Source organism: Bradyrhizobium sp. 62B, from assembly GCF_030272265.2.
GTDB lineage: Bacteria > Pseudomonadota > Alphaproteobacteria > Rhizobiales > Xanthobacteraceae > Bradyrhizobium.
Genome location: NZ_CP092842.1, coordinates 692,057 through 807,399, shown reverse-complemented (window position 1 = coordinate 807,399; position 115,343 = coordinate 692,057). Strand labels below are relative to the sequence as shown.

General features: G+C 58.7%; 99 protein-coding genes and 6 pseudogenes (1 of these 105 cut by a window edge). 66 read left to right on the top strand and 39 right to left on the bottom strand.

The genetic code is table 11. The features are described from left to right. The 14 genes from ML401_RS38610 to ML401_RS38545 form a co-directional block, all read left to right on the top strand. Nucleotides 1-145: the final stretch of a DUF3363 domain-containing protein gene (locus ML401_RS38610; RefSeq protein WP_285813039.1), read on the top strand. The gene continues 1,613 nt to the left of window position 1, outside the view; only the last 145 of its 1,758 coding nucleotides appear in the window; its start codon lies beyond the left edge, outside the window; its stop codon occupies nucleotides 143-145. 40 nt (nucleotides 146-185) lie between these two features. Further along, entirely contained in the window at nucleotides 186-2,168 is a 1,983-nt protein-coding gene (locus ML401_RS38605) for a conjugal transfer protein TraG (RefSeq protein ID WP_285813038.1), read from the top strand. Between the two features lie 7 nt (nucleotides 2,169-2,175). Then, the gene (locus tag ML401_RS38600) at nucleotides 2,176-2,604 is read left to right on the top strand and encodes a CopG family transcriptional regulator (protein WP_285813037.1); all 429 of its coding nucleotides are present in this window, start codon (nucleotides 2,176-2,178) and stop codon (nucleotides 2,602-2,604) included. A gap of 201 nt (nucleotides 2,605-2,805) precedes the next feature. Beyond that, the gene (gene trbB, locus ML401_RS38595; protein ID WP_285813036.1) at nucleotides 2,806-3,726 is read left to right on the top strand and encodes a P-type conjugative transfer ATPase TrbB; all 921 of its coding nucleotides are present in this window, start codon (nucleotides 2,806-2,808) and stop codon (nucleotides 3,724-3,726) included. A gap of 47 nt (nucleotides 3,727-3,773) precedes the next feature. Further along, a complete protein-coding gene (locus tag ML401_RS38590; protein WP_232995658.1) occupies nucleotides 3,774-4,043 on the top strand; it encodes a TrbC/VirB2 family protein in 270 nt (89 codons plus the stop codon). Further along, the gene (locus ML401_RS38585) at nucleotides 4,043-4,306 is read left to right on the top strand and encodes a VirB3 family type IV secretion system protein (protein WP_285813035.1); all 264 of its coding nucleotides are present in this window, start codon (nucleotides 4,043-4,045) and stop codon (nucleotides 4,304-4,306) included. Before ML401_RS38590 ends, ML401_RS38585 begins: the two co-directional genes overlap by 1 nt. Nucleotides 4,307-4,317: 11 nt before the next feature. Beyond that, nucleotides 4,318-6,759, top strand: coding sequence for a conjugal transfer protein TrbE (trbE, locus tag ML401_RS38580; RefSeq protein ID WP_285813034.1), 2,442 nt, complete (start codon nucleotides 4,318-4,320; stop codon nucleotides 6,757-6,759). Further along, complete coding sequence (gene trbJ, locus ML401_RS38575; protein ID WP_285813033.1) at nucleotides 6,756-7,487, top strand: P-type conjugative transfer protein TrbJ; 732 nt, start codon at nucleotides 6,756-6,758, stop codon at nucleotides 7,485-7,487. The genes trbE and trbJ overlap by 4 nt, the downstream gene beginning before the upstream one ends. Further along, entirely contained in the window at nucleotides 7,487-7,861 is a 375-nt protein-coding gene (gene trbK-alt / locus ML401_RS38570; RefSeq protein ID WP_285813032.1) for a putative entry exclusion protein TrbK-alt, read from the top strand. The genes trbJ and trbK-alt overlap by 1 nt, the downstream gene beginning before the upstream one ends. After that, nucleotides 7,858-9,087: a P-type conjugative transfer protein TrbL gene (gene trbL / locus ML401_RS38565; protein WP_285813031.1), complete on the top strand. Its 1,230-nt coding sequence runs from the start codon at nucleotides 7,858-7,860 to the stop codon at nucleotides 9,085-9,087. The genes trbK-alt and trbL overlap by 4 nt, the downstream gene beginning before the upstream one ends. A 458-nt stretch (nucleotides 9,088-9,545) precedes the next feature. Beyond that, nucleotides 9,546-10,229, top strand: coding sequence for a conjugal transfer protein TrbF (gene trbF, locus ML401_RS38560; protein WP_285813030.1), 684 nt, complete (start codon nucleotides 9,546-9,548; stop codon nucleotides 10,227-10,229). 62 nt (nucleotides 10,230-10,291) lie between these two features. Beyond that, nucleotides 10,292-11,209 carry a P-type conjugative transfer protein TrbG gene (gene trbG / locus ML401_RS38555; RefSeq protein ID WP_285813405.1) on the top strand — a complete coding sequence of 306 codons (918 nt, stop codon included), beginning with the start codon at nucleotides 10,292-10,294 and terminating at the stop codon, nucleotides 11,207-11,209. Beyond that, nucleotides 11,206-12,414, top strand: a complete 1,209-nt coding sequence (locus tag ML401_RS38550; RefSeq protein WP_285813029.1) for a TrbI/VirB10 family protein — start codon at nucleotides 11,206-11,208, stop codon at nucleotides 12,412-12,414. Before trbG ends, ML401_RS38550 begins: the two co-directional genes overlap by 4 nt. A gap of 4 nt (nucleotides 12,415-12,418) precedes the next feature. Next, nucleotides 12,419-12,655: a DUF2274 domain-containing protein gene (locus tag ML401_RS38545; RefSeq protein ID WP_285813028.1), complete on the top strand. Its 237-nt coding sequence runs from the start codon at nucleotides 12,419-12,421 to the stop codon at nucleotides 12,653-12,655. Here the strand turns inward: ML401_RS38545 and ML401_RS38540 are convergent. The 3 genes from ML401_RS38540 to ML401_RS38530 form a co-directional block, all read right to left on the bottom strand. Continuing rightward, the gene (locus ML401_RS38540) at nucleotides 12,625-13,590 is read right to left on the bottom strand and encodes a LysR family transcriptional regulator (protein WP_285813027.1); all 966 of its coding nucleotides are present in this window, start codon (nucleotides 13,588-13,590) and stop codon (nucleotides 12,625-12,627) included. The two genes, ML401_RS38545 and ML401_RS38540, sit on opposite strands and share 31 nt — an antisense overlap. 59 nt (nucleotides 13,591-13,649) lie before the next feature. Continuing rightward, nucleotides 13,650-14,282 (bottom strand): acyl-homoserine-lactone synthase, encoded by a 633-nt coding sequence (locus ML401_RS38535; RefSeq protein WP_285813026.1) that lies wholly within the window; start codon nucleotides 14,280-14,282, stop codon nucleotides 13,650-13,652. Between the two features lie 81 nt (nucleotides 14,283-14,363). Further along, the gene (locus tag ML401_RS38530) at nucleotides 14,364-15,095 is read right to left on the bottom strand and encodes a LuxR family transcriptional regulator (protein ID WP_285813025.1); all 732 of its coding nucleotides are present in this window, start codon (nucleotides 15,093-15,095) and stop codon (nucleotides 14,364-14,366) included. Nucleotides 15,096-15,915: 820 nt separating this feature from the next. Between ML401_RS38530 and ald the strand changes: the two genes are divergently transcribed. Continuing rightward, on the top strand, nucleotides 15,916-17,028 hold the full coding sequence (ald, locus tag ML401_RS38525; RefSeq protein ID WP_285813024.1) for an alanine dehydrogenase: 1,113 nt from the start codon (nucleotides 15,916-15,918) through the stop codon (nucleotides 17,026-17,028). A 369-nt stretch (nucleotides 17,029-17,397) separates the two neighbouring features. Here ald and ML401_RS38520 read toward each other — a convergent pair whose 3' ends face one another. Next, entirely contained in the window at nucleotides 17,398-17,874 is a 477-nt protein-coding gene (locus tag ML401_RS38520) for an Lrp/AsnC family transcriptional regulator (RefSeq protein ID WP_285813023.1), read from the bottom strand. Nucleotides 17,875-18,042: 168 nt separating this feature from the next. On the opposite strand from ML401_RS38520, the gene ML401_RS38515 reads away from it, so the two are divergent. The 4 genes from ML401_RS38515 to ML401_RS38500 all read left to right on the top strand — a co-directional run bounded on the left by ML401_RS38515 (nucleotide 18,043) and on the right by ML401_RS38500 (nucleotide 24,263). Continuing rightward, nucleotides 18,043-19,542 (top strand): NAD-dependent succinate-semialdehyde dehydrogenase, encoded by a 1,500-nt coding sequence (locus ML401_RS38515; protein ID WP_285813022.1) that lies wholly within the window; start codon nucleotides 18,043-18,045, stop codon nucleotides 19,540-19,542. Between the two features lie 11 nt (nucleotides 19,543-19,553). Next, nucleotides 19,554-20,942: an aminotransferase gene (locus ML401_RS38510; RefSeq protein WP_285813021.1), complete on the top strand. Its 1,389-nt coding sequence runs from the start codon at nucleotides 19,554-19,556 to the stop codon at nucleotides 20,940-20,942. A gap of 712 nt (nucleotides 20,943-21,654) precedes the next feature. Beyond that, nucleotides 21,655-22,884: a RidA family protein gene (locus ML401_RS38505; RefSeq protein ID WP_285813020.1), complete on the top strand. Its 1,230-nt coding sequence runs from the start codon at nucleotides 21,655-21,657 to the stop codon at nucleotides 22,882-22,884. A 317-nt stretch (nucleotides 22,885-23,201) separates the two neighbouring features. Next, on the top strand, nucleotides 23,202-24,263 hold the full coding sequence (locus ML401_RS38500) for an ABC transporter substrate-binding protein (RefSeq protein WP_285813404.1): 1,062 nt from the start codon (nucleotides 23,202-23,204) through the stop codon (nucleotides 24,261-24,263). A gap of 560 nt (nucleotides 24,264-24,823) precedes the next feature. Here ML401_RS38500 and ML401_RS38495 read toward each other — a convergent pair. After that, on the bottom strand, nucleotides 24,824-25,531 hold the full coding sequence (locus tag ML401_RS38495) for a hypothetical protein (RefSeq protein WP_285813019.1): 708 nt from the start codon (nucleotides 25,529-25,531) through the stop codon (nucleotides 24,824-24,826). A gap of 728 nt (nucleotides 25,532-26,259) precedes the next feature. Here ML401_RS38495 and ML401_RS38490 point away from each other — a divergent pair. From ML401_RS38490 to ML401_RS38475, 4 genes are all read left to right on the top strand, one after another. Beyond that, the gene (locus ML401_RS38490; RefSeq protein ID WP_285813018.1) at nucleotides 26,260-27,699 is read left to right on the top strand and encodes an aldehyde dehydrogenase family protein; all 1,440 of its coding nucleotides are present in this window, start codon (nucleotides 26,260-26,262) and stop codon (nucleotides 27,697-27,699) included. A gap of 591 nt (nucleotides 27,700-28,290) precedes the next feature. Further along, nucleotides 28,291-29,925: a thiamine pyrophosphate-requiring protein gene (locus ML401_RS38485; RefSeq protein WP_285813017.1), complete on the top strand. Its 1,635-nt coding sequence runs from the start codon at nucleotides 28,291-28,293 to the stop codon at nucleotides 29,923-29,925. A gap of 419 nt (nucleotides 29,926-30,344) precedes the next feature. Then, complete coding sequence (locus tag ML401_RS38480; RefSeq protein WP_285813016.1) at nucleotides 30,345-31,541, top strand: alpha-hydroxy acid oxidase; 1,197 nt, start codon at nucleotides 30,345-30,347, stop codon at nucleotides 31,539-31,541. Nucleotides 31,542-32,061: 520 nt separating this feature from the next. Further along, the gene (locus ML401_RS38475; RefSeq protein ID WP_285813015.1) at nucleotides 32,062-33,669 is read left to right on the top strand and encodes a GMC family oxidoreductase; all 1,608 of its coding nucleotides are present in this window, start codon (nucleotides 32,062-32,064) and stop codon (nucleotides 33,667-33,669) included. A 451-nt stretch (nucleotides 33,670-34,120) separates the two neighbouring features. Here the strand turns inward: ML401_RS38475 and ML401_RS38470 are convergent, their stop codons facing one another. The 6 genes from ML401_RS38470 to ML401_RS38445 form a co-directional block, all read right to left on the bottom strand. Next, on the bottom strand, nucleotides 34,121-35,773 hold the full coding sequence (locus ML401_RS38470; RefSeq protein WP_285813014.1) for an IS66 family transposase: 1,653 nt from the start codon (nucleotides 35,771-35,773) through the stop codon (nucleotides 34,121-34,123). Between the two features lie 45 nt (nucleotides 35,774-35,818). Then, complete coding sequence (gene tnpB / locus ML401_RS38465; protein WP_285813013.1) at nucleotides 35,819-36,166, bottom strand: IS66 family insertion sequence element accessory protein TnpB; 348 nt, start codon at nucleotides 36,164-36,166, stop codon at nucleotides 35,819-35,821. Beyond that, nucleotides 36,163-36,564, bottom strand: coding sequence for a transposase (locus tag ML401_RS38460; protein WP_285813012.1), 402 nt, complete (start codon nucleotides 36,562-36,564; stop codon nucleotides 36,163-36,165). The genes tnpB (ML401_RS38465) and ML401_RS38460 overlap by 4 nt, the downstream gene beginning before the upstream one ends. A 436-nt stretch (nucleotides 36,565-37,000) precedes the next feature. Further along, entirely contained in the window at nucleotides 37,001-38,590 is a 1,590-nt protein-coding gene (locus ML401_RS38455; RefSeq protein WP_285813011.1) for an IS66 family transposase, read from the bottom strand. Between the two features lie 69 nt (nucleotides 38,591-38,659). Continuing rightward, a complete protein-coding gene (gene tnpB, locus ML401_RS38450; protein ID WP_285813010.1) occupies nucleotides 38,660-39,013 on the bottom strand; it encodes an IS66 family insertion sequence element accessory protein TnpB in 354 nt (117 codons plus the stop codon). After that, on the bottom strand, nucleotides 39,010-39,432 hold the full coding sequence (locus ML401_RS38445; RefSeq protein WP_285813009.1) for a transposase: 423 nt from the start codon (nucleotides 39,430-39,432) through the stop codon (nucleotides 39,010-39,012). The genes tnpB (ML401_RS38450) and ML401_RS38445 overlap by 4 nt, the downstream gene beginning before the upstream one ends. A gap of 567 nt (nucleotides 39,433-39,999) precedes the next feature. Between ML401_RS38445 and ML401_RS38440 the strand changes: the two genes are divergently transcribed. The 4 genes from ML401_RS38440 to ML401_RS38425 all read left to right on the top strand — a co-directional run bounded on the left by ML401_RS38440 (nucleotide 40,000) and on the right by ML401_RS38425 (nucleotide 42,985). Beyond that, nucleotides 40,000-40,176: a transposase gene (locus ML401_RS38440; protein ID WP_376717429.1), complete on the top strand. Its 177-nt coding sequence runs from the start codon at nucleotides 40,000-40,002 to the stop codon at nucleotides 40,174-40,176. Between the two features lie 239 nt (nucleotides 40,177-40,415). Then, a complete protein-coding gene (gene tnpB, locus ML401_RS38435; protein WP_285812979.1) occupies nucleotides 40,416-40,769 on the top strand; it encodes an IS66 family insertion sequence element accessory protein TnpB in 354 nt (117 codons plus the stop codon). Nucleotides 40,770-40,820: 51 nt separating this feature from the next. Continuing rightward, a complete protein-coding gene (locus ML401_RS38430; protein ID WP_285812980.1) occupies nucleotides 40,821-42,386 on the top strand; it encodes an IS66 family transposase in 1,566 nt (521 codons plus the stop codon). After that, entirely contained in the window at nucleotides 42,383-42,985 is a 603-nt protein-coding gene (locus tag ML401_RS38425) for a plasmid pRiA4b ORF-3 family protein (RefSeq protein ID WP_285813008.1), read from the top strand. The genes ML401_RS38430 and ML401_RS38425 overlap by 4 nt, the downstream gene beginning before the upstream one ends. A gap of 14 nt (nucleotides 42,986-42,999) precedes the next feature. Here the strand turns inward: ML401_RS38425 and ML401_RS38420 are convergent. Beyond that, nucleotides 43,000-44,071, bottom strand: a pseudogene (locus tag ML401_RS38420) (IS630 family transposase). A 487-nt stretch (nucleotides 44,072-44,558) separates the two neighbouring features. On the opposite strand from ML401_RS38420, the gene ML401_RS38415 reads away from it, so the two are divergent. From ML401_RS38415 to ML401_RS38350, 14 genes are all read left to right on the top strand, one after another. After that, a complete protein-coding gene (locus tag ML401_RS38415) occupies nucleotides 44,559-45,578 on the top strand; it encodes a sterol desaturase family protein (RefSeq protein WP_285813007.1) in 1,020 nt (339 codons plus the stop codon). A 117-nt stretch (nucleotides 45,579-45,695) separates the two neighbouring features. Further along, the gene (locus ML401_RS38410) at nucleotides 45,696-46,010 is read left to right on the top strand and encodes a Rieske 2Fe-2S domain-containing protein (protein WP_285813403.1); all 315 of its coding nucleotides are present in this window, start codon (nucleotides 45,696-45,698) and stop codon (nucleotides 46,008-46,010) included. 158 nt (nucleotides 46,011-46,168) lie between these two features. After that, a complete protein-coding gene (locus tag ML401_RS38405; protein ID WP_285813006.1) occupies nucleotides 46,169-47,404 on the top strand; it encodes an NAD(P)/FAD-dependent oxidoreductase in 1,236 nt (411 codons plus the stop codon). A 378-nt stretch (nucleotides 47,405-47,782) separates the two neighbouring features. Next, nucleotides 47,783-48,883: a zinc-binding dehydrogenase gene (locus ML401_RS38400; protein ID WP_285813005.1), complete on the top strand. Its 1,101-nt coding sequence runs from the start codon at nucleotides 47,783-47,785 to the stop codon at nucleotides 48,881-48,883. 2 nt (nucleotides 48,884-48,885) lie between these two features. Next, the gene (locus ML401_RS38395; RefSeq protein WP_285813004.1) at nucleotides 48,886-49,926 is read left to right on the top strand and encodes an alpha/beta fold hydrolase; all 1,041 of its coding nucleotides are present in this window, start codon (nucleotides 48,886-48,888) and stop codon (nucleotides 49,924-49,926) included. A gap of 525 nt (nucleotides 49,927-50,451) precedes the next feature. Beyond that, complete coding sequence (locus ML401_RS38390; protein WP_285813001.1) at nucleotides 50,452-51,687, top strand: ABC transporter ATP-binding protein; 1,236 nt, start codon at nucleotides 50,452-50,454, stop codon at nucleotides 51,685-51,687. Nucleotides 51,688-51,764: 77 nt separating this feature from the next. Then, nucleotides 51,765-52,820 (top strand): ABC transporter substrate-binding protein, encoded by a 1,056-nt coding sequence (locus ML401_RS38385; protein WP_285813003.1) that lies wholly within the window; start codon nucleotides 51,765-51,767, stop codon nucleotides 52,818-52,820. Nucleotides 52,821-52,897: 77 nt separating this feature from the next. Beyond that, complete coding sequence (locus ML401_RS38380) at nucleotides 52,898-54,142, top strand: ABC transporter permease (protein WP_285813402.1); 1,245 nt, start codon at nucleotides 52,898-52,900, stop codon at nucleotides 54,140-54,142. A gap of 4 nt (nucleotides 54,143-54,146) precedes the next feature. Then, nucleotides 54,147-54,977: an ABC transporter permease gene (locus ML401_RS38375; protein WP_285813002.1), complete on the top strand. Its 831-nt coding sequence runs from the start codon at nucleotides 54,147-54,149 to the stop codon at nucleotides 54,975-54,977. A 13-nt stretch (nucleotides 54,978-54,990) separates the two neighbouring features. Beyond that, the gene (locus ML401_RS38370) at nucleotides 54,991-55,554 is read left to right on the top strand and encodes a cupin domain-containing protein (RefSeq protein WP_285813401.1); all 564 of its coding nucleotides are present in this window, start codon (nucleotides 54,991-54,993) and stop codon (nucleotides 55,552-55,554) included. 332 nt (nucleotides 55,555-55,886) lie between these two features. Beyond that, nucleotides 55,887-57,122 (top strand): ABC transporter ATP-binding protein, encoded by a 1,236-nt coding sequence (locus ML401_RS38365; protein ID WP_285813001.1) that lies wholly within the window; start codon nucleotides 55,887-55,889, stop codon nucleotides 57,120-57,122. Nucleotides 57,123-57,199: 77 nt separating this feature from the next. Further along, nucleotides 57,200-58,261 carry a polyamine ABC transporter substrate-binding protein gene (locus tag ML401_RS38360; protein ID WP_285813000.1) on the top strand — a complete coding sequence of 354 codons (1,062 nt, stop codon included), beginning with the start codon at nucleotides 57,200-57,202 and terminating at the stop codon, nucleotides 58,259-58,261. A 364-nt stretch (nucleotides 58,262-58,625) separates the two neighbouring features. Beyond that, nucleotides 58,626-59,510: a 3-keto-5-aminohexanoate cleavage protein gene (locus ML401_RS38355; RefSeq protein WP_285812999.1), complete on the top strand. Its 885-nt coding sequence runs from the start codon at nucleotides 58,626-58,628 to the stop codon at nucleotides 59,508-59,510. Between the two features lie 16 nt (nucleotides 59,511-59,526). Beyond that, nucleotides 59,527-61,008: a 3-hydroxyacyl-CoA dehydrogenase NAD-binding domain-containing protein gene (locus ML401_RS38350; protein ID WP_285812998.1), complete on the top strand. Its 1,482-nt coding sequence runs from the start codon at nucleotides 59,527-59,529 to the stop codon at nucleotides 61,006-61,008. A 421-nt stretch (nucleotides 61,009-61,429) separates the two neighbouring features. Here ML401_RS38350 and ML401_RS38345 read toward each other — a convergent pair whose 3' ends face one another. Next, nucleotides 61,430-62,188 carry an SDR family NAD(P)-dependent oxidoreductase gene (locus tag ML401_RS38345; RefSeq protein ID WP_285812997.1) on the bottom strand — a complete coding sequence of 253 codons (759 nt, stop codon included), beginning with the start codon at nucleotides 62,186-62,188 and terminating at the stop codon, nucleotides 61,430-61,432. Between the two features lie 494 nt (nucleotides 62,189-62,682). Between ML401_RS38345 and ML401_RS38340 the strand changes: the two genes are divergently transcribed. Then, nucleotides 62,683-63,785, top strand: a protein-coding gene (locus ML401_RS38340; protein ID WP_285812996.1) for an IS3 family transposase whose coding sequence is annotated in 2 segments (ribosomal slippage) — nucleotides 62,683-62,944 and nucleotides 62,944-63,785 — 1,104 coding nt in all. Because the reading frame shifts where the segments join, the coding sequence is not laid out codon by codon here. A 307-nt stretch (nucleotides 63,786-64,092) separates the two neighbouring features. On the opposite strand, the gene ML401_RS38335 is transcribed toward ML401_RS38340, so the two are convergent. The 3 genes and pseudogenes from ML401_RS38335 to ML401_RS38325 form a co-directional block, all read right to left on the bottom strand. Continuing rightward, on the bottom strand, nucleotides 64,093-64,851 hold the full coding sequence (locus ML401_RS38335) for a class II aldolase/adducin family protein (RefSeq protein ID WP_285812995.1): 759 nt from the start codon (nucleotides 64,849-64,851) through the stop codon (nucleotides 64,093-64,095). Between the two features lie 1,003 nt (nucleotides 64,852-65,854). Next, nucleotides 65,855-66,199, bottom strand: a pseudogene (locus tag ML401_RS38330) (integrase core domain-containing protein); the annotation flags it as partial. Nucleotides 66,200-66,401: 202 nt separating this feature from the next. Continuing rightward, nucleotides 66,402-66,884, bottom strand: coding sequence for a MarR family winged helix-turn-helix transcriptional regulator (locus ML401_RS38325; protein WP_285812994.1), 483 nt, complete (start codon nucleotides 66,882-66,884; stop codon nucleotides 66,402-66,404). A gap of 473 nt (nucleotides 66,885-67,357) precedes the next feature. Here ML401_RS38325 and ML401_RS38320 point away from each other — a divergent pair, with 473 nt between their 5' ends. Next, nucleotides 67,358-68,893, top strand: coding sequence for a porin (locus tag ML401_RS38320; protein WP_285812993.1), 1,536 nt, complete (start codon nucleotides 67,358-67,360; stop codon nucleotides 68,891-68,893). 588 nt (nucleotides 68,894-69,481) lie between these two features. Here ML401_RS38320 and ML401_RS38315 read toward each other — a convergent pair. The 4 genes from ML401_RS38315 to ML401_RS38300 form a co-directional block, all read right to left on the bottom strand. After that, nucleotides 69,482-69,601: a transposase gene (locus ML401_RS38315; protein WP_285812992.1), complete on the bottom strand. Its 120-nt coding sequence runs from the start codon at nucleotides 69,599-69,601 to the stop codon at nucleotides 69,482-69,484. A gap of 196 nt (nucleotides 69,602-69,797) precedes the next feature. Then, entirely contained in the window at nucleotides 69,798-69,956 is a 159-nt protein-coding gene (locus ML401_RS38310; protein ID WP_376717428.1) for a transposase, read from the bottom strand. 242 nt (nucleotides 69,957-70,198) lie between these two features. Then, nucleotides 70,199-71,368, bottom strand: coding sequence for a Xaa-Pro peptidase family protein (locus ML401_RS38305; protein ID WP_285812991.1), 1,170 nt, complete (start codon nucleotides 71,366-71,368; stop codon nucleotides 70,199-70,201). Between the two features lie 132 nt (nucleotides 71,369-71,500). Continuing rightward, nucleotides 71,501-72,691 carry a M20 family metallopeptidase gene (locus tag ML401_RS38300; RefSeq protein WP_285812990.1) on the bottom strand — a complete coding sequence of 397 codons (1,191 nt, stop codon included), beginning with the start codon at nucleotides 72,689-72,691 and terminating at the stop codon, nucleotides 71,501-71,503. A gap of 1,097 nt (nucleotides 72,692-73,788) precedes the next feature. Between ML401_RS38300 and ML401_RS38295 the strand changes: the two genes are divergently transcribed. The 8 genes from ML401_RS38295 (at nucleotide 73,789) to ML401_RS38260 (ending at nucleotide 82,776) form a co-directional block, all read left to right on the top strand. Continuing rightward, nucleotides 73,789-74,679 (top strand): ABC transporter permease, encoded by an 891-nt coding sequence (locus ML401_RS38295; RefSeq protein WP_285812989.1) that lies wholly within the window; start codon nucleotides 73,789-73,791, stop codon nucleotides 74,677-74,679. Next, nucleotides 74,669-75,469, top strand: a complete 801-nt coding sequence (locus ML401_RS38290; protein ID WP_285812988.1) for an ABC transporter permease — start codon at nucleotides 74,669-74,671, stop codon at nucleotides 75,467-75,469. Before ML401_RS38295 ends, ML401_RS38290 begins: the two co-directional genes overlap by 11 nt. 8 nt (nucleotides 75,470-75,477) lie before the next feature. Further along, entirely contained in the window at nucleotides 75,478-76,566 is a 1,089-nt protein-coding gene (locus ML401_RS38285; RefSeq protein WP_285812987.1) for an ABC transporter ATP-binding protein, read from the top strand. Nucleotides 76,567-76,634: 68 nt separating this feature from the next. Then, nucleotides 76,635-77,684, top strand: coding sequence for an extracellular solute-binding protein (locus tag ML401_RS38280; protein WP_285812986.1), 1,050 nt, complete (start codon nucleotides 76,635-76,637; stop codon nucleotides 77,682-77,684). Nucleotides 77,685-78,425: 741 nt separating this feature from the next. Continuing rightward, entirely contained in the window at nucleotides 78,426-79,655 is a 1,230-nt protein-coding gene (locus ML401_RS38275) for a CaiB/BaiF CoA-transferase family protein (protein ID WP_285812985.1), read from the top strand. A 158-nt stretch (nucleotides 79,656-79,813) separates the two neighbouring features. Further along, a complete protein-coding gene (locus tag ML401_RS38270; protein WP_285812945.1) occupies nucleotides 79,814-80,965 on the top strand; it encodes an acyl-CoA dehydrogenase family protein in 1,152 nt (383 codons plus the stop codon). After that, entirely contained in the window at nucleotides 80,966-82,072 is a 1,107-nt protein-coding gene (locus ML401_RS38265; RefSeq protein ID WP_285812984.1) for an acyl-CoA dehydrogenase family protein, read from the top strand. Nucleotides 82,073-82,305: 233 nt separating this feature from the next. Continuing rightward, the gene (locus ML401_RS38260; protein ID WP_285812983.1) at nucleotides 82,306-82,776 is read left to right on the top strand and encodes a MaoC family dehydratase N-terminal domain-containing protein; all 471 of its coding nucleotides are present in this window, start codon (nucleotides 82,306-82,308) and stop codon (nucleotides 82,774-82,776) included. A gap of 176 nt (nucleotides 82,777-82,952) precedes the next feature. On the opposite strand, the gene ML401_RS38255 is transcribed toward ML401_RS38260, so the two are convergent. From ML401_RS38255 to istB (ML401_RS38245), 3 genes and pseudogenes are all read right to left on the bottom strand, one after another. Then, the gene (locus tag ML401_RS38255) at nucleotides 82,953-83,306 is read right to left on the bottom strand and encodes a hypothetical protein (RefSeq protein WP_376717427.1); all 354 of its coding nucleotides are present in this window, start codon (nucleotides 83,304-83,306) and stop codon (nucleotides 82,953-82,955) included. A gap of 34 nt (nucleotides 83,307-83,340) precedes the next feature. Beyond that, the gene (locus ML401_RS38250) at nucleotides 83,341-83,700 is read right to left on the bottom strand and encodes a LysR family transcriptional regulator substrate-binding protein (protein ID WP_285812982.1); all 360 of its coding nucleotides are present in this window, start codon (nucleotides 83,698-83,700) and stop codon (nucleotides 83,341-83,343) included. A gap of 7 nt (nucleotides 83,701-83,707) precedes the next feature. Then, nucleotides 83,708-84,292, bottom strand: a pseudogene (istB, locus tag ML401_RS38245) (IS21-like element helper ATPase IstB); the annotation flags it as partial. 167 nt (nucleotides 84,293-84,459) lie between these two features. Between istB (ML401_RS38245) and istA (ML401_RS38240) the strand changes: the two are divergent. Beyond that, a complete protein-coding gene (istA, locus tag ML401_RS38240) occupies nucleotides 84,460-86,010 on the top strand; it encodes an IS21 family transposase (protein WP_285812915.1) in 1,551 nt (516 codons plus the stop codon). A 17-nt stretch (nucleotides 86,011-86,027) separates the two neighbouring features. Then, entirely contained in the window at nucleotides 86,028-86,804 is a 777-nt protein-coding gene (gene istB, locus ML401_RS38235) for an IS21-like element helper ATPase IstB (RefSeq protein ID WP_285813395.1), read from the top strand. A gap of 102 nt (nucleotides 86,805-86,906) precedes the next feature. Here istB (ML401_RS38235) and ML401_RS38230 read toward each other — a convergent pair. From ML401_RS38230 to ML401_RS38165, 14 genes and pseudogenes are all read right to left on the bottom strand, one after another. Beyond that, nucleotides 86,907-87,197, bottom strand: a pseudogene (locus ML401_RS38230) (ATP-binding protein); the annotation flags it as partial. An 8-nt stretch (nucleotides 87,198-87,205) separates the two neighbouring features. Then, a pseudogene (istA, locus tag ML401_RS38225) lies at nucleotides 87,206-88,696 on the bottom strand (IS21 family transposase); the annotation flags it as partial. A gap of 90 nt (nucleotides 88,697-88,786) precedes the next feature. Continuing rightward, a complete protein-coding gene (locus tag ML401_RS38220; protein WP_285812981.1) occupies nucleotides 88,787-89,341 on the bottom strand; it encodes a plasmid pRiA4b ORF-3 family protein in 555 nt (184 codons plus the stop codon). Then, nucleotides 89,338-90,903: an IS66 family transposase gene (locus ML401_RS38215; protein WP_285812980.1), complete on the bottom strand. Its 1,566-nt coding sequence runs from the start codon at nucleotides 90,901-90,903 to the stop codon at nucleotides 89,338-89,340. The genes ML401_RS38220 and ML401_RS38215 overlap by 4 nt, the downstream gene beginning before the upstream one ends. A gap of 51 nt (nucleotides 90,904-90,954) precedes the next feature. Beyond that, nucleotides 90,955-91,308, bottom strand: coding sequence for an IS66 family insertion sequence element accessory protein TnpB (tnpB, locus tag ML401_RS38210; RefSeq protein WP_285812979.1), 354 nt, complete (start codon nucleotides 91,306-91,308; stop codon nucleotides 90,955-90,957). Continuing rightward, complete coding sequence (locus ML401_RS38205; protein ID WP_285812978.1) at nucleotides 91,302-91,724, bottom strand: transposase; 423 nt, start codon at nucleotides 91,722-91,724, stop codon at nucleotides 91,302-91,304. Before ML401_RS38205 ends, tnpB (ML401_RS38210) begins: the two co-directional genes overlap by 7 nt. A gap of 47 nt (nucleotides 91,725-91,771) precedes the next feature. Beyond that, nucleotides 91,772-91,933 carry a LysR family transcriptional regulator gene (locus tag ML401_RS38200; RefSeq protein WP_376717426.1) on the bottom strand — a complete coding sequence of 54 codons (162 nt, stop codon included), beginning with the start codon at nucleotides 91,931-91,933 and terminating at the stop codon, nucleotides 91,772-91,774. Between the two features lie 884 nt (nucleotides 91,934-92,817). Next, the gene (locus ML401_RS38195) at nucleotides 92,818-93,522 is read right to left on the bottom strand and encodes a HEPN domain-containing protein (protein ID WP_285812977.1); all 705 of its coding nucleotides are present in this window, start codon (nucleotides 93,520-93,522) and stop codon (nucleotides 92,818-92,820) included. A 1-nt stretch (nucleotide 93,523) separates the two neighbouring features. Then, complete coding sequence (locus ML401_RS38190) at nucleotides 93,524-94,654, bottom strand: DUF262 domain-containing protein (protein WP_285812976.1); 1,131 nt, start codon at nucleotides 94,652-94,654, stop codon at nucleotides 93,524-93,526. Nucleotides 94,655-94,672: 18 nt separating this feature from the next. Continuing rightward, on the bottom strand, nucleotides 94,673-95,407 hold the full coding sequence (locus ML401_RS38185) for a hypothetical protein (RefSeq protein ID WP_285812975.1): 735 nt from the start codon (nucleotides 95,405-95,407) through the stop codon (nucleotides 94,673-94,675). After that, entirely contained in the window at nucleotides 95,394-97,043 is a 1,650-nt protein-coding gene (locus tag ML401_RS38180; protein ID WP_285812974.1) for a class I SAM-dependent DNA methyltransferase, read from the bottom strand. Before ML401_RS38180 ends, ML401_RS38185 begins: the two co-directional genes overlap by 14 nt. 674 nt (nucleotides 97,044-97,717) lie before the next feature. Further along, nucleotides 97,718-98,296, bottom strand: coding sequence for an aminodeoxychorismate/anthranilate synthase component II (locus tag ML401_RS38175; RefSeq protein WP_285812973.1), 579 nt, complete (start codon nucleotides 98,294-98,296; stop codon nucleotides 97,718-97,720). Continuing rightward, nucleotides 98,293-99,687: an aminodeoxychorismate synthase component I gene (gene pabB, locus ML401_RS38170; protein ID WP_285812972.1), complete on the bottom strand. Its 1,395-nt coding sequence runs from the start codon at nucleotides 99,685-99,687 to the stop codon at nucleotides 98,293-98,295. Before pabB ends, ML401_RS38175 begins: the two co-directional genes overlap by 4 nt. 135 nt (nucleotides 99,688-99,822) lie before the next feature. Further along, nucleotides 99,823-100,140 (bottom strand): Dabb family protein, encoded by a 318-nt coding sequence (locus ML401_RS38165; protein WP_285812971.1) that lies wholly within the window; start codon nucleotides 100,138-100,140, stop codon nucleotides 99,823-99,825. A 307-nt stretch (nucleotides 100,141-100,447) separates the two neighbouring features. Here ML401_RS38165 and bioB point away from each other — a divergent pair, with 307 nt between their 5' ends. From bioB to ML401_RS38120, 9 genes are all read left to right on the top strand, one after another. After that, complete coding sequence (gene bioB, locus ML401_RS38160) at nucleotides 100,448-101,431, top strand: biotin synthase BioB (protein ID WP_285812970.1); 984 nt, start codon at nucleotides 100,448-100,450, stop codon at nucleotides 101,429-101,431. Nucleotides 101,432-101,483: 52 nt separating this feature from the next. After that, the gene (locus ML401_RS38155) at nucleotides 101,484-101,888 is read left to right on the top strand and encodes an aspartate 1-decarboxylase (RefSeq protein ID WP_376717425.1); all 405 of its coding nucleotides are present in this window, start codon (nucleotides 101,484-101,486) and stop codon (nucleotides 101,886-101,888) included. Further along, nucleotides 101,824-102,978 (top strand): 8-amino-7-oxononanoate synthase, encoded by a 1,155-nt coding sequence (locus tag ML401_RS38150; RefSeq protein ID WP_285812969.1) that lies wholly within the window; start codon nucleotides 101,824-101,826, stop codon nucleotides 102,976-102,978. Before ML401_RS38155 ends, ML401_RS38150 begins: the two co-directional genes overlap by 65 nt. Continuing rightward, nucleotides 102,975-103,610 (top strand): dethiobiotin synthase, encoded by a 636-nt coding sequence (bioD, locus tag ML401_RS38145; RefSeq protein ID WP_285812968.1) that lies wholly within the window; start codon nucleotides 102,975-102,977, stop codon nucleotides 103,608-103,610. The genes ML401_RS38150 and bioD overlap by 4 nt, the downstream gene beginning before the upstream one ends. Continuing rightward, nucleotides 103,610-104,872, top strand: coding sequence for an adenosylmethionine--8-amino-7-oxononanoate transaminase (locus ML401_RS38140; RefSeq protein ID WP_376717465.1), 1,263 nt, complete (start codon nucleotides 103,610-103,612; stop codon nucleotides 104,870-104,872). Before bioD ends, ML401_RS38140 begins: the two co-directional genes overlap by 1 nt. 877 nt (nucleotides 104,873-105,749) lie before the next feature. Further along, nucleotides 105,750-105,950 carry a hypothetical protein gene (locus ML401_RS38135; protein ID WP_285812966.1) on the top strand — a complete coding sequence of 67 codons (201 nt, stop codon included), beginning with the start codon at nucleotides 105,750-105,752 and terminating at the stop codon, nucleotides 105,948-105,950. Nucleotides 105,951-106,734: 784 nt separating this feature from the next. Further along, nucleotides 106,735-107,607: a 3-methyl-2-oxobutanoate hydroxymethyltransferase gene (gene panB, locus ML401_RS38130; protein WP_285812965.1), complete on the top strand. Its 873-nt coding sequence runs from the start codon at nucleotides 106,735-106,737 to the stop codon at nucleotides 107,605-107,607. A gap of 13 nt (nucleotides 107,608-107,620) precedes the next feature. After that, the gene (gene panC / locus ML401_RS38125) at nucleotides 107,621-108,478 is read left to right on the top strand and encodes a pantoate--beta-alanine ligase (protein WP_285813400.1); all 858 of its coding nucleotides are present in this window, start codon (nucleotides 107,621-107,623) and stop codon (nucleotides 108,476-108,478) included. A 323-nt stretch (nucleotides 108,479-108,801) separates the two neighbouring features. After that, nucleotides 108,802-109,185, top strand: coding sequence for a hypothetical protein (locus ML401_RS38120; RefSeq protein ID WP_285812964.1), 384 nt, complete (start codon nucleotides 108,802-108,804; stop codon nucleotides 109,183-109,185). A 174-nt stretch (nucleotides 109,186-109,359) separates the two neighbouring features. Here the strand turns inward: ML401_RS38120 and ML401_RS38115 are convergent, their stop codons facing one another. After that, a complete protein-coding gene (locus tag ML401_RS38115) occupies nucleotides 109,360-109,590 on the bottom strand; it encodes a hypothetical protein (protein WP_285812963.1) in 231 nt (76 codons plus the stop codon). Nucleotides 109,591-110,134: 544 nt separating this feature from the next. On the opposite strand from ML401_RS38115, the gene ML401_RS38110 reads away from it, so the two are divergent. The 4 genes from ML401_RS38110 to ML401_RS38095 all read left to right on the top strand — a co-directional run bounded on the left by ML401_RS38110 (nucleotide 110,135) and on the right by ML401_RS38095 (nucleotide 113,932). Next, entirely contained in the window at nucleotides 110,135-112,120 is a 1,986-nt protein-coding gene (locus ML401_RS38110) for a methyl-accepting chemotaxis protein (protein ID WP_285812962.1), read from the top strand. An 853-nt stretch (nucleotides 112,121-112,973) separates the two neighbouring features. Continuing rightward, a complete protein-coding gene (locus ML401_RS38105; protein ID WP_285812961.1) occupies nucleotides 112,974-113,180 on the top strand; it encodes a hypothetical protein in 207 nt (68 codons plus the stop codon). A 19-nt stretch (nucleotides 113,181-113,199) separates the two neighbouring features. Continuing rightward, nucleotides 113,200-113,646 carry a hypothetical protein gene (locus ML401_RS38100; RefSeq protein ID WP_285812960.1) on the top strand — a complete coding sequence of 149 codons (447 nt, stop codon included), beginning with the start codon at nucleotides 113,200-113,202 and terminating at the stop codon, nucleotides 113,644-113,646. A 130-nt stretch (nucleotides 113,647-113,776) separates the two neighbouring features. Beyond that, on the top strand, nucleotides 113,777-113,932 hold the full coding sequence (locus tag ML401_RS38095; protein WP_285813399.1) for a DUF2934 domain-containing protein: 156 nt from the start codon (nucleotides 113,777-113,779) through the stop codon (nucleotides 113,930-113,932). A 60-nt stretch (nucleotides 113,933-113,992) separates the two neighbouring features. Here the strand turns inward: ML401_RS38095 and ML401_RS38090 are convergent. Then, a pseudogene (locus tag ML401_RS38090) lies at nucleotides 113,993-115,045 on the bottom strand (methyl-accepting chemotaxis protein); the annotation flags it as partial. Nucleotides 115,046-115,343 lie beyond the last annotated feature (298 nt).

Sequence of the window (115,343 nt, the reverse complement as noted above, 5' to 3'; positions counted from 1 at the left end):
ATTGATCGACAACGGGCTTGGCGTTCAGCTCGTCCCCTGGACGCGCGAACTGGAAACGCGCCTCGGCCAGCACGTAACGGGAAGCGTGAAGGACAGCGGCGGGATCGAGTGGAGTTTCGGCCGCAAGCGCGACCTTGGTCTTTGATTTCTTTGGCCAGAGCATTCAGCGAAGGAGAGCTTTGTCGATGTCTGGAACCAAGATCTTGTGGGGGCAGCTAGTGGCTGTCGGCGCGATCGTCCTGCTCACGATCTGGAGCGCGACGGAGTGGACCGCCTGGCGCTTGGCCTTCCAACCCGAGCTCGGTCTGCCCTGGTTCAAGATCTACGGATTTGCAGTCTATTACCCGCCCGAGTTCTTCTGGTGGTGGTTCGTGTTCGATGCCTATGCACCTGACGTATTCACCGAGGGCGCCTACATCGCCGCCTCTGGAAGCTTTCTCTCCATCGCCGTGGCCATCGCCATGTCTGTCTGGCGCGCCCGGGAGGCCAAGGACGTTGCCACCTATGGCTCGGCCCGATGGGCCAAGCTTGAGGAGGTGAGGGCGGGAGGTTTGCTGAGCGCGGACGGGGTCGTGCTTGGCCGGCTGGAGAAGAACTACCTGCGTCACGACGGACCCGAGCACGTCCTCTGCTTTGCGCCAACGAGGTCCGGCAAGGGCGTCGGGCTCGTCGTCCCCTCGCTGCTGACATGGCCGCACTCGGCCATCGTGCACGACATCAAGGGTGAGAACTGGCAGCTCACAGCCGGGTTTCGGTCGAAGCACGGCCGTGTGCTGCTGTTCGATCCGACCAATGCCAGATCATCCGCCTATAATCCGCTTCTGGAGGTCCGGCGCGGGGAGTGGGAGGTCAGGGACGTCCAGAACGTCGCAGATGTGCTGGTGGACCCGGAGGGCTCGCTCGACAAGCGGAACCATTGGGAGAAGACCAGTCATTCCCTGCTCGTCGGGGCAATCCTTCACGTCCTCTATGCCGAGCCCAACAAGACGCTCGCCGGCGTCGCCGCTTTTCTGTCGGATCCCAAGCGGCCGATCGAAACGACGCTAAATGTAATGATGACGACAGTGCACCTCAAAGACCAGGGGCCGCATCCCGTCGTGGCCTCTACGGCAAGAGAGCTGCTGAACAAATCCGAGAATGAACGCTCGGGCGTACTTTCGACGGCGATGTCCTTCCTCGGACTTTATCGGGATCCCGTCGTCGCCGAAGTGACGAGCCGTTGCGACTGGCGGATCGCCGACCTCATCGCAGACAACCGCCCGACCACGCTCTACCTGGTCGTGCCGCCCTCGGATATTTCGCGAACCAAGCCATTGGTCCGCCTGATCCTCAACCAAATCGGGCGGCGGATCACCGAGGACCTTCAGGATAAGGACCGCCGTCACCGCGTGTTGCTGATGCTGGACGAATTTCCAGCTTTGGGACGACTCGACTTCTTCGAGTCCGCACTGGCTTTCATGGCCGGCTACGGCATCAAAGCCTTCCTCATTGCCCAGTCGCTGAACCAGATCGAGAAGGCCTACGGCCCGAACAACGCGATCCTGGACAACTGCCATGTCCGGGTAAGCTTTGCGACCAATGATGAGCGCACCGCAAGGCGCGTCTCCGATGCGCTGGGGACCGCGACCGAGATACGCTCCATGAAGAACTACGCAGGCCATCGGCTCAACCCATGGCTCGGCCATCTCATGGTCTCGCGCCAAGATACCGCGCGGCCGCTTCTGACCCCAGGAGAAGTCATGCAGCTGCCACCATCGGACGAGATCGTGATGGTGGCAGGCACGCCTCCAATCCGTGCCAGAAAAGTACGCTACTACGAGGATGAGCGATTTGCCGAGCGCGTACTTGCCCCGCCAGCTCCCGCCAAGATCCGACCGTCTTCTCGCACGGACAGCTGGTCAGGCCTGAACGCCGCTGTTTCTGATGGGACCGCCGCCGAACATGCCGGCGGTGGCGCTGACACGGCCAATAGCGGGCTGCGGCGAGAGCCCGAACTTCCGGATCACGTCGCCATTGTCAAGGAAACGACGGAGGTCGCGCCGGCTGGGGAATTCGCCGTGCTGGAAGACGACGAAGATGCCGTGCGCCAGTCGCGCCTGCTGCGGCAAAAGATGCGCGGCGTCGCGCGGCAAGCCGCGCTCGACCCGAACGATGGCATTGATTTGTGAGGAGATCATGCGCAACCGCATGAACGTCTATTTCCCTCCGGAGCTGTTGGCGCAGATCACGGAACTTGCCGATCGAAAAAACATCTCACGGTCTGCAATCGTCGAGGCAGCGGTCAGCTCGTTCCTGTCCCCGGATGGCTCGGACCGGCGAGAAGCCGCCTTTTCGCGTCGTCTCGACCGAATATCGCGCCAAATGCAACGCCTCGAACGCGACCTCGGGCTTACCGCTGAGACTCTGGCTCTGTTCGTGCGATTCTGGTTGACCGTCACGCCCCCGCTGCCGCCCGATGCCCAGGCCGCCGCCCAAGCCAAGGGGCGGGAGCGCTTCGAGGGATTTGTCGAGACGCTGGGGCGCCGCCTGCAAAAGGGGCAGAGTTTCCTGCGCGAGATTCCCGAAGATATCGTTCGGCAGCCGGCGGACGAAGACAGCAACTGACATCGGTTGTTGAGGCTTTGCGCCAATGTTTCTCTTTCTACTCTAACTTACGACCCGACGAGCCACGTTGTTGCGTCATCTTCCATCGTGGTTTTTCTAATCGTCCCCATCTGAGGCGCTCGTGGGGGGCGCCCTCAAGCGAATGGGGCGCTCGTGATAATCCAGTCGGCTCAGGCGGAAGCTATCTCGCGCGGCGCGCGCATGCTGCGCAGTGCGCTCGGGCCTGCGGTCGCGCGCTATCTGGAAGACGCCGCCGTCATCGAAGTGATGCTCAATCCCGACGGGCGGCTCTGGATCGACCGGCTGTCCGGCGGTTTGGAGGATACCGGCCAACAGCTGTCACCTGCGGACGGGGAGCGCATCATTCGGCTTGTCGCGCATCATGTCGGTGCTGAGGTCCATGGAGCTGCTCCCCGGATCTCGGCTGAGCTGCCGGAAACCGGAGAGCGGTTCGAGGGATTGTTGCCGCCGGTCGTTGCTCACCCAACCTTTGCGATCCGAAAGCCGGCGGTCGCTGTCTTTACGCTCGACGATTACGTCGCCGCCGGGATCATGCGCGCCGGTCAAGCCGCGATGCTGCGGGACGCCGTTGCCGGGCGACAGAACATCCTCGTCGCGGGCGGCACGTCGACAGGCAAGACCACGCTGACCAATGCGCTGCTGGCGGAGGTTGCCAAGACCTCCGACCGGGTCGTTCTGATCGAAGATACCAGGGAGCTGCAATGCCTGGCAGCAAACCTCGTGTCTCTGCGAACCAAGGACGGCGTGGTCTCGCTGTCTGACCTCGTGCGCTCTTCACTTCGGCTGCGGCCGGATCGAATTCCAATCGGTGAGGTCCGAGGCGCGGAGGCGCTCGATCTCCTCAAGGCCTGGGGCACGGGGCATCCCGGCGGCATCGGCACGATCCACGCAGGTTCTGCGCTCGGGGCGCTACGTCGCCTGGAGCAGCTCATCCAGGAAGCGGTCGTCACCGTCCCGCGCGCGCTCATTGCCGAGACCATCAATGTCATCGCCGTCCTTTCGGGGCGCGGCGCCGATCGCCGCCTTGCCGAGCTCGCCCGCGTCGAGGGCATCAGTGCGGGCGGCGACTACAGTCTTTCACCAGCAGGAGATCTCAAGTGAACCATCGCCTCCAGACTTCGCAAGCTTTCACCCTGGCCTTGATTGCCATGACCACGACCGCTACCCCCGTCATGGCCGCCGGCTCCAACATGCCCTGGGAGCAGCCGCTCAACCAGATTCTGCAATCGGTCGAGGGGCCTGTCGCCAAGATCATCGCGGTCATCATCATCGTGGTCACAGGCTTGACGCTGGCCTTCGGCGATTCGTCCGGCGGCTTTCGCCGGCTGATCCAGATCGTCTTCGGCCTGTCGATTGCCTTTGCGGCTTCGAGCTTCTTCCTGTCGTTCTTTTCGTTTGGCGGCGGCGTGGTGATCTGATGCAGGAGGGCGTCGCAGGCTTCCTCGTGCCGGTGCATCGCGCATTGACCGAACCGATCCTGATGGGCGGAGCGCCGAGAGCTGTTGCGATCGTCAATGGCACGCTCGCAGCGGCACTTGGATTGGGATTGCGCCTGTGGATCGCGGGCCTGCTGCTCTGGGCGCTCGGCCACGCCGCAGCTGTATGGGCCGCAAAGCGCGATCCCGCTTTCGTCGAGGTCGTACGCCGCCACCTGCGAATTCCCGCTCATTTCGATCTTTAGGAACCTTTCCCATGTTGAATCTTGCCGAATACCGCAAGTCGAACATCCGCCTCGCGGACTTCCTTCCCTGGGCCGCGTTGGTCGATGAGGGCATTGTCCTGAACAAGGACGGCTCGTTCCAACGCACGGCCAAATTCCGCGGGCCCGATCTCGACAGCGCAGTGCCGGCGGAACTCGTCGCCGTTGCGGGCCGGCTCAACAATGCGCTGCGCCGCCTTGGCTCGGGCTGGGCGGTCTTCGTCGAAGCCCAGCGTCACTCGGCGGGAGCATACCCGCCGAGCATGTTCCCGGACGTCGCCTCCGCGCTCGTTGACGCCGAGCGCAAGGCCCAGTTCGAGCAGGAGGGCGTTCACTATGAGTCGAGCTACTATCTTACGCTTCTTTATCTTCCGCCGCCGGAGGACGCCGCTCGGGCCGAGCGGCTCCTCTATGAGGGCAGCGCTCGCACCGAAGATGCCGATGCGCGGCAGGTGCTCGCTGGCTTCGTCGATCGGACGGCTCGCCTCCTGCAGCTGATCGAAGGCTTCATGCCCGAATGCCGCTGGCTCGATGACAGTGAAACACTGACCTATCTTCACGCGACGATCTCGACAAAGCGTCATCGTGTCCGCGTCCCGGAAATCCCGATGTACCTGGATGCTCTGCTGGCGGATCAGCCGCTCTCGGGAGGGCTCGAGCCGATGCTGGGAGCGGCGCATTTGCGGGTGCTCACCATCGTCGGTTTCCCGAGCGCCACGACCCCTGGGATTCTTGATGACCTCAATCGGCTTGCCTTCCCCTATCGCTGGTCGAGCCGAGCCATCATGCTCGACAAGTTGGAAGCCACAAGGCTGCTGACCCGAATTCGCCGGCAGTGGTTCGCCAAGCGGAAGTCTATTGCCGCGATCCTGAAGGAGGTGATGACGAACGAAGCATCCTCGCTGCTGGATACCGATGCGCACAACAAGGCGATGGACGCGGACGCCGCGCTCCAGGAACTTGGATCCGACGAGATCGGAGAGGCCTTTGTCACCGCCACTGTCATCGTTTGGGATCTGAATGCAAGGGCGGCCGACGAAAAGCTCCGCCAAGTGGAAAAGGTCATTCAGGGCCGCGATTTCACCTGCATGGTCGAGACGGTCAATGCCGTCGAGGCGTGGCTCGGCAGCCTCCCCGGCCATGTCTACGCCAATGTTCGGCAGCCTCCGATCTCCACCTTGAATCTCGCGCACATGATTCCTCTCTCTGCCGTCTGGGCAGGCGAGGCGAGGGACCAGCACTTCAACGCGCCGCCGCTGCTCTTTGGCAAGACGGAAGGCTCGACGCCATTCCGCTTCTCCCTTCACGTTGGCGACGTCGGGCATGCTCTTGTTGTGGGACCGACCGGCGCCGGCAAATCGGTTCTGCTCGCGTTGATGACCCTTCAGTTCCGCCGCTATCCCGGCTCGCAGGTGTTCGCATTCGATTTTGGCGGCTCGATCCGAGCGGCCGCGATCGCCATGGGCGGCGATTGGCACGACCTTGGTGGAGCGTTGTCGGCCGATGATGGCGCACCGATCGCACTGCAGCCGCTGGCCTGGATCGACAATCCCGCCGAACGGGCCTGGGCGACTGACTGGGTGGCCGCTCTTCTTACACGAGAGAAGGTCGATCTTTATCCAGAAGGCAAGGACCATCTGTGGTCGGCCCTGACCTCGCTTGCCTCGGCACCGGTACCCGAGCGGACGCTAACCGGGCTTTCTGTCCTTCTGCAGTCGAACGTCCTCAAGCGCGCTCTCCAGCCCTATTGTCTGGGTGGGCCCTATGGGCGGCTGCTGGATGCAGAATTCGAGCGGCTTGGGGAAGCCTCAGTCCAGGCATTTGAGACCGAAGGACTGATCGGAACGGGGGCTGCGCCGGCCGTACTCGCTTATCTTTTTCACCGGATCGGTGACCGGCTCGACGGCAGGCCTACATTGATCATCGTCGACGAGGGGTGGCTAGCGCTCGATGATGCCGATTTCGCAGGACAGTTGCGGGAGTGGCTGAAGACGCTCCGAAAAAAGAACGCCTCGGTGGTGTTTGCCACCCAGTCCCTTTCCGACATCGACGGCTCGGCAATCGCCCCCGCAATCATCGAGAGCTGCCCGACGCGGCTGCTCTTGCCAAACGAGCGCGCGATCGAGCCGCAGATCACAGCCATCTATCGCCGGTTCGGGCTCAATGATCGCCAAATCGAACTCCTGAGCAGGGCTACGCCGAAGCGCGACTATTATTGCCAGTCTCGCCGAGGCAACCGCATGTTCGAGCTTGGCCTCGGCGAGGTCGCACTCGCCTTTACAGCCGCATCAGCCAAGTCCGATCATCTCGCAATCGAGCGCTTGGTCGCCGAGCACGGCGCCGAGGGGTTTCTAGCGGTCTGGCTTGAGCACCGCGGAGCAAGCTGGGCTATCGACCTCATCCCGAATCTGAACAATCTGGAGCCGTCACGATGAGCCCTCGACGCTTACGTTTCGCCATCACGATCCTTGTCGCGTCGGCTCTTTCCAGCGGCACTGCGCGTGCCCAGTGGATCGTGTTCGATCCCAACAATTACGTTCAGAACGTGCTGACCGCAGCGCGGGAACTGCAGCAGATCAGCAACCAGATCACCTCGTTGCAAAACGAAGCACAGATGCTGATCAACCAGGCGAAGAACCTGGCGAGCCTGCCTTATTCCTCACTCCTGCAGCTTCAGACCTCGATCCAGCGCACCCAGCAGCTCCTCGGCCAAGCGCAGCACATCGCCTACGACGTCCAACAGATCGATCATGCTTTTGCAACAAGCTATGCGCCGGCAACAAGCAGCCAGTCCGATGCCGCGCTGTTTGCGGGAGCGCAGACGCGCTGGCAGAACTCCGTCGGAGCGCTTCAGGACGCTCTTCGCCTCCAAGCCGGCGTTGTGGGCAACCTCGACACCAATCGCATTCAGTTGTCCGCCCTGGTGAGCTCGAGCCAGAGCGCCAGCGGTGCGCTCCAGGCAACCCAGGCCGGTAATCAGCTTCTCGCCCTTCAGGCCCAACAGCTCGCCGATCTCACCGCGGCCGTCGCGGCCCACGGCCGGGCACAGGCTCTCGAAGCAGCCCAACGCGCAGCGGCCCAAGACCAGGGCCGCGAACAGCTGCAGCGCTTTCTGACTCCTGGGCCCGGCTATCAATCCTCCAACGTACAGATGTTTCACTGATGAGTGATCCGAAAACTATCAAGGCGGTGTCGATCGCGATCACCGTTTTTGGCGGCATGGCAGCAATCATCGCATGCACGCTCACGCTGCGGCATCATGCGGGTGAGGTCGAACACCGGCGGATGACTGCCGAGATACCGAGCGCGCACGAGGCTGACCTGATCCGTTGCCGTGCCGTGACATCCACGCAAACTGATGCCTATGAGTCTTGCCGGAAGGTCTGGGCAGAAAGCCGCCGGCGCTTCCTTGGGCAGAAGACGGACTCGAAGGGTTCGTCAGTTGGCTCTTCGGCGGAACAGGCTTTGGAAGCAAAGGATCAAAGCCGATTGCCTCAAGGCTATCTAGCCCGTCCTGCGGTAGGGAGCGATCAATGACCGGCACGGGCATCATCGACCAATTCCTGGAGACCTTCACACGCTACATCGACAGCGGCTTTGGTCTCGTGGGCGGGGAAGTCGGGTACCTCGCAACGACCCTCGCTGCCATCGACATCACGCTTGCGGCGCTGTTCTGGAGCTGGGGTGCGGACGACGACATCATCGCGCGGCTGGTCAAGAAAACGCTCTTTGTCGGGGTTTTTGCGTACCTGATCGGAAATTGGAACAGTCTCGCCCGTATCGTCTTCGAGAGCTTTGCGGGCCTTGGGCTGAAGGCCTCCGGCACCAGCTTGTCGGCCGGCGATTTCGTGCGGCCGGGCAAGATCGCGCAGGTGGGCCTCGATGCAGGCCGTCCGCTCCTGGACTCGATCTCCAGCCTGATGGGCTACATCAGCTTTTTCGAGAACTTCGTCCAGATCGTGGTTCTGTTGTTTGCCTGGGCAATCGTGCTTCTTGCCTTCTTCATTCTGGCCGTTCAGCTTTTCGTGACACTGATCGAGTTCAAACTCACCACATTGGCCGGATTTGTGCTGATTCCCTTCGGCCTGTTCGGCAAGACCGCCTTTGCGGCAGAGCGCGTCCTCGGCAACGTGGTCTCATCAGGCATCAAGGTGCTGGTGCTGGCTGTGATTGTCGGCATCGGCTCAACACTGTTTTCGCAATTTACGTCGGGCTTCAACGGCGCCCAACCGACCATCGAAGCTGCCATGACATTGGTTCTTGCGGCGCTATCGCTGTTGGCGCTGGGGATCTTCGGACCGAGCATCGCGAGCGGTCTGGTCTCCGGTGGCCCGCAACTCGGCGCAGGATCTGCGGTCGGCACAGCACTTGCCGCAGGCGGTGCTGTGGTGGCGACAGCCGGGCTTGCTGCAGGTGCAGCAGGTCTCGCCGGCGGGGCGCTCGTGGGCGCCGGTAGGATGGGCGCAAGCGCTGTCACTGGCACCGCAGCGGCATATCGCAGTGGCGGCCTCACGGGCGTCGCTAATGCGGCCGCCTCGGCAGCTGCAAGCCCACTTCGCAGGATGGCCTCGACGGTTGGCGGAGGCGGGCACTCGACGAGCACTCCACCTCAGACCGCGAGCGGAAGGCCCACTTGGGCTCAGCGCATCAAGCAGAGCCCGGGCCTTGATCGGGGCGTATCGGCGGCAGCTCATGCAGTCAAATCCGGCGATTCCGGTGGCAGCGGTAGCTCGGTCGATCTCTCCCAGGACGAGCGCCGATGATTGGGATTTCCGAGAACGGCGCATGGCCGCCACACTCTGCCCAATCTGTTGCGATGATCAGCCGTCCTCGTGAAACCTCCGCAGTGCGCCGGCTGGGGCGTCAATGCGTCATTCACACCTCTCGCTTCCTGTCCTTCACGCTGACACCGGCTCTGATCTGGCAAGCGATCCATGGCCAGATTCCGTCCGACGCGTCGCCGCGCCAACGGCCTCTTCTTCTCGGTGTCGCGGGTGCGAAGGCGGGAATGGGCTCGGCTCTTTTGCCGCGCAATCCGGCGCAGCTTCCGGAAGTCAGGGGACTCAGTCGCAGTATTCGCCGCCGGCGGTGCAGAAGCTGCCCCATCGTACGGTGCTTGTGCGTGTTCGCGCGCGTGATCCGCATCGAGCAGCCGACATGAGCAAAACGCCGCGTGGTGCCGGCTCGCGACGATGGATGAGGGATACTCAGGGGATGTTCAATGTTTAAGAGATCAGCAACGCATTACGGCCGCGCGCCGGCGGCATTCACGCCTTATCAGAAGGCAGGTCAAGTCTGGGACGAGCGCATCGGCTCGGCTCGCCTGCAGGCAAAGAACTGGCGCTTGATGGCGTTCGGCTGCCTTGCTCTGTCTTGCAGCCTTGCCGGCGGGCTGATCTGGCAATCGACACAAGGAACGATAACACCGTGGATCGTCGAGGTTGACCGGCTCGGTCAAGCTCAGCGGGTCTCGCCTGCGAGTTCCGACTATGACCCGACAGACCCACAAATTGCCTGGCACCTGGCGCGGTTCATTGAAGATGTGCGCGCCCTGCCGTCCGATGCCATCGTGCTGCGGCAAAACTGGCTCCGGGCCTACGACTTCACGACCGATCGCGGGGCCGTCGCACTCAATGAATATGCCAGGGCCAACGACCCGTTCGCCAGGCTCGGCAAGGCGCAGGTCTCGGTGGAAGTGTCCAGCGTCATAAGGGCCTCGCCCGACAGCTTTCGTGTCGCATGGATTCAGCGCGCTTACGAGAACGGCTCGCTCGCCTCAACTGAACGATGGACGGCGATCCTGAGCATCGTGATTCGAACGCCGCGTGATGCCGATCGGCTGCGCAAAAATCCTCTCGGAATCTATGTGAATTCGATCAATTGGTCCAAGGAGTTGGGGCAGTGAAAGCATACCCGCGCGAGTTCAAGACAGCGCCCACGAAGAAGGGCATTACTTCGGCAGCCGTCATGCTTGGCTGTATGCTCAGCGGCTGCTCGACCTTCATTCCCCCCGAGATCAGCTATGACACAGATGTGCCGCCGCTACCTGTGGCGGCGGCGCTGCCAGATGATCGTCCGCATCCCCTGCATGTGCCTCCATCCTGGAAGCCCTCGCTTGGCGGCAAGCCAGGTGCCAAGGAGGATGTCGAGCCGGTCAACCGGATCGAGACCGCCAACAGCGCGGCACGCGTCGAGCCTAGGCGGAGAGGCTATTTCAACGCCGCACAGATCTACAGCTATAGTCCCGCAGCACTTTATCAGATTTATGCCGCGCCGGGACAGATCACCGACATTGCTCTTGAGGAGGGGGAGCAGTTGACCGGCTCCGGCCCGCTCGCAGCCGGCGACACCGTGCGATGGGTCATCGGCGACACCGAAAGCGGCAGCGGCGAGGAGCGCAGGGTGCACGTGCTGGTCAAGCCGACGCGCGCCTCCATCGAAACCAATCTCGTCATCAATACTGATCGCCGCACCTATCTCCTCGAGCTCCGCTCGCGCGAGAAGCCCTACATGCCGTCGGTCGCGTGGTACTATCCACAAGGTCGGATCAAGCGGCATCAATTGCCTCCTGTTCCGCTGCTCCCAGAGCTTGCACAGCGGCGCTTTCGGTATGCGATCGAGGGGGACAATCCGCCCTGGCGTCCCGTTTCAGCCTACGACGACGGCCGAAAAGTCTACATCGAGTTCTCGCAAGGTATCGTCCAAGGCGAAATGCCGCCGCTGTTTGTGCTCGGGCCTGACGGTAAGAGCGAAATCGTCAATTATCGCACCTATGGCAGCGTCCTGATCGTCGACCGCTTGTTTGCGGCTGCCGAACTGCGGCTTGGTGGAGAACATCAACAAAAGGTCAGGATCGTCCGCACCGACGGGAGGTTTTCGTCATGACGGAAGAACACCGCGAAGATGGGACCTCCCCGAACGGCGAACAGGAGACAGGTGAACTCAAGGATGGGTTTCGGCTCCGGCCCGAATACCCGAGCGTCACCCGCTTGTCTCGCAAGGTGCTGCTGACCGGAACCGCGCTCTGCCTGGTGCTGGTCGCCGCCGCGGCAACATGGGCGCTCCAGAAACAGCGGCCGCGTGAGGCCGCTTCCGAGGAGCTCTATCCGGCTGACCGTCACAATGTTGCTGAGAGCGTCACAGCGCTGCCGCCGGACTACTCGAAGGTCACCCCTCCTGTCCCCCAGCTTGGGCCGCCTCTTCCCGGCGATCTCGGCAGACCAATCCTGGCCGCCAAAGGCCAGATCGGCGCGCCAGGCGCTGCAGGCGATCAGGAGCAGCAACGCCGCGATCAGGAGCAGGAGGCAGCTCGGGTGAGCCGACTGTTCGCCTCTACCAATGTGAGGGAAACAGCAGCTGCGAGCGGAGCACAAGCAGTTAGCGCCAATGGTCCTTCGCTGATCCCGAGCAGCGAGGACGGATCACTCCAGAACGGCCAGGACCGGAAGCTCGCCTTCGTAAATGCGACGACCGATCGGCGGACCACCAGTTCCGATCGCGTCGTGAAAGCGCCATCACCTTATGTGGTGCAGGCCGGATCGGTTATTGCCGGCGCCTTGATCACGGGCGTTCGCTCCGATCTGCCCGGAATGATCACGGCTCAGGTGAGCGAGAATGTGTATGATACGCCCACCGGGCGCTTTCTACTCATCCCCCAGGGTGCCAGGCTGATTGGCATCTATGATAGCCAAGTGAGTTTCGGTCAATCCCGCGTGCTGCTCGTCTGGACCCGGCTGATCATGCCGAACGGCCACTCGATCGTCCTGGAGCGCCAGCCCGGAACAGACCCGCAAGGTTATGCCGGCCTTGAGGATCAAGTCGACAATCATTGGGGTGAGCTGTTCAAGGCGGCGGCACTGTCGACCTTCCTGGCAGTCGGCTCGGAAGCGGGTGCAGGTTCCGATGCGAGCAGCAGCAACAGCGCAATCATTAGTGCCCTCAGGCGCGGTGCATCAGATTCGCTAAATCAGGCAGGCCAACAAGTGGTCCGCCGCAGTCTCAATATCCAACCGACGTTGACGATACGCCCGGGATACCCGGTTCGTGTCCTGGTCAACCGTGACCTCATTCTTGAACCTTATAGAGGCTAGCCGCATGCCCAAATTGAAGATCGCAGCGCTTGTCGACGATCGACCGGTCAAAATGACGGTCGAACTCGCGGCCCATGTTCACCGGGATTTGCACGTCTATGCCGATGTGCTGGCGAAGCAAACCGGACAGGCTGTCGAGCCTGCCAAGCTCATTGGCCCGATGTTGGCGCGCTTCATGGCGACAGATCGGGCTTTTGCGAAATCAAAACGTCAAGCCCGCTCTTCCCCTCCTGAAGTATAACATTCTCTCAGAAGCGCGAGGAAGTCGGCCACAACGGGTCTTTCATCGCCGGTTCTGACATGAGCTGACACTGTGATCCGACTGGGTCCGCTTGCGTCGTGCAGTTCGCGATACACCACCCCTGGGAATCCGGCGTGAGCTTCGGATGCCAATAGCGGCGTGACGCCGCGGCCAATGCTGACGAGACTGGTCAGCTTGCCGCGGCTCACGTCGCAAGCCTCGATCTTGGCGCCGTTTCCGCAAGCAGCAAGTCTGCAGACGAGAATATCTTCGACTTCTCTTGCGGGATCCTCGTGGCTGATGAGAACGGTCCTGCCTTTAAGGTCGGAGCTGGAAACCCTCTCGTTCTGGGCTAGCTTATCATTGGAGGTCAGTGCGATGAGAATACCTTCCCGCCATACGGGTATGGATGTCGTGAGCAGCATGGACGACAGGCCCTCTGGCGCGATCGCGATATCGAGCGAACCCATCTGAAGCGCGATCAGGAGTTTCGGCATGGCGCGTTCAAGGACCGCGACCTTGATTGCCGGATAACGGCTTTGAAACTCGGCGATCGTGGGCGCTATTCGTCCTGCGGAGACGAATGGGCAGAAGCCGACAGCCAGGTGATCCGCCCGCTTGGACAGGGTCGAGACTGTCGCCTTCGATAATGAATCGACCTGCTCGATGATAAGCTTTGCCGTCCTCAGGAATATCGTACCTGAGGCTGTTGGATTCATCCCGTATCTCGATCGCTCGAACAAGGGGGCACCGGCGAGGCATTCCAGTCGTCCGAGCGCCCGACTAACGGCCGAGTGCTCGATCCCCAGCACTTTGGCTGCGCTCCGGATGCTGCCAGATTCATGGACGGTCACGGCAACGCGCAGATGTTGTAAACTTATAGGATTGGATATTGGTCGCTGTGTTTGACAGGCGAGGCGGTCGATTGGAGGCATTTACAAATCAAGTTGCGGCGATCTAAGTCGGATGAGTTCTGCGGGCAACAAGCCGGCGGTCAGGCGGCATGCGACAGGACTGGAGTCCAGAGAACCGGGCCGCCGAGTCCGCCGGCCGCACGTATCCTGTCCAAAGCATTGAGCGTGATTTCCAGGTGGCCGGCGACAGCAAGCGTGTTTCCAATTTCACAAGGTGATGCAATCCGGCCGAGCGGCCATCCTGCGCGCCTCAGAATTCGCTCCATCCGGACGTCGGTGACTGTGACGATGCTGGTGAGCTGTCGAGACAGACCAAACTCGATCATACCCGCGAAAAGCTCATAAGTTGCCCTCGCAAGCCCATGCCCCGCCTTCGGAGCATCTGGAGGAAGATCGACTGCAAAGCGGCTGCTCTCCCACACATGAGGATCCGATGGGGCAGGGCATCCTCCGAGGAGCACCGGAAACGTATCGCGGATCATAGTCGGGCCGGTTGTCGGCAAAAGGCGAACCGACCCCTGCACCAGTCCCTCGACCGACGTTTGGACGAGATATACCGGACCTAGCGCGTCAAACTCGTCGGTCTCCATCTCGCCGGAACTGTGAACGCTCCAATCTAATCTTTGCTTGAAGACGCGATGCCGCAGCCTGTGCATGGCCGCTAGCGTTTCGGAGAACGCGCCGTAAACTGGTTCGGCAATCAGTTGAATCATGACCCCTCCTGTCCGGATTTCGACTATATGGGGGAGCCGGGTGCAAATGACACCACGTACAACTAGAGGGGCGGCGCGGCCCTAATCTTGCCTAACTGCCTTAGCAGCGCCAAGTCGTGAAGTCGCTTCGGCCAATGTCCTCACGCCCAGCTTGTTCTTTGCATTATTCAAATAGGACTTCACGGTATTTGGCGATATCTGCAGGATCTGCCCAATCTCCCATGTGGTCTTGCCCTTTGCGACCCAGTCGAGGCACTCCATTTCGCGACGTGAGAGCTCAACGTTAGCGATCACCAGTTCATGAGAGAGCTTTTGCCGCACGCGCCGGTCGAAAGAAATGGCCATGAACTGGAGGACCTCCGAGCGGCGCTCAATGCCCAATTGAAATGCTCGGTCATTCTGGTCGGTGGCAAACGTCAAGGCGGCCATCGAGGCGCCGTTGTGGATCGGAACGGTGAAGCCCAATCGGATCCCACATTGAGCACCTTCGTCGAGCAAGCTTCGCTGCGCCGGAGACCTCAATTTATGAGGCTCCTTGTGGTCCCAGCTAAAGGGCTCCGTGGTCGCCAGCGCACGCTCGATAATGGGGTCGAGGCGCTCATAGTGATTGCGCACATAATGCGCAACCCAATTGGCGGGATACGTGGAGATCACGAACGCGTTCTCGCCCCGTCTCTTCGGCCAGCCCAGATAAGCCAAACATGGCAGCTCAAGTGCGCGTCCCGTGACCGCCAAGGCGTCGCTAAAGCCATCGGCGTTGTTCGCATTGATCAGCAGATTGAGAAAATTCTGGAAGATACGGTGCGTGCTCATTCGCATACGGTTCGGTAGAGAAGATGAGCGACGTTACGAGTCCCTTCGCTACGTAAAGGCAAGTGTTCCAAAGACCCGCGACGTCATGCTGTTGGCGACCAGCGATCGAGCTGCAACTAGTGAGTCACGTCCGCTCACTTTCGAATGACACAACCGATCACTGTTTGTGGGCGATTCTGTAGGCCAGAACCACCAAAGCACGCAAGGACAACAAGCCCTGATGCTTTGGCGGTCATTTTCCACACTCCCCAACTACTCCGCCGAAGGGCCGCCCGGCGAAGATTATTAAATGGTCGCAGCCTTGCGCGCATCGCGACAATTGGCAGGATCTATGCGCGCATCTGCGGGTCGAACCGATTGTGCTGCCGGGGCCAGTTGAATTCTCGCGGATCGCCCCAGACAGGTGCAAGCTCGGCAAATCCCGGGCTCAGGTGCTTCTTTGCGGCTTTGTTTTCCTTCGGCGCGATCCTTCTGACCCTGTTCATTCGGCCTCCTTCGCTGGCACAGTCCTTACTACTGGACGGACAGGCCCTCGCAAACGGCTTTGCTAAGAAGCGCCTTCTTTCGATCTTTGAAATTGCGGTCGGCAGCGAAGTTCCTCTTTTAGTTGGGTCCTAAGCGCCCGCTGCATTCGGGCGAATGGATGCCGTCTAACCAATTTGTACCCACCAAGCTGCCTTATCTTGAGTGTCTTTTGCTCTCTGGATTCCTGCGTAGAGGCACCAAAGTTCGCCGGATTTCGGCGCCTTCTTCACCTCAAGCAAGACCGATTGTAGCGGCTTTCTGATTACAAGATACGCATCTAGCAAGGAGATAGTAGATGAAGGTGGGTGTCCCCAAGGAGATCAAAACGCACGAGTACCGCGTGGGCCTCACCCCGGGAGCAGTACGCGAATATGTTGCCGCTGGCCACAGCGTTCTGGTCGAGACGAATGCCGGCGCAGGCATCGGTTCGACTGATGATGACTACCGCCGGGCCGGTGCGACAGTTCTCAACTCCGCTCGTGATGTCTTTGCGTCCAGCGAGATGATTGTAAAGGTCAAGGAGCCGCAGCCTTCCGAATGGGTGCAGCTGCGAGAGAACCAAATCCTTTTCACGTACCTGCATCTGGCTCCCGATCTGGAGCAAGCTAACGGGTTGCTCAAGTCTGGGTGCACCGCGGTCGCATACGAAACAGTTACTGATGCGCAAGGAGGGCTCCCGCTGCTTGCGCCGATGAGTGAGGTCGCGGGCCGGCTTGCGATAGAAGCGGCCGGAACGGCACTGAAGCGATACACAGGTGGCCGCGGCCTGTTAATTGGTGGCGTTCCCGGTGTTCAACCTGCTCGCATTGTCGTGATCGGAGGTGGAGTCGTCGGCACACATGCCGCGCGTATGGCCGTCGGTCTTGGCGCCGAGGTCACCGTCATCGATCGCTCCATACCGCGTCTGCGAGAACTCGATGAAGTATTCGAGGGACGCGTTCGTACCAGGTACTCGACTATCAACAGCGTCGAAGAAGAAGTCTTCGCGGCAGACGTCGTCATTGGCGCTGTGCTTGTGCCAGGCGCAAGCGCCCCCAAGCTCGTTAGTCGTAAAATGCTGAGCTCGATGCGCAAAGGCTCTGTCATCGTCGACGTCGCGATCGATCAGGGCGGCTGTTTCGAAACCTCTCATGCGACAACCCACGCCGAACCCACATACGAGGTTGACGGCGTCATCCATTACTGTGTCGCTAATATGCCTGGCGCGGTCCCGCTTACTTCAAGCCACGCTTTGAATAACGCGACCCTTCCCTTTGGCTTGGCCCTGGCCAACAAAGGGTTTGCGGCCGTTCTTGAAAATCCGCATCTACGTGCAGGCCTGAATGTCTATCGAGGACGGCTAACCTATAAGGCCGTCGCGGACAGTTTGGGGCTGCCGTTCTCACCGATCGAACAGGCTGCGGCCTGATCCCAGAGGCCTCCCTAGGGGGCGTTTCCTCCCTGACTTGAGGGGCCACGCTTTTGGTGTGGCCCCTTTTTTTCAAGACCAGGTGACGACTGCCAGAGATATTACTCGGCCAGCTCACTTCCTGGTCAGCCTCCTGCTGCAGCGATTCTTCGACACGATCGGCGCTTGACCATTCCCCACTTCCTCTCCTTCGCGGTGCGATCAGAAAGTTGCGCGAGGGATCAAGGTTGGACCGGCGCCTACTGAGTCCGATCGCACCCACAAGAGAGTACACCGCGAACAAGCCGCGAAGGTGGCGTGCTTCAGGAGCTGTATGATAGTTGGGCGATAAGAACGCCTCACAAGCGGAGGGAAAGATGCACCTACAATTCAGTCTTCCGACGGAGGTTCGATCGGAATAGCAAACCCCGTCTTTACCCGATCCATTATCACCATGGTCTTAAATCCCTTGATGTCCGAGTTCTCATAAAAGAAGCGCCGCGTGAACTGCTCGTAATCCTCCATCGTGCGGGCGGTAATGTAGAGAACGAAGTCAGCATCACCCGTGACATAGAAACCGTTTACGACCTCAACCGATGATTTAATCGCCTTTTTGAACTTGTCGATGATGTCCGAACGCTCGCGCTCCAAACTCACCAGCACCAGCATTTGAATTGGCCTCCCGACGGCTTTAGCCGAAACAATCGATACATCGGCCTCGATTATTCCATCGGAGCGCAATCGCTTTAGACGCCGCTGACAGGCCGTTGCCGAAAGGCCGGCCATTTCGCCGATGACCTCTGACGTTAGACGATTATTCTTCTGCACAATTTCCAGGATGCGGGCGTCAATCCGATCATATTGCATAATGGTGCTCCAGCCTTCAGGTGCATTCCGTCGCAAAGCGCGCGGGTGTTGCAGGAATTCCTCCGACCGGCGGGGAAATGCGACGCAAATCTCTGTGCATTACCACTATCCTGAATGCATGGACTATTTCAACAATTGACGGTGCGGTACCCACAAATGACGTTTCAAATGACGCGGCATGAAAGCCCGCACCCAATTGGACTCGCCACCCGTCATCTCCAAACTCTGCAGCGTCGCGATTTCCTCGCGGGAGCAGCCCTCGTCGACGGTCATTGGATGGCTGACGGAGAGCGAGATCGTGTGATCGACCCTGCTACCGGGGAACAGATCGCAGATGTTGCTCGTTGCGGCGCCGCCAAAATGCAGGTGGCAATCGCTGCAGCTGAGCGATCCTTCAAAGCTTGGCGAGAATTATTGCCGGCACGGAGGGGAAGCATTCTTGGGTCTTGGGCCTCATTGATGCTTGAGCACGCCGACGAGCTGGCGATTCTGGTGACGAGCGAACAGGGCAAACCTCTCGCAGAAGCGCGCCAGGAAATCGCTTACGGAGCTGGCTTCCTTGAGTGGTTTGCTGCGGAGGGGGAGCGGGCATATGGAGAAACGATCCCGAGCCACAAGGCAGGCAGCCTGCTTCAAGTGCGAATGCAGCCCATTGGCGTCGCCGCCGCAATCACGCCGTGGAATTTCCCTGTTGCCATGATCACGAGGAAGGCGGGCGCCGCTCTTGCCGCCGGATGTCCTATCATTGTGAAGCCTGCCCCAGAAACACCGCTCTCTGCGCTTGCCCTTGCTAGGCTGGCCGAGCAAGCCGGGTTCCCGCCCGGCGTGTTTCAGGTGCTCGTTGGAAATCCAATCGATCTCTCGGCGCCGTTGTTAAGTGACACGAGAGTCCGGGCGCTTTCGTTTACGGGTTCTACGACAGTTGGCCGCCTGCTTCTTGAGGGAGCAGCGGAGAGCCTCAAGAAGGTGTCGCTCGAGTTGGGCGGACATGCCCCTTTTATGGTGTTTGACGACGTCGATCTAGCTAAGGCCGTCCAGGGAGCGATAGCGGCAAAGTTTGCTACGTCCGGCCAAGATTGTTTGGCTGCCAACCGCATCTATGTCCAAAGAGGCATCTATAGTGCCTTCGTTGACGCTTTCGCCGCAGCGATGGCTCGACTCAAAGTCGGACATGGTCTTGATCCGACAACTGATATTGGGCCAATGACCAAGTTGTCGGTTGCCGATAAATGCAGATCTCAAATCGATGACGCGATCAAGAAGGGAGCGCGACTTGTTTCAGGGAAACAGGGTGCTCTGGGTGCCAATTTCGTTGCTCCGACACTTCTCAGCGAAGTTACCGAGGACATGCTTATCGCTCGCGAGGAAACCTTCGGCCCAGTCGCAGCCGTACTTCCCTTCGATTCCGAAGAAGAGGTGATTGCCCGAGCGAACGCAAATGAGATGGGGCTCGCCGGCTACATCTACACGGACGACTTACGTCGCGCGATGCGCCTTTCCGAGCGAATCGAATGCGGCATGCTCGGTATCAACACAGCTTCATTCACCGGGCCGCCCATTCCGTTCGGGGGCTGGAAGCAATCTGGGCTCGGTCGCGAAGGATCGCGGCATGGCTTAGCGGAGTACATGGAACTTAAATACGTCTGCTTCGGCGATCTGGCCGCTTAGGAGAAAACAAGATGATGGACATCAAAACCATTGCCGAACGGGATCGCTCAAGTGTTTTGCATCCTTTCACCCAGCTCAAGGACTTCGCCAGCGGCAAACTTGGCGATCCGACGATCGTTACTGGCGGGAATGGCATCCGTATCCAGGACGCAGAAGGCCGCAGCTATATCGACGGCTTTGCTGGCCTCTATTGTGTAAATATCGGCTACGGGCGTACCGAGGTAGCCGAAGCCATCGCTCGCCAAGCGTATAAGTTGGCATATTACCACACATATGCGGCCCATACGACCGAGGAGCTGGCCACACTTTCGGATCGCCTCGTACGAATGGCGCCTGGGAAGGCAAGCAAAGTATTCTACGGGCTGTCCGGGTCGGATGCCAACGAGACCCAGGCCAAGCTCGTCTGGTACTATAACAATCTGCGTGGTCAGCCTAAAAAGAAAAAGATTATCTCACGTGAACGAGGCTACCATGGCTGCTCGGTGATTTCTGGCTCCATGACCGGAATGTCATTCTACCATGACCACATGGACCTCCCATTCCCGGGCATCCTGCACACAGGCGCCCCCCATCACTATTGGGGCGCTGAGCCAGGCGAAACGGAACAGGATTTTTCTCGTCGGCGGGCCGCCGAGCTCGAACAGCTCATTGTGCGGGAAGGACCGGAGACGGTGGGCGCCTTCATTGCGGAGCCGGTGCTCGGCACCGGCGGTATCACACCGCCACCTGCAGGCTACTGGCAGGCGATCCAGACCGTTCTGAATCGATACGATGTTCTTCTGATCGCCGATGAGGTAATTTGTGGTTTCGGTCGTACAGGCGCAGACTTCGGAAGCACGCTCTACGGAATCGAGCCAGATCTTGTGACGGTCGCGAAAGGGTTGACGTCGGGCTACATGCCACTATCCGGAGCCATCGTTGGTGAAAAAGTTTACAAGGTGATGGAAGAGGGGGCCGATCGCGTCGGCGCATTCTCGCACGGCTACACTTATTCCGGCCATCCGATCGCGGCAGCCGCCGCGAATGCAGTCCTAGATATCGTCGAGCAGGAACGGCTAAGCGATCGCGCGAGGGATGTCGGCGCGTATTTTCAGAAGCGGCTAAAGGAGCGATTTGCCCAACTGGAAATCGTTGGCGAGGTGCGAGGTGTGGGTTTGCTTGGCGCAGTCGAGTATGTTTCGGATCGCCAAACAAAACGGCGGTTCGATCCGGAACTAAAGGTCGGCGCGCGCATCTCGAAAGCTGCTCGTGATCGCGGGCTCATTGCTCGAGCGATGCCGCATGGAGACATCCTTGGTTTTGCTCCGCCTCTCGTCGTGTCCAAAGCAGAGATCGATGAGATTGTTGAGCTCGCATATCAAGCAACCAGGGAGGTCATGGACGCACTCGCAAAAGAATAGGCGATCTCATAGGCATGGGCCGCTTGATATCCCGGATCCAAACACCCCGGATCGGCAAGTCCGCCGTAACGCCGGAATTTGATCGGACGAAACGCGTCTGAGCTTGGATACGGAGCAGCGGATCATCGGAGGGTGCCGCGAACTCAAGCTCGAAATTCTTGCAGGCGTGCTTCAGGGGACGTAACGGTCAATTTCGGCTGCCAGTTCCTCGATGCGAGAGAAGGCGACCTCGTCGAGGGCGGACGAAGTCAGCCGGGTCGACCCTCTGTGATTTTCGTACAAGCCAGCTAACGGCCAGACAGCAGACGCTGTTCACCTTCTCTGGGTCAACTAATTGCGCGACGGCGGACGGCAATCGTGTAACTCGGTTTACTCACCCTGAAGGGGACCTTCACGTGCGTAAAAAAGACACTCGTTTGCGCACGGCGCTGACGAACCGATCCTTTCGCTCGAATTTCGGCTGCCATTTGGCCTGCAATATCGCCCCCTAAGCCGGCCTTGCGTGCCTCGCATGTCCACCGTCGGGCTCTACCAAGGCCTTCGAACGAGTAGGATGTTCGATTTATGAAACACCACTCATAGAGATTTCAGTCAGTTAGAGCGCTCAAGAAAACATCTTCTCATCAGTCTGGGCGGAGATAACCTGCACGTTATTCGGTGTATGGCGATCTGGCCTCACCAAGGCGTCGCAACCAATCGAAGTGGGGGATCCATGGAAACGAGGCCCGGCATCTGGAACCTGCCGATCGCTCACACGCACCATCTGTCGGGCACCGCAGGCACATTGAGCTTCGTTGGAGGCGCGGGCGATTTCGACTCAGCTGGGCGGATTCGTAATTCAGGCGACATCGATAAACAAATCAAAGGCGCGATGTCGAACGTTGCGGAGGCACTCGCCAACGAATCGTGCACGCTCGACGATGTAGTGAGACTCAAGGTGCACTACACCGGCGAACGAGGCGACTGGGAGATGATTGCTGCGTTGGCACCCTTCTTCAATATGGAACCCATGCCAGCAATCAGTACGATGCCGGAACCCATGCAGCCTTTTTCCGGCCAGACGGTCCAGATTCAAGCTATTGCCCAGCGCGGTTGGCGCGCGAACTCGGATGTCCGAGCTGTACCGCGCCTGGTGCCGCAACAGAGCCAAACACTATTCGGCGATCGTACCGTGACTGCTGGCTTGCGAGCGGGGGAGTTCATTGCGCTCGCCAGCCGCACAGCCGAGGACGCTGACGGCACAGTGCAGCATCCGGGTGACGGCGTCGCCCAGAGTCACTTCATTATGGAGAGGCACGCGGAGACTTTGGCCGCGCTCGGCGCATCGTTCCAGGACTGCGTCAAGCTGGAGGGCTACTACTTCGGTAACACTCGCGAACAATGGGAGCCACTTTCCAGGGCGCGAGCATGTCACTTTCACAACCGGGGGCCTGTTGCAACGGTTGTGCCCTGCCACAATCTTCATCCGCGAGGGGCCGCAACCAAGGTCGAGGTCATGGCGATGCGCGAGCTGCGGAACGGCTACGACAAATATATCCCGCGCGAGGACCACTGGCCTGCGCGCGTTTGGGATTGGACTTACTCTACACCTTACCGTCAGGGCATCCGGCTGCGGGATACGGTGTGGCTTGGCGGCCAAGTGCCCTCGCAGCCTCACAGTAACAAAGGGCGGTCCGTCATGGAGGGCCTGCTCATGCCGCAGACCCGCTTCACGATGAGCTATATCGAGGATCTCCTGCGGCCATTTGGCCGGTCGCCGGCCGATTTGAAGCTCATGGTCTGCTACTTCACCTCGACGGGTACTGAGGCTGAGACCCTGGCCTTTGCAAAGACTCTTGCCGACTGTGTGGGCGGGGCGCTTCCGCCCGTGACGCTCGTGCCGAAGCCCATGATGCACAACCCGAACACCACCGTTGAGATATGGGGCGTCGCGCAAGGCTGACCCCTTCGCTCCGAGGCGAAGAGAGGCTTCAGTCCGCGTTGCGTCTGCCATCACAAAGCGCGAGACACTCACCTTCTGGCCAGCGACACCGCCGCTCGTCCTTCGCGATCGGTTAGAGATGGTGGCCTGCCCCTGAAGGGCCCTGCGTGCCGATCACGTAGATGGAGGAAGACTTCGGCTCTTACCGAAACGTATTAAGGGCCGAGAAATTCCGCGGAGGGCTCTAATGAACTGCGGTCGACGGAGTCTGACGCGAACACTTCGACTTTTTGGGGAACGCCCCTAGTCGGGGGCCGCATAGCAGAGAGGAGCAGATGATGGGGAAGTCACTGATGATCGCGAGCGTGCTGGCAGTTACCGGCGCAGCAGCAGGAGTGCTTGCATTGAAACAACCCGCCTTTGCGGACGAGCGGCTTACAATTACCTCGTTCGGAGGGGCTTACCAAACGGCGCAGCGCAAGGCCTATTTTGAGCCTTACACCAAGCAGACTGGCGTGAAGATCACTGAGGGAGAATATAATGGTGAAGTCTCGAAGATCCGCGCGATGGTAGAATCGAAAAGCGTCAGCTGGGACACCATCGATACCGACGCAGTAGTGGGCGTGCAGCCCTGTGCCGAGGGTATCATCGAGAGGATCGACTGGAAAACACTGGGCCTAGACAGAGACAGGTTTACAGGGGCTGACAACGATTGCTCCGTACCGGCGGATTTCTATGCCACAATACTTGCTTATGACAAAGATAACCTGCCGAACGGCCCGAAGACCCTCAATGATCTCTTTGATACGCAGAGGTTTCCGGGTAAGCGCGGATTACTTAAAAGTCCGTTCGGCAACCTCGAATGGGCGCTCATCGCCGACGGTGTCGCGATCAAGGACGTTTACAAGGTTCTTGGCACTTCCGAAGGTGTAGATCGCGCCTTGAAGAAGCTCGACACAATCAAGAAAGATGTTGTCTGGTGGACGGCAGGCGCCCAGGCGCCCCAGCTTCTCGCCGACGCCCAGGTCGTCATGACCTCGGCTTGGAATGGTCGGATCTATGAAGCGGTCAAAAACTCCGGAAAGCATTTCGAGATCATGTGGGATGCTCAGGAGCTCGGAATGAATGTGTGGGTGTTGCCCAAGGGCGGACCGCGCCTGGAAGCCGCATACAAGTTCCTCGCCTTCGCCACGTCACCAGCGGTACAAGCGGAGCAAACTCGATACATCTCTTATGGGCCCGCCAACAAGGACGCCATCTCGCATGTGGATCCAGCGGTCCTTCCGCACTTGCCAACCGCGCCCGATCATATGACTAACGCCCTGCTGATCGACGCCGCCTTCTGGGCCGAAAGGGGTGATGAGTTGCGCCAGCGCTTCACCGCCTGGCTGGCCAAATGAACCGAGGAACGGCGACCGGAGAAATAATGCGTCTCCGGCGTCGCCTATCCGAAAGAGCGGAGATCGAGCTCGACCCTTGGACAGATGAATCCAAGCGGACCTCATTGGCTCGTTCGCAAATGGCATCGCTAACGACAAACTAGAACCCCCCAGGTCACCTGTTAGGCAGATCCGAATAGTCGGCTCGCCAGCCACTGGCCGTGCTGAAGTCGTCTGATCACAAGTCATCCTGCTTGCCAGCCGTGAATGCAATCGAGCTAGCGCCGACGGCTGCAGCTAATCTGAAGCCGTGTTGCCGGTAGAAACGTGGGTGCACGCGCGCCGCGCCTGGAGAGAACAGGAACGATCATGAGCGTTAAACTCCATGCGCTGAACCTCGCGTTCGGAGTACCGGCGAGTCCGCACGAATTGAGCGGAGGTTTATGAAAACGGTTTGTATGGAGCAGCCCAGGCGCCTCTATCCGGCCACTTTGTTTCCAGGTTCCTGTAGGCGAGCTTCGGCGCTAGTCCGGAGGATCCATCCGGTTAGTCCCGGTGGCGATGATTGTTCTACCACATCCTCAAGCGACGGAGGCGATAGCCAATCGGCAGAGGCTCGTAATGTCGTAGACAGGCAATTTAGAGATACGACGGATTGCCGCTGCGACCAACGGAAATCCCGCACATTCGAATAGGAGCAGGCCGATTTCTGGGTGCGCAACGCGGAGGCGCGCTACGCAAGCTGCGACATCCTTCTCGATTGCGGCGACGTCGACCGATGGCGGCGGTCGCTTCAGTTCATCATGCCAAAACTTACCACCTTCGATGCCACCAATGACGATTCTCGCCCGCTCGGCCGGGTCATTGAGGCCCAGCAGATCGTCGCCGCAATGTGTCGAGTCGTATGTCAGAACAGCGATCTTATTTGTCGGCGGCAGTTGGCGAAGCAACGCTGGTAGGAGGAGCAGACTCGACATTACCACGGGCACATTCACCGACGCTGCGACAGCCGTTTGATGACGAACAGAGAAGCCGCAGTTCGAGCTTATTACGATAGCACCTCGATCAACCAACCGCCGGGCGGCTGCGACGTAGGCCGACTCAAGAGATGGATCGCCGCGAACAACATTCTCTACCCAAGCTCCCTCGACCGTTTCCGAGATGACCGGAAAGTCGAATGTCGCCGGATTCAGTATCGAGTTGGGCAGCGGCCTTGGGTGGGCGGGGGCGGGCTGTAGCCCGCGTTCGAGGAGCAGGACTCCAAGAGACGGTTGAGTTTGCGATGTCATGGATGAACGTTAGCGCGACTCGACGCCGCATTCCTCTAAAAACACGGCTCCAATCCTAGAAATTATGCACTTTTTGGAGGAATACAAAGCAAGCACGCGATGATGCGTCGAAGTGGGGTGGAAGCGGCATCAATAACGATACGCCCGGTCCTTCCGCCTGGTCAGCGAGCATAGGATCAAATTGCGGAAGTCCTGTCTTCGCACTGCCTACGGCTCCGGTCGTCCTCAAATCGACTTGTTAACGAAAGACTATTCATTCTGAGCTCCAAGCCGCCTGATGCATTTCGTCCCAGAACGCATGCCCGTTGCAGGAAATTGCCTGCACGGCGGAGAAATGCGCCGCAAATGTGTTTCTGCAGCCAGTACCCTGAGCGCACCAAGCCATTTCCAATAAGCTGCCGGTGTCGGACGTCCAAATGCCCCTTCAGACCGTTCAACGCGAAACTCAGCAACCGGTTGGCCTTGCCATGGAGCGTTTGCACACGCTGCTGAGACTTTGTAGAAGGGGCGCCGCTCCTTGAGGTCAAGTGCACTTGCGTTAATCGTAGAGACGTCGTCGTCGGTCCGCCTAGCCGAGAAGAGATCGCGGGCGTTCCCCGTTGTGTCCTGGCGCTAAAGCTAGGCAAATCGAACAGAGGCTCAGCGGAAGAAGAGCGCTGCGCCTTTTGTGACCACTTCGCTTGTCGAGCTCCGCCAAAGGAGGGGTCGAGCACCATGGAGCAGATCGCATGAGCGACCATTCTAAGTTCTATATCGCTGGCAAGTGGGTTGACCCGGAGAAGGCCGAGCAAATAGAGGTTATAAACCCTGCGACCGAGGAGGTCTGTAGCCGCATCTCCGCTGGGTCGGGCAATGATGTGAATAGGGCCGTGGCGGCTGCCAAGACCGCCTTTGCGACGTATTCCCAAACGAGTCGCGCGGAGCGTCTCGATCTTCTGCAGTGCATCCTCGCTGAGTACCTGAAGCGCTTTGACGACATGGCGAAAGCAGTCACCATGGAAATGGGAGCGCCCGTAAGTTTCGCGCGACGGGCGCAGGTTCCCTCGGGCACAATTCACATAAAGGCCGGCATCGAGACCTTAAAAGCGTTCAAGTTTGAGGAAGACCGTGGCTCCACGCGTGTCGCAAAAGAGCCGATTGGTGTCTGTGGACTGATCACTCCCTGGAACTGGCCAATTTGCCAGATCGTCTTGAAAGTGGTGCCCGCGCTCGCGTCGGGTTGCACGATGGTACTTAAGCCTTCAGAGGAGTCGCCGCTCAGCGCCTACATTTGGACCGAAATCATGCACACTGCCGGTGTCCCGCCAGGCGTTTTCAACATGATCAATGGGACAGGACCTGTGGTCGGCGCCGCTATCGCAAGCCATCCCGGGATCGACATGGTCTCGTTCACCGGCTCGACCCGCGCTGGTGTCGAGGTGGCCCGCAATGCCGCCGCCACAGTCAAGCGCGTAACCCAGGAGTTGGGCGGCAAGAGTCCGAACATCATTCTCGAGGGCGCCGACCTTGAAAGCGCTGTCCGCGCCGGCGTGCGATCGGTAATGCTCAATTCCGGCCAGTCCTGCGATGCGCCCACCCGCATGCTGGTCCCCGCGAAGAAGATCGCCGAGGCGATCAAAATTGCAAAGGATGCGGCGGAAGCAATAGCTGTCGGCGATCCCAACGGTAACGCTACTATCGGTCCGGTCGTGAACAAGACCCAGTGGGAGAGAATTCAACACCTAATCGCCACGGGAATTCGCGAGGGGGCGGCGCTCGTAACTGGCGGCATCGGTCTTCCTATCGGACTAACGAGAGGTTTCTATGTAAAGCCAACGGTATTTGCCAACGTGACGAACGACATGACGATCGCCAGAGAAGAGGTTTTCGGACCAGTGTTGTCTATCCTTAGCTACGAGAACGTCGAAGAGGCGGTCGAGATCGCGAACGATACCGAGTATGGCCTAGCGGCCTGTATCTCGGGGTCGGACCTGCACGAAATTCGTACTCTGGCCAAGAAGCTGCGCGCCGGCCAAATTTCCATCAATGGCAGCGGCGGCGATCCCTTTGCGCCGTTTGGCGGCTACAAGCTAAGTGGCAACGGACGAGAAGTCGGTGACTACGGTTTTCACGAATACCTGGAGACGAAAACAATTCTCGGCTACACGCCCGAGCAAGTCGCCAGGTAACCGTTACGGATCCTCTAAGGCGCTCTGCCCGAGCGACTGCGGAGCAACTTGCTGCACGTCGTTCGCGGCAGCGGCGGTGAGTTGGACGCAAAGCCAAAAGTACAGGAGTTGCTAATCAATGGTCGTAGAATCCGCCGTGTCGCCCACCGCATCGCCGCGGCTTTCTCAGGATTCCGCCTTGATAGACCTTATTCGCGCAGCTTTTTGACGAATGCCAATGGGCACTTGCAGTTTTCGAGTGTCGGAAGGGTCTATGTTGTATTTGTCAGTTGGTGGCGCCGATTGCTTGGCCTGGCAGGAGACGATTTGCAGGATGCATGCTCAGTCTGAAGTGCGCGAAGACCGTGCGGTCGCGCGCCGACGCCGGCTGCACCCTCTCTGTAAACGGCGGTAGATGCTTGATTTGCATGGTCAATCAAACCGAGAGACTCCAACTTTAACTGCGTTGGCTGCTCGCGATCGGATGCTCGCGGTCACCGCGCTCTGCCCAGCCATCGCTATATTTAGGTGTTCACTGCGGGCAGCTGTGAGCAAAAAGATGACGAATATCTGGCCGATGCTTAGTCGGCTGAGCTTAGTGTGGGGACGATCATGAAACTAGGTACGGCAATTGCGGAAATCCTCAAGCGTGAGGGCATCGAGATTCTTTGCGGTTATCCGGTCAATCACCTGATCGAATTTGCCGCGAGTGCGGATATTCGTCCGGTTATTGTACGCCAAGAGCGCATCGGTCTTCATATGGCCGACGCAATTTCCAAGGTCACTTCCGGGCATGCTATTGGTGCGTTCTGCATGCAGCACGGCCCCGGTGCGGAGAATGCCATGGGTGGCGTCGCGCAATCGTTTGGAGATTCTGTCCCTGTGCTCGTGCTGCCAATGGGATATCGACGTCGCCTCGCAAACATCGAGCCGAACTTCAGCTCCAGCCAAGCTATGAAAGCCTTCTCTAAATCCGCCGAACCAATCATCTTGGCCTCTGAAGTCGCCAACATCTTCCGTCGCGCCTTCGCCAAACTCAAGAACGGCCGCGGCGGACCCGTTATTGTCGAAATTCCGGAGGATATGTGGAACGAGGAGGTGCCGGAGCCGCTCAACTACACGCCCGTACTGAGAACCCGCTACGGAGCCGATCCAGCTGATATCAAGCGGGCCGCGGAGCTTCTGATCAGTGCTAAACGCCCTTTGATCTATGCTGGCCAAGGCGTGCATTACGCACGGGCCTGGCCACAATTGAAGCGCTTGGCGGAGCGGCTCGCCATTCCTGTGACTACGAGCCTAGGAGGTAAATCGTCTTTTCCCGAGGACCACCAGCTATCACTTGGTAGCGGAGGGCTTGCAGTGCCGCGCGCTGTCTCCAAGTTTCTAGGCGAGGCAGACGTAATATTCGGGATTGGGTGCTCCTTCACGGAGACCTACTTCGGTATCGCAATGCCCAAAGGAAAGACGATCATTCATTCGACCCTCGATCCTAACCATCTCAACAAGGATGCCGAGGCTTCGATAGGCCTGATTGGTGACGCCAGCCTCGTACTTGATGCGCTGCTCGAGGAAGTCAGTAAATCCGTTCGTGAAAATCGCGACGCGGGCGGCGTCTCGGCCGAAATTGCCGAATGCCACAAGCAATGGCTAGCGAAATGGATGCCCAAGCTAACCTGTAACGACGCGCCGCTTAATCCCTACCGCGTCCTATGGGACCTGCAGCATACGGTCGACATTCCCAACACGATCATTACACACGATGCAGGCAGTCCGCGCGACCAGCTCTCTCCGTTCTGGAAGACTGTCGAGCCCTTGTCCTATCTCGGCTGGGGCAAAACCACACAGTTGGGCTACGGCTTGGGGCTCGCAATGGGCGCGAAGCTCGCGAAACCCGACAAGCTCTGCATCAACGTTTGGGGCGATGCAGCTATCGGATTTACGGGGATGGATTTCGAAACCGCCGTACGTGAGAGGATTCCAGTTCTGTCGATCCTACTTAACAACTTCTGCATGGCCCTCGAACTCAAGGAGATGGCGGTCTCGACGGAGAAATATCGGTCAACGGATATTTCCGGTGATTATGCCGCAATGGCGCGTGCTTTCGGTGGCTACGGTGAGCGGATCACAAGGCCCGAGGACATCGTGCCCGCAATCAAGCGCGGCATCGAGAAAACGCAAGCGGGCATTCCGGCGCTTCTCGAGTTCATCACCTGCAAAGAGACGGAGATTTCACGCGCCGGCACGTGAGGTCTTTCCGTCGCCCACTACCCGTTCGCATTGTGAGAACCATTTGGAGGCGACTCTCGTGCCTTGCCTCGGTGTGACCAAGGCAATGCAAAGATCCACTCAATCTCATGACCGATGAATGAGCGGGCTGTACCTCTAAAGGTGACTGATCGGGCAATTGGCGCGGGGCGGCGAACTTGGGAGCGCAGAATGATCAAACTAAGGGCTACGTCGCGGAACATAGCGCTTTCGGTCGAGTGTAGTCTTCGATGGTGCCTTTGCACCGAATAGATTGCGTCTGAAGACGAACCCCTTACCGCAGATGACGGCGCTCCGGTCAACATAAAATGCAGTACGAGGCAATAGTCTATGCAGTGTGAAGGACTCCCTCCCGTTGAGCAACATGGGTCGTCGAGATGAGCTCTGCATTGAGAAGGGTGGTGAATATCGACGATCTGCGCCAGTTGGCGAAGAAGCGGCTACCCAAAGTCTGTTATGATTTTATCGAAGGCGGCACGGACGATGAGCTTGGTCTCATGACCAACGAGCAGGCGTTCCGCCAGATGCGTATCGTGCCGCGCTACTTGATCGATGTCAGCGAGCGCGAGCAATCGACTACATTATTCGGTAGTACCTATTCGAGTCCAATTGGCATAGCACCAACCGGGCTTGCGGGCCTGTTCCGACATAGCGCCGATTTGATGCTGGCGGAGGCGGCGCGTGACGCAAACGTACCATTCATCATGTCGGGCACCAGCACAAGCTCAGTCGAAGATCTCGGGAAGCTAGCACCCGACCACGGCTGGTATCAGATCTACTCGGCTGCTGACCCATCTATCTCCGAGGACATGATCAAGCGAGTAAGAGACGCCGGGCTAAAGACCCTGGTCTTCACCGTTGACGTGCCGCAACCCTCGAACCGCGAGCGCGGTATCCGGAGCGGCTGGGGGCCGTCCAGAACGCTCGCTTGGAAGACGAAGTTCGAGGCGTTGCGCCATCCCGCCTGGATGATGCAGTGGTTACAGCACGGCACACCCTGTTTCAGCAATTGGGCGCGGTATGCCGGCCCCAATGCCAGCGCCAAAGAGGTAGCTGATCTTGTCGCCCGACAGTTCGGCGCGCCGATGACCTGGAAGCATGTCGAACGCTATCGTAAGCTGTGGAACGGCATTTTCGTCCTTAAAGGAATTATGCACCCCGACGATGCCTTGCGTGCCCATTCGCACGATGTCGATGGCATCATCGTGTCGAACCATGGCGGCCGCCAGCTCGACAACGCTCCATCACCGCTGGAGGTGCTGCCGACGATCTGCCATGCGGTGGGAGATAGAATGCCTGTTATGCTCGACGGCGGTGTTCGCCGTGGTCTTCACGCCTTGATCGCACTTTGCATGGGCGCCAAGTTCGTTTTTCAGGGCCGGCCAACATTGTATGGCGTGACGGCGGGCGGAGTGGCCGGCGCGGCAAAGGCGTTGGCGATCTTCCGCCGCGAGATCGACATTAGCATGGCCCAGATCGGTGCCACTAAGATCCACGATCTCGGCCCGCAGTTCCTCATGTGGAAACACAAAAGCGATGAGCACAAGCAACCGCTGAGGGATACGAGCCTTCGAGTTTGCGACATAGCGGACGAGTGATATCGCTAACTCTTCGCGATGGCCCGTCTTCAAAGGACGAACACATGAGAAGTAGGGCGATATGAAAGCGAGCGGTGCCTGACAAGAACGACTCTCTTGTTGCTTCGTGCGAGCTTAGTCTTGCCGACGCTAATTTCGACCAGCAGGCGAGCCTGCGACCCGAGTCTCTTTCGAACGAGACCACATGCCGAGCGTCTCATACTACGATACCAGCGGAAACACTCAGAACGCGCGAGCTATACGTCGGCCGGACGAGCCGGGCATCCATCAAAGAGCACGTCAAAGCACTGGACTCGCGCGGGCTACGCGCGGAAGATTGCAGAACACGAACAGCAAACTCAGCCCTTCACGATCGCGCTGCGCCTTTTGCGCGGTCGTCTCTCGTCTTGTTTTCAGAGGCATGCGGGGCTAGATTTCTAGTTGACTGGTATGAAGCCCGCGGGAGTGGGACCTGCTCAGCAGGTTGCTAACTCGATTGGGCAAAACAAGAGCAATTTGGGTATGAGGGGGACTGTGTACTATGACTGACTGGGATTACATCATTATCGGTGGCGGCTCGGCCGGTTGTGTGCTCGCCAATCGCCTGAGTGAGAACACAGGCGTCAAAGTATTACTCCTTGAGGCGGGGCCGCGCGATCGGTCGATGTGGGTCAATATTCCCGCAGCATTCGCCACAACCGTGCTCAGAAAACAATTCAGTTGGAATTTCCAGATCGACTCTGATGATGGTGCGGGCACGGAGCGTCTCCCGTTTGCGAGCGGGCGCGGGCTTGGCGGCTCAAGTTTAATCAACGGGATGCTCTATGTACGCGGTCAGCCCCTTGACTATGACACGTGGAGCGCGCTCGGCAATCGGGGCTGGTCCTACGAAGACGTGCTGCCGTACTTCAAGAAATCGGAGTACTACGAGGGCGGTGGCGATGAGTCGCGGGGCAAATACGGTCCCCTCAATGTCGGCGAGATCAGGGAGCACCATGACCTTGGCGATGCGTTCATAAACGCCGCCCAGTCCAGTGGATTCTCACACAACCGAGACTACAACAGCGGTCAGCAGGAAGGCTTCGGTTACCTTCAGGCGACGATCAAGAACGGTCGCCGCTGGTCGGCGGCTCGCGCCTTCCTGGAGCCAGCGCGCAGACGGCCCAATTTACGCATCGAGACCGATGCCTTGGTCAACCGCATCTTGCTCGAGGGCAAGCGGGCTGTCGGCGTCTCTTACACTCTGCACGGGAATCCTCGCGAGGCGCGCTGCAGAGGAGAAGTGATCGTCTCTTGTGGCACGATCCAGTCGCCTGGCGTGCTGGAGCTATCCGGCATCGGACAGCCAGAAGTCCTAAAGAAGTTTGGTATCGACGTCCACCATGAACTGAAAGGCGTCGGCGAAAACTATCGCAACCACTGTTATGTGAACATGACCTGGCGCATCGCTCAGCCAATCACGTTCAACGAGCGGGCGCGCGGCTTGCGGCTATTGGGCGAGACCATCCGGTACTATGCCAATGGCACCGGGTTGCTGACCCAGCCAGCGGCCCTGGTGACCGGATTCGTGCGCACGCTGCCCGATGCGCAGACGCCGGATGTCCAGTTCCATATGGCGCCCGCGACCTACGATCCGGAGCGGCGCGGACGCCTCGAGAAAGAGCCCGGAGTGACCGTCGCGATTAACCAGTGTCGACCCGATTCGCGCGGCTCCATTCATATAAAGTCACCACATCCCGGCAGCGAGCCTGCCATTCAGCCGAATTATTTGTCTGCAAAGATTGACCGCGACTGCATTGTGGCCGGCATGCAGATCGCGCGCAAGATCATGCAGACTCCCGCCATCGCTAAGTCCATCGATTATGAGCTATCCCCAGGCGGGAAGTTGGAGAGTTATGAAGAATGGCTCGCCTTCGCACTTAGCGCTGGACGGGGGATGCACCACTACGTGGGAACTTGCAAGATGGGCAACGATCCGATGGCCGTCGTTGATCAACGCCTTCATGTGCACGGAATGATTGGGCTGCGCGTCATCGATGCCTCTATCATGCCGACGGTGCCTTCAGGCAACACCTATGCGGCAACGCTAATGGTAGCCGAGAAGGGCGCCGGCATCATCATCGAAGACGCAAAAAGGAGCGCGCCGTAACGCATTACTTTTCGGTCTGACAAGGAACGCGCCTTTCATCCAAGGTGCTGAATTGAGCTAGCCTTGCTCTGTGGGCTACGGATTCATGCTCCGTACTTACCTTCTCTTGACTTTGTTTGGGGGGAGGTTCGCGATTACCGAATATATCGGCTTCACTCCTATGTTTAACCGCCTGTTCAAGTCGGCATGAGGCGCCGACTGGAAGTGATCTCGGACACGGACGACGTCGACGATTCTGTCCAAGTCAGACTGACGCGCATTGCGAGGAGCAACTGGTTCCCCACGCGATCGTTTCCGAAAGTGCACAACGACATGGGCTGAAACCCGCGACGAGCGTTCGGACGCGTTTACTCCCCGTGATGGAAGCGAATGAAGTACGCCTACGAGGAAGGCCGCCAGATTGACGCAGGCGCGCGGGGGCGGCGAGCTATATGATGGCGTTGGGTGAAGATCAGGCGGCTTGCTGATCGCCGGAGTTGCCGGCTTGGCGCAGGAGCTTCCATTCCCAGGGCAGCAGTTCGTGCAGACGCGATGCGGGAAGATCGGCGATGCGGGCGACGACGTCGGCGAGCCAGGCCTTTTGATCGACGTCGTTGAGGCGACAGGTCGTGATCATCGTCAGCATGATGGCAGCACGGTTGGCGCCACGCTGGCTGCCGGCGAAGGTCCAGTTGCGCCTACCCAAGGCGATGCCTCTGAATGCGCGCTCAGCACAATTGTTGGTCAAGCAGATCCTGCCGTCTTCGAGGAAGCGGGCGAAGCCGTCCCAGCGCCTGAGCATGTAGTTGATGGGTTTCAGGACCTCGGACGAGCGAGAGAGGGTTTCGCGCTCGCGCAGCAGCAATGCGTGCATGTCTTCGAGAAGCGGCTTGCTCTGTTCCTGACGCACGGCGCGCCGCTCGTCGGCGTCGCGGCCGTTGATGGCGCGCTCGATCTCGAACAACGCATCGAGGCGTCTGACCGCCTCCAGCGCGATCGGGGAGACCGGCTTGCCCTTCTTACCTTCCCGGGCGTTCTTCTCGATGTCGGCCAGTTCGAAGAAGCCCCGCCGCGCATGGGCAAAGCAAAACGCCGGCGTAATCGGCAGCACCTTCTTCTGCGGATCGAACAGCGGCTCGAAGCCGTTGTAGCAATCGGCTTGCAGGATACCGGCGAAGGCGGCCAGATGCTTCTGGGGATGCTCGCCTCGTCGGTCGCTCGAGGCGTAGTAGACCGCCGCCGGCGGCGCTGGCCCGGCAAAGGGCTGGTCATCCCGCACGTAAGTCCAGATCCGACCAGTCGTACACTTGCCTTTCGCCAGGATGCGGATGGTGGTGTCGTCGCCATGAAGTCGCTCGGCTGCGAGCACATGGCGTTCGATCAAGTGGAAGAGCGGCATGACGGCGAAGGTCCCGTGGCCGACCTGGTCGGCCAGCGTCGATAGCGGCAAATCGATTCCCTCGGCCTTAAAGCGCACACTCTGGCGGTTGAGCGGGATATGCATGCCGAACTTGTCGAACAGGATCGTCGCCAGCAGTTGCGGACCAATGAAGCCGCGCGGCGTGGCGTGGAACGGCGCAGGCGGCTGGCTGATCTTCTCGCAATCGCGGCAGGTGAACTTCTCGCGTACCGTCTCGATGACCTTGAAGCGGCGCGGGATCTCCTCCAGCGTCTTAGTCACATCCTCGCCGACCTTCGCCAGCCGCGATCCACCGCAGCAGGCGCAGGTCGTTGGAGCTTCAACGACGACGCGCTCGTGTTCGATATCGTCCGGCCACGGCTTGCGCACCGGCCGCTTACGTATGAAGGGACGGACGTTCTGCGTCTTTGCCGCCGCCGCCTGTGCGGCAAGCTCGTCCTCACTCGCCGTGGTGACGAGTTCCTCGAGCTCCAACTCCAGCTGCTCGAGCAGCCGTGCCGACCGCTCGGATCGCTGCCCGTGCAGTTCGCGCTTGAGCTTCTCAATTCGCAGCTCAAGATGCGCGATAAGGGCCGCGTTGTCCGACAACTCCGCCAGCGCGCTGGCAGCCATCGCCTCAGCTCGCAGCCGGGCCTCACGCTCGGCTTGCAGCGCTGCCAGGGCACTGACAAGATCCGACGGAAGGTCGTCCGGCTTCGATATCATGAAGCCATTGAATCAGATCATGCCGCAGATTCAAACCAAAAACGGCTATCCGACACGCGTCGGACGATGAGCTTCTTGCGGGTTGCGCCAATCGATTCCGGACAACAGGTAGCTCATCTGAGCTGATGAGATCGTCACGGCTTCGCCCGCAACCGATGGCCAGACGAACCTTCCTCTCTCAAGTCTTTTGGTGAACAGGCATGCTCCCTGGCCATCGTGCCATATCACCTTCACAAGATTGCTGCGCCGACCACGGAAGACGAACAGGTGACCGCTGAGCGGGTCCTTGCGCAGCACCTCCTGCACTTGGAGCGCCAACGACGGAAAGCCTCGGCGCATATCCGTGTGGCCGGTCGCCAGCCACACTCGCGCGCCCGTCGGAACCGGGATCATCGGCGCACCAAAGCATCGAGAACACGACGCAGCGCGTCTCCATCCACGTCGCCATCGACCCGGATGCGCGGTCCGGTACCAAGATCAATCTCGATGATGCCTTGGCTCTTCCGTCGACGCCCCGATGTGGACGCCAATGGGGCTTCGGCTACCTCCCGCGGCGGCACAGACAACCCAATCTCGACCGGCACGAACGGCGCTATACTCGCTTCAGCGTGCTTGCAGAGCTCCTTGCGCCACCTGAACAGCTGGCTGACATGAAGGCCAGCCACGCGAGCCACCTCGGAAACACTGGCTCCGGGCTCAAGCGATGCTGCAACGAGCCGTTCCTTCTCGTCCTGCAACCAGCGGCGGCGCCGCTCGACCGATGTGATTACCTCCGCCCTCGAAATCGTCATAACGCTTCTCCTAGGATTACCCCTAGGACCTGCAGCGATCACGTTCGTCAAACAAGGCGGCCTTCAATGGAGGGATACCGAATGAATGGCATCGTGCACCGCTCATCGTGGACATACCGGCGCGTTCGTAGCCCCGAAGAGCTTCGGCAAATCGTCGGCCGCGTAGCCGCGTACCTACCCGATGTCGCAACTTGGACGCCGGTTTGACGATGCTCGTCAAGACGAGGCGAACAGATCGACGTCGTCGCGTTTGCCGATCTGGATTAAGGTCGGGACCACTATCCGCGTTCGGCCCCGCCAGCCGGCAATGAGCGTGCTCTCGCGACTGGATGTTTGCCACCGACCGCTCGTTTGCCGTGGTGTTGTGCAGCTCGATGCGCCGCCATTGATGAAGCGCGTCAGGTTCCTGACCAAAGGTAAGCGCTTATCCAGGACCCTATTGAGGCTGGCTTGACGTTTTGCGGAATCGCCACGGCATGAGCTCTTCGATCCTGCTATGGGGATGGCCGTCGATGATCGCCCCGAGTGTTTCGGCAATGTAGGCAGCCGGATTGACCTCGTTGAGCTTGCAGGTGGCGACGATCGACGCCAGCAAGGCCCAGTTTTCTGCCCCGATTTCATGACCGGCGAAGAGCGCATTTTTCCTGGTCAGGCAAACTGGCCGGATGGCGTTCTCGACCGGGTTGGTGTCGAGCTCGAGGCGTCCGTCTTCAAGGAAGCGGGTCAGCCCCTGCCAATGATTGAGCGCATAGGGGATATCCTCGGCGAGGGTTGAGCCGCTGGAGATCATCGACAGCTGCTTCTCGAACCACATTTTTAAAGCGGCGACGAGAGCAAACGCATGCTCCTTGCGCGCGGCGAGCCGGATGTCCGGCGATGCACCGCGCACCATGGCTTCGATGGCGTAAAGCTGCCCGATGTGCCGAACGGCAGCCTCGGCGATTGGCGATTTGCTGTTGCGTACCAATTTGACGAAGCGCCGGCGCAAATGGCTCCAGCAATGCACGAGCGTCCATGGCCCTTGCGGTCGAACGACTTCGGTCAGCCGGTCATAACCGTCATAGGCATCGCATTGCAGGAAGCGTCCGCCAAAGCCATCCAGGAACTGCTCCGCAAAGGCACCGCTGCGACCGGGGGCATATCGGAACAGCACGATCGGCGGGCTTGGGCCGCTGTGGCCGCGGTCGTCTGAGGCGATCGCCCAGAAGTAGCCCTTCTTCGTTTGGCCGCGCCCGGGATCGAGTACCGGCGCCGTGGTTTCGTCCATGAACAGACGATCCGCCATGGCCAGGTGGCGGCGCATGTGCTCCGCGATGGGTTGAAGATGGAAGCAGGCCCGACCGGACCAGTTGCCCAGTGTCGCCCGATCAAGCCGGATGCCCTGGCGCGCATAGATCTCGGACTGGCGGTAAAACGGCGTATGGTCACCAAACTTGGAGACGATCACGTGGGCAATGGCCGCTTCGGTCGGCAGTCCGCCGGGTACGACGTGCTCCGGCGCGTGCGCCTGCACGACAGGGCCGGAGCAGCGGCGGCAAATGTATTTCGGGCGGCGTGTGACCAGCACGCGCCATTGTGCCGGGATCACGTCCAGGCGCTTGCTGACGTCCTCGCCGATCTTCGTCATGGCGCCGCAACCGCACGGGCAGAGCGTGCTCGCAGGCTCGATGATCCGCTCCACCCGCGGCAAATGGGCAGGCAAGCAGCCGCGATTGCGATGAGAGCTTTGATCCGTCGCGTTTCGCGATCGGCCCTGGATAACCTTCTCGGCTCTCTCCTGCGCGGCATCCAGGATGCCTTGCGCGATCTCCACGTCTTCGAGCGGCAAATGGTACTGATCTGGTCGTAGCTTCTCGGACTTCGCGCCGAACTTGTCGCGTCGTAATTCGCCGAGGATGACCTCCAGCCGACGCCGCGCTTCCTCCGACGCGGCCAGCGCCCCCTGATGCTCGCTCAAGGCTGCCTGCGTTTGCGCTAAAAGCCCCTTCAGGCGTTCGTTTTCGTCGCGCAGCGCCGCGATGCTCATGCGCTATTTCGAGCACATCGCCGCCGCGTGTGCCACGATCAAAATAGCTGCCGAGTCATTCTGCCGCAGTTATCCCGCCGCCTGCGGGCGCCGTGCTTCTTCCGGGCGGACCAATCTCCAATCCAGCCCTTCGAACAAGGCAGCGAACATCGCGGGCGACATTCGCATCACGCCGTCCGCAATCGTTGGCCAAACAAACTTGCAACCTTCGAGGCGCTTGTGCACCAACACCAGGCCCGTTCGATCCCAGACCAAAATCTTGATCCGGTCCGCTCGTTTCGATCGGAACACGAACGCTGCGCCGCTGAACGGATCGAGACGGAGCATCTCCTGCACCTTTGCCGCAAGCCCATCGTGGCCACAGCGGAAGTCGATCGGCCGCATTGCAACGTAAATCTTCAGATCAGCACCGGCCGCGATCATCGTGACGCTCGCACCGCGCGGATCACTCGGGACAGCTGCTCGGCATCAATGGCCATATCCGTCCGCAGTACGACATCGCCAATCGCGATCTCAAGCTTAATCGCCGGAACCTGACGCTCCTCCAACGCACCTTCCACGACTAGCGGCGCGAATGTCGGCTGCGACACCTCGCACGGCGGCAACATGCCTCGCTGTCGAAACCGCCGCCGCCAATCGTAGATCTGCCAGCGCGTCGCTCCGTGCTTGCGCGCCACCTCGGACACCTGGGCACCGGGTAACAGACTCTCGACGACGATCCGAGCTCTCTCAGCTTCCGAACGTACGCGGCGCCCCGATGGTCCTTCAAGAACCTCCAGCCGGCTCACCGACCCTGTCGTTGAGCCGTCCAAATGGACGTCCTTTTTGCTGTCCAATCCCATCCCAAACCTCCGTCCAAGCCGGAGGCTTCTTTCGCACAGCTATCCCGATCCCGAACTAAGGGTTCCGGCTAAGCGCTTACGACCAAAGTGCACGCGCGTAGCGGATCACGCCCGGCGAGTTTGATTCTTGCTAATCAGCGCGAGCCTGGCGCACCGCGTGGACTTCAAAGGCGTCGGCGAGTCATTTGGCCATTCTGCACCAATCCCCTAAGACCGCGATCTTTGGCCACCCCGATGGTCGGCGCTTGTGCTGCTCCCGAAGCGCGCACCCATGGGGGGAGTTCAATATCCGCTGATCTGATCGCGCGCTTTCTCTCATTGGCCTGTTAATTGCGTTTGGTCCCGATGCGTTTCAGTTAGCAGCGGTTTCATAGCCTGAATTGAAAGGCTTGGCCTCGGCTAGTGTCCTGAACCAGAAGTTCGCAACGCAGGATCGACGTTTTCCGGTGCATTGTATCGGCAGAAGCGCTCGATTGAAGGTAAGCGTAGTTCTGCGGCCCTTTGTATTGCTTGTGCGTAGTCGCGTGATCCCCGCTAGAAGAGTCATCTTCAGCAAGGGTGCTCACAATGGACGACTATTCGGACGACATAAGACGACCGTTGTCGCCGCGTATCGAAGTGTATGCTGGCGCAGGTCGCAAGCGATGGCCGGATGATTTGAAGGCACAGATTGCCGCGGAAAGCCTTGAGCCGGGGGCGGTTGTCACAGACGTCGCCCGTCGCCATGGCTGCCGGCCCCAATAGGTGCATGACTGGCGGCGCCGGGCGCGTTTGGGCCAGTTGGTGCTGCCGGCTTCGGCGGATACGCTGTCGTTCGTGCCGGTGGTGTCGGAATCGGCGCTACCGGCGGCCGCAGAGCCCACCGGGTCGCCGGAAGCAGCCATTGTGACGGTTGAGCTCCAGGGAGCACGCGTGGAGGTGCGGGGGGCGCCTGGCCTTGCTGTGTTGAGTGATGTGTTCTTAGCGCTTCGACGGACACGTTCATGCTGACGCCGCCTGCGAGCCTTACGATTTACGTAGCGACGCAACCTGTGGACTTCAGAAAAGGTGCGGAGGGCTTGGCGCTGTTGGCGAAGGAGACGCTGGGCCATGACCCGATGAAGGGCGTGGCGGTGGTCTTCCGTGCGAAGCGCGCTGACCGGGTGAAGATTGTCGTCTGGGATGGCAGCGGCCTTGTGATGTACTGGAAGCGGCTCGATGGCAGCGGCTTCAAATGGCCTCCCATTGTGGCCGGCGTGATGCGGATGAATGCCGCCCAGCTGTCGGCGCTTCTGGCCGGCATGGATTGGACGCGCATGCATGCGCCTCGCGACGCGGCGCCGAAAGCACTTGCGTAAAGATACAAATCTTCGCTGCATCGGAGCGCGAAGCATGGCAGACTCGGGGCAATGAGTGATTTGCCTGATGAGCTGCCGAGCGATCCGGCCGAGTTGCGGGTCTTTGCCGCGGCTCTGCTGGATCGCTGCGCCAGGCTCGAGCGGTTGCTCAAGCTTGCAAAAGATGCGCGGTTCGGTCGGTCCTCGGAAAAGCTGGACGCTGATCAGCTGCAGCTTGTTCTGGAGGATATCGATCAGGCCGTCGCGGCCCTCGAAGCAGCCGAGGATCGCGCCAATCCCAGAGTTTGCGAGAACAGGACGGCCGCGCGCAGGGCCAACCGTGGTCAGTTGTCGGAGCATTTGCCGCGCATCGTCGAAACCCTGATGCCAGCGGAGACTTGTTGCCCGTCTTGTGAGGGCGGCCTCTTTGAGATTGGTCGCGATGAGAGCCAGAGGCTGGACGTCGTACCGGCGCAGTATCGCGTTATCGTCACCCGCCGACCCAAGCTGGCCTGCCGCGCCTGTCACGGCGTCGTCCTCCAGCACGCCGCTCCCGAGCGACTGATCAGGGGTGGATTGCCCACTGAGCGGCTGGTCGCGCATGTGATCGACGCCAAGTATCATTGGCATTTGCCACTTTACCGCCAGGCGCAGATGCTGGCGACGCATGGAATAGCGCTGGACCGCTCCACGCTCGCCTTCTGGGTCGGCTATGCCGCCCAGGAATTGAAGCCCTTGTGGCATCGTCTGCGTCAGCTTCTGCTCGCCTCTTCGAAGCTCTGTGTCGATGAGACCCCCGCACCGGTGTTAGATCCGGGGCGCGGCAGAACCAAAACCGGCTACTTCTGGGCGCTGTCACGCGATGACAGGCCCTGGGCCGGACCTGACCCGCCTGGCGTGGTTTACGCCTATGCACCGGGCCGTGGGGCCGTCCATGGCTTGAGGCTGCTCGAAGGCTACCGCGGCATCATCCATTGCGACGGCTATCAGGCCTACAAGACCATGACCCGAGAGACGCGTGCGGATGCCCTGTCCGGAACGCTCGCCTTCTGCTGGTCGCATCTACGGCGCCAATTTGTGAAGATCGAGCGCGAGGCTGCTCCGGCGCCAGCTCCGGTTGCCCGCGAGGCTCTTGAGCGCATCGCCCAGCTTTACGCAGTCGAGAAAGCGCTCCGCGGCCGATCGGATGCCGAGCGCTGTGCTGGCAGGCAGGCGCATGCGCGGCCTCTGGCTACAGCCTTGAAGCAGTGGTTTGAGGCCAAGCTTGATCATCTTGCACAGAAGAGCGACACGGCGAAGGCTTTGCGTTATGCGCTACGCCATTGGGACGGCCTGACGCTCTACCTTGATGACGGGCGCATCGAGATGGACACGAATGCGGTCGAGCGTGCGATGCGGCCGATCAAGCTCAACGCCAAGAACTCCCTTTTTGCCGGGTGCGACGAGGGCGCCGAGAATTGGGCAGTTCTGGCTTCGTTAATCGAGACCTGTAAGCTCAATGGCGTCAGCGCCGAGCACTGGCTCGCTGATGTTCTCGCGAAGCTCGTCAATGGTTGGCCTGCGGCGCGACTGGACGAACTGCTCCCTTGGGCATCGATCTACACGATACTTGCACACGATCCGAGGCTGGCGGCATGAGCCTGAACACGACCGCGGTCCGGATCAAGGTGACCCTCAAGGACGTGAAACCGGAGGTGATGCGTCGCCTTGTCGTACCCGTCACCCTGCGCCTGGATCGGCTGCATTTGACGCTTCAGGAGGCGTTTGGCTGGACGAATAGCCACCTCTTCGAGTTCTTCGCGGCTGACGCCCGTTGGGGGATTCCTGATCCCCACAACGATTACGGCCACCAGCCCATGGACGCCAGCAAAGCGCGGCTTTGCGATATCGTTCGCGAGACCGGCGCCAAGACGATCCATTACCTCTATGACTTTGGCGACAGTTGGGACCACGTGATCAAACTCGAAAAATGGTTCGAGAACACCACGACCGAGGGACTTCCCTTCTTGCTCGAGGCCGCCGGTCGTTGTCCTCCGGAAGACGTTGGCGGTGCTCCGGGTTATGCCGAATACCTCGAATCCATCAGAGACCCCGCCCATCCGAACCACGAACATATGCGCCTCTGGGGTCCCGAGCAGTTCGATCCCAACGCAATCGACCGGAAGGCGCTCGAAGCCGCCGTCAACGCGTTGTCCGACACATGGAAACCGCGGCGGCGCGCCACGCGAACAAAATAGGGCGTCAAGCGCCATCAAAAGGGCCGCAGAGCTACGCTTACGATTGAAGAAAGGATGTCATCGGCGGACTTGGTCCATCGGAGTGGTTTGGGGCCGGCGTTGTGTCGTTCTATGAATGAAGCGATGTCGGCCCTGAGGGCGGCGACACTCCGATAGACTCCGCGCCTGATTTTCTTGTCGGTAAGGAGCGCGAAGAAGCGCTCGACCTGATTGAGCCATGAGGAGCTGGTCGGGGTCCGGTGCACATGCCAGCGCGCCCTTTTAGCCAGCCATCGCCGGATCAGCGGGGTCTTGTGCGTGGCGTAGTTGTCCATGACGAGATGGACATCGAGCTCGTGCGGCACGGCGGCCTCGATCTCGTCGAGGAACTTGCGGAATTCGGCGGCGCGGTGGCGTCCATAGCACTTATCGATGACCCGTCCGGTCGCAATATCGAGGGCGGCGAACAGCGACGTGGTGCCATGCCTCTTATAGTCATGGCTCCTTCGGGCCGGCTGGCCGGGACGCATTGGCAACATCGGTTGGCTGCGGTCCAGAGCCTGGATTTGGGACTTTTCGTACACACAGAACGATGGCGCCTGCGGTGGGCGAGACGTAAAGGCTGACGAGATCCCGGATCTTAGCCACGAAGTTTGGATCGGTCGAGAGCTTGAAGGTCTCGATCCGATGCGGCTGGAGCCCGAAGGCCCGCCAGATGCGTTGCACCGTCGACACCGACAGACCGCCGGCCTTTGCCATGCCGCGGGAGCTCCAATGGTTGGCGTTCTCGGGGCAGTTTTCCAGCGTTCGCACAATCACAGCTTCGATGCGAGCATCGTCAACGGTGCGCGGAGCTCGGGAACGCGGCTCGTCGTGAAGCCCGGCCACGCGCTGCTCTACAAAACGGCGCCGCCACTTACTTACCGTCCCCCGCTCCAGGCCCAGCTTGGCCGCCACTTCCTTGTTCTGTCCTCCCTCTGCGCACGTCAACACGATCCGGGCTCTCAGTGCCAGAGCCTGCGCCGTCTTCCGCCGTGTTGTCAGCGACTTCAGTTCAGCACGCTCGTCATCGCTCAATATTAGGGGCGCAAGTCGCGGGACCGACATCAGATCCTCCGTGGTTGTTCCAGCACCCATCTCTGGCACAACGACGCGAAGTTAATGCGATTCTACGATTGCGAACTTGTGACTCAGGACACTAGATACAACCCCGCAGATGGAGGTTAGGGTCGTCGGCTCTGTCCTATCAGCGCGAGCCATCATCATCTCGCCAGAATACATGATTTAAGCGGCATGAGCCACATTTTGCAGTAATCCTGCATAATGGGGCCGGTTAGGCGGCCTTTTGACGGGGCAATCCATCTACAGTTTCCTCTAGAAGAACCAATGAGGCACGGCATGGGAAGTGCCCTGCAAGGGAGCCCGAAACCATCCCTATTCTGAATGGATAACGGCGGTACGTGACAGGCGCACGAGCTTCTATTTGATCTCTCTCACGCAGGGTTCTGGCTTTAGCGAAAGATGTTCGAAGCCAAAATGATCGGTCGAGAGAGTTCGCACGTATATCGGTGCTGTCGCGGGAATGGAGAAGAAAGTGAACGACGCCTTGTATGGTACGCGCGACAAGCGCGGCTATTGGAAACCGAGCAATTGGCCGCTGCGGCTGTCGATTTATACCCAACCGACTAGGCCGTGGGTTTGGTTGCGTTTCCTGTTCGGCTTCCCGGGATACCTGTGGCCTTGGCAGACTGTCTATTTCTTGATCACGCTGGGGGTTTGGTACTATCTCACGCCTCCGCTGGAGATGATGCGACAGTTTAGTGTCGGCTGGATTTCGTTCATTTTGGCGCGCAATGCTGGATTGGTGCTCCTGGTCTATGGCACCTTCCATGCCTTGCTCTACATTCAGAGGCGGCAAGGGACCGATTTCAAATACAACATCAAATGGCCTGATGTTGGCAATCCGACATTCCTGTTCGGCAACCAGACCGCGGAGAATGTGTTTTGGACAATGTGCAGCGGGGTTCCGGTCTTGACTGCCTATGAAGTCCTCACATGGTGGCTCTTCGCCAACGGATATGTTCCATACGTTGGTTTCGTTGAGCACCCGATCTACTTCTTTGCTATCCTTGTCCTGATCCCGTTATGGCGCGAGACCCATTTTTATTTCATACACCGCCTAATTCATGTAGGCCCGTTGTATAACATCATCCACAAGGTGCATCACAACAATGTCAATCCAGGCCCGTGGTCTGGTCTGTCGATGCACACATTTGAGCACATCATATACTTCACGAACGTTCTGATCCACTTTGTGGTACCGTCACATCCTTTGCACGCAATATATGAACTGATGAATGCGGCGCTGTCGCCTGCAAAAACTCACGTCGGCTTTCATAAGCTGGTGGCTGTTGGTGAGCAGACTATTCCAAGCGACAACTATTTCCATTATTTGCATCACAAACTCTTCGAGGTGAACTATAGCGACCGAACGATTCCGTTCGATGAATGGTTTGGTACAGCTCACGATGGATCGCCTGAAGCTGACGAGCTGTTGTTCAAGCGCCTTAGGGCGAGCAAGGCAAAGAAACACATTTCGGCCGTGTCACCTTAAGCTTCGGTCGGATGGACGTGTCTTGGCGCCCAGGCAGCTGGCTCCAGCTACTGATTGCAAGTTGCGTCAGCCCGGAGGTCGGCCGTTAACTAGACCACAAAGGAAACCGCATTGACTATGACAGGGGAGTGGGTGGCTGCCTGTGCCGTCGACGCCATCGCGCGCGAAGAGGCGTTGCGTTTCGACTACGGCGGGCGCACCTTCGTAATTGTTCGTTCGCCAGAGGGAACGTTCCACGCAATAGATGGAAACTGCTCTCACGAAAAGGTTCATCTCGCCGGCGGCATTGTCGACGGCCATATAATCGAATGCCCGAAACACTTCGGGACCTTCGACTATCGAACTGGCGAGGCATGTGCGCTACCGGTATGCATCGATTTGCGCAGCTATGATGTTAAAGTTGAGAATAACTCGGTTTTCATCAAAATTTAAGTGGACCGACAAGGGACGTCGGATTCGTCTCAAGGCAGTGCGTACTTGCGCTGTAACTGGTGGCAGCCCAGAGCACGTTTTGATCAAGCCTCCAATCAGGAGCGTGGTCGACCAGATGCCTTGTGACACGCGATGCTCGTTTATCTTGGTGTAACCCCATGAGCAACGAAGCTACGATGATGATAGTCGGAGCCGGTATAGCCGGCTCCGTCGCCGCGCAGTCCCTTCGCGCGGAAGGGTGGCGGGGTCGGGTAGTCCTGATTGGTCATGAGGCGATGTTGCCGTATGAGCGGCCACCGCTGTCCAAGGCGACCTTGACAGAAGAGGTTGAGCCTGGACCCAAGACGCTTATGACATCGGAGCGCCTCGGAGAGCTAGATATTGAATATATTCAAGGCCGCGAGGTTGTCGCAATAGATCGAGCTGCGCATATCGTCCGACTCGCGGACGGTGGGCGACTGGCTTACGAGCGACTCCTGCTGACCACCGGGGCACGCGCCAGGCCGGCGAGCAACTTGATCGCTCAAGGAACTCGGATAACAACGCTTCGCACGTATGACGATGCGTTGTTCATCAGACGGGCGATCGACCAAGGTTCCGAAGTTGTCGTCGTCGGCGGGGGATTCATTGGACTCGAGGTAGCTGCCAGCGCGGTGTCGAGAGGCGCTTCAGTAACGGTGATTGAAGCTGGCCCGCGGCTTTTGGCGCGGGCCGTCCCAGCGCCTCTGGCCGAACTGATCAAAGCTAAGCATGAGCGCTCAGGCGTGCGCCTAGAGATCGGTACCACAATCGAGCGTGTCGACGCGATTGAAGGCCGATCGAAGGTCATCTTGACCAACGGACGCGCACATCTCGCAGATCTCGTTATTGTGGGGATCGGTGCAGTACCGAATGTTGAACTAGCGCGAACGGCCGGATTGGCTATTAACAATGGGATTGCGTTAGACGAGCTCTTAGCCACGTCAGATCCAGACATCTTTGGGGCCGGCGACTGCTGTTCATTCCCGCATCGCCTCTACAATGAAAGGATAAGACTGGAGGCGTGGCGAAGCGCGCAGCAGCAGGGGGCGGCGGCGGCGGCCAACATGTTGGGCGCGAACAGCCCTTACGAGAAGATCCCCTGGTTTTGGTCCGATCAGTATGATCAAACGCTTCAGGTTGTTGGTTTACATCGGGAGCAAGACATCGCAGTTGTAAGAGATCTCGGCCCGAACGGTTTGGTCATTTTCTATCTGGCCAATGACGGACGCATTGTTGCCGCCTGCGGCTTTGGCAGTCTGCCCGCGATCGCCAGGGAGATCCGTTTCGCCGAGATGATGATCGACAGGGGGCTTGCGCCAAACGTTGAAGCACTCTCAACTCCAGCAACGAATCTCAAATCCTTGCTGTCTTAGCGCACCGAAGTCGATTGGGCCGGCTCAGCCGGTCTTCCTAAGTTCAGCTTCAATATCGGCAAATGCGTTTATCGTTACGCCTCGTCCTAGCAGTCTTCTCGCTCTTCGCGTCCTCGACGGAGGGACAGGCAGCAAACGCGTTGTTAGCTCTTCTAAGCGACATGCTGCTCATGCACAACGTCGCAACAGCAGAGACCTTGGACGACATGCAGGAATTCTGCGAACTACTGACGACTTTGCGTTTTTTTGCACCGATGTACCGCATATTGTGTGTGGCGTATCGGCTGCATAGGGCGTCCTGAATAGGCCGCCACCGGCGGCTTCACGATCGGTTGCGGTTAGTGGCTCAAATCGTGCTCCAATATCGAAAGAAATCCCTTGAAATTTAAAGCCGCCGTCCTGTCTGAGTTTCGAGCGCCGCTCAAGATCGAAACACTCGGCCTCACCCAGCTCGCCGACACCGACGTGCTCGTCCGGGTGCGGGCGACGAGCCTCTGCCACACCGATCTGGAAGGGGTCGAAGGCAATCTTGGTGTGCCGTTGCCAATAGTCCCAGGACATGAGGCTGCAGGTGTTGTCGAGTGGATTGGCAGGTCGGTCACAAGAGTTCAGATCGGAGACCATGTCGTAATGTCGTGGAATCCTCACTGTGGCGAGTGCTTCTATTGCGCGCGTCGTCAACCAATCTTGTGCGAATCATATCGAGCAAATGCCGCGAAGTCGTATCACTTTGACGGCCGTCATCGTCTAGAGAGCGAATGTGGTGCGCCAGTGCATCAGTTGGCATATTTGGGCACCTTTTCCGAAGTGTGCGTCGTCGAAGAGCGTTGCGCTGTCAAAGTGCCGAATGAGATTCCCTTCAACCGCGCGTGTTTACTTGGATGCGGCGTGATGACCGGCGTCGGCGCTGCGATGCATATTGCACAAATTGAGAAGGGCGCCACAGTGACGGTGATCGGCTGCGGTGCAGTGGGTTTGTCAGCAGTTCAAGGTGCGCGGCTGGCAGGTGCATCACGCGTAATCGCAATCGATAGACAGCGTGAAAAGCTCGATCTGGCCGCGGTCGTTGGCGCGACGCATACGCTGGTCGCCGACGATTCGCTTGTTGCCTCACATTTGACTCTCACACATGGACGCGGAGCAGATTGTGTGATCGAAGCCGCTGGCACTCGCGCGGCGTTTCGTGCGAGCGCCGAAATGGTGCGACTCGGCGGACAAGTCGTGTGGCTTGGCAAGCTACCCACGAACGAAGAGTTGGCGTTCCGTTGGGGGTCGCTGATGGGCGAGAAACGCATCGTGCGATCAAGCTACGGTGGTGCCGATCCGTGGAGCGATTTTCCATGGCTCGCAAATGCGTATCTCGACGGTTCGCTCAAGCTCGATGAGTACGTCACGTCGACCATAGCGCTTAAAGATGTCAATATTGGGCTGTCGCGTCTCTCCGCAGGCGAGGACATTCGGGCTGTGATTGAGTTCTGACGATGGCGCATCCGCCTCTTGCGCCGGGTTGGATAGATGCGCCGCATCACGTCGCTTCGCTCGGATGCCTTGCGCTCGAATCGGGCGAAGTAATCGACGATCTGAGGATCTCGTATGTCGTCCACGGTTCACTTGACAATTCCTCGCGACCGGTGATCTTCGGCCTCTGCTCGATCGGAAGCACGCACCATAGGCTTGATTTTCTGATCGGTGCGGGGAGGGCGCTTGATCCTTCGCGCTTCACTATCGTCGTGATCGATGCATTGGGCAACGGGCTGTCAAGCTCGCCATCGAATTCGCAGACACAGCCGGGCGAGCGCTTTCCGCGCTTTACGATCCGCGACATGGTAGCGAGCCAACGCGTTCTCGCTTCGCACCTAGGCATCGGCGCTGTAGCCGCGATCGTTGGAGCATCGATGGGTGGTATGCAGGCGCTACAGTGGGGCGTGTCCTATCCGGATTTCGCTCGATCCCTCGTCGCGCTCGTCCCGATGGCGAAGACTGCGCCATGGTCGCAAGCAATCAACCACGCCGGGCGCCTCGCTCTCACGAACGCGCGCGAACTGCCAACAGCTGAAGCTCGCTGGGAGACGTGGGTAGCCCTGATGTCCGTGCTCGCGCGCTCGCCATCGCGGCTTGCTGCAGACGTCGCGGCTAACCAGGATGTTAATAAGGACGCACTGGCGTGGCTTGCTGCGTGCACGCGCTCAATGGCGGCGCAGAAATCTGATCCACTCGACTGGATCTACCAATCCTACGCGTATGATGCGCACGATGTCGGCGCGTCGACCGGTTTCGGCGGCGACACACAAAAGGCACTGGCGTCAATTCGAGCTCGTACCCTTGTCGCTGTGCCCTCGCTTGATCTCTACAATCCCGTCGAGTCAGGCATCTGGGCGGCGGAGCAGATCGAGCGAAGTGAACTCATTCGCCTTCCGTTCCCTAGCGGCCATCTGGTGGCCTCGGAAGCGGAGCCGCAGGCGGCGGCGCAGCTGAATGATCGAATCGGCCGCTTTCTAAGCTATGACGAGCCCGCACTCTGAGGAGACCGGCTTTCACTCGCTTTAACGGCTAGGACCCAACTGAGATATCGAAGCGAAAGACGACCGTTGAGATCATTAACGTCACGGCGGCCGATAAAGTTGGGAGCGTCGCTGCCCACGAGTCGTCGTCCGAGGGTAGTTCTTCGGGAGGCTACTTACGGCCAAATAGATTCCGTTGGAACATGCTCGGTATCGCTCGCGGAAACGCACTAAGCGCGACGTTTTGCGCGGCAGCTTAGGACGGGTAAGGAGCCGTTGTTCGTGACCGAACGGTCGTTTGTGCAGGAGCTCGGGCGAAGGGACTAATCGGGCGGGCGCGAGCTCCATCTCGGAATCACCTTGCCTACGTCAATTTCGATTGGCGTACACAAAAGCTTCGCATTTTGGCATCGAATGCAGGATTTCGACTCGCTGATGCGCCACATGGGGGAAATTCAGCCGATGCCCCCGATAATATTTGCGTGAAAGAAGAAGGCTTTGTCGACTCAGTCGCGGAGCTGAGAAAGGCGCGGCGGGAGGAGTTTTATGAGTCACTTGAGCGGCCGCGGAAGCTTCATGCGGACGTACCCTCCGCTGCGTCGTCGAGGCGTTCAGGAGGCGGCAATTCGTGATTTTGTAGTTGGCGATGCGGCGGTGGGTGGAGGGCGCCAGTGGGAAGAGCGATCCACGCCGGCTACGCGTGATGCGTACGTCAAGTTTTCCAACGTCCAGAAGACCTATGACGGGGAAACGCTCGTCGTTAAGAAGCTGAATTTGGAAATCGGACGGGGTGAGTTTCTGACGATGTTGGGGCCTTCCGGCTCCGGCAAGACAACGACCCTCATGATGCTTGCTGGCTTTGAGGTGCCCACCCATGGGTCGATCCTTCTGGAGGGGCGATCCATCGACAACATGCCTCCACACAAGCGCGACATTGGGATGGTGTTCCAAAACTACGCGCTGTTTCCGCACATGACGGTCGAAGAGAACCTCGCTTTCCCCCTCAAGGTTAGAAGGTTGGGGAGAGCGGAGGCCGAGGCCAAGATCAAGCGGGCGCTCGACATGGTCCGGCTCGGTGCATATGGCAAGCGGCGACCTGGCCAACTTTCCGGCGGCCAGCAGCAGCGTGTCGCGCTTGCGCGCGCGCTCGTTTTCGATCCCAAGCTCGTACTTATGGATGAGCCGCTCGGAGCGCTAGACAAGCAGCTGCGCGAGCAGATGCAGCTCGAGATCAAGCATATCCATGAGGATCTCGGCATCACAGTGGTCTATGTGACGCATGATCAGGGCGAAGCATTGACCATGTCTGACCGCATAGCGGTGTTCAACGACGGGGTGATCCAGCAGCTCGCCGCACCTGCTGAGCTCTACGAGCAGCCGCAGAACGCCTTCGTTGCCCAGTTCATCGGCGAGAACAACCAGCTGCAGGGTACGGTCGCGGAGATGAACGGCACAACCTGCAAGGTGGACATTCCGGGCGTTGGCATGGTGCAAGCGCTGGCCATCAATGTCGAGGCGGTCGGCAGGCCCACTGTGCTGTCGTTGCGGCCCGAGCGCGTAAAGCTGAACCCCGTGACGGGCTCACTGCCCAATGTCTTCGCCGCGCGTGTGATGGAGTTGATTTACCTGGGCGACCACGTGCGCATCCGGCTCTCCGTATGCGGGCACGATGAATTCGTCGTCAAGGTGCCGAATTTGGAAGGCGCGGCACAGGTGGAGCTCGGGACGAGCATTAACATCGGCTGGAAAACTGAGGATTGCCGGGCGCTTGACGCATCGTGACAAGCGGCCGAGTTCACCTGAGCAGTATGGGTACGCCGTCCCCCTTCATGGGATCGGCATAGCAGGGAGAGAGTAGAATGAGGAAGTCATTGATCGTCGCCGGCACTCTGGCTTTGACTGGCCTGGCGGCAATCCTTGCGCCGACTAAAGCCGTCTTCGCCGGCGATCAGCTGACGATTACCTCCTTCGGAGGAGCTTATCAGGCGGCCCTGCGCAAGGCCTATTTTGAGCCCTACGCCAAGCGGGCGGGCGTGAATATTTCGGAAGAAGAATACAACGGTGAGGTCGCGAAAATCCGGGCCATGGTTGACTCCAAGAGCGTGAGTTGGGATGTCGTCGACACCGATGGGTCAACGGCTCTGCAAATGTGTGCAGAAGGTACCGTCGAGACAATTGATTGGAAGCAGCTCGGCCTCGACCGCTCCAAGTTCATGGACCAGTATGAGTGTGCCGTGCCAGGGTACCTTTATTCCCATGCTGTCGCTTATGACAAGGACAAACTGCCCAACGGTCCGCAGACCATGGCCGACTTCTTTGACCTGCGCAAATTCCCTGGCAAGCGCGGTCTGATTAAAAGCCCCTTTGGCAATCTCGAGTGGGCGCTGATCGCCGATGGGATTCCCGTGAAGGATGTCTATAGAATCCTCGACACGCCCGAGGGGGTCGACCGTGCTTTTGCCAAGCTCGATACAATTAAAAAGGATGTCATCTGGTGGCAGTCCAATGCCCAGGCGATTCAGCTCCTCGCCGACGGTGAGGTCGTCATGGACAAAGTCCCAACACACAGGATCTATGACGCCAACAAGAAAGCCGGCAAGCATTTCGAAATCATGTGGGATGGTCAGGGGTTTGGGTCGGGAGTCTGGGTTATTCCAAAGGGTACCCCACGGCTTGCCGATGCTTATAAGTTCCTCGCCTTCGCCGCTTCGCCTCAGGCCCAAGCCGGCCTAACGAAGTATATCCCCTTAGCGCCGGCTAATAAGGATGCGATTTCGCTCGTTGACACGACTGTCCTGCCATATCTGCCCACTGCGCCCGACCATATGACCAATGCTTTATTGGTCAACAACATCTTCTGGGCGAACAAAGGCGACGAGCTCCGCCAGCGCTTCAACGCTTGGCTCGCGAAATGAAAATTGAAGAAGATCTGCGAGGAGGGGCTACGACCCTCCTCGCAACAGAACGAGTTGAGAAACAGGAGGCCATCGGGATGACAGTCGCCCATATCGATGGCAGTCTTCACGGTCTGCCGCTGCGAGGCGGGCTGCAACGGGTCGAGCGTCGGCGCAAGCTGAAGGCCTTCACCCTCGTGCTGCCGCTGCTCCTGTTTATCCTGATTGGCTTTGTTCTACCGATCGGACGGATGATGTTTAACGCTGTGCACGATAACACGCTTGCAACGTTGATGCCGCGCACGATGGCGGAGCTGAGGGGGTGGAACGGCAAGGACCTACCAGATGAGGCGGTCTATGCTGCACTTGCAAGCGACTTGAAAGAGGCGTGGGCGCAGAAGACCGCGGCCCAAATCGGTAAACGGATAAACTTTGAGTTGCCGGGGGCCATCAGCAATGTCACGTCGAGTTCTCGCAAGGTGCGTGAGCTTGCCGCTGGCCCTTACAAGTCCGCGCTCATTGACATCAACTCTTTCTGGGGGCGGCACGACGTCTGGAGTCTCTTGAAGCGCGGCACCTCACGCTACACAGCGTACTATCTTCTGCGCTCATTAGATTTCCAGTACGGGCCGGATAGCCAAATCGTCGCCTCGCCACCTGACAATGCTATCTTCCGCGACGCCTTCGCACGAACACTTGCTATCAGCATTACCGTAACCGCCGCTACACTCTTGCTGGGATTTCCCGTTGCCTATCTCTTAGCGACCTTGCCGGTTAGGTCTAGCAATCTGCTGATGATCATGGTCGTGCTACCGTTCTGGACTTCTGTGCTAGTACGTACAGCAGCCTGGGTTGTACTCCTACAGAGGCATGGGCTAGTCAACGACGCGCTGATGACATTGCATCTCATATCGCATCCCGCCGAACTTATTTTTAATCGAGTCGGGACAATCATAGCCATGACACATATTCAGCTGCCGTTCACGATCCTGCCGATCTACAGCGTGATGAAGACGATCTCGCCCAGCTATGTACGCGCCGCCCGTTCGCTCGGTGCCGGGCAGTTTTATGCTTTTTGGAAGGTTTACTTGCCGCAAACACTACCGGGCATCGCGGCTGGCTGTCTGCTCACGTTCATTCTGTGCCTGGGTTACTACATCACCCCAGCGCTGGTCGGGGGGCCGGCTGATCAGATGATAAGCTATTTTGTGGCTCATTATACAAATGAGGAGCTTAATTGGGGTATGGCCTCAGCTCTTGGCGCCATCCTCCTCACCGTGACGTTGGTGCTCTATTATATCTTCAACAAGCTGGTCGGCGTCGACCGCGTCAAGATGGGATAGAACGATGCCCGCTGCTGCTTATGCATCTCCGTTGGAGCGGGGTTGGTATTATCTGCACCGTCTGATCTGCGGGGCCGTGCTGTTGTTCCTTATAGCGCCAATTCTGGCAATCATCCCGCTTTCCTTCAATTCTGTACCGTTCTTTAGCTATCCGATGCCAGGTGTATCCCTGCGTTGGTACGAGGAGTTCTTCTTCACGGCTCGCTGGCAGGGTGCGCTGCAAAATTCGATCTTCGTCGCAGTCTCGGTTACGTTACTCGCGACCCTCCTCGGCACGCTAGCCGCGCTCGGCCTCAGTCGGCGCAGCTTTCCGTGGCGAGCAGCGGTTATGACGGTACTAATTTCGCCCATGGTCGTGCCAGTCGTGATTACTGCTGTCGGGATGTATTTCTTTTATGCGGACGTCGGGCTGCTGAACTCATATACAGGTCTAATATTGGCCCATACTACGCTAGCGGCCCCCTTCGTCGTCATCACCGTGACAGCGACGCTGACGGGCTTCGACGAGTCGCTTACACGCGCCGCGGCGGGACTTGGCGCGCGGCCAACCACAGTATTCGTTAAGATTATCATGCCGCTCATACTTCCAGGCATGATTTCAGGTTCGCTCTTCGCGTTTCTCACCTCGTTCGATGAGGTTGTCGTCGCTCTTTTCGTTGCGAGCGCCGACCAACGTACCTTGCCGAAAGTTATGTTTTCTGGAATCCGCGAGGAAATCAGTCCAACCATCACTGCCGCCGCTAGCGTGCTAATCCTTTTCTCCATTCTCATGCTTACCACTGTGGAACTGTTGCGCCGGCGATCGGAGCGGCTACGTGGCATCCGCAGTACTTAACGGTTGTGCTCGCATGCTTCGAGATGGCGTCAACGAAGAGATCGGTGCTCGCCTGCGCCAAATCCGGCAGCGCAGTCGATTGTCGCAGCGCGAACTTGCAAAGAGAGCCAAGATCGTCAACTCGACCATATCCTTGATCGAATCAGGGCAGACTAATCCATCTGTTGGAGCGCTAAAGCGCATTTTGGATGCCATTCCGATTAGCTTGGCAGAGTTTTTTTCGCGGACAGAAGAAGGCAAGGAACAGATTTTCTTTCGAAACAATGACCTAACGGAAATCGGCAAAGGCGGGATTTCCTACCTTCAGATCGGTAATAGTAGTGCTGGCCGCTCGGTCCAGATTCTGAAAGAATTTTATTCCCCAGGATCCGATACCGGAAGAGTCAAGCTGGTCCACGCTGGTGAGGAAGGTGGAGTTATCATCAGCGGACGATTAGAAGTCACCGTTGATGATCAGCGGCGTATACTGGGCGCTGGCGACGCATATTATTTTCTAAGCCGCCGACCACATCGGTTTAGGTGCATCGGGACGGAGCCGTGCGTAGTTGTGAGCGCATGTTCCCCGCCATCTTTTTGATGGCATGCTCCATTGTGCTCTCGAAAATCCTTGGCGAAGTCGTCCACATAGCGCACGGTCGCAACGCGATCGCGTGCATGGCGACGACGCCGTTGATGGACCCATCGATTGCGGTGTTGGGCGCGAGCTTCATGTCGGAATCACCTTACCTATCGTCAATTTCGATTGGCGTACACAAAAGCTTCGCATTTTGGCATCGAATGCAGGATTTCGACTCGCTGATGCGCCACATGGGGGAAATTCAGCCGATGCCCCCGATAATATTTGCGTGAAAGAAGAAGGCTTTGTCGACTCAGTCGCGGAGCTGAGAAAGGCGCGGCGGGAGGAGTTTTATGAGTCACTTGAGCGGCCGCGGAAGCTTCATGCGGACGTACCCTCCGCTGCGTCGTCGAGGCGTTCAGGAGGCGGCAATTCGTGATTTTGTAGTTGGCGATGCGGCGGTGGGTGGAGGGCGCCAGTGGGAAGAGCGATCCACGCCGGCTACGCGTGATGCGTACGTCAAGTTTTCCAACGTCCAGAAGACCTATGACGGGGAAACGCTCGTCGTTAAGAAGCTGAATTTGGAAATCGGACGGGGTGAGTTTCTGACGATGTTGGGGCCTTCCGGCTCCGGCAAGACAACGACCCTCATGATGCTTGCTGGCTTTGAGGTGCCCACCCATGGGTCGATCCTTCTGGAGGGGCGATCCATCGACAACATGCCTCCACACAAGCGCGACATTGGGATGGTGTTCCAAAACTACGCGCTGTTTCCGCACATGACGGTCGAAGAGAACCTCGCTTTCCCCCTCAAGGTTAGAAGGTTGGGGAGAGCGGAGGCCGAGGCCAAGATCAAGCGGGCGCTCGACATGGTCCGGCTCGGTGCATATGGCAAGCGGCGACCTGGCCAACTTTCCGGCGGCCAGCAGCAGCGTGTCGCGCTTGCGCGCGCGCTCGTTTTCGATCCCAAGCTCGTACTTATGGATGAGCCGCTCGGAGCGCTAGACAAGCAGCTGCGCGAGCAGATGCAGCTCGAGATCAAGCATATCCATGAGGATCTCGGCATCACAGTGGTCTATGTGACGCATGATCAGGGCGAAGCATTGACCATGTCTGACCGCATAGCGGTGTTCAACGACGGGGTGATCCAGCAGCTCGCCGCACCTGCTGAGCTCTACGAGCAGCCGCAGAACGCCTTCGTTGCCCAGTTCATCGGCGAGAACAACCAGCTGCAGGGTACGGTCGCGGAGATGAACGGCACAACCTGCAAGGTGGACATTCCGGGCGTTGGCATGGTGCAAGCGCTGGCCATCAATGTCGAGGCGGTCGGCAGGCCCACTGTGCTGTCGTTGCGGCCCGAGCGCGTAAAGCTGAACCCCGTGACGGGCTCACTGCCCAATGTCTTCGCCGCGCGTGTGATGGAGTTGATTTACCTGGGCGACCACGTGCGCATCCGGCTCTCCGTATGCGGGCACGATGAATTCGTCGTCAAGGTGCCGAATTTGGAAGGCGCGGCACAGGTGGAGCTCGGGACGAGCATTAACATCGGCTGGAAAACTGAGGATTGCCGGGCGCTTGACGCATCGTGACAAGCGGCCGAGTTCACCTGAGCAGTATGGGTACGCCGTCCCCCTTCATGGGATCGGCATAGCAGGGAGAGAGTAGAATGAGGAAGTCATTGATCGTCGCCGGCACTCTGGCTTTGACTGGCCTGGCGGCAATCCTTGCGCCGACTAAAGCCGTCTTCGCCGGCGATCAGCTGACGATTACCTCCTTCGGAGGAGCCACTCAAGCGGCTGAGCGCAAGGCCTTTTTCGAACCCTTCGCCAAGCACGCCGGGGTCAAAGTCCTTGAAGAAGAATATAACGGCGAGGTCGCGAAGATCCGGGCCATGGTCGAGTCCAAGACTGTCAGTTGGGATGTGGTTTCGACTGACGCGACCACCGCTGTGCAAATGTGTGCAGAAGGTACCGTCGAGACGCTTGATTGGAAGAAGCTCGGCCTCGACCGCTCCAAGTTAGCTGGCGCGGAGGAATACGAGTGCGCCGTCCCGGAGTACCTCTATTCCCACGCCATCGCTTATGACAAAGACAAGCTGCCCAATGGTCCAAAGACCATGGCCGACTTCTTCGACCTGCGCAAATTCCCTGGCAAGCGCGGTCTGATCAAGAGTCCCTTCGGTAACATCGAGTGGGCGCTGATCGCCGATGGGGTTTCGGTCAAGGATATCTATAAAATCCTCAACACGCCCGAGGGGATCGATCGCGCCTTTGCGAAGCTCAATACGATTAAGAAGGATGTCATCTGGTGGCAGTCCAATGCCCAATCGCTTCAGATCATTGCCGATGGAGAAGTCACCATGGGCAAAACGGCCACCCACAGGGTCTATGACGCTAACAAAACCGCCGGCAAGCATTTGGAAACGGTCTGGGATGGGCAGGGGTTTGGCGCGGCAGTCTGGGTTGTTCCAAAGGGTTCAGCACGGCTGGACGATGCCTATAAGTTTCTCGCCTTCGCCTCGTCGCCTCAGGCCCAGGCTGATTTGACGCGCTACGTCCCCTTAGCACCCGTTAACAAGGATGCGATTTCGCTCGTCGACCCGTCGATTCTGCCATATCTGCCGAATGCGCCCGATCATATGACCAATGCTTTCTTGGTCAACAACACCTTCTGGGCAAATAAGGGTGACGAGCTCCGCCAGCGCTTCAATGCTTGGCTCGCAAAATAGAACCAAGGAAAACGTCGGGAGGCGAGATCTACCTCCCGCCGATCCTGCCGAAGATCGCGGCCATTTTCCGTTCAGTTTCGCGTTGCGGGCATGAACACTATCCACACGATCGTCAGCGCCCCAGTTACGGGCGACGAATACTCACTACTTCGTGGCCTATTAGGCCAATGCGCCAATGCTACCTGGTGGCCCATCCGTCTTCGGTTGGCTACCCGGCTTGCTAGCCCGAGAGAAATATCGGCTCTTCGCGCTCACGCGCAGAATTATAAATCTAGATCACTCGGCTTAAGTCTCTTGATGGGGCGTGTCGCCGAAATAGACCGAGGCAAAGCGAGTGTGCTTCCTACGAACGGAGAAGAGTAAGATGATTTCTGAGGTGTTCATTACCTGTGCTGTTACAGGTAGCGGATCAAACGTGGAACGTAGTCCGCATGTGCCGGTGACTCCGGAGCAGATCGCGAACTCTGCGATCGAGGCGGCGCGAGCGGGAGCAGGAGTGGTCCACATCCACGTACGTGATCCTCAGACCCGGCAGGGATCGCGGGATCCGGCCCTTTATCGGGAGGTCGTGCATCGCATTCGGAACTCAGATGTCAATCCGGTGATCAATCTTACGACAGGGGTGGGCGGCGACCTGATCTTGGGTGGCCCCGACGCCCCTCTGCCGCCGAACCCACGGTCGGACATGGTCGGCGCCCTCGAGCGACTGGTGCACGTGGAAGAGCTACGTCCCGAAATCTGCACGTTGGACTGCGGGTCGATGAATTTCGGTTCGGGCGAATACGTGATGATTAACACCTTACCCACGCTGCGAAAAATGGCGGCTCGCTTGCAGCAAATCGGAGTTCTTCCCGAACTGGAGGTATTTGATACCGGCCACATGTGGATTGCGCGCGATTTGGTCAAGGAAGGGCTGATCAAGCGGCCACTGATTCAGCTTTGCATGGGCATACCTTATGGGGCGCGAGAAGACTTGACCACGCTGACGGCGATGGTGAATGGCCTGCCGGCGGGCTCAATCTATTCCGCATTTTCAATCGGCCGGATGCAGCTTCCGTATGTCGCAGCGGCGGCGCTGGCGGGCGCAAATGTGAGAGTGGGATTGGAGGACAACCTTTATCTGTCGCGAGGGCGGCTGGCGACGAACGCCGAGCTCGTAGGAGCGGCGGTTCAGATTCTCGAGAGGATGGGAGTGCGAGTCATGAGCCCTTCTGAAATCCGTCAGAAGTTCGGTTTCAACACTCATTGAAAGCTGGTTAAACCCTATGTGCGTGAAGACGGAGTTCGTTTCTGCGCTACCCAAAGCGGTCGCGCTGCTAGGCGGTGGAGCGATCGGGGGCGGTTGGGCCGCAAGATTTGTCCTCAATGGGGTTGACGTACGGCTGCACGATCCGGCGGCCGGCGCTCTCGATCGCGCTCAGGAGCAGGTCGCAAGAGCGCGTCGGGCATTTCGGCGGCTGACGCTCGCTCCGCTGCCGCGTGAGGGCACGTTGACGATCTTAGATTCGGTTGCGGCAGCAGTTGAAGGGGTGGAATTGGTGCAGGAGTCTGCGCCAGAAGATTTGGAGCTCAAACAGGAGTTGCTTGCCACCGCCGATCAAGTGACGGCACCGAATGTCCTGATCTGCTCCTCGACCTCGAGCTTGCGCCCATCTTTGCTGCAAGCAAAGATGAAACACGCTGAGCGCCTTCTTGTCGCTCACCCATTTTATCCAGTGTACATGCTCCCGCTCGTCGAACTGTGCGCCGGAGAGAGGACTGCTCCCGCAGCCTTAAATCGCGCGGCGACAATCTTCCAGGCTCTGGGGATGCATCCGCTGGTGGTGCGCAAAGAGATCGACGGCTTTATCGCAAATCGGTTGCAGGAAGCGCTGTGGCGCGAAGCGCTATGGCTGGTTCACGACGATGTGGCCACCGTACAGGAGGTTGATGACGCAATCCGCTATTCTTTTGGGCTCCGGCGGGCAATCAATGGCCCCTTCCGCGTGGGTGGTGGCGGCGCGGGAACGCGCCGCTTCATGGAGCAATGGGGGCCCACGCTGAAGTGGCCATGGACCAAGCTCACTGACGTCCCCGAGCTCACCGAGACGTTTCTGAACAAACTGGCTCGACAGGCAGAAGCTCGGGAGGACGGTATCTCAAGCTTCGAACGCGAACAGCAACGCGACGACTGCTATGCAGCGGTTTTGCGCGGACTGCGGTCACAAGGCCATGGCGCAGGCGAGACGCTCGCGGCTTGGGAAGAGAGCTTGCGTAAGCGCGCGCCTCAGGTTGCAAATGATCGCGGCCCTCTGGCGGCGCCGACCGTGCAGATGCCATCCGACTGGGTCGATTATAATGGCCACATTACTGAGAATCGTTACCTCTCTCTTTGCGGCTTGGGCAGCGAAAACGTCCTACATCACGTCGGAATCGACGCAGAGTATCGCGCTAAGTATGGCAGCTACTTTACGGTCGAGACCCATATCTCCCATCTGCGCGAGCTTCATGCTGGCGACCGCGTCCAGGTGCATACGCAGATCATCAGCGCCGATGACAAGCGTCTCCATCTCTTCTACGTGATTGTGCGTGAGGGCGAGAAGGCGCCGGCAGCCACGGGTGAGCAGATGCTCCTTCACGTCGCCGCCGGAACCGGACGTAGCGGACCAGTGCAGGGCGATGTGCGCGAGCGCGTGATGAAACTTGCGCTGCTTCATGCCGAGCTTCCGCGGCCGGAACGTGCCGGCGCAAGCATCCGGCTTCGCTGAATACGAGTACTCGCCGACCAGTCGTGCAGATCGCCAAGCGTGGCGATCTGCACGGAGTCGCTCGCGAGCCCGAAGTGGCCGCTGTTTCACTCGCCTAAGCCGCATTCCTGACCGTGCTCAAGCCTGCGCGAACAGCATTCGCAGAAATCGCTTCGAAGGCAGATGCGTTTCGTCCGGTAGGTCTCGCCTTACGCTGCGTCCGGCGGCACATTCAGGATGATTGCATATGTGCCGGTGCCTTCCTAGGCGAGACAAGCACCGCTATCTGATGAGTCAGCTCTGTCCAAGCCAGATTATCGCTTCAAACCTCTACCATTTCACAGGCGTGCCCGTTACCGTTGGGCACGCCTGGCCCCAATAAGTTTGAATTGGTTGGCGTGGCTACGTACTTACCAGGCCCCTGCCGGCCGTTAGGACTACTTCAGTTAAGAAGTAGGCCGTTGTCCGCCAACACCGTAAAGCCGGTGATCGTGTTTGCGCCGAAGCCAAGATAGAGAATCACTTCTGCTAGCTCGGACGGCTTAGCAACACGTTTCAGTAGCGTCGACTCAGCGGACGTGCGGCGGACTTCTTCCGGCCATTCAATCCAGTTGCTATCAATAAATCCCGGAGCAATGGCATTGACTCGCACCTCCGGAGCGAGCGCACGCGCAAAGTTCTTCGTGAGGGTGACCACGCCTGTCTTTGCGGCAGCGTAAGGGATCGTGCTGCCACGCCCGTCGAATGAAGCCGTCGAGGCGACGTTGACAATCGACCCGTTTGACGCCTTCAAAGCTGGCGCTGCGGCCTTGCTGCACCGGAAGACCCCTAGCAGGTTGACGTCAAGCAACGTAGCCCAGAGTTCTTCCGTTATGAGATCGAGCCGCTCAACTGGGATTGGCTGCCTCACACCCGGCGTGCCAGCATTGTTGACCAGGAGATCCAGCCGGCCAAGCGCGGACAGAGCGTCAGACACCATGGCCTCAGCGGAGGCCGCGTCTCCCACATTGCCCGGCGCAGCGATCACGTTCCCGACTGAGTTCAGTTCCTTGATGGCTTGCGGTCCGCGTGGATCGTCGGGCAGGAAATTCAGAGCGACAGTCGCACCAGACTCAACGAGCATCTTTGCCGTGGCCAGTCCGAGGCCACTCGCCGCGCCGGTCACAAGAGCCGTCTTGCCTTTCAGATCGAATGAAATCATATCTTCTGGGATCCGTGCCATTAGAGTTAGAACGATAAGGAACGATACATGGTGCAGAGTCATGAAGGCGCGCACCGTGATTCTAACAGCCGCACCGTTTTGGAAATCTCCGAATTTGAAGACAGCATGCAGAAATTGTGCGCTCAGCCCACGAATCCTACGATTTGGGTCCCTTTAGCCGCACTTCCCGCCCGAAATGTCTGATCGCGTGAACCAAGCGAATCCTATTTCGGAATTTAGGTGGTTGCGTCCGGATCTTGATCGAGGCTAGCCGCTCCTCGATCGAGTAAGAGGAAAATAATAGCCGTGGAGCAGTCCCCGTCGCGCAGCCCGAGTACAAGGCTGCCACCTTCGGGGGCGCGGCGTAGTCTCGATGAATGCCTCCTTCGCCGCCTCGACGAGCGGCCGACGCTGATCTGAGGCCGGCAAACTGGACCAATTTTGGCTAGAGTCTTGCGCTGCCGAATCCCCTCGGCTGGGAGGAGCGGACGACGATGAAGGCCTCGAAGTTTTCGGACGCCCAGAAGGCGTTTATCCTGAAGCAGGGCAACGACGGGGTCCCGGTTGCGGAGATCTGCCGCAAATCCGGGATCAGCCAGGCGACCTATTTCAACTGGAAGAAAAAGTACGACGGACTGCTGCCGACCGAGATGCGCCGGTTGAAGCAGCTCGAGGACGAGAACGCCAAGCTGAAGAAGCTGGTGGCGGACCTATCGCTCGACAAGGAGATGCTGCAGGACGTGATCCGCCGAAAGCTGTGAAGCCTGGTCGGAAGCGCAAGCTCGTCGATGAGGTTTGCGGGGAGTGGCAGGTCTCGATCCGCAAGGCTTGTAAGGCCCTCGAGTTCGATCGATCGACCTATCACTACAAATCTCGTCGCTCCGGCCAGGCGGCCCTCGAAGCTCGGATCAAGGAGATCTGCCATGTTCGCATCCGCTACGGCTATCGCCGCGTCCATGTGCTGTTGCGCCGCGAGGGATGGCGTCACGGCCAGAACAAGACCCGTCGCATCTATCGCGAATTGGGCCTGCAATTGCGCAACAAATCGCCCAAGCGCCGGGTCAAGGCCAAGTTGCGCGACGACCGGCGGCCGGCGACGCGGGTCAACGAGATCTGGGCGATGGACTTCGTTCATGACCAGCTGGCCACCGGCGGCAATCTCCGGGTGCTCACGATCGTCGATATCTTCTCCCGCTTCTCGCCCGCACTGGAGCCGCGGCTCGCCTTCCGCGGCACCGATGTCGTGGAGGTACTGGAAAGGGTTTGCAATGAAGTGGGACTCCCGGCGACGATCCGGGTCGATCAAGGCAGCGAGTTCGTGTCGCGCGATCTTGACCTCTGGGCCTACCAGCGCGGCGTCACGCTGGACTTCTCACGACCCGGCAAGCCGACCGACAACGCCTTCATCGAAGCCTTCAACGGCCGCTTCCGGGCCGAATGCCTCAACACCCATTGGTTCCTGTCCCTTGCGGATGCCCGGCAAAAGGTGGAGACTTGGCGAAGATACTATAACGAAGAACGGCCCCACGGGGCGATCGGCAATCGGCCGCCGATTTTGCTGCAAAATCACGTCGGCGACACCAGCCCGCCAACGTGATCAGAGGCGCAAAACTCTAGTTCCGGGTGGTCCAAAGTTCGGTCTCGCTGCACAAAACCCCGAGACTCTAACTGCCGCTGGATGAAACTTCAGTGGCAGGTCAACGCTGATAGATGACTTGTTGCCGAAATCGACGAAACACAATTGTTACAAGCGCGCGAATGCGATCACGAACCAGTAAACTTCCGCCGAACTTTGACTGGAACGTGATCTAGAGAGCGACGCCTGTACGAAGCCGCACTACTTGCTGCCCCCATTTGCCTACAGATCCAGCGCTTAGGCTGGTCATCGTCTTTCCATTTGACGGCTACTGCCGCCAATCTGTGTTCCGATTTTCGATCTGGCGCACCGCGGCGCGCCATTCAATCATGCCCCATTCGGAGGAGGCATGTCGGATTTTGGCATGTCTAACGAACTCCTCAACCACTCCGGGGACGATAGCCGCCGGCTCTTCACCCAAGCCGCGCGCAATGACCTCGACTTCGCAGGCGCGGGAGAGTAGGTACATCCGGAGGAGCGCCGCTTGATGAGTAGCACCGACTGTGAGAAGGCCATGGTTGCGCAGAATAAGACAGTCTCCATTCTGAGAGGTCAAACCTAGCGCATCTCCCTCCTCACGACGGATCGAACCATACTCATGATAAGCTAATTCACCATAGATCTCGAGAACGTCTTGGCTGATGGGCCTCAATCCGTTCTTCAGCGTCGAAACGCCCGTCCCTGCAAGACTATGCGTGTGAATCACGCAGTTTACGTCAGGCCTGGCCCTGTAGATGCCGCTATGGATCACTAGACCTGCTGGGTTGAATGCTCCACTATCGGTATAAACGTTGCCCTCGAGATCCATCTTGACGAGGCTCGATGCAGTAACCTCGCTAAACAGATCGCCGTAATTGTTGATTAGAAAGCAGTGCGGCTCATCGGGCACTCGAATCGATAGGTGGGTGTAAATCGAATCGGTCCAACCGTAGAGATCGCACATCCGATACATCGCAGCGAGGTCGCAGCGGACCTGCCATTCAGCATCGGTCATATTCACACGGTTGTTGTGAGCACCCTTATTCATGATGCGGAGTCCTATTCTCGCTGCAAATTGGATAAAGACGTTAGTTATTTCGATAAGGACCGCGCCGAGCTGTCGCGATATTATCTCTTTAATGATGAAGAGCAGCGATGGCGCACCGATGTCTAGACAGGTAAATGCTGCGCCTAATCAGCATCAGTTCAGTTCCATCAATCGCCGCGAACGAGGCCTATCCTCCGACTCCTCGCCACCGAGGATGTGTCGGCTATTCAAATATCATTCGCCCGAGAGAAGCGTGCGGGGCTCATTCATAAGCTTACGAAGAGACCCGGTAGCTTACGAAGAGACCCGGTCATTCGTTTCGCTCCTGCCCTACAACTCAGCCTCCGCAGAGACACCGCGATTTTCTTGCATTTGTCCTCAACATTGGATTATCGAGGACGCCGAATTCCGTTGATGTTTACAAGTGACTGCTGAAATTCTGCGTTAATCGACAGAAGCTCAAGCTTTCCTGCGCTCGTGAGTTTCAGTGCAACCGGTTCATTTCGCGATCAATTTCGAAGATCCGAAGTATAAGCTGCCTCCGGCGAACGTAACACCCGATGGTGGTCGTTGAGTCACTGACGCGTCAAGGTAGATAGAACCGTTATCGCCACCAGTAAATTATGCCTCATGGGCGCGCGCAAAACCGGCGAAGTAGAGCAGGAGGATGATGGTTTCTGCCTGGCGCTACGAGCCGGTGTGGGGCATAAAGCCGTCATTACCTTATTCTTTGGCCGCGCCGCCTATTAGATACTAGGATCAACTCAGTCCTGCATCGTGGCCGCGGTCGGGATAAGCCGGCCCTTGCTCGGCAAAATACACGTGAGGTGCTGGCCAGCAAGCTTGGCTGTGACCTGCCACTGAATTTTCATCCAGTGGCAGTTAGAGTCTCGGGCTTTGTTGCAGCGAGACCGAACTTTGGACCACCCGGAACTAGAGTTTTGCGCCTCTTGCAGCGAGACCGAACTTTGGACCACCCGGAACTAGAGTTTTGCGCCTCTGATCACGTTGGCGGGCTGGTGTCGCCGACGTGATTTTGCAGCAAAATCGGCGGCCGATTGCCGATCGCCCCGTGGGGCCGTTCTTCGTTATAGTATCTTCGCCAAGTCTCCACCTTTTGCCGGGCATCCGCAAGGGACAGGAACCAATGGGTGTTGAGGCATTCGGCCCGGAAGCGGCCGTTGAAGGCTTCGATGAAGGCGTTGTCGGTCGGCTTGCCGGGTCGTGAGAAGTCCAGCGTGACGCCGCGCTGGTAGGCCCAGAGGTCAAGATCGCGCGACACGAACTCGCTGCCTTGATCGACCCGGATCGTCGCCGGGAGTCCCACTTCATTGCAAACCCTTTCCAGTACCTCGTTCGCGAAATTGATTGTGTGCAGGGCTTGGATGGTTGCTCAGTGGATGGATGGAGCGATGCGGCCTAGAGAAGTCCAAACGATGGCTCCTAATCTAAAAGGTTTTAGTGCGGGCTCGACCCGGCGTCGGCTGCAGTGAAGCCGTCCATCTTGGTCGAGAGGGGAAACGGCAAGCTGCGGTCCTCATCCGTTGGGTCTACAACACGCCAATACTCAGCTTTTGGGATGCCAATCGGCTATTCTTCGCGATCGAGGTCAGCCGCTTGTTGAGGTAATCTAGTGACGCCTCGTCCAGCCCCTCTAATAACGTTGAATTGAGAGCTTCCCTTTTGGTCGACAGCTTTGAGATTTCTGCACGAGCCTTCTCAGTCAGGGACATTTGCAGGAACCTTGCATCATCTGGAGACGGCTCCCGCGCGAGAAACTCCATCGTTTCTAGCTTTTTCGTTTGGTTAGTAACGAACGCAGGGTGAATTCGGAGTTTGCTTGCAACCGCTATCCCCGAGACACCGCGACCTTCATCGAGTTCGTCGATCGCCATGAGGATCAACCACTGTGGCTCAGTCAAACCCAAGAGCTCCGCCCAGCTCTTATGTATTTGTTCAAGTTGGGAGTGAATCTCTACAACGTTCCAGATGAAGTCCCTGACGGCCCTGTCCATTGTTGGTTTTTCAGCCATGTTGTTGTTCCGCCCAAACCAAGCGACGTCCGGAAGGCCGCCACGTGACTTTGCCCTTCACAGGTATCTAGGTTCAGTCGCCTCTAAAAGACGCCGAGGGGCAAGGGCGCCATGTAAAAAATCAATTGATTAGTTCAATTGTTTTTGGTAGGACTACCCACGGATTGCTTGAAGGGACTCTTCAGCGATCATGTAAAAATCTCCAAGGAGAACCTCCGGGATGCCCCCTGGAGGTTCTTTTTTGCTCGTCCGGAACTCAGAAAAGAGAACTGTAGCCGGAATGCCACAGCGACCTGCGAAACTATGCTTCACGTTATTAATTAATTGAAGCAATTGATTTGACGAATTAGACCTTGGACTGACGGAGAGGGGGCGCCTCGACGTCGTCCGTCAAGCACCCGCCGAGTAGGTGCGGTTAGCAGGGGCGGATCTTTGAAGGACGGAAACGACGTTTCCAACTTGGAGGTTCAACAATGAAACTGATGAAGAGCCTAATTCTTGGTTCTGCCGCAATGTTTGCGGGCGTGGGGGCTCAGGCCGCCGATCTTCCCGTCAAGGCCAAGGCAATTGAGTACGTGAAGATCTGCTCCCTGTATGGCGCCGGCTTCTATTACATCCCCGGAACCGACACCTGCATCAAGCTGGGTGGTTACGTGCGTGCCTCCACTGCGCTAGGTGCGCAGGGCCTCTGGGCCGCCCCCACCGGCGGCCTCGGTGGGGCGCACAATCGCCTTAGCAACTCTTACACTGCCCAGTCCCGTTTGGATCTTGGCGTCGACACGCGCACTGCGACCGAATACGGCGTCGTTCGAACGTATGCCGAGTTGGCTTTTACGTGGACCGCAGGTGGATATGGTGGCGCCGGGAGCACTGCCGTAAACGGCGCTACGGCGTATAACGGAAACAATCCCGCCGGAAGCGGCAGCGGTTCGATTTCCGGTGGCTCGCTTTCCGTCTATTACGCGTTCATTCAGTTTGCCGGTTTCACGTTCGGTCGGGCGCAGTCGCAGTTCTCCTCTCCGTGGACCAACTATCCGGCGAACAGCTATGATGGTTTGCCGGGCGGCGGCGGGTGGGAGGCTGTCAATCAGTTTGCCTACACTGCGGATTTCGGGCAGGGCATCACGGCCAGCTTCTCGGCTGAGGATCAGGTAGTCCGCAACACCACCAACATTTGGAACGTGAGTGGTGCAACCGCTGCAGGTCTCTCCTCGGGCTCGTACGGTGCCGGCGACATCGGCGGAGTGCGGGCTCCAGACCTCGTTGCCCAGCTTCGAGTTGACCAGGCTTGGGGTCTTTTCCAGGCGTCAGTCGCCGCGCATGATAACCATGCTGGCTACTATGGCGTTGACGAAACGACCGGTCACCCCGCCGACAAATGGGGCTGGGCGGGACAGCTTGCCTTGTCAATCAAGAACATCCCAACCGGCGCTGGTGATACGATCAACGTCCAGGGCGTGTATACCAACGGAGCGTCGGGGTACAACTTCCAACCTTACGGGCCCTACACTTTCGCGCTTTACAGCGGTACGGGAGTGCCGGGAGCCTACCAGAGCGTAGGCCTTGCCGGGGTCTCCGATTCCGTTTTTGTTGCTGGTGCCGGTCAGCAGTTGACAACGACTTACGGCTTCAATGGCGGTTATACCCACAACTGGAACGCAAACTGGAACAGCACGCTCTTCGGCGGCTTCGGTGCGGTCCGGTACAACAGCACGGCTAAAGGCTATATCTGCGGCGCCTTTGTAACGACGCTCGCGCTATCGAGCGGCTTCGGTGGCTGTAATCCCGACTTCAACTACTCGGTCGTGGGTACCGCCACGCGCTGGAGCCCCGTCAAGAACATGACGTTCTCGGCCGAGCTCGCCTACGTCATGCTCGACCAGAAGTATGCGAGCGGAAGCACCGTGACGCTGCCGGTTCAGGCAGGCATCGCCAAGCCTGGAGCTGCGTATGAGCTGAAGGATCAGAACAGCCTAGCGCTGCTGCTTCGCGCTCAGCGCAACTGGTGAGTTTTTCTGTCCACTAGAAGGAGAAATCTGAACGGCTCTTTGAAATTAACCTCCAAGAAGGCCTCCGGCATGCCCGCCGGAGGCCTTTCTGATACGTCGACAGTAATCGCTGAGCATGAAAGTCAATCTCGCTGGCTTTTTTGGAGATCTCGCGCAGGCGTATGCGAGCCAAGCAACTATGTCTCCCCTGCGCGGAGGTTGGACCCCAGTCCGCGCGATATGACTCGCACGCTGGTTTCTTGATAGTGACTCATCTCGACTGCCTCGAATGAGGACGACCCTAAAGGTCCTCTCAGAATTCATGACGTGGCCTTTTTAGCGTGAATATTACAGTCGAGACGTGACGACCATTGCACCAAGCGACATATACGCCACGTCGGTGCAAGCATTGTTCTCAGGCCACGGCTTTGAGGCCTTGAGTGCGGCAGGACCAGGGCAGTAGTCGTCGATGTCGTGATTTGGATGCCCGTCACGATCCTGATCACGACGTCGGCGTTAGGCGAGCGGATCGGCGTCGTTGAAGACGCGATGACGCCAAGTGTTCCCGATGCCGTCGGATCCTGCGCGGCGGCGATCAGGGTGAGACTCTCATCCTGATTGTCGCGCTATACACAGCGCGTTCTTTGCGACTGAGCTAATGCCACGGATTGACCGTTCGACCGTTTTGTTGTTCAGTTCGATTCGGCCTTCATCAATGAAGCGCGTCAAGCCTTTCCAGCGCGAGAGGGCGTCGCGGATGGCCTCAGCAAGCTTGGTCTTCTGGTCAATGAGAGTCAGCTTAGCGCAGCCATACCTCGAACATCAGCCAGTGGTCGGCTCTTCTGCTGCCGCACGAGGCGACGCTCCTTCGCGCTGCGACGGGGTCTCCTTCTCGATGCGGCGCCTTAGAATGCGGCGATGTGCTTCAGCACCTCGCTCGCGATCGGAGCGGGCCGGCTGTCGCGAGTTCGTACAAGTTGCGCGGCATGTGCACCCTGCAGAAGGTGAGCTCGACCTCGCCACGTTCGGCCAGCTTTGGATAGCCGATGTAGCCGTCGACCTGCAGGCCGCGTTGACGCGACACTCGCACTCGCACTCGAACGTGCGAGCTCAAATGGCTTCAATCGGTGCACGCTCGATTTGTGACCAAACGTCGCTGCTTGCTTCCGTGGAATGCAAGGAGTTGGCCAACGACGTACAGCAGGTGTTCAACACCTGTAAACGATCGACTGCGCCCTATAACCGACCAGGCAGCCTCAACGTTCTGCGAGTGAAACGCAGACGGGCTTCGATTGCACACCCCTTCAGACAGATCGCATCGAGACATCAAACCTCGAATAGATCGCGTGGCAGCTTCGTGAATGGCTCTCCACCAGCGTCGGTCACGCGGAATGTTTCGCTGATCACATAGCCCACATCTTCATCGATCCAGTTCCCGAGCATAAGGTGAAACGTCATGTTTGGCCTCAGGATGGTCATGTCCCCTTCCTTTAGGCTCGCCGTCGGTTCAGTCCAATCGATACCAACGGCGTAGCCGCAACGCGACTCCTTGGAAAAGCCGTGCTTTTTTAGAGTCGTGTTGAATGCGGCGGCGACATCGCTACATGTACGTCCCGTCTTTGCTGCGGCGAGGGCGGCCTCCAATCCTGCCACTTCGCCTTCATGAAGTCGACGTATATGGTCCGCCGGCTTACCGATGGACATCGTGCGCATCAAAGGTGATGTATAGCCGTGGCGGACGCCACTAAATTCAAGGTTGACCTGTGATCCCTGTTTGAAGGTGTCCTCAGTCCAGCGGATGTGGCAAGTAGAGGTTCGAGGCGTAGCGCACAAGAAGAAGCTCGCAAGATCCGTGCCCGGCCTCCCATCAGCTCCGCGCACCAGCGTGGCAATGATTTCCGCGGATGCATCGGCTTCTCGCGTCCCAGGGCGGATAACCTCCGCAGCTTTAAGCATCCCAGCATCGCTAATCGCGGCAGCTTCTCGCATTATCGCGATTTCCAGATCGGATTTCACGCCCCGGATCCAGCTAACGACATTCGTACAATCGACAATCTTCGCACCGCCAGCACGGGACTTAAACTTCTCTACGGTCAGCGCTGGTAAGAATTTGGTTTCCAGCCCAATGCTTCCACGGCTAGACTCGTGATCCAAAATAAAGTCAATGATCGCGTCATATCCATCCCGGTCGGGATTGGCGATGAGTTCTTCCGGATAACCGATAACATGGTCACGATCGATAAACATCTGATGGATTGCAGCCGGTCCGTCCATGCGGCGGGTAATGAAGGTCGGCTCTTCCTCTTTCGAAGACACCACTAAACCTTGCGGCACATATCCGGACTTCGACGTGTAACCCGACAAATATGTGATATTCGCAGGAGTTGTGACCACTAGAACATCAACCTCTCGCTTCTGCATCTCTGACTTGACGGCCGCCAACCGCCGGAGATACTCGGCCCGAGGGAATGCTTGAGACGCCTTTGGCATTGTCATAAATCGAACTCCTTACCTGCGATGTTGTGACTGTTGCGCGATTGGGGGAGGCGGATATCTAAACTCGAGGTCCAGCTTATTTGGTGCACCACGATCCGAACCCTGTGTCCCGCAGCACGATTAAAGGCTGGATCAAGGATTGAGCATTGCCAGGCAGTACCGCACTGTTAGCTCAGTCGTCGGAATGAGGAGGTCGTCTGAGGCACCGAAGGTCGGCGTGTGCACACCCGATTCGTTTCCAGGCTCCTCGCTGCCGAACCAGAAATAGATTGACGGCACGCACGCGGAATAAAAGCCGAAGTCATCGCTGCCGCCGCCGCGCGTCGAGGAGATCTTGTCAGAAAATCGATCCTCTCCGACGGTCTCAATCACCATCTGACGGAAGCGTTCAACCATATCCGCATTGTTAACAACAGGCGGCTCCCCGAGCTTGCAGGAAAACTCCGCTGTGCCCCGGTGCATGGTTGCAACGCCCTCAGCAATCTCTCGGACGCGTTTAATCAGCAGCGATCTCCGCTCCGCGCTGCTGGTTCTGATCGTTCCGCTCATCGAGACGGAAGGACATATGATGTTCGACGCTTCCCCCCCGGCGATTGTACCGATAGTGATAATCGCGCCGTCATCAAACGGCATCTCGCGCGAGACAACCTTCTGCACCTCGTTTATGAACGCACCTGCCATCGCAATTGCGTCCACGCCAGCGTGTGGTCTCGCGCCATGCGCCATTGTTCCGATGAGTTTGAGCGAGAATTGATCAGCGGACTTCGTCACCGCGCCGGGGCGCGCGCCGTACATGCCCGCCGGCAAGTCGGTCTTGACGTGGTAGCCGACAGCGGCGTCGAACCCGCTGAGCAACCCTTCCTCAGCAACCGTCCGGCCACCGAGCGGCTCGGCCTCCTCAGCTGGTTGAAAAAAGATGCGTACCTTGCCGGAGAAGCTCGATCGACTCCGATGGAGGGCGAGCGCGGCGCCGAGCGCGATCGAAGCGTGCATATCGTGGCCACAGGCGTGCATCACGCCTGGAACTTGCGATTGATATGGCAGCTCGCTCCTGTCTTCCTGGATTGGCAAGGCATCGATGTCACCGCGAATTGCGACGGAACGCTTTGCACCTGAAGCCGATCCGGAGATGTCGACGTAGAGACCGGTCTTATGGAAGGTCTTTGCGCCTAGGATGCCGAATTGTTCAAGCGTCTCCCGGATACGCTGCTGAGTCTTCCATTCATTATTTGAGAGCTCTGGCTCGCGATGCATTGCGTGACGCATCTCGATTATGGCGTCCTGCTCGGCACCGGAAAGCAAGCTGTTAGCTATGATGTTCATGGTGTTCCCGAGCTGATCGAGCTAATCTGATTGATATCAGATGAAAACGAAGGATAGCACCGACGGATCGCCGGGCTGTGCAGTAAAGCTGCATAATATCCCCAAAGACGCGGCTTTGCGATTCGCAATAGCGGCCGGCTTTACCCCTGCTTTCGCGCAGACGAGGGGTCTGCAATGGAAAGATCGCCCAAAAGACGGCTAGCTTGGCAACAAATCAGCAGATTGTCCGAGCGCTGACGAGGCTGGGCGTTTTGTTGACAGGAGCCTCCGGTGTAGAGACTTCGTCATCTCTCCGAGCCGTTTAGGTCCGCGGAATTAGCACCGCTTTGAACACCTGCTTCAAGCCTGGTTCTCAGCTTGATGTGGGCATCGAGGTATTCGCTCGACGGTTGTCACGGGCAAGCAGATAATTGTGCACTGTGCAGCGGCAGAGTGCGGCAAGGCCATCGAGCTTTCGCCAAGGGATCCGAGTATGCCTTGATTCGCGTGCGCGACAACCTTCTTCATGATATCGAAACATCTAGACGATGGTGCTGGCTTAACGGCGAGGCGAAGCGATCGCGCCCAACCCTTCAAGACCCCAGTGACGGGACGCCGCGACGCAAGACCGACCGCGCGCTTGCTCAACAGCTGTCGCAATGCAGAGCACTATGGAGCAACCTTTGCGGATTGAGGTTGTCGCCGACAAAACCTGCGCCTGGTACAGAGGCTGACTGCATAGCTGCAGATAGGACCGGAGGCAGCACAGGGGCAACATTGAAGAAACGAAATTAGGGCTCGACGAACGACTCAACAGCTGACCGTCACCTGTCGGTATTATGCAATCCTGCCGCTCCCCTGCACTCGGCCGCAATTCGAGCTGAGGTGGCTGCGGCTCGCATATTCGCCTATCCTTGAAGAAAAACGGCTTGAAATCTGTAAAATGAGCACAAATTATGCGGGTAGCGCTACAAGTTCACACATTCGCTTCGCGGCCTGCAGCTAACCTCCTCTCAACAGAGCGGCGGATATAAGGCCGACATCTCCAGCAAACCGCGTGCTGGTTTATGCCTGAGGCCGGTTCTTGGCGGATCCCATCGGCTCACATTAGGTGCTCGATGAATATGATGAGTTCGTCCGCAGTCGATGGGGAGAGGGGCAAGCGAACGTCGCTGCTGTTCTTGGCACCCGCATTGCTCACACTGATCGTGTTCTTGCTTGTTCCGGCCGGCATCGTGCTTCGGATCAGCTTCTTTCCTGGCAACACCACGATCGGAGCAGAAGGCTATTCGTTCGCCCAGTACATCAAATTTTTCGGAAATCCGCTGTACCTATCGGTCCTTTGGGAAACGGTGAGCTACGCGCTTATTGTTTGTCTAGGGTGTTTGGCCCTCGGATTCCCCGTCGGTTATTCCCTTGCTCGCCATCCGCCGGCTAAGCGTCGTCTCCTCATGCTCATGGTGATCGTGCCTTTGACTTTGAGCCTGGTGATTGTTGTTTTTGGGTGGCTGGTGCTCTTGGGTCGACAAGGCCTCATCAACAATATTCTCCTTGAGCTGGGGGTCGTATCCAGTCCGCAGCAACTGCTGTTCAATAGAACAGCGGTCGTCGTGGTTCTGATTCAGCAGTTCCTACCATTCATGATCCTTTCGGTCATGAATGTTGTGATGCAGATAGATCCCGTCCTCGAACAGGCATCGACGAGCTTGCGCGCAAATAGAGCGCGGACATTCATCAAGGTGATCATCCCGCTCTCTACGCCCGGGATAATGGCGGGATTGTCACTTATCTTCGTCATGGCCGTATCTGCCTTTGTGACACCCCGGCTTGTCGGTGGACCGCGCGCCCAAATGATCGGTGGCTTTGTCTACGATCAGATCCTCACCACGTCGAATTGGCCATTTGGTGCTGCGATGGCCTTCGTTTTATTCGCTGTCGGGTTCGGGCTTATGGCAGCTTTGAACGCCACAATCATCCGCCCACTCACGAGAGGCCTCCATGCACGGTGACAATCTCGATAGGGTCTTAGGTTGGCTAGGCAGGCTTCTTCGCATTTTTGTCTATCTGACGCTGATACTCCCGGCGGTCATCGTAATCGCGACGTCTTTTACATCGGGAGACGCGATGCAATTTCCGCCGAAGAGCTTCTCTCTTCGTTGGTACCAGGCGTTTTGGGAGAGCACTTTATTCATCGACTCTCTGACATTGAGCCTGAAACTGGCCTTTCTGGCCTCGTTGTTCTCTCTTCTGTTTGGCTTCGCAGCATCGTTCGCAATCGAACGACGCGATTTTTTCGGGCGAGAGCTGATCCGCGCCTTCATGCTCTCCCCGCTGCTGATTCCGGCCGTTGTCCTCGGCTTAGGCCTGATGCAGCTGCAAGTCTGGATGGGCATTAGCCAGACTTTCCTCGGCCTGCTTGTTGGGCACGTGGTCGTAACGCTTCCCTACGTCGTCCGTACATTATCGGCGAGTATGGTACTTTTGGATAGGAATCTCGAACAGGCTGCAATGAGCCTGCGGGCAGCACCCTCGAGGGTTCTGAGAACGATAACGATTCCTCTCCTCATTCCGGGCATCATCTCCGCAGCCGTGTTCGCATTTGTTACCTCCTTCGGAAACGTCAGCCTATCGGTTTTCCTCGGCGCGGGGGGTAATGTCACGCTTCCCGTCCAAGTGTTGGCTTACGTCGAGCAAACGGTCGACCCGCTGGTGGCTGCGGTATCCTCGCTTGTCATCCTCTTCACTTTGGTAGCCATTTTGATCGCGGACCGTATCACGGGGCCGCGGTCTGTCTTCTAGGGGCCGATATGCATATGCTTGTTCAACGTGAAATGAAGTCGGATTCGCAGCGCGAAACCATCGTTTCGTTTCGAAACATTCGGAAGGACTACGGCACAACGACCGTCGTGCCGGACTTTTCGCTTGAAATCCACCGCGGCGAGTTGGTGTGTCTTCTCGGCCCATCGGGTTGCGGGAAAACAACCAGTTTGCGCATGTTGGCCGGATTCATCCAACCGACACGCGGAGAGATCCTGATTAAGGGAGAGAACGTGACGCACGTTCCTGCATTCAGGCGCGACGTTGGCATTGTCTTTCAAAACTACGCGTTGTTTCCGCATATGACGGTTGCCAAGAACGTCGAATATGGCTTGGTCAACATCGGCATGAGAAAGCAGGACAGAACTAAGCGCGTCCAAGACATGCTGCGCCGGGTGGAGCTCCAACATCTCGCCGAGCGATATCCACGCGAACTTTCTGGCGGGCAGCAACAACGCGTTGCGCTTGCACGTGCACTGGCCTTGCAGCCGACGGTGCTGCTACTGGACGAGCCCTTCTCCAATCTCGATGCCCAGCTTCGTGTAAGGCTTCGAGAGGACCTACACAATTTGATTCGAAGTCTACAAACCACGACTCTTTTTGTGACGCACGATCAGGATGAAGCACTCACACTAGCTGATAGGATTGTCGTCATGAACAAGGGTGTTGTGGAGCAGATTGGTAGTCCTGAAGAGATCTACGATGCTCCGGCGACCCGATTTGTTGCCGAGTTCATTGGACAATGCTCGCTTATCGAAGGCCAGATTTCTGATGACGGCACCTTTCGCGCAGACGATGGATTGTGCTTTCCAGCTTCAGGTGCGTCCCGAAAGATCATCGCCGTCATCCGACCCGAGCACATCAAAAAGGCGCACGAACTGCCGCAGGTATCGCCCCGCCGCGCGACTATCGAGGCGAGTGACTATCACGGCAATCTTACGCGCCTGCAACTTCGCTTAGACGGGACCAAGCTGGTTATGGATAGCCAGTTTCCTGTTGGCCAAAAGCCTAAACCTGGCGATCAGATCGACGTTGCGATCGACCCGATGGGCATTCGCTTCGTGCCGCTAGCAAAATGACGAGGAGCATGGACGCTGTAGAGGTCTAACAAATTGTCGACACCGCAAGGAACACTTAAGAGGGCTTTATGAAGAGACGTGACTTTCTAGTACTTGGTGCCGCCTCGGCTTTGGCGTCGATCGCCTCGCCAGCCGTGCACGCTCAGCAGAAAAAATTTGCTAGCGTTACGCTTCGCATCAATGGGTATGGAGGCGTCTACGATAAAGCACTCATTGAAGGGGTGGCGAAACCTCTCGAAGAGAGCACAGGCCTCAAGATTGAATATATTCCCTCGAGTCCCGCTGCCGACTTAGCGAAGCTAATATCGAATAAGTCAAACCCGCACATCGATCTCTTCATGGCAGATAGTCCACTTATGCCGCAAGCCATAGCTGGAGACGTATTGGAAAGCTTTGGTGCTACTGATGCCCCAAATCTTTCGCGAGTTCTTCCAGGGTTTCGGGAATTTGGCGATTACGGCGCGCCATTTAGCGTTGCATCCGTCGTCCCTGTGTACAATTCCAGCACCGTTAAACCTCCCCTCACGTCTTTCTCGGACATCGCGCGGCCAGATTTGAAAGGGAAGGTCTCAACGATGCCGGCTAATAGTTATACCGGCTGGATCGTCCTGCTAGCGCTCGCGGAAGGCAACGGCGGGTCGCTGGCCAATATGGACCCAGCCTTCAAAATCATCGCTGCTGCCAAGGACAATATCATCGCTACACCACCCAGCTCAGTCACACAATTGCAAGCCTTTACCCAGGGTGAGGCGCAAGCTGGTACGCTCTGGGATGGCCGCGCATATGAGGCGCGCAAATCGGGCACGCCCTTGGAAACTGTCGTCGCTCGCGAGGGTATTTACTCTGTCACTTCGTACACAAATATCGTGCGCGGCGGGCGTAACAAGGAAGCCGCGCTAGCCTACATCAATCAGCTTCTTGCGGATCAAGGCATGCTTTCCGTGCCAAAGGCGCTCCGATATGGACCGACCACAGATGTGTCTCTTGGAGATCTCGCGGCTGAGGTCCTTATCAACTCGCGCGAGCGTGCGGCATTGAAGAGACCAATTGATTGGAAGGGTCTGATGCAGCAGGGCACGGCTCTTGGCGAGCGGATGACCAAGGAGTTGAGAGGATAGCAGCGGGCCGGCACTCATCCACATCTGAACGCGACCATCGGCTCCATAGTCATGGAGCCGGCGGTTTCATGTGAACCTTTTTTGCCGACGGAACATTCATTGAAACTGAGTTGAGGCGGCCAAAGCCGAAGAGATGCCGTCGGCCGACGCTCAGGGCTGCCTGGTCGTGCCGCGATTACAACGGACGAGTTGATGCAGCGCTCTCAGAGGCCGTTGCCGAGCCCGGCCCACATCTAATCGAAACTCGATCTGAAGCACGCGCGCGGAAAGCGGTTACCTACCACGACTGCGTCGCGCAGCTACTGACCAAGTTCGCGCTCCCCCCGCTAGAGCCTTGTCCGCAGTGAAGCTCCGACGGAGCTGGCCGGCACCTCCCGCTGGGCCTCTCGGAGACTTTGCGTACCCTAGGAAACGATCGATCACACTCGCATCCGCACGCAACCGCGTTGGCCAGAGGCAACCTGCATTTCCCACCCCCTCCGACGTGATGAAGTTTTGCATCAAAATGGCGAAACGCGCGGGATATATTCTCGCCACGAACGATGTTGATTATTTTCTTCTTGCTGAGTGGCTACTTTCACATTGACCGCCTAGCGAGTGGGCTTGTCGATATGGTAAGACATCCTTGGCCCGCTCGGCTTTGTACAGCGTTGATCAATAGTGCAGCAGGGTGCTGCGCCACTCGGTTGTCAGCCCCGCCGGCCCTGCAACGTCGCTGACGATGACTCAGGAGAACACTCAGTGTCACCCCTTCCGCTTTCCGGAGTTAAGATTCTGGATCTTACACGGGTACTTGCCGGTCCGCTTTCGACGCAGATGCTTGGTGATCTCGGCGCCGATGTCATAAAGATCGAACGGCCAGGCGCGGGAGACGACGCACGCAGCTTCGGCCCGCCATATTTGAAGGATTTGCAGGGCAGGCAGGTCAACATGAACTCCTTCTATCTCTGTGCAAATCGAAACAAGAGATCGGTGACCGTGAATATTGCCGATCCCGATGGGCAGACCATTATTCGCGAGCTTGCCGCGCACTGCGATGTATTCATAGAGAACTACAAGGTCGGCGATCTCAAACGCTACGGCCTTGATTATGACTCGATTCGGCTAGTCAACCCTGACATCATTTACTGTTCCGTGACTGGCTTCGGTCAGAGCGGCCCTTACGCGCCGCGCCCAGGATATGATGCTATCTTCCAGGCCATGGGCGGCCTGATGAGTGCCACGGGGCATATGGATGGTGAGCCCGGCGCAGGACCGATGAAGGTAGGGCCGTCAATAGTCGACTACATGACAGGCATGAACTGTTCGATCGCAGTATTGGCCGCCCTGTATCACCGCAAGGTCAACGGTGGCCCAGGTCAGCATATCGACATCTGCTTGCTTGATACTGTGATTGCTTCGCTTTCGCATTATGCGCAGGTCTACCTTCTCAATGGTACGAAACCCGCTCGGCGCGGTACTTGGGGCAATGGCGGGATGCCAGCAGGCGTATTTCGCTGTGCGGACGGCGAATTGATGCTGGTCGTTGGGAACGACGCGCAGTTCGCCCGCACCTGTGCGGTGCTTGGCAAACCCGAGCTCACGACGGATCCACGATTTGCGCGGAACAACGACCGCATCGTCAATGGCAAGGAACTGATGGCGATCTGCGCCGCTGTGTTTTTGAAAAACAAAGTGTCCTATTGGCTCGAAAAATTGGAGAAAGTCGGTGTTCCATCTGGTCCAGTCAACGACTTTGAGCAGGTTTTCACCGATCCACATGTCCAGCATCGTGGCTTGCAAGTGACCATCGATGATCCTTACGAGCAGCCCCTTTCGCTGATCCGAAATCCTCTTTCCTTCTCGGAGACGCCAGTGAAGGACTATCGCTGTCCACCGCAGCTCGGCGAGCACACTTCGGACATTCTGTCGACGATGCTCGCGTACGACAGCGGCAAGATCGCAAAGCTGAAGCAATCCGGAGCAATTTAGCCGCTACCTCGTGTAAGGCCTGAGGCGGCGGCACCAATCGCCTACATGCGAATTCTTCGCACGCAGCGTGCGAGCTTTTGAGATTTATTCTCCTGCCTTTCCAGCAATAAGACGTCCTGCAAACTGAATAAGACTCCATATTGGGAGAGCGCTGAGGAATGTCGACCGACTTCCGCTTTGGATCGCTTGAGCTACCGCCTGCGGCTGTCGAAGCTCGACGCCGCATCCGCACGTTCATGCGCGACGAGCTCGATGCGGGCCGTTATGATCCCCAAGTATCGAGCTGGAACACGTGGGACGAGGATTTTACACGACGGGCTGGCGACGCTGGCTTCATCGGCATGGTGTGGCCCAAGGAACATGGTGGGGCCGGCGCCACGCACCTCGAGCGCTTCGTCGTGATCGAGGAAATGCTGGCCCATTCCGCCCCCTGTTTTGCGCATTGGGTTGCCGACCGCCAAACGGGTCCACAGATCCTAAAATTCGGAAGCGAGAGGGTCAAACGCACCTATCTTCCTGCGATGGCGGCAGGGCGATGCTATGCCGCCATCGGCATGAGCGAGCCCAACTCCGGTTCAGATCTCGCCAGCGTGCAGACCCGGGCCACGCCTTGCGCCGGAGGATGGCGCATCAATGGCACGAAGATTTGGACGTCGGGCGCGCATCGCGCGCACATCTTGATCGCGCTGGTCAGAACGTCGCCGCCGGGCGGGGTCCGGCATGAGGGACTGACGCAGTTCGTGATCGACACCTCGGCACCGGGCATTACTTGCCGGCCTATCTACAACCTCTGCGGCCACCATGACTTCAACGAAGTGCACTTTGAGGATTATTTTGTCCCGGACGATGCCGTTTTGGGGGAAGTCGGGGAGGGCTGGAAGCTTGTTAATCACGAGCTGTCCTTCGAGCGTTCAGGGCCTGACCGCTACATGTCCGATTTCCGGCTCATTCTCAACGCGGTTGATCGAATCGGGAGCAGCCCCGACGCGCTGCAATCCGTCGAGATCGGGCGTCTCTTCGCTCACCTGTCTGCATTGAGGCGAATGTCGGCCGGTGTGGCTGGCCTGCTGGCCCAAGGTGTCGATCCCTATCTCGAGGCGGCCATCGTCAAAGATCTCGGCACCAGCCTTGAGCAGTCAGTCCCGGAGATCACCCGTCGTCTCATCGAGGCGCAGCCAAGCTCCGAGGACGACGATGAGTATGGCCGTTGCTACACCGAAACGCGTCTCTTCGCACCTGGCTTCACGATCCGCGGCGGGACGCGGGAAATCATGCGCGGAGTAATCGCGCGTGGCTTGGGAGTGCGTTAAATGTCCGTTCAGCAGGAGGTCGACGAGAGCTGCTCCGCCGAGCGTGACGAGGTCGCCGGGGTAATGACTGAGCAGGTGGGCCGTCTGCTGGCCTCGGAGGTCAGCGTTGAGCGACTAACAGCGATCGAGCGGGGCGACGCGGTTCCGGCGCTCTGGGGCAAGTTCGCTGAATTGGGCCTGCCTTCGGCCATGGTGCCGGAAGATGCGGGAGGCATCGGGCTCGACATTGCCCAAGGCATGCTCCTCATTCGGCTGTGCGGGTATCATGCAGCCCCCGCGCCTCTGGCTGAGACCATGGTGTCCCTTCATCTTTGGACCCGAGTTGGTGGGCAACCCGTCCCGGGGCAGGTCACGTTCGCTTCACCACGGGCTGGGAGACTTCGTGTCGAGCCCGCGGGCAGTCGTCTGCGCGTACACGGAAAGCTCACTAGGGCGCCCTGGTGCAGCGATGGACACTTACTCGCCGTTGTCGAAGGACGGGCGGGACATTCAATAGCTCTCCTGCCGGCATCGGCTCTCGAAACGATTTCGCGAAAAAGCATCGCCAACGAACCTAGGGGTGATGTGACGGTGGATCTCACTCTGGAGCAGTCTGCAAAGCGAGTTCTGCCGATCGATGTGCGGGCGATCGATGATGTCCTCCAACTCGGCGCACTGATGCGTGCTCAGCAGATGGTCGGAGCAATGCAGCGCGTGCTGGATGTCTCCATCACCTATGCACAAGAGCGCGTGCAGTTCGGCCGCCCTATCAGCAAGTTTCAAGCAGTACAGCACATGCTTGCCAGTTGCGCGACCGAGTATGCTGCAGCCTCGGCCGCGGCCGAGCAGGCCGCCGGTTCGTGGGGGCGGGCTGGGCAGGAGCTTGCTGTCGCGGTTGCCAAGTCGCGTTGCGGCGAGGCGGCGGGTCACATCGCCGCAACGGCGCACCAAATTCACGGAGCGATAGGGTTCACGAAGGAATACGCGCTTCATCATTTCACCCGCCGCCTTTGGTCGTGGCGCGATGAGTTCGGAAGCGAGACATTCTGGCAGGGCCGGCTCGGGCATCTCGTTTGCGCAAAAGGCGGTGCTGCGATCTGGCCGCTGCTGCTGGGCGAAATTGAATGAATGCAAGCGGTATCAGCCTCACCTCTCAGAACAACAGGGCAGACCCCGACGCGCGCCGGCATTCAATGCTATCTTGCCCCGGCTAAGCATTCTTGTCGAAGACGGGGCATTGCGGCACTCGCGCAAGCTGATTGCCGAAGCCGGCTGCCGTCAACGTGGTGCCCAGCGGACGGTCGAACCTTGGCGGGGGCGTGTCGGTATCATTCGGCAGAGACGAGCGGGAGGAGAGTTCAGTGAGCAATTCACGTTTTCTAGGGGGCGGCCTTCATTTTGACGAGCTTCGCCTTGGGGATCGCTTCTATACCGCCGGCCGGACAATCACTGAGGCAGATCTCAACAGCTATGTGAACCTCACCTGGTTCACGGAAGAGTTGTTTACGAATGTCATCCAGACCCATGCCAATGCAATGTCTGGTCGAGTGGTTCCGGGCAGCATGCTCTTTGCGATGGCCGAAGGGCTACTCAAGCCTCTGCTGGATCGCACGGGCCTTGCTTTCCTGCACACCGAAATCGACGTGAAAGCGCCTACCCGTGTCGGCGACACGATCCATGTGGAACTCGAGGTGATACAGCTGCGTCCAGCCAAAACCGGTGCCCGCGGCCTTGTCCGCACACGCAACAATATCGTCAATCAGAACGGCGTCGTCGTCCTGGTCTATACGCCATTGCGCCTCGTGCGGGGACTAGAGAACAAGGTGATATAGACGAGACGATCCCACTCGGCAGGTTCTGCAGTTTCTGAAGCGTTAGGTAGCATTGAACGCGACGGCGCCCCCTCGCTTCGAAGCGTGATGTCACCGCTTAACGTGATTTCAACCAGTAGCTCGTGATCAGCGGACCTTCCTTAAAGCACGCATAATCATGATCGGACGAACGCGTACTAGTTCGCTGCGCCATTCCGTCCTTCAGATTCATTTGAAGCCCGGCCGGGATAGAGGCCTGTAGTACCGGTACTATACAGAGCTTCGTCTGACTGGATTGCGGCGTAGGGCCTTGCGGGTCGGCGAACCTCTTCCAAGACTATCGTTTCCAACAATTGTGCAAGGCGGGACTCCACCTGGATGGGCGGATAACAAATATATAGCGTGCGTAACAGAGAGGGCGCGTCCGCAAAGTAGGTGGCCGAAAGTATTCTGTTTTCCAGATCTTGTGCTATCGCATTCCGAGGCAGGATCGTGACCAGATCACTTCCAGGCAGCACACTCTTGAGTGTCAGAATGGAATTGGCCTCCATGACGATCCGCCCCTGCAATGGCGTTGAGAAGCGATCAGCGTAGATTTTCGATTTTATTGCGCAGATCACCTTCTTCAGATGTGAGGATCATTTTGTGGGTGCGGAGAGCCTCGAGCGGAACGGCCCGGCGGTGATCGAAGCCCTGGCTGACGCATCCGACCAACATCAGCGCTTCGCTTGACACCTGAACTCTCCGACCTCCTGTACCGTCGATATCGTAGAGCAGGGCGAGGTCAAGCTTTTCCCGGCGCAGAAGCGCCCCGATTTCCTTTCCCAATCCAACCGTCACCCGAATGTAAACTTCAGGATATCGAGACCTGAAAATGGCGATGATGGCGGGCAGAACAGACGCTTCCAAGGATGGCAGAACGCCAACGTCGATGGTGCCTCCCACCTGGCTGTCAATCGGCTCGCAAATTTGACCCCTCATCGGCGTCCAATTTTGACCCCTTTGCGCGGCGAGCTTTGCTGGTAGCGCTCGTCTCGTCGGAGCTGGCCGGGATAGCGGAGGCGAGACGAGCGCGGGTGGCGTGATCGTCGTCTCGGCTCTTGAACCGCCAGCTATCGTTGCCGGTCTCGACGATGTCGCAGTGATGGGTCAATCGGTCGAGCAGCGCGGTGGTCATTTTGGCGTCGCCGAACACACTCGGCCATTCGCCGAAGGCGAGATTGGTGGTCACGATGACGGACGCGCGCTCATAGAGCCGGCTGACGAGGTGGAATAGAAGCTGGCCACCGGACTGGGCGAAGGGCAAATAGCCGAGTTCATCCAGCACGATGAAGTCCATCCGGGTCAGATGTTCGGCGAGCCGTCCTTGCCGTCCGTTGCGGGTCTCGGTCTCGAGGCGATTGACGAGGTCGACTACGTTGAAGAAGCGGCCGCGGGCACCGGATCGGATGCAGCTTCTGGCGATGGCAATGGCCAGGTGAGTTTTGCCTGTGCCGGTGCCGCCAACCAGCACGACGTTGCGTTGTTGGGCGATGAAGCTGCGTGTTTCGGCAATTTTCGGACACCGATTTCGGTAATTTGCGGACAGCGATTTCAGTAATTCCCGGACAGGGATTCCGCTAAATCGCGGACAGTTGCGGGAGGTTGGTTTTCGGGAGCGCCGTTCAGGCAATGTTCTCTCTCAAGCTGAGTTTGAGAGGGGCAATGCCGAGACGGAAGCAAGCGAAACGAACCACTGTGAAGGACCTACGATCGATCCTGAGGCTGACGTACGAGCAGGACCTGTCGGTTCGGGAGATCTCGGAACGGCTGCAGATCAGCAAGAGCTCGGTTGCCACCTACCTGCTGCGGGCACGCGAGGCGGGCTTAAGCTGGCCGTTACCGCCGATTTACGCGAGCGAGGCGGCGTTGCAGCGGGCTCTGTTCCGGCGGGTCGGGCGGCCTCCGCAGGACTTGAGTGAGCCTGAGTGGCCGCGGGTCGCGCAGGAGCTCAAGCGCAAGGGCGTGACACTGACGCTGTTGTGGCAGGAATACCGGACGGCGCATCCCGAGGGCTATGGTTACACGTGGTTCTGCGAGAAGTTTGACGTCTATCGGCGCCGGGCGAACCCGACCTTCCGTCATCGCCACGCGGCGGGTGCAGTTATGCAGACCGACTATGCCGGTCCGACGGTGGAGGTGATCGATCCGCAAACCGGCGAGATCCGTCAGGCGCAGATATTTGTCGCGGTGCTCGGGGCCTCGTCGCTGACCTTCGCTATGGGAAGCTTCGGTCAGCGACTACCAGATTGGATCGAAGGCCAGACCCGAGCCTTGTCGTACTTCGGCGGAGTTCCCAAGGCGATCGTCTGCGACAATCTGAAGGCCGGGGTCGTCAAGGCGTTGTGGTTCGAGCCGACGCTCAACCAAACCTTTGCCGCCATGGCCGAGCACTACGACACGACGATTTTGCCGACCCGCAGCCGCAAGCCCCGCGACAAGGGCAAGGTTGAAGGCGCGGTGCTGATTGTTGAGCGCTGGATTCTGGCACGGCTGCGCCATCGGCGGTTCTTCAACCTGACCGATCTCAATACTGCGATCGCCGATTTGCTGGAGGAGCTGAACCATCGGCCGATGCGCCATATCGGCAAATCCCGCCGGCAGCTGTTCGAGGAGATCGAGCGCGCTGCGTTGACGCCGCTGCCGGGCGAGCCGTTCGAATACGCCGAATGGAAAACGGCGAAGGTCCACCCCGATTATCACGTCGAAGTCGACAGGACCTTTTACTCGGTGCCGCACCGGCTGATCGGCCGTCGGGTGGACGTCCGGCTCACCTATCGGGCCGTCGAGATCTTCCAGGATCACCAGCGTATCGCCAGCCATGTACGCCGTTCCCAGCGCGGCGGCCATGTCACCGTGAACGAGCATATGCCCAAGGCCCACCAGCGGTACGCCAATATGACGCCGGCGAGCTTGATCAAGATGGCGGCGCGGATCGGCGTCAACGCCGCCACGCTGGTCGAGCGGATGATGCGTGAGCGCCCGCATCCCGAGCAGGGTTATCGCTCCGCCATGGGGATCATCGCCCTGGCGCGGCGTTACGAGCGCGATCGGCTCGAAGCGGCCTGCGAGCGGGCACTCGTCATCAACGCAATCAGCTACTCCTCGGTGAGCGCGATCCTCAAATCCGGGCTCGACCGCGCGAGCCCTGCTGCCGCCCCCGTCAAAGCCACCCCCTCGCACGCCAACATCCGTGGTGGGGGCTATTATCAATGAAGGAAAGGAACATCGCGATGCTGACCCACCCGACCCTCGACCAGATGCAGGCGCTCGGCCTTGCCGGAATGGCGGCGGCCTACCGGCAATTGGCTGAACAGGACAATGCCGCCGATCTCAGCCGCGACGAGTGGCTCGGCCTGATGCTCGATCGCGAAGCTGCCATGCGCGCCGACCGGCGCCTGACCAATCGGCTGGCAGCAGCCAAGCTGCGCTTCGTCGACGCCTGTATCGAAGACGTCGACTTCGCGTCCCGCCGTGGCCTTGACCGGCGCAACACCCTGCAGCTGGCGCAAGGCGCCTGGCTGAAAGCCCATGAGAACTTCATCATCACCGGCCTGACCGGGACTGGCAAAACCTGGCTGGCGTGTGCCTTCGGACGCCAGGCGGCCAGGTTCGATCATTCCGTCCTTTATTTGCGTATGCCGCGCCTGTTCGAAGACCTCGCCATGGCCCGTCTCGATGGTCGCTTCCCGCGCCTCATCGATAAGCTCGCACGTGTCCAGTTGCTCATCCTCGACGACTGGGGCACCCACACCCTCAATGACCAGCAGCGCCTTGATCTCCTCGAAATCTTCGAAGAGCGCTACAGGCGCAAATCGACCTTGATTACCGCTCAGCTGCCCGTTGCCCAATGGCACGATATGATCGGCGAGCCGACCATCGCAGATGCTATCCTCGACCGGATCATCCACAACTCCCACCGTATCGCCCTCGAAGGCGACAGCATGCGAAGGAAAAAAGCTGCGCGCCCCTTGACCGACGTCGAAAACAGCGAAACGAATACCAACTGACTTCAACAACAAGGCAACCAAAAGCCAGCGCCGCCACGCTGTCCGCGATTTAGCGAAACTGCTGTCCGTCAGTTAGCGAAACCGCTGTCCCGTTTTTGCGAAATACGCAATGAAGCCGCCGCCAGCGAGATCATTGACGAGAGTCTGGTTGATCGGCGTGCCGTCGAACTGGAAGTCGGCGATGTCCTTGGCAAGCGGCAGCTTGGCAATGGTGAGCTGGTATTTGATCGAGCGGGCTTGCTTCTCGTTGATCTCGGCGTTGAGCAGGTCGCCGACAATGCGCTGAGGTTCGTGCTGGCGCTTGACGGCAGTTGCCATGATCTCGTCGAAGGCGGCCTTCATGCCGTAGAGCTTGAGTTCGCCCATGAGATCGAAGATTTGGGTTCGTTCCATCAGATGGTCCTCCGGAGGTTGTCGTAGCGGGCACAATCGGCGATCGGTGCATGACGGAGCGTCAGTGCGGCCGGCGTCATGATGTTGGCCGGTGGGGCGGGTTCACGTTGACGCGCCAGGATATTGAGCACGACATCGGCGGAATGGACGCTGTGACTGAGCGCTTCGGCACAGGCCGCTTCCACCGCGGGCAGACCGTCAGTCAGCACCGCGTTGAGGATGTCGACCATCTGCCGATTGCCATCGTCGGTGCTGGCAAGCTTGCGCCGGATCCGCTCGATCGCGGCCGGCAGCACCCAGTCTTTGAAGGGAGCACCGTTGCGCAAGGCGCCGGGTTTGCGGGCGAGCACCGGCACATAATGCCAGGGGTCGTAGACGGTATCGCCGCGGCCAAAGGATCGCGGGTGCTCGGCAACGATGCGTCCATCCTGACGGATCACGATGCGATCGGCATAGGCTTGAACCTCGACCGGTCGTCCGACTGCGCTGGCTGCGACCGAGTACTTGTTGTTGTCGAAGCGCACCAGGCAGGTCTTCGAGACCGATGCCGTCACCGCATGGAAGCCGTCGAAGCGGCCGGCATAGGGAACGAGTTTGGGGCGTTCGGCTTCGAACACGTCCCAGATCGTCTGATCGACCAGCTCCGGATGGCGATGAGCCTTGGCGTAGGCGATGCATTTGTCGAGCAGCCAGGCGTTTAACTCGTCGAGATTTTTGAACCGCAGCCGCGGCGTGAAGAAGCGTTCCCTGACCAGCCCGACCTGGTTCTCGACCTGCCCCTTCTCCCAGCCCGACGCTGGCGTGCAGGCGACCGGATCGACCAGATAGTGGCTGCACATCTGTAGGAAGCGGCGATTGTAGCGACGATCCTTACCGACGAAGATCGTCTCTACGGCGGTCTTCATGTTGTCGTAGATGCCGCGGGTGCAGGTGCCCTTGAACAGGGCGAACGCCCGGTCGTGGGCGTCGAACACCATCTCCTGCGTCTCCCGCGGATAGGCCCGCACGAACAGCATGCGGCTGTGACAGAGCCGGACATGGGCGGCCTTCACCATCACCGTGGTGCCGCTCAGCAAGACCACCTCGTGGCTCCAGTCGAACTGGTAGGCTTCGCCTGGGGCAAAGCTCAGCGGGACATAAGCGGCCGCGGTCGATTGCCCGCGTTCTTTGCTCCACCGCCTGGCGTAACGCCGCACCGCATCGTAACCGCCGTCATAGCCGCGGCCGCGCAGCTCTTCGAAGATCCGGATCAACGTCAGCTGTTCACGAGCCGATTTAGCCGCGTTCGCCGCCAGCAATCCGTCAAGCTCTACTGCCCATCGTCCCAGCTTTGGCCGCGGCTGCACCTGCCGCTCGTACTCGAAGGAGGTCTCTCCCGACCTCAGCACCTTCCGAACCGTGTTCCGCGACACCTTCAGGTCACGGGCGATCTCCTTGATCGTCTTGCCCTTGATGAAGTGCTCGCGCCGGATCCGGGCAATCGTCTCCACGATCAGCATCCCCCACCACCTGCTTCGTTCCAAAGCAGGCAGCGCAACAGACCAATCTGTAGGGGGTCATTTTGGACGCCGATCCCCCGGCTCAGGGGGTCAATATTGCAGGCCGAATAACACCTTCCGGTCGATTGCGTTGGGATCGAACTGCTCGGGACCCCAGAGGCGCATATGTTCGTGGTTCGGATGGGCGGGGTCTCTGATGGATTCGAGGTATTCGGCATAACCCGGAGCACCGCCAACGTCTTCCGGAGGACAACGACCGGCGGCCTCGAGCAAGAAGGGAAGTCCCTCGGTCGTGGTGTTCTCGAACCATTTTTCGAGTTTGATCACGTGGTCCCAACTGTCGCCAAAGTCATAGAGGTAATGGATCGTCTTGGCGCCGGTCTCGCGAACGATATCGCAAAGCCGCGCTTTGCTGGCGTCCATGGGCTGGTGGCCGTAATCGTTGTGGGGATCAGGAATCCCCCAACGGGCGTCAGCCGCGAAGAACTCGAAGAGGTGGCTATTCGTCCAGCCAAACGCCTCCTGAAGCGTCAAATGCAGCCGATCCAGGCGCAGGGTGACGGGTACGACAAGGCGACGCATCACCTCCGGTTTCACGTCCTTGAGGGTCACCTTGATCCGGACCGCGGTCGTGTTCAGGCTCATGCCGCCAGCCTCGGATCGTGTGCAAGTATCGTGTAGATCGATGCCCAAGGGAGCAGTTCGTCCAGTCGCGCCGCAGGCCAACCATTGACGAGCTTCGCGAGAACATCAGCGAGCCAGTGCTCGGCGCTGACGCCATTGAGCTTACAGGTCTCGATTAACGAAGCCAGAACTGCCCAATTCTCGGCGCCCTCGTCGCACCCGGCAAAAAGGGAGTTCTTGGCGTTGAGCTTGATCGGCCGCATCGCACGCTCGACCGCATTCGTGTCCATCTCGATGCGCCCGTCATCAAGGTAGAGCGTCAGGCCGTCCCAATGGCGTAGCGCATAACGCAAAGCCTTCGCCGTGTCGCTCTTCTGTGCAAGATGATCAAGCTTGGCCTCAAACCACTGCTTCAAGGCTGTAGCCAGAGGCCGCGCATGCGCCTGCCTGCCAGCACAGCGCTCGGCATCCGATCGGCCGCGGAGCGCTTTCTCGACTGCGTAAAGCTGGGCGATGCGCTCAAGAGCCTCGCGGGCAACCGGAGCTGGCGCCGGAGCAGCCTCGCGCTCGATCTTCACAAATTGGCGCCGTAGATGCGACCAGCAGAAGGCGAGCGTTCCGGACAGGGCATCCGCACGCGTCTCTCGGGTCATGGTCTTGTAGGCCTGATAGCCGTCGCAATGGATGATGCCGCGGTAGCCTTCGAGCAGCCTCAAGCCATGGACGGCCCCACGGCCCGGTGCATAGGCGTAAACCACGCCAGGCGGGTCAGGTCCGGCCCAGGGCCTGTCATCGCGTGACAGCGCCCAGAAGTAGCCGGTTTTGGTTCTGCCGCGCCCCGGATCTAACACCGGTGCGGGGGTCTCATCGACACAGAGCTTCGAAGAGGCGAGCAGAAGCTGACGCAGACGATGCCACAAGGGCTTCAATTCCTGGGCGGCATAGCCGACCCAGAAGGCGAGCGTGGAGCGGTCCAGCGCTATTCCATGCGTCGCCAGCATCTGCGCCTGGCGGTAAAGTGGCAAATGCCAATGATACTTGGCGTCGATCACATGCGCGACCAGCCGCTCAGTGGGCAATCCACCCCTGATCAGTCGCTCGGGAGCGGCGTGCTGGAGGACGACGCCGTGACAGGCGCGGCAGGCCAGCTTGGGTCGGCGGGTGACGATAACGCGATACTGCGCCGGTACGACGTCCAGCCTCTGGCTCTCATCGCGACCAATCTCAAAGAGGCCGCCCTCACAAGACGGGCAACAAGTCTCCGCTGGCATCAGGGTTTCGACGATGCGCGGCAAATGCTCCGACAACTGACCACGGTTGGCCCTGCGCGCGGCCGTCCTGTTCTCGCAAACTCTGGGATTGGCGCGATCCTCGGCTGCTTCGAGGGCCGCGACGGCCTGATCGATATCCTCCAGAACAAGCTGCAGCTGATCAGCGTCCAGCTTTTCCGAGGACCGACCGAACCGCGCATCTTTTGCAAGCTTGAGCAACCGCTCGAGCCTGGCGCAGCGATCCAGCAGAGCCGCGGCAAAGACCCGCAACTCGGCCGGATCGCTCGGCAGCTCATCAGGCAAATCACTCATTGCCCCGAGTCTGCCATGCTTCGCGCTCCGATGCAGCGAAGATTTGTATCTTTACGCAAGTGCTTTCGGCGCCGCGTCGCGAGGCGCATGCATGCGCGTCCAATCCATGCCGGCCAGAAGCGCCGACAGCTGGGCGGCATTCATCCGCATCACGCCGGCCACAATGGGAGGCCATTTGAAGCCGCTGCCATCGAGCCGCTTCCAGTACATCACAAGGCCGCTGCCATCCCAGACGACAATCTTCACCCGGTCAGCGCGCTTCGCACGGAAGACCACCGCCACGCCCTTCATCGGGTCATGGCCCAGCGTCTCCTTCGCCAACAGCGCCAAGCCCTCCGCACCTTTTCTGAAGTCCACAGGTTGCGTCGCTACGTAAATCGTAAGGCTCGCAGGCGGCGTCAGCATGAACGTGTCCGTCGAAGCGCTAAGAACACATCACTCAACACAGCAAGGCCAGGCGCCCCCCGCACCTCCACGCGTGCTCCCTGGAGCTCAACCGTCACAATGGCTGCTTCCGGCGACCCGGTGGGCTCTGCGGCCGCCGGTAGCGCCGATTCCGACACCACCGGCACGAACGACAGCGTATCCGCCGAAGCCGGCAGCACCAACTGGCCCAAACGCGCCCGGCGCCGCCAGTCATGCACCTGTTGGGGCCGGCAGCCATGGCGACGGGCGACGTCTGTGACAACCGCCCCCGGCTCAAGGCTTTCCGCGGCAATCTGTGCCTTCAAATCATCCGGCCATCGCTTGCGACCTGCGCCAGCATACACTTCGATACGCGGCGACAACGGTCGTCTTATGTCGTCCGAATAGTCGTCCATTGTGAGCACCCTTGCTGAAGATGACTCTTCTAGCGGGGATCACGCGACTACGCACAAGCAATACAAAGGGCCGCAGAACTACGCTTACGCTCTAGCAGCCTGATCTGCCGGCTGAGCGCAGTTGGCGCAAGGTTGAGCACCGCGCTGGCAGCGGTAAGATTCTGAAAGTCGGCTACCTTAAGGAAGTTTGACAGGAATCTCAGGTCCATGGTGTTCCTTCCCTTTGCGACACTCGAACCGGCGACACGGAAACGAGCGTTTATCGCAAGCGCTACTTGAATGGGCCTCCGGCATTCGTCTGCTGGTCAGACTTGATCAACCCGCTGCATGGTTCGAAATCCGCAGGTCGTCGATCGGGGGCAAATGACATTGCCACGGAAAGAAGAGCTTATCCTCAAACAGCTCAAAAAGCTCCGGCCAATGATCGTACAGTCGCAATCGCTTGGGCCGGTCGCTAAGATCACTCTGCCCCGACACAGCGCACCTGTCTTTGGCCGCTTAATCGATTTCGTCGCTTGGCAAGCTCGACCGAACGAGCCCCCGAAATTCGCCGGTAACGATCCTACCTTTAGACAATTTACGCTTGACCGCTCCGCTACACCTTAGAGCGACACGTCGTCGGTCGGAGGCGTAAACAACAGCTATGCCGCCGCTTTTATGCGATTTTCTAGGAATGAGGAGGAATCCGGGATGCCGGTGGAGAGGTCCCGGCTCAGGAGGCGCCAAGATCTCTTGTTCGCAGCCGCCCCAGTCTGGCGGTTCTTATCGCACTTGTCAGCGGTCCTTTCCCTCAAAACTCTTGAGGGCTAACCCACGGCCAATAGTGATTCGCGTCGACGCATGTACCATCGCTTCGGTGCAGTTGATCTGGAGCGCGTTGTCAATCGAATGGGCGGCAGTTCGGCGTGTCTGGCTCACCACCCGTACAGCGCGAGCCGGAAGCCGCCGTGAACCTGAGTTGAGGCGGGCAAAGCCAAAGGACTGTGTCCGGCGAAACTCCTCCGATGTGGGTCTGAGGTCGTAACCTCGCATTTCTGCGCTCTGCGATACCTGTATGATTTGGACCCAGCCGTACACGTGTCCACGGGCCTCTCTAAGGAATAGCACTCCAGCAATCCTCATAGGTTAGCTGGAGGTTTATCTCATGCGAAATGATGGTGTCGAAGACCGCCGCGATGCGCTCGGCTCGCGCGACGTATAGCTGAGCGTCAGCAAGCGTAATCGTTGCGCTGGCATCGCCATGAGCTATTTGATTTCGGCGATGGACGATTGCGTTCATGGACTGGAATATAAGCTGATCCGGCTCGCGCTTCTTGAAGAGCTCCCAAACGCTTGGAATGCCTACCGTCCTGAACAACGCTTCAATCTCCCCCGTACCGGGATTGCTGAACCCGTCGGTGTGAAGCGATGCCTCCATGCACTTGGTGGGCTTTTCCGCGGTAACTTGAATGAGAGGATGTGCGGCCCACGCTTGCATAATCTGCCATCGCTTCGTGCCATCCTTGACCTCCCATCTCGATGCTCCACCTGTGACTTGGTGGGCGCGCAGAGCGTCAGGCAGGAGAATAACGTGGGAGGCCAGGACGTCGTAAGCGGTGACGACATCGCTTACAAGGTCTTCAAAATACCCTTCAAGGTGGCTGCACAGCAGCACATGCGCGGCGCGGAGCAGGGCATCATCCCTTAGCGCATTCTCCTTTTTCGTACCATAGCGAGCCGTGACCGGCGTGCATAAAGCCAGTAGCCGCTTGACTTCCAGAATCCTGTCGCCGAACTTTGTGAAGGCGCTGGACGGCATTTCAACCGCCGTAGGTGAGTATTGGGCACGCGATGCCCAATCCATTTAGCTCCTTTACCCACAGTCTGACTCGGCTGTTGATGCGCGCCCGGTCTCGGGTCGCACGACCTATCGCATCCTGAAACTCCTTGTCGCTCGTGCATAGCTTCTTAAGGGCATCGACGATCTTGGCCGCATTCTGTTGGAGCACCGCCTTTTCGATGTGAGCAAAAGTGAGCATGATCACGTCATAAATCGCGCGATTAATTTGGTTTGCGAATCTTCCATCCTCGCTGATTTGGCGAAACGCATTTCGGTCAAAAACGGCGTCAACCTTGTCAATCGTTTCTGAAAACAGCTTGCGATGTTCTTCGATATTGGGCGGCGACATCGTCATATTCTCTTCCAGGTATTTGTCCAGGAAGGGGGCGAAAAAGCCGCGATATGATTTTCCGGCAAAGTGGAAGGCGAAAAACCGCAGCACCATCTCTGCGTCGCCCATCCTTGCGTCCACATCCTGAACGCGGCGGATTTTCTGGAACTGCTCGCTGCGGCATAGCTCCTTGATGAGCTTGTTCAGATCGCCGCGGTAATTTGAGTTACGCAGTTCCTGTGCGGTCAGCTTTACGGCGCCCTGGTTCAAACGCTCGAAGACGTCGAATCGAATATCCGGATGCGATTCCTGCTGGATGACGATGCATCGGATCGTGCGCGTTTTGATCAGGCGCTGATCAGACTTATCAAGCTCGGAAAACCGGCGCTTGTTCAGCTCGGGCCGTACGCGCAATCCAGACAGGGGATAAAGATTGGTCAAATACCGGGAGATCGACGTAAGGCGCTGCTGCCCATCGATGACACTAAAGGTGCCGTCTTTTAATTCGGCGAAGTAGCAGACCGGAATGGGGACGTTCAGAAGGAGCGACTCTATCAGGCGGCTGCATTTCTTGTCATCCCACACCTGCCGGCGTTGAAACTCATCCTGCAAGACAAGCTGGCCGTCACTAATTTGCTCTTCAAGCGAACCTACGATGAAGTCGAACGGTTGGGTGAGCAGCTTTCGGTCCTTTGGCGCGATGGAAAGCTCTGGTCTCGGAGCGTCCTCTTCGCCGTCTTCATCGGTGAATTTTTCATTGCTCAGATTTTCGTTGGTCATGACATCGCGCTCCTGCGCCTAACTCAGCGACCGAATGTCCTCGCCATCCATCTCATAAAAATCAGGGCTTCGCTCCGTGACCATGGTGAGAAGTTCGGTGATTATCGAATTGAGGGAAACCTCTTCATTGGGCTTGCCGACTTCGAAAGCCTGGACTTTTGCAAATTGAGGGTCGGCTTCCAACGCCACAAGGTAGAACTTTTCGAATTGCTCATCACGCCCGGCCGGATCGTTCCGACCGGTAAACAGCTTGAGACGCGCGTGAGCATTTTCAAATGTCGATCTTCGTCGCGTGGTGCCGTCGGTTACCGCGCCCTTATCAAAAAAGAAAAGCGCACCCAGTACCGCATACGGAAAGCGCCGATGCAACGTCACGGCCTCCATCAGCATGTCACCGCGCCGGTTGACCAAATTCTTCTGGTAGTTGCCAGTTTTGCTGTCCTTGAAATTGATGCTTTTGATCGAAATCGCAAGGAGCAATCCTGACGCCTCGGTTGCCCAGGTGATGTCAACCTTCTTTGCGCCTAGTCCGCCAGCCATTCTTCTTTCCGCGCCGGAGCCGCCAAGCTCCCCGGGCGCGGCGGGCCTTGCTTCACGCAGTCCTCTCTTTCTCAATTCTTCGGCAATGGCCAGCGCAACGACCTCCGACACGCGCTCGCTGTATCTCTTCTTCTGAGATTGCGCTGCATTGTCGTCGGGTTTGGCTTCTAGGCTGCGCAAGGCAGTGAGAACAAGATCATCAATCCTCGCCACGGGTTGCCTTTCCACGGGCGCGCCGTCGGCTAAAGAGGGCCTCGCGTGCCGCACGAAGCTGCTGCACTTCTGTCTTGCCTAACCGAAGATGTTTCACAAGGATGACTTCATCCACGAGCTCGACGGCGCGTGCGATATCATTCTTTCTCATCGCGATGGTGAGCTGAGGTTTGAGAAGTTGTAGCTCGTTCTGCGCCGCGGACAGGATAGTGGGCGAGGGGACCGGAAGCAGGTCTGCCTCTCTAGGCTCATGCTTGAGCAGTCCGCCACCATAAGCGCGGCCGACAACCTCCGAGCCGAGAAGAGTAACTGTGTTCATGCATGCTATCGGCAGAGCGCTCTTGCCGACCGATTTCAACCCCTTTTTGAGCTTCACCCCGTACAACGAATTCAAGACAAGCGCTTGAGCGTCATTGCTGATCAGTCGCGGCCGGTCATGATTCATGTAGGTGAACAAAAGGTCGGGTTGATCAACGAGTGGAACGCGCCACCAGGGATCGCGTACGGCGCACTTATAAGCCTTGTGCACGTTGGATTTCTCGCCTTTCGCTATGTAGGCGAGAGCAGCTTTCGATGGCTTATCGCTTGGAGCAAAAAGAAAGCAACGACCTCCGTCCCGAACCTGCTGTTCCCATGCGGCGGTGGTGAACGTGAGGCCACGCAAGTGCCGGGAACCGGGAGGTGAAATTTTTAAAACTTCGCTCTCCCGCAAGCCTGCTGCCTTTAAACCCTCCGCATCGAAGGTGAAATAGTCGTTGTTGCCGGTCACCGACCCAAGATAGGTCTCACCCCAATCAACAAGCTTGGCAAAATTTGCCGGTGCGCTCGTGATCTGCCGGTACGTTTCAAGGGCGTTGGCCGGAATGAGGGCGGGCGTCCACTTTTCATTATCAACCGGCGCGAATTCCTGCTGCGCCAACATGTCGAGCTTGAGCAGCCCTTCCGCGTCTCGCGATTGATAAACCTCGAAGTGTTTAGATTTTCCGCGACCTTCCGCTAAGACCAGGACGACTTCTTCAAGCACGCCCGCGAAAATGAGCTGCTCAAACAGGATCAGTTTGACCTTGGCGAAACGCTCAAGCAGAAATCGCCGGACTGCGGAGGCATACTTAACGCTCAGAAGTTCAGCGGGAAGAACCAGCGCCAGGCGGCCTTCATCGGTGAGGAGTGATGAGGCGTGGATCGTGAAGGCTGCCCACGAGCTCGCAAGCGATGTGAGACGCACTCCCTGAGCTAAGGCGGCCTTCAGACTTTTGCTGCGCGCCGCACCTGAGAAATCTTGGTATCGGACGTAGGGGGGGTTTCCGACGACCGCATCAAAACGACGTTGGGGATCAATGTCGAAAAAGTCGCTACAGGTCACGGTCCCTGAAAGGCCCTGCTCAGCCAGAGTTGCTTGCGCGGCAACGACCGACGGAGCGTGAATATCAATGCCGTGGACCTGGTTCGGCAGTGAAATTGCCCCAAGTTGTTGCAAACGCGCAGCCGCCGGCACCAAGAAGGCGGCGTCCCCGCAAGACGGCTCCAGGACGACGTCCCTTGGGCCGCGGATCGCCCAGTCAACGAGAAACTGAGAAACTTGCGGAGGCGTAAAGAAAGCGCCACGCGCCTTTTGAGCCCTCAACTCTGCATTCATTCCCGCCCCGCGATTCGTCGCCCGATGCAACTTCTCATATCGAGAGCCGCGACGGGAAGCCTTTTACGTTCACTGTCGATGATCCGAGCCGCGCTAAGGACCACTTGACATGTTCTCACTTTGTTCTAATCTTACCTCATCCCGAATGCAAGTGTCCCACCGTGGCTGAAACACCTCACAAGATTCTGCTGACGGTGACCGTTCTGAATGGCTAGACGAAGCGATCACGGCACGTCGGGCCGAGAGGCGGGCAACGTTTGCTCGTAACAATTCGCCGAACGTGCTGTTCGTTTCATGCACCGCTATGCCGATCGTGCCGCACGTTGGGCCGGAGCCAATGCTCGGGCCAGGTGCTCGTGTTTCGACGTGGTGGGAGCGCGAATCGGCCAAGCGCACCAGAGGCCTCTTTCCGTGATGATCTCATACTGAGGTGAGTGGCTCTCGAATATGAATGGATGCGCGTTACAAGGTGTTCCTGCAAGCTGGACTGACGCAACCTCGCAGTCCTCAGCGTGCGACCCGCTGCCACGCATGTATTGCAAAACTGCTCCAGTACCAGAAGCGGGCACCAGGAGTTCTGCCGCAAATTGCGCGGGTACGGCGTCCAGCCGTTTGTTGATGATCCACCAGATCGGCAGCAGATTCGGTTCCGTGAGTTAAGCCGGTCCTCAGGCTCAGCAACCCACTGCGAGCCGCAGGAAGTTCGAAAGCAGCAGCTGTCCTTGTTCGGTAAGTACCGATTCCGGGTGAAACTGTACACCGTACGTCCGGTGGTAGCGATGCGCGAGGCCCATGATATCGCCTTCGTCCGAATGCGCTGTCACCGTGAGATGCTGCGCGCATGACTCGTCGAGTTCGACTACCAGGGAATGGTAGCGTCCGACCCAAAGTGGGGACGGGACTTCCTTGAATAGCCCTCTGCCATCATGCGTTATCGATGAGGATCGACCGTGCATGGGACGACGTGCGCGTGCTACGCGTCCGCCGAAAACACTCCCGATACACTGATGCCCGAGGCAGATGCCGAGAATCGGGATGCGCCCCGAAAGGTCGCGGACGACGGCCGTAGATATTCCGGCCTCCAGCGGAGTGCAGGGGCCGGGCGAAATGACCACTGCGCGGGGTCTCAGGCCAACAATATCGCTAAGACTGATCGCGTCATTGCGGACCACCTCCGTTGCTTCGCCAAGCTTGTGGAAATAACGAGCGATATTGAAGACGAAGGAGTCGTAATTGTCGATGATGACAATCAAGATGCACCGGATTCTTCAGCCCGAAACGCATCAAAGAGTCGCTGCGCCTTGGCAAGCGTCTCCTCGTATTCGGCCTCTGGTTCCGACATCGCCGTTATCCCGCTGCCCGCATGAAACACAGCCAGGTTGTCGTCGATCGTGGCAGTGCGGATCGCAATATTCGTGTCCATGTGCCCGTTGAAGCTGATGAAGCCGATCGCCCCGCAATAGACCCCTCGTGCCACTTGCTCGATTTCCGCGATAATCTCCATCGATCGCACCTTGGGCGCACCTGTGATGGAGCCGCCTGGAAAGCAAGCTCGAAGCAAAGTTACTGCGTCCTGGTTTTGGGTAAGTTCACCTGTAACGACCGAAACGAGGTGGTGTACTGAGGCGTAGGACTCGAGATTGCACAGCGCTGGAACCTCTATCGAGTGCGGAGTGCACACGCGCGACAGATCGTTGCGCAGGAGGTCGACGATCATTGTGTTCTCCGCACGGTCCTTTTCGGACGCGAGGAGAAGTTCCGCGCGACGCTCGTCCTCCCTGGAATCAGCCGAACGCCCGATCGTACCCTTGATGGGCCGCGTTTCGACCTTTCGCCCGCCAAGCTTCAGGAATCGCTCTGGCGAGCTCGATGCAATGGTCAGCTTGCCGTACCGCAGGAGGGCTGCAAAAGGGGCCGGGTTCAATGACCGCAGCCGGCAGTAGAATGCAAGCGGATCAAATGAGCTGGACAGCGGGGCGCTGAAGCGCTGCGCAATGTTGGCTTGGAAAACGTCGCCAGCTAGAATCAAGTCGATGACGCGCTGTGCCGCAGTGACGTAGCCCTCACGGCTGAAATTCGAATGCCAAGCGCCCGCTGTGCCGGGGACGTCATTCGATGGCGTCTTTGGGCGGGCAAGCATCGCTGCAAACTCATCAGCTCGACTGCGTGCGCGTTCGGTCCGACGAGCTGTATCCTGCTCCGGCCATCCGGTGGACACGATCCAGCATCTCTGGTTGCGATGGTCAAAGCTGACGACCACGTCATAAAAATGCAAGGTGGACTGGGGCAAAACAGAACCGGCATTTGCCGGCATCGGCAATCGCTCCAATGTTTTATTTAGATCGTAAGCCAGGAACCCCGCTACGCCCCCCTGAAACGGTGGGAGATCGGGACGATGCTCTTGCGGATACCCGGCGAGAAGGGTGCGAAGAACCGCCCACGGATCACCCTCGAAAGCCTCTCCATTGCAGCGCGCCTGTCCGTCCGTCACCATGTAGGTGTTGAACGGGTCGCAGGTCAGATACGAGTAGCGTCCAAGCAACTCATCCCGTGCTGCGCTATCGAGAAACGTAAGATGCTCTCGATGCGCAAGACGTCGCATCGCTGTGATGGGCTCAATCCACTCCAGTTCGCGGACGTGCATCTCAGTCACCGGGGGGCCGCCGCGCCATGAGATGCCCTCTGGATGTGATGGCCAGACCAGCGATCGTCTGGGCTCCCAGAATCAAAACTCCGGTCAACCTCCGCCAATGGGCATGCCGGGCGCGAGAAACGTGGCCTATCGCTTCGATTGATCGAGACGACCATCTCTCGCTACCTGGTAGTCGGCCGCGAGCCGCAGCTCGCGAAGTGGTCGTACCCGTCTGATCGATTCCTGATATAGCTCATGCGCCTTGTATGCGGCGAGCTCCGCCTCGCTATCAAATTCTCCATAAACAACGACGTCAATATCATTGCCAAGCTGGTCGCTCTTGCGATTGCGAGCAACCTCGAGACGCCTTGCATGCGGGATTGTCGTGAGAAGCGATAGCCCATCGATGATTTGATCAATATGGGCCTTATCCCTGGCAGTGAACATGACGATGTGGCGAATCATGGATGGCAGTGCTGCAAAGAAAGGAGGTCGCATAGGTACCTTGCGATCGCGCCTGCTGCAAACCGCTGCCGCGTCCGACCTCGGCCATCACACACCCGCCAGCTCGCGCTCGGCGTCGAAATCCTAAGGGGTCCCTAATGTTGCAGGATTTCTTCAGTCTGGGACTGGTTTTCGCGGTTTTTGGGTGTCGAAGGGGCCGTACATTTTTTCGTGAGCGCTAGCTGAGCGGTGGCAGACACGACAAGCCACTCGGGGCCCTCATTGAACGATAGTTGTCGATCGGCTCGTGGGCGTGGAAGCAAGTCTTATGGCTGCTGGTGTGGTAGTGGGCGGGAGCAGGACGCCAATTCGCAATGACTGGAATCGTGCCGATGCCGAGACGCTCTACGGCTTGCCATTCGCCGACCTGACATTTCAGGCGCAGAGCATTCATCGCGATAACTTCGATCCAAACCGCGTCGAAATGGCAAGCCTGCTCAGCATCAAAACTGGCGGCTGCCCCGAAGACTGCGGCTACTGCTCGCAAAGCGCGCATTACGACACCGGCCTCAAGACCACTCGTTTGATGGATTGTGCCGATGTAGTGGCCGCCGCGCAGCGCGCCAAGCATGCCGGCGCGGCTCGCTTCTGCATGGCCGCGGCCTGGCGCAGTCCAAAAGACCGCGATCTCGATAAGATATGCAGCATGATCACGGCGGTTAAGGCAATTGGAATGGAGACTTGTGTCACGCTCGGCATGCTCACACCGAAGCAGGCCGCACGGCTCGCGGACGCCGGGCTCGACTTCTACAATCATAATGTCGACTCCTCGCCCGAATTCTATCGCAAAATCGTCACGACGCGCACCTTGCAGGATCGCATCGACACGCTCGCGCATGTGCGCGAGGCCGGAATCAAGGTCTGCTGCGGTGGAATCATTGGTATGGGCGAGAGCGTCGAGGATCGCCTCGGGATGCTCGTGCTTCTCGCCAATCTCCCCCGCCATCCGGAAAGCGTGCCCATCAATCTCTGGAATGAGGTCAACGGTGTGCCTGTCAGTCAAACCGCGGAGCGCCCGGATCCTATCGCCCTGGTGCGCCTGGTCGCGACGGCCCGGATCATGATGCCGAAGAGCGTGCTGCGATTGTCGGCCGGACGGCAATATATGACAGACGAGCTGCAGGCATTGTGCTTTTTGGCCGGCGCAAGCTCGATCTTTATCGGCGATGTGCTATTGACCACCAAAAACCCGTTGCGAGACCGCGACGCGAATTTGCTGGACCGGCTTGGCATCACGTCGGGGCTTGCCTGAGTGGAGCTGCGCAGCGGGCGTACTCTAGCGCAAAACTCCGCTTAGGTGAGGAATGCAAGTTACGTTGATGAAGGGCACAATTCATCGCGTGCCAGTGACGGACACGATCTGCTCGATGAGCGCGATTTCGATTGATCGTGCGCTGGTCGATGCGGCAGAGTTTCTGATCAATGAGCGTGTCAAGATCTACAATATGGAAACCGAAGCGCGCAACGCCCACGTGCTTATGCCTACTTCGGCAAGGCAACGGGTACACTCTAGACCAGGCGTTGTCATGGTCGCGCGGAGAGTCGCATCTTGCGAAGTTAACAGCCGAAAAAGACTGTCGCTAACGCCCAGACCTTCGCTCCGCCAGACCTCTTGCGAGTTGGACCGCTACTTGAGAGTGACGAATGGATTCAACGCACGGGACCAGATTTCGCAATTATGTCGCAATCCTGCATGCCCTGAAGGATGACCACCGGCTGCGCGGCCTTAGGCCGCGCGCGGGGCTCGACTTCACTTCAAACGATTATCTCGCGCTCGCGAGCGCACCGCGCATGAAGAATGCTATCGTGGACGCCGTCCATGCCGGCACCCCGATCGGAGCTGGCGGGTCTCGGCTTCTGCGCGGCAATTGCGAGGAGCACGAACTTCTCGAAGCAGACGCCGCGCAATTCTTCAGATCGGAAACAGCGCTTTTCTTCAGCAGCGGTTACGTGGCAAACTTCGCCGTCCTGACAACGCTGTCGCAGCAGGGCGACCTCCTTGTTCTCGATTCACTCGTGCACGCAAGCATTCATGAGGGCGCGCGAGCCGGCCGGGCCGATGTTCGGATAAGCGAGCACAACGATGCCCAGTCGGTCGAAAGTACGATCCGCGACTGGCGGACCAGTGGCGGAGTGGGGCGCGTCTGGATCGTGGTCGAAAGTCTATACAGCATGGACGGCGATTTCGCTCCGCTTGGAGAACTCGTCTCAATTGCGGACCGATACGATGCATTCCTGATGGTCGATGAGGCTCATGCCACAGGCGTCCACGGCGAGCAGGGACGCGGGCTCACCGCGCCCTATGAAAGACGCGCAAATCTATTGGTCGTTCATACCTGCGGCAAAGCGCTGGGGGCCGTCGGCGCTCTTGTCACAGCTCCAGGCGCCCTGCGCGATTTCATGGTCAATCGCTGTCGGCCGTTCATCTTCGCCACCGCCCCCTCACCATTGATGGCCGTCGCCGTGCGGGAGGCACTTTCAATCCTGCAGGAAGAGCCCGAGCGTCAGCAGCGCCTGGCCAGGCTGGTCGAGTTCACGCATCGCGAGATCAGTTTGCGCGGCCTCCGGAGTCCTTCGCAGACGCAGATCGTGCCTTATATCGTTGGCGATAATTCGCGCGCGATGCAGCTCGCTTCTGCACTGCAGGCTCGCGGGTTCGATATCCGGGGGATCCGGCCGCCAACCGTCCCGGTGGGCACGGCCCGTTTACGAATTTCAGTGACACTCAACGTCGGGGAGGATGATGTGCGTGCAATGCTCGATGCGCTGGCTGAGGAGACGAAGGGCTGGCTCCGATGAGCCGGCGGATCGTGGTAACCGGTACCGATACCGGGATCGGTAAGACGGTCTTTTCCGCAGGCCTTACTCATCTCCTCGGGGCGAACTACTGGAAACCGATTCAGGCCGGTCTTGAAGGAGAGACCGACACCCAGCTTGTCGCACGGCTGGGCGGTCTTTCGAGCGATCGGGTGGTGCCGGAGCTATACCGTCTGCGAACACCAGTGTCGCCACACCACGCCGCGGAACTTGACGAAACGCGTATTGACGTGGATTCGATTCGTCTGCCGGATAGCGGGGAGCGGCCGCTCGTGATCGAGGGCGCGGGCGGGTTGATGGTGCCCCTGACTCGCGGCGCGCTTCTCATTGAGATCTTCGAGCGATGGCAGCTTCCCGTCGTGCTATGCGCGAGGACGGCACTGGGTACCATCAATCACTCGCTGCTTTCGATAGAGGCTCTGCGCAAGCGCCACATTAGTATTCTTGGGGTTGCCTTTATCGGTGAACGAAATCCCGAGACTGAAGCCGCAATCTGTGACGTCGGGCGAGTGCGCTGGTTAGGGCGATTGCCCTGGCTCTGCCCCCTCACGCCAGAGACGCTGCACCCCATCTTCAAAGTGTCGTTTGTCCGCAATGATTTCCTGAATCTGTGATCCCAATTAAGAGAACGGCGATCTGGCATCCATTCACGCAACATGCGCTTCAGGACGAGATGATCGAGGTCGTACGTGGGAGTGGTGCTTATCTCCACACCACGGACGGTCGCCGCGTCATAGATGCAATCTCGTCCTGGTGGGTCGTAACCCACGGCCATTGCCATCCCCGGATTGTCAGCGCAATCCAAGAACAGGCCGCCAAGCTCAACCAGGTGATCTTCGCTGGCTACACCCACGATCCTGCCGAAAAGGTCGCGGAGCTGCTCCTGAAACTGGCGCCCCGTGGACTTGACCACGTCTTCTTCTCTGACAGCGGCTCGACCAGCGTCGAAGTCGCGCTAAAAATGGCGCTTGGCTACTGGCATAACATCGGCAAGAAGCGAACGCGCATCGTCGTGATGCAAAATTCCTACCACGGCGATACGATAGGGGCGATGTCGGTTGGTGCCCGTGGCGTTTTCAACGCCGCGTACGGGCCCCTGCTGTTCGAGGTTACCTCGATCCCGTTTCCAGCAAGAGGTCATGAGCAGACAACGCTCGACGCGCTCGAATTTGCATGTCGAAACGAAAGTCCCGCCGCCTTTATTGTGGAGCCACTGATATTGGGCGCGGGCGGAATGCTGATGTATCCAGCCTGGATGCTCAAGGAGATGAAGCGGATCTGCGAGACCTCTGACGTCCTGTTCATTGCCGACGAGGTCATGACGGGCTGGGGTCGCACTGGAACATTATTCGCCTGCGAGCAAGCCGACGTCGCGCCCGATATCGCCTGCTATTCGAAAGGCCTGACCGGAGGGGCGCTTCCGCTCGCGGTGACACTCTGCCGGGCGGATATTTTCGACGCGCACTATTCGAAAGATCGTACGCGTACCTTCTTTCATTCGAGTTCATATACCGCCAATCCAGTGGCCTGCGCGGCCGCAGTGGCTAACCTGGACCTATGGCAGACTCGGGAAGCTCACCAGCGCCTGGCGTCTGTCGCCACGATGCAGGAACATGGAATCGAGCCATTCCGCACCGATCCGCGCTTTACAAACGTCCGTCGGACCGGAACCATCACAGCGCTCGATCTGAAAGCGAGCGACGCCGGCTATCTCGCGGATATAGGTCCGAAGCTTCAGGAGTTGTTTCGGGACCGAGATCTACTGCTGCGGCCGCTCGGCAACACGATCTATGTGATGCCGCCTTATTGTGTCACGGCAGAAGATCTTGATGAAATCTATGCCGCGATCAGCGATGCCGCTGATGCGCTCGCTTGAGGATGCGATTTGTGTAGCTCGGCAGGATCCGATCCGAGTCAGTATCGCTGACATACCGGGCGCTGCACGCTCCTGATTACGCTCACAGCTGGATATGCTACTCGCGCTCCCATGCAGGTGCGCCGGCATGACCTGAAGGTGCTCCTCACGAGGCACGATCGGCTGCGGCGTCCCTCCCTGGCGATCGGAGACAGCTGCACACCTCAACGCGTAGCATAACGACAATATGGGCTGCAGGAGAACAGGCGAGGGCTGCTAAACGATGGCCGTCGGCTGGTCCGTTGAAGTCCGTCGAAGATCGGCGAAACACGCAGGATTTAATCGTTTGGGCGCTTCTGATTGCATCAATTAAGATCAAACTCTCACTTACAGTAGGAAATCCCGGCGAAGGTGCTTGAACAAAGTGCGCCGCTTCGCGAAGGAGGCGCACATCAGAGTCACACTCTGGCGCCGCACGCCGTACATGCCGTGAGAATTGGAATAGGCGACGCTGCACTTCGACGTGCGAGCGTGGTGCTGCGGAAATGGAAAGTGCATGGGAGATCCACGTAACGCCGGACAGGAGGCGAGAATGCGCAACGACTATCATGCTTCCCACAACGGTTCAGCAAGGTGCTGCGCGATGTGCGGCGGAAGGTTTGGTCTTATCCGCTACTACTGCTGGCAAACAGCGCTTTGCTCCAGGAAATGCGTCGACCGCTTCAGGGCGCGGCGGGAGGCCGACCACAAATGGCTTCGCTGGTTGCGAACAGCTTGATACGCGGCATCCAACTCGCTGCAGCCGAACCCTGATCTCGGCAGGAGGGCGTCGGCGGAATAGTTCTGCAGCAATCCTCGAATCAGGCGTGTCGTTTTCAAAAGTGCATGGACGAATCAAGTGGCAGAAAACTCGGCAACAATCATCGACTTCAATGCTTACAGGATGAAGAAGCGCGCTGCGGCCAAGCCGTCATCCGGCGCCGTCGGCTCGATCGCGCCCTATGAGGTGGCGGCAGCCTTCTGCTTCTTCTGGTCCTTGCTGGCCTTGATCACGTTTGCCACCCTCGATCAGCCCGCATCGAAACAGGAGCCTTCGTGAGCAGATCCTCAACGCCGTCGCGATGGGCCTGCGCGAAAGGGCGGCATCCTGATCCTTTTTCTGCTTCGCTGCCGACAGCGCGCTGCGCATCTGCCACGCCCTGGCAGCCCATCGCCTGCAGACCCGGCCGTCCACTGCTTGCAGCGCAGAGCGAGGCAGGGGCGGGCCTCCGATCGCAGCTGGCGCCAGGGCGGCCCCCGAGCCGGCATTCGGCAGGGCTTGGTCGTTGATCGCTGGCCCGCGTTGCTTGAAAATCCTATGGGATGACATTGCCGATGACCTTAACGGTACGGCATGTCGCATCGGAATCGGCTTGTGAATGCAGGGAGGCCAGCTACGGGACGAGGTTATATGGCTTGAGGAGGCTGATGCCATTCCGATCGACACCGGTCCGGTGCGCGCTATGTTCTGCTGCTCCTGAAGGTGCCGTATCAATCGCGAGTTTCGCTTGAGTCGGGCAGATGAACCATATCGCCACTTTGCGAAAGAGTTTTCTCATCACGTTCGCTGCGCGGCCGCGGAACGTAATCGCCGCTCTTTCGACTGATCTGGCAAAGCGGTGCGCTCCTGGCTGGTGTGCGTCAACCCGGATCAAGCCGGTTCGGTTGACGAGCGGGCGAGTGAGAAACTCCCGACCGATGATTGCGCGACCATTGGAGAGTTATGTGCGCCGTTCTCCGATTCTGGAGAGGAGCATTCTTCTTCTCCCCCGCCATTGACAGTGTTCTCTCGACTTGCCTAGGAAGCGCTCGCTGCGGGAATGAGGGACGCAAGGGATCTGAGGATGAGCCACAGTTCAGAGACGCCTGTTGAACGCATCACGATTCCAGTCCTGCGGCAATGGAAGGAGAAGGGGCGTCGCATCGCCATGACCACAGCCTACGACGCAGTTACGGCACGTATCGCTGATCCGGTCGTCGATATCATTCTCGTCGGGGATAGCGTTGGCAATGTCTGTCTCGGCTTCGATGACACGCTGCCGGTCAGCATGGCGATGATGAACCATCACGTGGAGGCGGTTGCGCGCACAAAGCCTCGTGCCTTGCTCGTGGCCGACATGCCCTTTCTCAGTTTTCACCTCAGTCCCGAGCACACGATACGGAACGCCGGAGGTCTTTTGCAGCGTGGCGCCGATGCCGTGAAACTCGAGGGCGGTAGCAGACGTGCCGAGACGGTGCGTGCCCTCGTCGATTGCGAAATTCCTGTCATGGGCCATCTCGGTCTCACCCCCCAGAGCGTCAATGTCATGGGCGGGTTCAAGGTCCAGGGAAGAACAACCGACGACGCCTTGCGCCTGCTCGATGACGCTCACCATCTGCAGGAAGCAGGCTGCTTCGCTCTGGTGCTGGAAGGCATTCCGGCCGAACTCGCCGCGCGCGCGACCGAAACCTTGACGATACCGACCATCGGGATCGGAGCGGGCCCGGATTGCTCGGGCCAGGTGCTCGTACTCCATGACGTTCTGGGCCTGATCCAAGGTCATCGGCCAAAGTTCGTTCGCGCCTATGCAAATGGCTTTGAGCTTCTGCAGCAGGCGCTATCACACTGGGCAGCCGATGTCCGTCAGGCCGCGTTCCCGACGCCTCAGGAGTCCTATCGGCTTCCTGATGACCTTCGCGACACGATCGCAAACTGGACGCCGCCCAGCTCAACCTGATGCAAGGGATGATATGCAAATAATAACGACGGTCTCCGGACTGCGCCGTGTCCTGGCAGAGGCCCGCAAAGCTGGCAGGCGTGTCGGATTTGTTCCAACGATGGGTTACCTGCACGACGGCCACCTCGCGCTCGTCGGGGCGAGCCGGGCACTGTGCGACATCACCGTTCTCAGCATCTTCGTCAATCCCACTCAGTTCGGACCGAATGAGGATCTCAGTACCTATCCGCGCGACTTCCTGCGCGATGAAAAACTCTGCCGCGATGCCGGGGTTGCGATCGTCTTCGCGCCGGAGGCGCACGAGATCTATCCAGCTCAATTCGAGACCTTCGTCGAAACGGGCGAGCTCTCAAATCCATTGTGTGGAGCATTCAGGCCGGGACATTTTCGTGGTGTCGCGACCGTCGTCTGCAAGCTGTTCAACATGGTGCAGCCGGATGTCGCATTCTTTGGACAGAAAGATTTTCAGCAATGCGCGGTCATCCGTCGCATGACGAACGATCTCAATCTTCCCGTCGAGATCGTCGCCGTCCCTACCGTTCGGGAGCCTGACGGTCTCGCAATGAGCAGCCGCAATAGGTATCTTTCCGGGGCAGAACGTCGGTCTGCCCTCGCGATCAGCCGTGGCCTGTTCGCGGCCGCGGCCGCGTTTGACCTGGGAGAGCGCAATGTGGAAAAATTGGTTGCGGTTGCAAGGATGCATCTGGCGGACATCGATCAGGTGCAGTACCTTGAGCTTGTTGAAGCTGATACGCTCAGGCCTGCCGAAACTCCTCTGCGGCGCAGTGCGGCACTTTGCGCCGCCGCCTATGTTGGCTCAACTCGGCTGATCGACAACGTAATGCTTTCGGTGCCCAATTCAGCAGGGTGACTCTCGTGACCAGGGCGAACCTTCCTGCGGCGATGCCGGGCTCGGGGGGCGCCTGGTCAAGATTGGAATCAGGCATGCACGGCTGGGCCATGATGGGCCACTAAAGCTCGGGGCGACAATCACTGCTGAAGGCTTCTACCGACAGCATGGATTCAGAAGCCTGGGCCGAGGCCATTTCTCTCACGGCCTCGGCGGCGAGCCGGTTCGTACATGTGGAATTGTGAATTCCGATGAAGGTTCATCCCTGTTTTACGTTCAGGGTCGCCGAAAAAGTTTGTGCCCCGTCAGGTTGATGCAGATTTTCCAAGAGATGGAGAAGCCGTATGGCCGATGACGTGACGCCCGGCGATCCTCTGTCCGTCCTGGCAACCGGATTATTGATCGCTTCTGCCGGGTGGCGAAGTGCGCCCGAAGGTCCGAACGATAAAACGGGAGACTTTCGGATGCCGTACTACTCTTTTGATCTTGTGATTGGCGAGGAGTACAAGAGCCAGGGCGGTCTTATCCTCGAAAATCTCGAACTCGCTGCCGATCTGGCTGACCAGCTTGCGGTCGAGTTGTCCATTGTGCGTCCGGAGCTCAAGGCCGGCGGCTGCGCGGTTCGGGTCATCAGCGTGGAAAACATTGATCTGTATCGCACGCCACTCGATCCGATTCCGTCCTGGATGAGATGTCAGAATTTGAGCGTCAGCCGTGGCGCGCGATAGCGCATTGGATGGTGTGTCCTGATTTCGGAGAGTTCCTGGGCAGGAAGCGCTGTAGTTTTTCCTGCCAAGGTGCAGGTTTCAGCTTGAGCGGCGCATATTCACGCAATCGATCGCGGACAGGTGTTGATCGGTTTCACCTGCCTTTCGCGATTGCCCCGCGTTCGGTTGAAGACCCTATTCGCTGTTGAAGAGCAAACCCAGACTGGTGGCCATATCCGTAATCGAAGCCAGCGGCCGCCTGAGAGTGCGCGCGATGGTGCTTGCCGGAAGGCCTCGCTCGATCAATCCTCGCAGCTTGTGTCTCTCAACTGCGGTCCAGGGACGGCCGTTTCTGTTGCCTGCACGCCGTTCTGCTACCGTCTTCACGTTCAAATCGTCCTGCGGCGCAGTCTTGATCTGCGTCATCAATCCACTCCCACTCGCTTCATGCTGTTCTTTCGCGCTCAAAATAGCTGAGTCCCGCATATCGATCGGCACCCATTGCTGGATGCAGAAAAAAGGCCGCGCGAAGTCTACGCGCGGCCAAATCAGGGACGAAACGCCCCAAGGGGCCACTGGAGGGAGAGCATCGAGATGAGCGGATCGATCACTCACCGGGAGCTCCAAACTTGCAATAACTTCACGTTTGCGAGTCGCGTCTATCTTTCTTCTGCAATCGCAGGAGCAAAAGATCACCTAATCGATTTCATGCGCTGCTTGGCTGCGATTGTTGCGAATACTCTGCAGCTTTTGTGCGCGAATGATCGACTGCTCGCAGAGTGCGGGTCGGTGACTGCAATCGCCGATGTCGACACTACGAATTCAGGATTTCGAAATCAATCTGACCTAATGAGCCGGTCGTCAGCGACCGAATGAACTAGGTCAATTCTACTTCAGCACAACATCGAAAAAACACCAGTCGAAGCCGCATTCACTGCACCGGGCCGTGAAATCCATTCAAGAGGTAAACATGAGCGAAGTTGCGACGAAGAGCGGCGGGCGATTGAGGGGGCTCCGCATCGGATTGCGCAGCCAGATGGCACTGCTTGGCATTTCGGGAGTGCTTGTCACGGGCACGATCTGCGCTGCCGCCCTCAATTATGCGAGCCTTATTCAGAGTGAGTCGAATGACAGCAACGAGTTCAGAGCCCGCGTCGCATCACTGTCACAAGGTTTCCTGCAATCGCGACAGATCGCGAGCGAATTCCTGCGCAAACCCAGTGAAGTATCGATCAAGAGCCAGGCGGAGAACCATGAGCGGCAACTCGCAGATCTGACCAGTGTCGAACAATTTGCAGCGGCGTTGTCCGACGATGACCCGCTGAAGCAGACGATCGCCCTGCGCCCGGATATCAATCTCTATGCAACGCGGTTTCAAAACGTGATCGCGGCCCAGCGCAACCTCGGCTTTGATGAAGACGACGGATTCCAGGGCAAGCTTCGCAAGGCCGTTCACAGCGTCGAGCAGAGGCTCACGGAGCTGAATCAGCCACGCCTGATGATCTTGATGCTGATGATGCGCCGGCACGAGAAGGATTTCATCTTGCGCGGCGAAGAGAGATATGGCGACCAGCTGATGGATCGGGAGGCGGAATTCGAAGCTGCGCTCGCTCATGGCGACCAGTCGACCGAAGTGACATCCGAGATCCTCGAACTGATCCGAGCATACAAGTCGAGCTTTGTTTCGTTCATGGTCACGCAGCAGGCACTAAGCGATCAGGTAGACGATCTCGGACAGATCTACGACCGCGTCCGCCCGGCGCTCGTGAAGATCATGGCTGCTGCGGAGGAGCGCTCGCAGGCTGCTGAAATTCGCGCTGAAGAAATTCGGCTGACACTCATCTGGGTGATCGATCTTTCGACGATCCTTGTCGGTCTGATCGCACTGCTGTTCGGCCGGCGCATCGCCAATACAGTCGCTTCGATGGCAATGGCCATGCGCCAACTCGGCGCGGGGCGTTTCGATGTTGTGTTGCCGGGACTTGGCCGACAAGATGAACTTGGCGAAATGGCCGAAGCGGTCGAAATGTTCAAGCGGAAAGCACACGAGAAGGCGGTGGCCGAGCTCGATGCAAAGGCAGCACAGGATCGTGCCGCCGCCGAGCTGCGCAAGGCCGACATCGCCCGGCTCGCCGGTGAATTCGAAAGCGCCGTGGGCAAAGTCATCGAGACTGTCTCGTCCGCGTCATCAGAACTCGAAGCCTCCGCGCGCAGTCTTACCGGCACGGCAGATCACGGGCGTCAACTCTCCGTAGAGGTTGCCTCATCATCGGGGCAAGTGTCAGCCAACGTTCAGCGCCTCGCGGCGGCGACGGACGAAATGGCCGAAACTATCGCCAATGTCGGTCGACAGATCGAACAGGTGGCGAAGATGGCGCAGCAGGCTGTTCGCAAGGCAGAACTGAGCGATCAGCGCATTTCCGATCTGGCGATCGCAGCGGAGCGGATAGGCAGCGTGGTTCAGCTGATCGCCACGATAGCGCACCAGACCAATCTGCTCGCGCTGAACGCTACGATTGAAGCCGCGCGCGCTGGCGATCGCGGCAGGGGATTCGCGGTCGTCGCCCAGGAAGTAAAGTCGCTCGCGACGCAAACCGCTCAGGCGACTGTTGAGATCAGCCAGCATATTGGCGGGATACAGGCCGCCACGAGTGAGCATGTCGGGGCTATTTCCGAAATTGGCGTCATCATAGGACGCGTCGCGGCGATTGCGAGCACTGTGGTCGATACCATCGGAAAGCAGGAGACAACGAGCCAGAACATCGCACTTAATGTGCAGGAAGCAGCGGCGAGGACGAGCTTGGTGGCGGCGAGCGCCGGCGAAGTCAGTAATGGCGCCAAGGAAACCGGGGAGGCTTCGATGCAGGTGCTGACGTCGGCCGAATTGCTCTCTGAGGAAAGCTCCCGGTTGAAGCACGAACTGAACGAGTTCCTGGCTCGAATCCAGACGGCCTAGGCCGGCAGGTCAATGCCGTCCAGCAAGCCTCTTCTGGGAGGCCGCCATGCTGATCCTCGATCCCGGCTGGGCACTCCAGAGCCAGGACCGCGTTGCGGCACAGGCCGGACAAATAGCTTAGATCCGAGCGCGGCGCTGCCGCCGAGGAGTTTTGAAAACTGAACGACTGACGTATTGCGGTCAGCGCGCGGGCCATTCTTTGCTGGAATTCATCCCAAAATTGCGCTCGAGCGCAAGTTTCCAGCGGCAAGACGCGCTCTATGCAGTAGTTTATAGCATCATCCCCGCTAGAATGGAGCATAAGCGCGAGGCCTGTTTCACGAACTGGAATCTGCAGGACGTTTTGTGAAGCGACATTGGAGCAGGGCATGGCAAGCCAATTCTATCGGCTCCGTATGGGCAAGTATGTCGGATCTCTGATTCGACACAGCAGGCGCGAAATGCAGCAAATCGTCCGGCTGCAACTGAGCCTGATAAGGCTCGGCCAGGAACTGGCGTGGTTCGATCATTGCCCTGGCCCAGCCGGCCGGCCAAGTCGGATTGCGACAGATGCGTTTGCGACGCGGCCAGTCCAGCTGATACGATTGCCGAGCGCATTTCCCAGCTTGGCCGTCATGTCCGCGGACTTCAGGGCGTCGCACCAGGCGCTCAGTTCCGGCGAGGTTGTCGCCACCCGGCCAAGGCTTGAGCCAAGGGCAATTCATGGTTCGCCGCGTAAAAACTCGCAGAAAGAGACGTTGGTGACTTTGCCACGGTGAGCATGCGTCGGCCATCTCGTGCGACTTGACAGACTTGAATCCTGGTCCGGCAAATGCCCATTATCTTCCTCAATTGAATTGGGGGAGATCTTCAGATGCTGGACGGTGCCACCACCGCGCTTTTGCGGAGCATCCTAGATGAGGTCTGCGAGAGCGTCTCTCCATATGACACCGGCATCCGCACCTACGTCGCTTCCAGAATTCTGGACGCGGCTACCAAAGGTGAGACGAACCCCGATCGGCTCAAACAGATAGGTCAGGAAGCGCTTTCAAAAGCACCGACGATGTGGCGAGAGACGTAGAAGATGATTTGTCGCTGAGGTGAATTTACAGGTTACAGTCCTGAAGATCCTGGTGAGCTACCCGGACGGGTTCGCGCCAATGGCTGAGCTTAGGCGCGATATGGCCATTCTGGCGACGAGCGGTCGGGACTGGGCCGAGCGCACCAGGAGATTGGCCGCTCGTGTGCCCAACCTCGACATCTTCTCGCAGAAGCTCATTGGACGGATCAACGGAGGCTGGCGCATCACTGACAAGGGCCGCACCATCCTTGAGGTGATGGAAGCAAGGCCGGTTCGTGCCGAGGAGCGTATCAACATCAACGAATCCAGTCTCGGCGCGAACGTAGCTGCGAAGGCGAGGGCGCCTGCCAACGAGCAAGTGGGCGCGCCGCCGGCGCCTATAGCTTCAACCCGAATGGACCGGCGGTCTCCAAGACACCGGCAACGGCCCCGCGCCCCCAGATCTGGGCGCATGATACGGTCGTGAAAGCTAAATTTAGGGGCGTGCAGGACGGGGGCGAGATTTTGCCACGCCTTGGGTGCTCTGACACTGCCGCATACCCCAAAAGCCCTAACTGCGGGACCGTGCCCCGCAGAGCTCGCCATGACATTCCCGACTGAAGAGCAGATCAGGAACAAGGCCTTACGAGCTCTGGGACCGAGCCGGCCGGCCGGAGGGACGCGAACTCGAATTCTGGCATCAGGCCGAACGCGAACTGCAGGGGCGGGCAGAGCGCGGCGCGCCGCAAAAAGGCTCGCCGGACCCGACTTAGTTATCGCCCGTCAGCCGGCGTCGATAGTTTCACGCAGTGATATTTTGTGAATGCGCGCTCGGCGGCGCGAACCGTATTCAGAAATCTCTCGACCTCAAGCTTCAGGCGGCTGCTGTCAGCGGACAGCGATTTGGCTGCAGACAAAACCTGGGCGGAGGCAGAGCCTGTCTCTGCCGCCCCGTGCTGGACGTCCGTGATGCTAGTGGAGACCTGGCTCGTCCCGCGCGCCGCCTGCTGGACGTTGCGTGAGATCTCTTGAGTAGCGGCTCCTTGCTCCTCCACGGCGGATGCGATGGGCGAAGGATATCTCCGAAAGCTTTTTGCCGCTAATTTCCCTGATGGCGTTTACCGACACGTCTGTTGCAGACTGAATGCCGGTAATCTGCTGGCCGATCTCCCCGGTCGCTTTTGCGGTCTGTTCAGCAAGGGCCTTCACCTCCGAGGCGACGACGGCAAAGCCGCGTCCAGCTTCGCCGGCGCGCGCCGCTTCGATGGTGGCTTTCAGCGCCAGCAAATTGGTCTGCCCTGCAATCGTGTTGATGAGCTCGACCACGTCGCCTATGCGCGCGGCCGCCGTGGACAGCTCGCTGACCCGATCGGTGGTCGATCGCGCCTGGCCAACCGCCTCGAGTGCCATCCGTGCGGAATCTTGAACCTGCCGGCTGATCTCGTTCACGGACGCTGCAAGCTCCTCGGTTGCGGATGCAACGGAGCTGACATTCGTCGAGGCTTCCTCAGAGGCAGAAGTGACGGTCCTTGCGTGCTGTGCAGCTGACGTCAAGGTGGCTGCAGAAGCCTTAAGCTCGGTCGAAGCAGACGATACCGTCTCCACGATCTCGCCGACTGCCGCCTGGAAACCATCGGCGAGCCTTCGCTTCTCGTCCTTGCGCTCTTGTGCAGCCAAAAGATCTCTCTTCGATTTGGCTTCGGCCCCTTCTTTTGCCTTTTCCGCGAGCATCAGCTTGACCGCATCGACCGCACGCGCTGTATCCCCGATCTCGTCCTTCCTGCCGAGCGCGTTCATCTCGACATTCTCTCCGCGGGCCATCCGCTGGAGCCGATCGACCAAGGCGCCCTCATCGGCCGCGCAATGCCGAAGACGCCGATTCCAGGCACAAGGCCGATTGCAGCAATGCTCGTTCCCAGCGCCACGATCATGACGGCGCGGATTTCTGAGCTCGCCTCGGCATGTTGTTTATCGGCTTTGGCTTTCGAAAACGCGACCATGGAATCTACGAGCTTGATCTGGCTGGCCACGGCCTCCTGAAGTACGCCGTTGCACTCGCTGCGCATCCGCTGTGCGGCTTTCGGGTTGTCCTCTGGAGTCGTCGTAGTGGAGGCAAACTCGATGGCGGGCATGCAGTGACCTGCCCCTGCGTATTTCCTCCAGATGGAGTTAGAGTCCGGCCCC

Coding starts and splice junctions, on each gene's coding strand:
- ML401_RS38605 (WP_285813038.1), top strand. CDS start 186: ATGTCTGGAACCAAGATCTTGTGGGGGCAGCTAGTGGCTGTCGGCGCG.
- ML401_RS38600 (WP_285813037.1), top strand. CDS start 2,176: ATGCGCAACCGCATGAACGTCTATTTCCCTCCGGAGCTGTTGGCGCAG.
- trbB (WP_285813036.1), top strand. CDS start 2,806: ATGCTGCGCAGTGCGCTCGGGCCTGCGGTCGCGCGCTATCTGGAAGAC.
- ML401_RS38590 (WP_232995658.1), top strand. CDS start 3,774: ATGACCACGACCGCTACCCCCGTCATGGCCGCCGGCTCCAACATGCCC.
- ML401_RS38585 (WP_285813035.1), top strand. CDS start 4,043: ATGCAGGAGGGCGTCGCAGGCTTCCTCGTGCCGGTGCATCGCGCATTG.
- trbE (WP_285813034.1), top strand. CDS start 4,318: ATGTTGAATCTTGCCGAATACCGCAAGTCGAACATCCGCCTCGCGGAC.
- trbJ (WP_285813033.1), top strand. CDS start 6,756: ATGAGCCCTCGACGCTTACGTTTCGCCATCACGATCCTTGTCGCGTCG.
- trbK-alt (WP_285813032.1), top strand. CDS start 7,487: ATGAGTGATCCGAAAACTATCAAGGCGGTGTCGATCGCGATCACCGTT.
- trbL (WP_285813031.1), top strand. CDS start 7,858: ATGACCGGCACGGGCATCATCGACCAATTCCTGGAGACCTTCACACGC.
- trbF (WP_285813030.1), top strand. CDS start 9,546: ATGTTTAAGAGATCAGCAACGCATTACGGCCGCGCGCCGGCGGCATTC.
- trbG (WP_285813405.1), top strand. CDS start 10,292: ATGCTTGGCTGTATGCTCAGCGGCTGCTCGACCTTCATTCCCCCCGAG.
- ML401_RS38550 (WP_285813029.1), top strand. CDS start 11,206: ATGACGGAAGAACACCGCGAAGATGGGACCTCCCCGAACGGCGAACAG.
- ML401_RS38545 (WP_285813028.1), top strand. CDS start 12,419: ATGCCCAAATTGAAGATCGCAGCGCTTGTCGACGATCGACCGGTCAAA.
- ML401_RS38540 (WP_285813027.1), bottom strand. CDS start 13,590: ATGCCTCCAATCGACCGCCTCGCCTGTCAAACACAGCGACCAATATCC.
- ML401_RS38535 (WP_285813026.1), bottom strand. CDS start 14,282: ATGATTCAACTGATTGCCGAACCAGTTTACGGCGCGTTCTCCGAAACG.
- ML401_RS38530 (WP_285813025.1), bottom strand. CDS start 15,095: ATGAGCACGCACCGTATCTTCCAGAATTTTCTCAATCTGCTGATCAAT.
- ald (WP_285813024.1), top strand. CDS start 15,916: ATGAAGGTGGGTGTCCCCAAGGAGATCAAAACGCACGAGTACCGCGTG.
- ML401_RS38520 (WP_285813023.1), bottom strand. CDS start 17,874: ATGCAATATGATCGGATTGACGCCCGCATCCTGGAAATTGTGCAGAAG.
- ML401_RS38515 (WP_285813022.1), top strand. CDS start 18,043: ATGACGCGGCATGAAAGCCCGCACCCAATTGGACTCGCCACCCGTCAT.
- ML401_RS38510 (WP_285813021.1), top strand. CDS start 19,554: ATGATGGACATCAAAACCATTGCCGAACGGGATCGCTCAAGTGTTTTG.
- ML401_RS38505 (WP_285813020.1), top strand. CDS start 21,655: ATGGAAACGAGGCCCGGCATCTGGAACCTGCCGATCGCTCACACGCAC.
- ML401_RS38500 (WP_285813404.1), top strand. CDS start 23,202: ATGGGGAAGTCACTGATGATCGCGAGCGTGCTGGCAGTTACCGGCGCA.
- ML401_RS38495 (WP_285813019.1), bottom strand. CDS start 25,531: ATGACATCGCAAACTCAACCGTCTCTTGGAGTCCTGCTCCTCGAACGC.
- ML401_RS38490 (WP_285813018.1), top strand. CDS start 26,260: ATGAGCGACCATTCTAAGTTCTATATCGCTGGCAAGTGGGTTGACCCG.
- ML401_RS38485 (WP_285813017.1), top strand. CDS start 28,291: ATGAAACTAGGTACGGCAATTGCGGAAATCCTCAAGCGTGAGGGCATC.
- ML401_RS38475 (WP_285813015.1), top strand. CDS start 32,062: ATGACTGACTGGGATTACATCATTATCGGTGGCGGCTCGGCCGGTTGT.
- ML401_RS38470 (WP_285813014.1), bottom strand. CDS start 35,773: ATGATATCGAAGCCGGACGACCTTCCGTCGGATCTTGTCAGTGCCCTG.
- tnpB (WP_285813013.1), bottom strand. CDS start 36,166: ATGATCCCGGTTCCGACGGGCGCGCGAGTGTGGCTGGCGACCGGCCAC.
- ML401_RS38460 (WP_285813012.1), bottom strand. CDS start 36,564: ATGACGATTTCGAGGGCGGAGGTAATCACATCGGTCGAGCGGCGCCGC.
- ML401_RS38455 (WP_285813011.1), bottom strand. CDS start 38,590: ATGAGCATCGCGGCGCTGCGCGACGAAAACGAACGCCTGAAGGGGCTT.
- tnpB (WP_285813010.1), bottom strand. CDS start 39,013: ATGATCGCGGCCGGTGCTGATCTGAAGATTTACGTTGCAATGCGGCCG.
- ML401_RS38445 (WP_285813009.1), bottom strand. CDS start 39,432: ATGGGATTGGACAGCAAAAAGGACGTCCATTTGGACGGCTCAACGACA.
- ML401_RS38440 (WP_376717429.1), top strand. CDS start 40,000: ATGGACGACTATTCGGACGACATAAGACGACCGTTGTCGCCGCGTATC.
- tnpB (WP_285812979.1), top strand. CDS start 40,416: ATGCTGACGCCGCCTGCGAGCCTTACGATTTACGTAGCGACGCAACCT.
- ML401_RS38430 (WP_285812980.1), top strand. CDS start 40,821: ATGAGTGATTTGCCTGATGAGCTGCCGAGCGATCCGGCCGAGTTGCGG.
- ML401_RS38425 (WP_285813008.1), top strand. CDS start 42,383: ATGAGCCTGAACACGACCGCGGTCCGGATCAAGGTGACCCTCAAGGAC.
- ML401_RS38410 (WP_285813403.1), top strand. CDS start 45,696: ATGACAGGGGAGTGGGTGGCTGCCTGTGCCGTCGACGCCATCGCGCGC.
- ML401_RS38405 (WP_285813006.1), top strand. CDS start 46,169: ATGAGCAACGAAGCTACGATGATGATAGTCGGAGCCGGTATAGCCGGC.
- ML401_RS38395 (WP_285813004.1), top strand. CDS start 48,886: ATGGCGCATCCGCCTCTTGCGCCGGGTTGGATAGATGCGCCGCATCAC.
- ML401_RS38390 (WP_285813001.1), top strand. CDS start 50,452: ATGAGTCACTTGAGCGGCCGCGGAAGCTTCATGCGGACGTACCCTCCG.
- ML401_RS38385 (WP_285813003.1), top strand. CDS start 51,765: ATGAGGAAGTCATTGATCGTCGCCGGCACTCTGGCTTTGACTGGCCTG.
- ML401_RS38380 (WP_285813402.1), top strand. CDS start 52,898: ATGACAGTCGCCCATATCGATGGCAGTCTTCACGGTCTGCCGCTGCGA.
- ML401_RS38375 (WP_285813002.1), top strand. CDS start 54,147: ATGCCCGCTGCTGCTTATGCATCTCCGTTGGAGCGGGGTTGGTATTAT.
- ML401_RS38370 (WP_285813401.1), top strand. CDS start 54,991: ATGCTTCGAGATGGCGTCAACGAAGAGATCGGTGCTCGCCTGCGCCAA.
- ML401_RS38365 (WP_285813001.1), top strand. CDS start 55,887: ATGAGTCACTTGAGCGGCCGCGGAAGCTTCATGCGGACGTACCCTCCG.
- ML401_RS38360 (WP_285813000.1), top strand. CDS start 57,200: ATGAGGAAGTCATTGATCGTCGCCGGCACTCTGGCTTTGACTGGCCTG.
- ML401_RS38355 (WP_285812999.1), top strand. CDS start 58,626: ATGATTTCTGAGGTGTTCATTACCTGTGCTGTTACAGGTAGCGGATCA.
- ML401_RS38350 (WP_285812998.1), top strand. CDS start 59,527: ATGTGCGTGAAGACGGAGTTCGTTTCTGCGCTACCCAAAGCGGTCGCG.
- ML401_RS38345 (WP_285812997.1), bottom strand. CDS start 62,188: ATGATTTCATTCGATCTGAAAGGCAAGACGGCTCTTGTGACCGGCGCG.
- ML401_RS38335 (WP_285812995.1), bottom strand. CDS start 64,851: ATGAATAAGGGTGCTCACAACAACCGTGTGAATATGACCGATGCTGAA.
- ML401_RS38325 (WP_285812994.1), bottom strand. CDS start 66,884: ATGGCTGAAAAACCAACAATGGACAGGGCCGTCAGGGACTTCATCTGG.
- ML401_RS38320 (WP_285812993.1), top strand. CDS start 67,358: ATGAAACTGATGAAGAGCCTAATTCTTGGTTCTGCCGCAATGTTTGCG.
- ML401_RS38305 (WP_285812991.1), bottom strand. CDS start 71,368: ATGACAATGCCAAAGGCGTCTCAAGCATTCCCTCGGGCCGAGTATCTC.
- ML401_RS38300 (WP_285812990.1), bottom strand. CDS start 72,691: ATGAACATCATAGCTAACAGCTTGCTTTCCGGTGCCGAGCAGGACGCC.
- ML401_RS38295 (WP_285812989.1), top strand. CDS start 73,789: ATGAATATGATGAGTTCGTCCGCAGTCGATGGGGAGAGGGGCAAGCGA.
- ML401_RS38290 (WP_285812988.1), top strand. CDS start 74,669: ATGCACGGTGACAATCTCGATAGGGTCTTAGGTTGGCTAGGCAGGCTT.
- ML401_RS38285 (WP_285812987.1), top strand. CDS start 75,478: ATGCATATGCTTGTTCAACGTGAAATGAAGTCGGATTCGCAGCGCGAA.
- ML401_RS38280 (WP_285812986.1), top strand. CDS start 76,635: ATGAAGAGACGTGACTTTCTAGTACTTGGTGCCGCCTCGGCTTTGGCG.
- ML401_RS38270 (WP_285812945.1), top strand. CDS start 79,814: ATGTCGACCGACTTCCGCTTTGGATCGCTTGAGCTACCGCCTGCGGCT.
- ML401_RS38265 (WP_285812984.1), top strand. CDS start 80,966: ATGTCCGTTCAGCAGGAGGTCGACGAGAGCTGCTCCGCCGAGCGTGAC.
- ML401_RS38255 (WP_376717427.1), bottom strand. CDS start 83,306: ATGGAGGCCAATTCCATTCTGACACTCAAGAGTGTGCTGCCTGGAAGT.
- istA (WP_285812915.1), top strand. CDS start 84,460: ATGCCGAGACGGAAGCAAGCGAAACGAACCACTGTGAAGGACCTACGA.
- istB (WP_285813395.1), top strand. CDS start 86,028: ATGCTGACCCACCCGACCCTCGACCAGATGCAGGCGCTCGGCCTTGCC.
- ML401_RS38220 (WP_285812981.1), bottom strand. CDS start 89,341: ATGAGCCTGAACACGACCGCGGTCCGGATCAAGGTGACCCTCAAGGAC.
- ML401_RS38215 (WP_285812980.1), bottom strand. CDS start 90,903: ATGAGTGATTTGCCTGATGAGCTGCCGAGCGATCCGGCCGAGTTGCGG.
- tnpB (WP_285812979.1), bottom strand. CDS start 91,308: ATGCTGACGCCGCCTGCGAGCCTTACGATTTACGTAGCGACGCAACCT.
- ML401_RS38205 (WP_285812978.1), bottom strand. CDS start 91,724: ATGGACGACTATTCGGACGACATAAGACGACCGTTGTCGCCGCGTATC.
- ML401_RS38200 (WP_376717426.1), bottom strand. CDS start 91,933: ATGGACCTGAGATTCCTGTCAAACTTCCTTAAGGTAGCCGACTTTCAG.
- ML401_RS38195 (WP_285812977.1), bottom strand. CDS start 93,522: ATGCCGTCCAGCGCCTTCACAAAGTTCGGCGACAGGATTCTGGAAGTC.
- ML401_RS38190 (WP_285812976.1), bottom strand. CDS start 94,654: ATGACCAACGAAAATCTGAGCAATGAAAAATTCACCGATGAAGACGGC.
- ML401_RS38180 (WP_285812974.1), bottom strand. CDS start 97,043: ATGAATGCAGAGTTGAGGGCTCAAAAGGCGCGTGGCGCTTTCTTTACG.
- pabB (WP_285812972.1), bottom strand. CDS start 99,687: ATGCACGTCCGCGAACTGGAGTGGATTGAGCCCATCACAGCGATGCGA.
- ML401_RS38165 (WP_285812971.1), bottom strand. CDS start 100,140: ATGATTCGCCACATCGTCATGTTCACTGCCAGGGATAAGGCCCATATT.
- bioB (WP_285812970.1), top strand. CDS start 100,448: ATGGCTGCTGGTGTGGTAGTGGGCGGGAGCAGGACGCCAATTCGCAAT.
- ML401_RS38155 (WP_376717425.1), top strand. CDS start 101,484: ATGCAAGTTACGTTGATGAAGGGCACAATTCATCGCGTGCCAGTGACG.
- ML401_RS38150 (WP_285812969.1), top strand. CDS start 101,824: ATGGATTCAACGCACGGGACCAGATTTCGCAATTATGTCGCAATCCTG.
- bioD (WP_285812968.1), top strand. CDS start 102,975: ATGAGCCGGCGGATCGTGGTAACCGGTACCGATACCGGGATCGGTAAG.
- panB (WP_285812965.1), top strand. CDS start 106,735: ATGAGCCACAGTTCAGAGACGCCTGTTGAACGCATCACGATTCCAGTC.
- panC (WP_285813400.1), top strand. CDS start 107,621: ATGCAAATAATAACGACGGTCTCCGGACTGCGCCGTGTCCTGGCAGAG.
- ML401_RS38120 (WP_285812964.1), top strand. CDS start 108,802: ATGGCCGATGACGTGACGCCCGGCGATCCTCTGTCCGTCCTGGCAACC.
- ML401_RS38115 (WP_285812963.1), bottom strand. CDS start 109,590: ATGACGCAGATCAAGACTGCGCCGCAGGACGATTTGAACGTGAAGACG.
- ML401_RS38110 (WP_285812962.1), top strand. CDS start 110,135: ATGAGCGAAGTTGCGACGAAGAGCGGCGGGCGATTGAGGGGGCTCCGC.
- ML401_RS38105 (WP_285812961.1), top strand. CDS start 112,974: ATGCTGGACGGTGCCACCACCGCGCTTTTGCGGAGCATCCTAGATGAG.